The 115,343-nt window shown below is 32.5% G+C and carries 108 protein-coding genes, 1 other RNA gene, 1 riboswitch and 3 other annotated features (1 of these 113 cut by a window edge); of the genes, 103 read left to right on the top strand and 6 right to left on the bottom strand.

From position 1 onward, the window contains the following. From accD to pyk, 4 genes are all read left to right on the top strand, one after another. Positions 1-788 carry the 3' portion of an acetyl-CoA carboxylase, carboxyltransferase subunit beta gene (accD, locus tag HMPREF2586_RS11135; RefSeq protein WP_070658690.1) on the top strand. The gene continues 79 nt to the left of window position 1, outside the view, so 788 of the gene's 867 nt are visible here — the last part of the coding sequence; its start codon lies beyond the left edge, outside the window; its stop codon occupies positions 786-788. Then, positions 781-1,725, top strand: coding sequence for an acetyl-CoA carboxylase carboxyltransferase subunit alpha (locus HMPREF2586_RS11130; RefSeq protein ID WP_046206870.1), 945 nt, complete (start codon positions 781-783; stop codon positions 1,723-1,725). The genes accD and HMPREF2586_RS11130 overlap by 8 nt, the downstream gene beginning before the upstream one ends. 394 nt (positions 1,726-2,119) lie before the next feature. Further along, a complete protein-coding gene (pfkA, locus tag HMPREF2586_RS11125) occupies positions 2,120-3,088 on the top strand; it encodes a 6-phosphofructokinase (RefSeq protein WP_046206871.1) in 969 nt (322 codons plus the stop codon). A 20-nt stretch (positions 3,089-3,108) separates the two neighbouring features. Further along, positions 3,109-4,869 carry a pyruvate kinase gene (gene pyk / locus HMPREF2586_RS11120; protein ID WP_046206872.1) on the top strand — a complete coding sequence of 587 codons (1,761 nt, stop codon included), beginning with the start codon at positions 3,109-3,111 and terminating at the stop codon, positions 4,867-4,869. Positions 4,870-5,297: 428 nt separating this feature from the next. On the opposite strand, the gene HMPREF2586_RS11115 is transcribed toward pyk, so the two are convergent. Beyond that, a complete protein-coding gene (locus tag HMPREF2586_RS11115; RefSeq protein WP_070658688.1) occupies positions 5,298-6,662 on the bottom strand; it encodes an amino acid permease in 1,365 nt (454 codons plus the stop codon). A 352-nt stretch (positions 6,663-7,014) separates the two neighbouring features. Between HMPREF2586_RS11115 and HMPREF2586_RS11110 the strand changes: the two genes are divergently transcribed. The 28 genes from HMPREF2586_RS11110 (at position 7,015) to HMPREF2586_RS10975 (ending at position 39,922) form a co-directional block, all read left to right on the top strand. Beyond that, on the top strand, positions 7,015-8,133 hold the full coding sequence (locus HMPREF2586_RS11110) for a citrate synthase (protein ID WP_064208851.1): 1,119 nt from the start codon (positions 7,015-7,017) through the stop codon (positions 8,131-8,133). Between the two features lie 49 nt (positions 8,134-8,182). Further along, positions 8,183-9,451: an NADP-dependent isocitrate dehydrogenase gene (gene icd / locus HMPREF2586_RS11105; protein ID WP_064208852.1), complete on the top strand. Its 1,269-nt coding sequence runs from the start codon at positions 8,183-8,185 to the stop codon at positions 9,449-9,451. Between the two features lie 419 nt (positions 9,452-9,870). Continuing rightward, the gene (locus HMPREF2586_RS11100; RefSeq protein WP_046206876.1) at positions 9,871-10,581 is read left to right on the top strand and encodes a response regulator transcription factor; all 711 of its coding nucleotides are present in this window, start codon (positions 9,871-9,873) and stop codon (positions 10,579-10,581) included. After that, positions 10,581-12,269 (top strand): two-component system histidine kinase PnpS, encoded by a 1,689-nt coding sequence (pnpS, locus tag HMPREF2586_RS11095; RefSeq protein WP_070658683.1) that lies wholly within the window; start codon positions 10,581-10,583, stop codon positions 12,267-12,269. The genes HMPREF2586_RS11100 and pnpS overlap by 1 nt, the downstream gene beginning before the upstream one ends. Before the next feature lie 361 nt (positions 12,270-12,630). Next, a complete protein-coding gene (gene polA, locus HMPREF2586_RS11090; protein WP_046206878.1) occupies positions 12,631-15,261 on the top strand; it encodes a DNA polymerase I in 2,631 nt (876 codons plus the stop codon). A 15-nt stretch (positions 15,262-15,276) separates the two neighbouring features. After that, positions 15,277-16,149, top strand: coding sequence for a bifunctional DNA-formamidopyrimidine glycosylase/DNA-(apurinic or apyrimidinic site) lyase (gene mutM, locus HMPREF2586_RS11085; RefSeq protein WP_064209119.1), 873 nt, complete (start codon positions 15,277-15,279; stop codon positions 16,147-16,149). Between the two features lie 15 nt (positions 16,150-16,164). After that, a complete protein-coding gene (coaE, locus tag HMPREF2586_RS11080; protein WP_046206879.1) occupies positions 16,165-16,791 on the top strand; it encodes a dephospho-CoA kinase in 627 nt (208 codons plus the stop codon). A 253-nt stretch (positions 16,792-17,044) separates the two neighbouring features. Beyond that, the gene (gap, locus tag HMPREF2586_RS11075; protein ID WP_046206880.1) at positions 17,045-18,070 is read left to right on the top strand and encodes a type I glyceraldehyde-3-phosphate dehydrogenase; all 1,026 of its coding nucleotides are present in this window, start codon (positions 17,045-17,047) and stop codon (positions 18,068-18,070) included. A gap of 261 nt (positions 18,071-18,331) precedes the next feature. After that, entirely contained in the window at positions 18,332-18,802 is a 471-nt protein-coding gene (gene nrdR / locus HMPREF2586_RS11070; RefSeq protein ID WP_046207668.1) for a transcriptional regulator NrdR, read from the top strand. Next, on the top strand, positions 18,803-20,194 hold the full coding sequence (locus HMPREF2586_RS11065; protein ID WP_064208855.1) for a replication initiation and membrane attachment family protein: 1,392 nt from the start codon (positions 18,803-18,805) through the stop codon (positions 20,192-20,194). A 3-nt stretch (positions 20,195-20,197) separates the two neighbouring features. Next, positions 20,198-21,121, top strand: a complete 924-nt coding sequence (dnaI, locus tag HMPREF2586_RS11060; RefSeq protein WP_046207666.1) for a primosomal protein DnaI — start codon at positions 20,198-20,200, stop codon at positions 21,119-21,121. 340 nt (positions 21,122-21,461) lie between these two features. After that, on the top strand, positions 21,462-23,399 hold the full coding sequence (thrS, locus tag HMPREF2586_RS11055; RefSeq protein WP_070658681.1) for a threonine--tRNA ligase: 1,938 nt from the start codon (positions 21,462-21,464) through the stop codon (positions 23,397-23,399). Positions 23,400-23,458: 59 nt separating this feature from the next. After that, positions 23,459-23,632, top strand: a riboswitch (Lysine riboswitch). Between the two features lie 208 nt (positions 23,633-23,840). Continuing rightward, positions 23,841-25,334 (top strand): amino acid permease, encoded by a 1,494-nt coding sequence (locus tag HMPREF2586_RS11050; protein WP_070658679.1) that lies wholly within the window; start codon positions 23,841-23,843, stop codon positions 25,332-25,334. Positions 25,335-25,392: 58 nt separating this feature from the next. Beyond that, positions 25,393-25,521, top strand: a sequence feature (ribosomal protein L20 leader region). A 23-nt stretch (positions 25,522-25,544) separates the two neighbouring features. Further along, entirely contained in the window at positions 25,545-26,072 is a 528-nt protein-coding gene (infC, locus tag HMPREF2586_RS11045; protein WP_037539866.1) for a translation initiation factor IF-3, read from the top strand. A 28-nt stretch (positions 26,073-26,100) separates the two neighbouring features. Next, a complete protein-coding gene (gene rpmI, locus HMPREF2586_RS11040) occupies positions 26,101-26,301 on the top strand; it encodes a 50S ribosomal protein L35 (RefSeq protein WP_019468477.1) in 201 nt (66 codons plus the stop codon). 66 nt (positions 26,302-26,367) lie between these two features. Beyond that, positions 26,368-26,724, top strand: a complete 357-nt coding sequence (gene rplT, locus HMPREF2586_RS11035; protein ID WP_019468478.1) for a 50S ribosomal protein L20 — start codon at positions 26,368-26,370, stop codon at positions 26,722-26,724. 246 nt (positions 26,725-26,970) lie between these two features. Beyond that, positions 26,971-27,582 carry an NUDIX domain-containing protein gene (locus HMPREF2586_RS11030; protein WP_064208858.1) on the top strand — a complete coding sequence of 204 codons (612 nt, stop codon included), beginning with the start codon at positions 26,971-26,973 and terminating at the stop codon, positions 27,580-27,582. 12 nt (positions 27,583-27,594) lie between these two features. Continuing rightward, positions 27,595-28,521 (top strand): hypothetical protein, encoded by a 927-nt coding sequence (locus HMPREF2586_RS11025; RefSeq protein ID WP_070658675.1) that lies wholly within the window; start codon positions 27,595-27,597, stop codon positions 28,519-28,521. Between the two features lie 184 nt (positions 28,522-28,705). Beyond that, entirely contained in the window at positions 28,706-30,016 is a 1,311-nt protein-coding gene (gene tig / locus HMPREF2586_RS11020; protein ID WP_046207661.1) for a trigger factor, read from the top strand. Positions 30,017-30,202: 186 nt separating this feature from the next. After that, positions 30,203-31,465 (top strand): ATP-dependent Clp protease ATP-binding subunit ClpX, encoded by a 1,263-nt coding sequence (clpX, locus tag HMPREF2586_RS11015; protein WP_046207660.1) that lies wholly within the window; start codon positions 30,203-30,205, stop codon positions 31,463-31,465. Positions 31,466-31,736: 271 nt separating this feature from the next. Beyond that, positions 31,737-32,324, top strand: a complete 588-nt coding sequence (gene yihA / locus HMPREF2586_RS11010) for a ribosome biogenesis GTP-binding protein YihA/YsxC (RefSeq protein ID WP_046207659.1) — start codon at positions 31,737-31,739, stop codon at positions 32,322-32,324. 149 nt (positions 32,325-32,473) lie between these two features. Further along, positions 32,474-33,808: a glutamyl-tRNA reductase gene (gene hemA / locus HMPREF2586_RS11005; protein ID WP_046207658.1), complete on the top strand. Its 1,335-nt coding sequence runs from the start codon at positions 32,474-32,476 to the stop codon at positions 33,806-33,808. Between the two features lie 21 nt (positions 33,809-33,829). Beyond that, on the top strand, positions 33,830-34,669 hold the full coding sequence (locus HMPREF2586_RS11000) for a cytochrome C assembly family protein (RefSeq protein ID WP_064208860.1): 840 nt from the start codon (positions 33,830-33,832) through the stop codon (positions 34,667-34,669). Between the two features lie 49 nt (positions 34,670-34,718). Continuing rightward, on the top strand, positions 34,719-35,645 hold the full coding sequence (gene hemC, locus HMPREF2586_RS10995; protein ID WP_070658798.1) for a hydroxymethylbilane synthase: 927 nt from the start codon (positions 34,719-34,721) through the stop codon (positions 35,643-35,645). A gap of 18 nt (positions 35,646-35,663) precedes the next feature. Continuing rightward, entirely contained in the window at positions 35,664-36,350 is a 687-nt protein-coding gene (locus HMPREF2586_RS10990; protein WP_046207656.1) for a uroporphyrinogen-III synthase, read from the top strand. Beyond that, on the top strand, positions 36,340-37,317 hold the full coding sequence (hemB, locus tag HMPREF2586_RS10985) for a porphobilinogen synthase (RefSeq protein WP_046207655.1): 978 nt from the start codon (positions 36,340-36,342) through the stop codon (positions 37,315-37,317). The genes HMPREF2586_RS10990 and hemB overlap by 11 nt, the downstream gene beginning before the upstream one ends. 14 nt (positions 37,318-37,331) lie before the next feature. Then, positions 37,332-38,615, top strand: a complete 1,284-nt coding sequence (gene hemL / locus HMPREF2586_RS10980) for a glutamate-1-semialdehyde 2,1-aminomutase (RefSeq protein ID WP_046207654.1) — start codon at positions 37,332-37,334, stop codon at positions 38,613-38,615. A gap of 224 nt (positions 38,616-38,839) precedes the next feature. Further along, positions 38,840-39,922, top strand: coding sequence for an AbrB family transcriptional regulator (locus HMPREF2586_RS10975; RefSeq protein WP_064208863.1), 1,083 nt, complete (start codon positions 38,840-38,842; stop codon positions 39,920-39,922). 354 nt (positions 39,923-40,276) lie between these two features. Here HMPREF2586_RS10975 and HMPREF2586_RS10970 read toward each other — a convergent pair whose 3' ends face one another. Continuing rightward, a complete protein-coding gene (locus HMPREF2586_RS10970) occupies positions 40,277-40,855 on the bottom strand; it encodes a DNA-3-methyladenine glycosylase I (RefSeq protein ID WP_046207652.1) in 579 nt (192 codons plus the stop codon). A gap of 58 nt (positions 40,856-40,913) precedes the next feature. Beyond that, positions 40,914-41,154: a binding site (T-box leader), on the top strand. A 40-nt stretch (positions 41,155-41,194) separates the two neighbouring features. Between HMPREF2586_RS10970 and HMPREF2586_RS10965 the strand changes: the two genes are divergently transcribed. The 7 genes from HMPREF2586_RS10965 (at position 41,195) to radC (ending at position 49,283) form a co-directional block, all read left to right on the top strand. After that, positions 41,195-43,825 (top strand): valine--tRNA ligase, encoded by a 2,631-nt coding sequence (locus tag HMPREF2586_RS10965; protein WP_064208864.1) that lies wholly within the window; start codon positions 41,195-41,197, stop codon positions 43,823-43,825. Positions 43,826-43,836: 11 nt separating this feature from the next. Beyond that, positions 43,837-45,099, top strand: a complete 1,263-nt coding sequence (locus tag HMPREF2586_RS10960; protein ID WP_070658670.1) for a bifunctional folylpolyglutamate synthase/dihydrofolate synthase — start codon at positions 43,837-43,839, stop codon at positions 45,097-45,099. A 180-nt stretch (positions 45,100-45,279) separates the two neighbouring features. Then, positions 45,280-45,990 (top strand): prepilin peptidase, encoded by a 711-nt coding sequence (locus HMPREF2586_RS13055; RefSeq protein ID WP_070658668.1) that lies wholly within the window; start codon positions 45,280-45,282, stop codon positions 45,988-45,990. Positions 45,991-46,115: 125 nt separating this feature from the next. Next, complete coding sequence (locus HMPREF2586_RS10950; protein ID WP_070658666.1) at positions 46,116-46,964, top strand: aldo/keto reductase; 849 nt, start codon at positions 46,116-46,118, stop codon at positions 46,962-46,964. 233 nt (positions 46,965-47,197) lie between these two features. After that, positions 47,198-48,019 carry a squalene/phytoene synthase family protein gene (locus tag HMPREF2586_RS10945; protein WP_046207647.1) on the top strand — a complete coding sequence of 274 codons (822 nt, stop codon included), beginning with the start codon at positions 47,198-47,200 and terminating at the stop codon, positions 48,017-48,019. Positions 48,020-48,178: 159 nt separating this feature from the next. Continuing rightward, positions 48,179-48,388, top strand: coding sequence for a hypothetical protein (locus tag HMPREF2586_RS12735; protein ID WP_075100080.1), 210 nt, complete (start codon positions 48,179-48,181; stop codon positions 48,386-48,388). A gap of 217 nt (positions 48,389-48,605) precedes the next feature. Further along, on the top strand, positions 48,606-49,283 hold the full coding sequence (gene radC, locus HMPREF2586_RS10940; RefSeq protein ID WP_070039347.1) for a RadC family protein: 678 nt from the start codon (positions 48,606-48,608) through the stop codon (positions 49,281-49,283). Positions 49,284-49,695: 412 nt separating this feature from the next. Here radC and HMPREF2586_RS10935 read toward each other — a convergent pair whose 3' ends face one another. Further along, positions 49,696-49,875 (bottom strand): hypothetical protein, encoded by a 180-nt coding sequence (locus tag HMPREF2586_RS10935; protein WP_019468500.1) that lies wholly within the window; start codon positions 49,873-49,875, stop codon positions 49,696-49,698. Between the two features lie 146 nt (positions 49,876-50,021). Between HMPREF2586_RS10935 and HMPREF2586_RS10930 the strand changes: the two genes are divergently transcribed. The 24 genes from HMPREF2586_RS10930 (at position 50,022) to HMPREF2586_RS10820 (ending at position 73,650) form a co-directional block, all read left to right on the top strand. Next, positions 50,022-50,480, top strand: a complete 459-nt coding sequence (locus HMPREF2586_RS10930; RefSeq protein ID WP_046207927.1) for a DUF4930 family protein — start codon at positions 50,022-50,024, stop codon at positions 50,478-50,480. 67 nt (positions 50,481-50,547) lie between these two features. Beyond that, entirely contained in the window at positions 50,548-50,706 is a 159-nt protein-coding gene (locus HMPREF2586_RS12900; RefSeq protein WP_164987239.1) for a hypothetical protein, read from the top strand. Positions 50,707-51,167: 461 nt separating this feature from the next. Next, the gene (gene mreC / locus HMPREF2586_RS10925) at positions 51,168-52,010 is read left to right on the top strand and encodes a rod shape-determining protein MreC (RefSeq protein ID WP_070658664.1); all 843 of its coding nucleotides are present in this window, start codon (positions 51,168-51,170) and stop codon (positions 52,008-52,010) included. Beyond that, complete coding sequence (gene mreD / locus HMPREF2586_RS10920; protein ID WP_046207925.1) at positions 52,010-52,534, top strand: rod shape-determining protein MreD; 525 nt, start codon at positions 52,010-52,012, stop codon at positions 52,532-52,534. The genes mreC and mreD overlap by 1 nt, the downstream gene beginning before the upstream one ends. 29 nt (positions 52,535-52,563) lie before the next feature. After that, positions 52,564-52,637 (top strand) — a sequence feature (ribosomal protein L21 leader region). A gap of 12 nt (positions 52,638-52,649) precedes the next feature. Beyond that, a complete protein-coding gene (gene rplU / locus HMPREF2586_RS10915) occupies positions 52,650-52,958 on the top strand; it encodes a 50S ribosomal protein L21 (RefSeq protein WP_046207924.1) in 309 nt (102 codons plus the stop codon). Positions 52,959-52,960: 2 nt separating this feature from the next. Continuing rightward, on the top strand, positions 52,961-53,281 hold the full coding sequence (locus tag HMPREF2586_RS10910) for a ribosomal-processing cysteine protease Prp (protein ID WP_046207923.1): 321 nt from the start codon (positions 52,961-52,963) through the stop codon (positions 53,279-53,281). Positions 53,282-53,292: 11 nt separating this feature from the next. Then, positions 53,293-53,577, top strand: a complete 285-nt coding sequence (rpmA, locus tag HMPREF2586_RS10905; RefSeq protein WP_019468507.1) for a 50S ribosomal protein L27 — start codon at positions 53,293-53,295, stop codon at positions 53,575-53,577. A 129-nt stretch (positions 53,578-53,706) separates the two neighbouring features. Further along, positions 53,707-54,999, top strand: a complete 1,293-nt coding sequence (obgE, locus tag HMPREF2586_RS10900) for a GTPase ObgE (protein ID WP_070658662.1) — start codon at positions 53,707-53,709, stop codon at positions 54,997-54,999. An 11-nt stretch (positions 55,000-55,010) separates the two neighbouring features. Then, a complete protein-coding gene (locus HMPREF2586_RS10895; RefSeq protein WP_046207921.1) occupies positions 55,011-55,466 on the top strand; it encodes an ACT domain-containing protein in 456 nt (151 codons plus the stop codon). Positions 55,467-55,478: 12 nt separating this feature from the next. Next, positions 55,479-56,081 carry a Holliday junction branch migration protein RuvA gene (ruvA, locus tag HMPREF2586_RS10890; RefSeq protein ID WP_070658660.1) on the top strand — a complete coding sequence of 201 codons (603 nt, stop codon included), beginning with the start codon at positions 55,479-55,481 and terminating at the stop codon, positions 56,079-56,081. Positions 56,082-56,114: 33 nt separating this feature from the next. Beyond that, a complete protein-coding gene (gene ruvB, locus HMPREF2586_RS10885) occupies positions 56,115-57,116 on the top strand; it encodes a Holliday junction branch migration DNA helicase RuvB (protein ID WP_046207919.1) in 1,002 nt (333 codons plus the stop codon). Positions 57,117-57,118: 2 nt separating this feature from the next. Beyond that, the gene (gene queA / locus HMPREF2586_RS10880; protein ID WP_070039355.1) at positions 57,119-58,144 is read left to right on the top strand and encodes a tRNA preQ1(34) S-adenosylmethionine ribosyltransferase-isomerase QueA; all 1,026 of its coding nucleotides are present in this window, start codon (positions 57,119-57,121) and stop codon (positions 58,142-58,144) included. Between the two features lie 24 nt (positions 58,145-58,168). Beyond that, complete coding sequence (gene tgt / locus HMPREF2586_RS10875) at positions 58,169-59,308, top strand: tRNA guanosine(34) transglycosylase Tgt (protein ID WP_019468513.1); 1,140 nt, start codon at positions 58,169-58,171, stop codon at positions 59,306-59,308. A gap of 17 nt (positions 59,309-59,325) precedes the next feature. Further along, positions 59,326-59,586: a preprotein translocase subunit YajC gene (yajC, locus tag HMPREF2586_RS10870; protein ID WP_019468514.1), complete on the top strand. Its 261-nt coding sequence runs from the start codon at positions 59,326-59,328 to the stop codon at positions 59,584-59,586. A gap of 326 nt (positions 59,587-59,912) precedes the next feature. After that, on the top strand, positions 59,913-62,189 hold the full coding sequence (gene secDF, locus HMPREF2586_RS10865) for a protein translocase subunit SecDF (protein WP_046207916.1): 2,277 nt from the start codon (positions 59,913-59,915) through the stop codon (positions 62,187-62,189). Positions 62,190-62,480: 291 nt separating this feature from the next. Next, positions 62,481-64,757: a single-stranded-DNA-specific exonuclease RecJ gene (gene recJ, locus HMPREF2586_RS10860; RefSeq protein WP_046208093.1), complete on the top strand. Its 2,277-nt coding sequence runs from the start codon at positions 62,481-62,483 to the stop codon at positions 64,755-64,757. A 15-nt stretch (positions 64,758-64,772) separates the two neighbouring features. Beyond that, the gene (locus HMPREF2586_RS10855; protein WP_046208094.1) at positions 64,773-65,291 is read left to right on the top strand and encodes an adenine phosphoribosyltransferase; all 519 of its coding nucleotides are present in this window, start codon (positions 64,773-64,775) and stop codon (positions 65,289-65,291) included. Positions 65,292-65,601: 310 nt separating this feature from the next. Next, complete coding sequence (locus tag HMPREF2586_RS10850; RefSeq protein WP_046208095.1) at positions 65,602-67,791, top strand: RelA/SpoT family protein; 2,190 nt, start codon at positions 65,602-65,604, stop codon at positions 67,789-67,791. A 13-nt stretch (positions 67,792-67,804) separates the two neighbouring features. Beyond that, a complete protein-coding gene (gene dtd, locus HMPREF2586_RS10845) occupies positions 67,805-68,257 on the top strand; it encodes a D-aminoacyl-tRNA deacylase (protein WP_046208096.1) in 453 nt (150 codons plus the stop codon). Continuing rightward, positions 68,254-69,129, top strand: coding sequence for an N-acetylmuramoyl-L-alanine amidase family protein (locus tag HMPREF2586_RS10840; protein WP_046208097.1), 876 nt, complete (start codon positions 68,254-68,256; stop codon positions 69,127-69,129). Before dtd ends, HMPREF2586_RS10840 begins: the two co-directional genes overlap by 4 nt. 342 nt (positions 69,130-69,471) lie before the next feature. Beyond that, positions 69,472-70,734, top strand: a complete 1,263-nt coding sequence (gene hisS / locus HMPREF2586_RS10835; RefSeq protein WP_070658658.1) for a histidine--tRNA ligase — start codon at positions 69,472-69,474, stop codon at positions 70,732-70,734. A gap of 12 nt (positions 70,735-70,746) precedes the next feature. Beyond that, positions 70,747-72,513, top strand: a complete 1,767-nt coding sequence (gene aspS, locus HMPREF2586_RS10830) for an aspartate--tRNA ligase (protein WP_070658655.1) — start codon at positions 70,747-70,749, stop codon at positions 72,511-72,513. A 61-nt stretch (positions 72,514-72,574) separates the two neighbouring features. Further along, positions 72,575-72,765: non-coding RNA, 6S RNA (ssrS, locus tag HMPREF2586_RS10825), on the top strand. A 117-nt stretch (positions 72,766-72,882) separates the two neighbouring features. Continuing rightward, complete coding sequence (locus HMPREF2586_RS10820; protein WP_046208100.1) at positions 72,883-73,650, top strand: tRNA threonylcarbamoyladenosine dehydratase; 768 nt, start codon at positions 72,883-72,885, stop codon at positions 73,648-73,650. Between the two features lie 74 nt (positions 73,651-73,724). On the opposite strand, the gene HMPREF2586_RS10815 is transcribed toward HMPREF2586_RS10820, so the two are convergent. Then, positions 73,725-75,005, bottom strand: coding sequence for a replication-associated recombination protein A (locus tag HMPREF2586_RS10815; RefSeq protein ID WP_046208101.1), 1,281 nt, complete (start codon positions 75,003-75,005; stop codon positions 73,725-73,727). Between the two features lie 86 nt (positions 75,006-75,091). Here HMPREF2586_RS10815 and cymR point away from each other — a divergent pair, with 86 nt between their 5' ends. The 3 genes from cymR (at position 75,092) to HMPREF2586_RS12895 (ending at position 76,027) form a co-directional block, all read left to right on the top strand. Beyond that, positions 75,092-75,511, top strand: coding sequence for a cysteine metabolism transcriptional regulator CymR (gene cymR, locus HMPREF2586_RS10810; RefSeq protein WP_019469423.1), 420 nt, complete (start codon positions 75,092-75,094; stop codon positions 75,509-75,511). Between the two features lie 130 nt (positions 75,512-75,641). Further along, entirely contained in the window at positions 75,642-75,824 is a 183-nt protein-coding gene (locus HMPREF2586_RS10805; RefSeq protein WP_046208102.1) for a CsbD family protein, read from the top strand. Between the two features lie 35 nt (positions 75,825-75,859). Then, on the top strand, positions 75,860-76,027 hold the full coding sequence (locus tag HMPREF2586_RS12895) for a hypothetical protein (protein WP_157947928.1): 168 nt from the start codon (positions 75,860-75,862) through the stop codon (positions 76,025-76,027). A gap of 84 nt (positions 76,028-76,111) precedes the next feature. Here the strand turns inward: HMPREF2586_RS12895 and HMPREF2586_RS10800 are convergent, their stop codons facing one another. Then, on the bottom strand, positions 76,112-77,110 hold the full coding sequence (locus tag HMPREF2586_RS10800) for an LLM class flavin-dependent oxidoreductase (RefSeq protein WP_070812740.1): 999 nt from the start codon (positions 77,108-77,110) through the stop codon (positions 76,112-76,114). A 288-nt stretch (positions 77,111-77,398) separates the two neighbouring features. On the opposite strand from HMPREF2586_RS10800, the gene sal reads away from it, so the two are divergent. From sal to holA, 33 genes are all read left to right on the top strand, one after another. Next, complete coding sequence (gene sal / locus HMPREF2586_RS10795; RefSeq protein ID WP_075100079.1) at positions 77,399-79,030, top strand: Sal family ABC-F type ribosomal protection protein; 1,632 nt, start codon at positions 77,399-77,401, stop codon at positions 79,028-79,030. A gap of 60 nt (positions 79,031-79,090) precedes the next feature. After that, positions 79,091-80,233, top strand: a complete 1,143-nt coding sequence (locus HMPREF2586_RS10790) for a cysteine desulfurase family protein (RefSeq protein WP_046208104.1) — start codon at positions 79,091-79,093, stop codon at positions 80,231-80,233. Continuing rightward, complete coding sequence (mnmA, locus tag HMPREF2586_RS10785) at positions 80,234-81,346, top strand: tRNA 2-thiouridine(34) synthase MnmA (protein ID WP_046208105.1); 1,113 nt, start codon at positions 80,234-80,236, stop codon at positions 81,344-81,346. A 185-nt stretch (positions 81,347-81,531) separates the two neighbouring features. Next, on the top strand, positions 81,532-82,218 hold the full coding sequence (locus tag HMPREF2586_RS10780; protein WP_371090938.1) for a tetratricopeptide repeat protein: 687 nt from the start codon (positions 81,532-81,534) through the stop codon (positions 82,216-82,218). 4 nt (positions 82,219-82,222) lie between these two features. After that, the gene (locus HMPREF2586_RS10775; protein WP_070812739.1) at positions 82,223-84,610 is read left to right on the top strand and encodes an SF1B family DNA helicase RecD2; all 2,388 of its coding nucleotides are present in this window, start codon (positions 82,223-82,225) and stop codon (positions 84,608-84,610) included. 299 nt (positions 84,611-84,909) lie between these two features. Continuing rightward, entirely contained in the window at positions 84,910-87,540 is a 2,631-nt protein-coding gene (gene alaS, locus HMPREF2586_RS10770; RefSeq protein WP_070658649.1) for an alanine--tRNA ligase, read from the top strand. A gap of 67 nt (positions 87,541-87,607) precedes the next feature. Continuing rightward, positions 87,608-87,868, top strand: a complete 261-nt coding sequence (locus tag HMPREF2586_RS10765) for an IreB family regulatory phosphoprotein (protein WP_046208109.1) — start codon at positions 87,608-87,610, stop codon at positions 87,866-87,868. 3 nt (positions 87,869-87,871) lie between these two features. After that, entirely contained in the window at positions 87,872-88,300 is a 429-nt protein-coding gene (gene ruvX, locus HMPREF2586_RS10760) for a Holliday junction resolvase RuvX (RefSeq protein ID WP_019469412.1), read from the top strand. A gap of 16 nt (positions 88,301-88,316) precedes the next feature. Continuing rightward, positions 88,317-88,643 (top strand): DUF1292 domain-containing protein, encoded by a 327-nt coding sequence (locus tag HMPREF2586_RS10755; RefSeq protein ID WP_046208110.1) that lies wholly within the window; start codon positions 88,317-88,319, stop codon positions 88,641-88,643. A 769-nt stretch (positions 88,644-89,412) separates the two neighbouring features. After that, entirely contained in the window at positions 89,413-90,054 is a 642-nt protein-coding gene (locus HMPREF2586_RS10750) for an O-methyltransferase (protein ID WP_046208111.1), read from the top strand. Further along, on the top strand, positions 90,051-90,974 hold the full coding sequence (locus tag HMPREF2586_RS10745) for a peptidase U32 family protein (RefSeq protein ID WP_046208112.1): 924 nt from the start codon (positions 90,051-90,053) through the stop codon (positions 90,972-90,974). The genes HMPREF2586_RS10750 and HMPREF2586_RS10745 overlap by 4 nt, the downstream gene beginning before the upstream one ends. A gap of 14 nt (positions 90,975-90,988) precedes the next feature. Beyond that, the gene (locus tag HMPREF2586_RS10740) at positions 90,989-92,257 is read left to right on the top strand and encodes a peptidase U32 family protein (RefSeq protein WP_064208881.1); all 1,269 of its coding nucleotides are present in this window, start codon (positions 90,989-90,991) and stop codon (positions 92,255-92,257) included. After that, the gene (gene udk / locus HMPREF2586_RS10735; protein WP_046208114.1) at positions 92,257-92,880 is read left to right on the top strand and encodes a uridine kinase; all 624 of its coding nucleotides are present in this window, start codon (positions 92,257-92,259) and stop codon (positions 92,878-92,880) included. The genes HMPREF2586_RS10740 and udk overlap by 1 nt, the downstream gene beginning before the upstream one ends. Positions 92,881-92,905: 25 nt before the next feature. Beyond that, entirely contained in the window at positions 92,906-93,382 is a 477-nt protein-coding gene (gene greA / locus HMPREF2586_RS10730) for a transcription elongation factor GreA (RefSeq protein ID WP_019469406.1), read from the top strand. Positions 93,383-93,666: 284 nt separating this feature from the next. Continuing rightward, positions 93,667-94,398, top strand: coding sequence for a 5-oxoprolinase subunit PxpB (gene pxpB, locus HMPREF2586_RS10725; protein WP_064208883.1), 732 nt, complete (start codon positions 93,667-93,669; stop codon positions 94,396-94,398). Next, positions 94,388-95,395, top strand: coding sequence for a 5-oxoprolinase subunit C family protein (locus tag HMPREF2586_RS10720; RefSeq protein ID WP_046208116.1), 1,008 nt, complete (start codon positions 94,388-94,390; stop codon positions 95,393-95,395). The genes pxpB and HMPREF2586_RS10720 overlap by 11 nt, the downstream gene beginning before the upstream one ends. Further along, positions 95,395-95,829, top strand: a complete 435-nt coding sequence (locus HMPREF2586_RS10715) for an acetyl-CoA carboxylase biotin carboxyl carrier protein (protein WP_046208117.1) — start codon at positions 95,395-95,397, stop codon at positions 95,827-95,829. Before HMPREF2586_RS10720 ends, HMPREF2586_RS10715 begins: the two co-directional genes overlap by 1 nt. Before the next feature lie 20 nt (positions 95,830-95,849). Further along, a complete protein-coding gene (locus HMPREF2586_RS10710) occupies positions 95,850-97,208 on the top strand; it encodes an acetyl-CoA carboxylase biotin carboxylase subunit (protein ID WP_046208118.1) in 1,359 nt (452 codons plus the stop codon). Further along, positions 97,208-97,966 carry a 5-oxoprolinase subunit PxpA gene (gene pxpA / locus HMPREF2586_RS10705; protein WP_070812738.1) on the top strand — a complete coding sequence of 253 codons (759 nt, stop codon included), beginning with the start codon at positions 97,208-97,210 and terminating at the stop codon, positions 97,964-97,966. The genes HMPREF2586_RS10710 and pxpA overlap by 1 nt, the downstream gene beginning before the upstream one ends. Positions 97,967-97,969: 3 nt before the next feature. Further along, on the top strand, positions 97,970-99,202 hold the full coding sequence (locus HMPREF2586_RS10700) for an NRAMP family divalent metal transporter (protein WP_064208884.1): 1,233 nt from the start codon (positions 97,970-97,972) through the stop codon (positions 99,200-99,202). A 290-nt stretch (positions 99,203-99,492) separates the two neighbouring features. Beyond that, on the top strand, positions 99,493-100,179 hold the full coding sequence (locus HMPREF2586_RS10695; protein ID WP_070039397.1) for a 5'-methylthioadenosine/adenosylhomocysteine nucleosidase: 687 nt from the start codon (positions 99,493-99,495) through the stop codon (positions 100,177-100,179). 18 nt (positions 100,180-100,197) lie between these two features. Further along, a complete protein-coding gene (locus HMPREF2586_RS10690; RefSeq protein WP_046208122.1) occupies positions 100,198-100,725 on the top strand; it encodes a YqeG family HAD IIIA-type phosphatase in 528 nt (175 codons plus the stop codon). 9 nt (positions 100,726-100,734) lie between these two features. Continuing rightward, on the top strand, positions 100,735-101,832 hold the full coding sequence (gene yqeH / locus HMPREF2586_RS10685) for a ribosome biogenesis GTPase YqeH (RefSeq protein WP_371090944.1): 1,098 nt from the start codon (positions 100,735-100,737) through the stop codon (positions 101,830-101,832). A gap of 12 nt (positions 101,833-101,844) precedes the next feature. After that, on the top strand, positions 101,845-102,642 hold the full coding sequence (gene aroE / locus HMPREF2586_RS10680; protein ID WP_070812737.1) for a shikimate dehydrogenase: 798 nt from the start codon (positions 101,845-101,847) through the stop codon (positions 102,640-102,642). A 12-nt stretch (positions 102,643-102,654) separates the two neighbouring features. Next, complete coding sequence (gene yhbY / locus HMPREF2586_RS10675; protein WP_046208125.1) at positions 102,655-102,945, top strand: ribosome assembly RNA-binding protein YhbY; 291 nt, start codon at positions 102,655-102,657, stop codon at positions 102,943-102,945. Next, entirely contained in the window at positions 102,945-103,517 is a 573-nt protein-coding gene (gene nadD / locus HMPREF2586_RS10670; protein ID WP_046208126.1) for a nicotinate (nicotinamide) nucleotide adenylyltransferase, read from the top strand. Before yhbY ends, nadD begins: the two co-directional genes overlap by 1 nt. Next, on the top strand, positions 103,507-104,091 hold the full coding sequence (gene yqeK / locus HMPREF2586_RS10665; RefSeq protein WP_046208127.1) for a bis(5'-nucleosyl)-tetraphosphatase (symmetrical) YqeK: 585 nt from the start codon (positions 103,507-103,509) through the stop codon (positions 104,089-104,091). The genes nadD and yqeK overlap by 11 nt, the downstream gene beginning before the upstream one ends. Next, complete coding sequence (rsfS, locus tag HMPREF2586_RS10660; RefSeq protein WP_046208128.1) at positions 104,092-104,445, top strand: ribosome silencing factor; 354 nt, start codon at positions 104,092-104,094, stop codon at positions 104,443-104,445. A 2-nt stretch (positions 104,446-104,447) separates the two neighbouring features. After that, positions 104,448-105,167: a class I SAM-dependent DNA methyltransferase gene (locus HMPREF2586_RS10655; RefSeq protein WP_046208129.1), complete on the top strand. Its 720-nt coding sequence runs from the start codon at positions 104,448-104,450 to the stop codon at positions 105,165-105,167. A gap of 48 nt (positions 105,168-105,215) precedes the next feature. Continuing rightward, complete coding sequence (locus HMPREF2586_RS10650) at positions 105,216-105,920, top strand: helix-hairpin-helix domain-containing protein (protein WP_052722072.1); 705 nt, start codon at positions 105,216-105,218, stop codon at positions 105,918-105,920. 79 nt (positions 105,921-105,999) lie between these two features. Continuing rightward, the gene (locus HMPREF2586_RS10645; protein WP_046208130.1) at positions 106,000-106,461 is read left to right on the top strand and encodes a ComE operon protein 2; all 462 of its coding nucleotides are present in this window, start codon (positions 106,000-106,002) and stop codon (positions 106,459-106,461) included. 2 nt (positions 106,462-106,463) lie between these two features. Then, positions 106,464-108,680 (top strand): DNA internalization-related competence protein ComEC/Rec2, encoded by a 2,217-nt coding sequence (locus HMPREF2586_RS10640; RefSeq protein WP_256277562.1) that lies wholly within the window; start codon positions 106,464-106,466, stop codon positions 108,678-108,680. Positions 108,681-108,756: 76 nt separating this feature from the next. Beyond that, positions 108,757-109,731: a DNA polymerase III subunit delta gene (gene holA, locus HMPREF2586_RS10635; protein WP_046208131.1), complete on the top strand. Its 975-nt coding sequence runs from the start codon at positions 108,757-108,759 to the stop codon at positions 109,729-109,731. Positions 109,732-109,956: 225 nt separating this feature from the next. Here holA and rpsT read toward each other — a convergent pair whose 3' ends face one another. After that, on the bottom strand, positions 109,957-110,208 hold the full coding sequence (gene rpsT, locus HMPREF2586_RS10630; protein WP_046208132.1) for a 30S ribosomal protein S20: 252 nt from the start codon (positions 110,206-110,208) through the stop codon (positions 109,957-109,959). 319 nt (positions 110,209-110,527) lie between these two features. Here rpsT and lepA point away from each other — a divergent pair, with 319 nt between their 5' ends. The 4 genes from lepA to grpE all read left to right on the top strand — a co-directional run bounded on the left by lepA (position 110,528) and on the right by grpE (position 115,309). After that, positions 110,528-112,351 (top strand): translation elongation factor 4, encoded by a 1,824-nt coding sequence (lepA, locus tag HMPREF2586_RS10625; RefSeq protein ID WP_046208133.1) that lies wholly within the window; start codon positions 110,528-110,530, stop codon positions 112,349-112,351. A gap of 100 nt (positions 112,352-112,451) precedes the next feature. Then, positions 112,452-113,576 carry a radical SAM family heme chaperone HemW gene (gene hemW / locus HMPREF2586_RS10620; RefSeq protein WP_070039392.1) on the top strand — a complete coding sequence of 375 codons (1,125 nt, stop codon included), beginning with the start codon at positions 112,452-112,454 and terminating at the stop codon, positions 113,574-113,576. Between the two features lie 99 nt (positions 113,577-113,675). Then, positions 113,676-114,656, top strand: a complete 981-nt coding sequence (gene hrcA / locus HMPREF2586_RS10615; RefSeq protein WP_046208135.1) for a heat-inducible transcriptional repressor HrcA — start codon at positions 113,676-113,678, stop codon at positions 114,654-114,656. 26 nt (positions 114,657-114,682) lie between these two features. Then, positions 114,683-115,309, top strand: coding sequence for a nucleotide exchange factor GrpE (gene grpE, locus HMPREF2586_RS10610; RefSeq protein ID WP_064208889.1), 627 nt, complete (start codon positions 114,683-114,685; stop codon positions 115,307-115,309). The last annotated feature ends 34 nt before the right edge of the window (positions 115,310-115,343 follow it).

Genomic DNA, 115,343 nt, shown 5'->3' with positions numbered 1-115,343 from the left:
CAGCAGGAATTATGACAAAATGCCCGAAATGTAAGAAGATCATGTATACTAAAGAATTAGCTGAAAATTTAAATGTATGTTTCAATTGTGATTATCACATCGCTTTAACAGCGTATAAAAGAATTGAAGCCATTTCTGATGAAGGTACATTCACAGAATTTGATAAAGGAATGACCTCTGCGAATCCATTGGATTTTCCAAGTTATGAAGAAAAAATTCAAAAAGATCAACAAAAAACAGAGTTAAATGAAGCTGTTGTTACTGGTACAGCACATTTAGAAGGTATTGAATTTGGCGTAGCTGTGATGGATGCTAGATTTAGAATGGGTAGCATGGGCTCAGTGGTTGGTGAAAAGATATGTAGAATTATAGAATATTGTACTGAGCATCGTTTACCGTTCATCCTATTTTCTGCTAGTGGTGGCGCTAGAATGCAAGAAGGTATCATATCTTTAATGCAAATGGGTAAAACCAGTGTCACTTTAAAAAGACATATGGATCATGGATTGCTATATATTTCGTATATTACAAACCCAACAACAGGTGGTGTATCGGCAAGCTTTGCTTCAGTTGGTGATATTAATTTAAGTGAACCTAAAGCACTTATTGGTTTTGCTGGTAGACGAGTGATTGAACAAACGATTAATGAAAAGCTACCTGACGACTTCCAAACTGCTGAATTTTTATTAGAGCATGGACAATTAGATAAAGTTGTACATAGAAAAGAAATGAAAGTAACACTATCTAATATTTTAAAAATGCACCAAGAGGTGAAAACGAATGCTTGACTTTGAAAAGCCACTTTTTGAAATAAAAAACAAAATTGAATCGTTAAAAGAATCACAAGAAAAAAATGACGTGGACTTACAGGAAGAAATTGATATGCTTGAGGCTTCATTAGAGCGTGAAACACAAAAGGTATATACTCATTTAAAGCCATGGGATCGAGTACAATTAGCGCGCTTACAAGAAAGACCTACATCTCTAGATTATATACCTCATATTTTTGATTCCTTTATTGAGTTACATGGTGATCGTAATTTCCGAGATGATCCAGCTATGATTGGCGGTATTGGCTATTTAAATGGCCAAGCAGTTACAGTTGTTGGTCAACAACGTGGGAAAGATACTAAAGATAATATTTATCGTAACTTTGGTATGGCGCATCCTGAAGGATATAGAAAAGCCTTACGCTTAATGAAGCAAGCTGAAAAATTTAATAGACCTATTTTTACATTTATCGATACAAAAGGAGCTTATCCAGGGAAAGCAGCAGAAGAACGTGGTCAAAGTGAATCTATTGCTAAAAACCTTATCGAAATGGCAGCACTTAAAGTGCCAGTCATTGCGGTTGTAATTGGTGAAGGTGGAAGCGGTGGCGCTTTAGGTCTTGGCATTTCGAATCGTTTATTAATGCTGGAAAACAGCACATATTCTGTAATTTCACCAGAGGGTGCATCTGCATTATTATGGAAAGATAGTAATTTAGCACAAATAGCTGCGGAAACAATGAAGATTACTGCAGAAGATTTATATGAATTGAAAATTGCCGATGAAGTTTTAAAAGAACCACTTGGTGGCGCTCATCATGATATTGAAAAGCAAGCTCAAAATATAAAAAGTGCATTTTTAAAACATTTGAATGAATTAAGTGCGTTTAATGAACAACAAATCATAGATGATCGCTATGACAAATTTAGAAATATCGGTTCTTTTAATGAATAATTAAAAAGACACGAAATAATATACTTCTGCAAAGCCATTTTTTATAGTATTCATACTAACCATGTGGATTTTAAAGTCTAAGGTTTTAAAAGAGCATTAAATTGCAATCAGGTATACAGCCCCCTGATTTCATATTAGTGCTCTTTTTTTATTGAGTAAAGTAAGTCAAAAGTGGGAATTTGAGATATCTGTTTAATAAAGTAAAGTTAAAGGTATGATAAAGTATCATTGTTTTGAAAATATAAAATATAAGGAAACGCTTTCGTATTGTAAAATGTTTTTTTACAATAATTAAAAACGTTTACATGAGTTACAATGCCCTATTTTAATGGCACCTTCTATAATTTTATGGTATTTTTAGAATAAGAAATACATGTTAGAAAGGTATGTCGTCATGAAAAAAATTGCAGTGTTGACTAGCGGTGGAGATTCACCAGGCATGAACGCGGCTATTAGAGCTGTTGTTAGAAAAGCGATTTATAATAATATTGAAGTTTACGGTGTTTACCAAGGCTATCAAGGATTATTAAACGATGATATCGAGAAGTTGGAGCTCGGTTCTGTTGGAGATACAATCCAACGTGGCGGAACTTTTCTGTATTCAGCAAGGTGTCCTGAATTTAAAGAAGCAGAAGTTCGACAAAAAGCAATAGAGAACTTGCGCAAAAGAGGTATTGAAGGCCTAGTAGTAATAGGCGGAGATGGTAGCTATAGAGGTGCGCAACGCATTAGCGAAGAATGTAAAGAAATTCAAACGATAGGTGTACCAGGTACGATAGATAATGATATCAACGGTTCAGACTTTACAATTGGATTTGATACTGCATTAAATACCATTATAGATTGTGTTGATAAAATTCGCGATACGGCTTCAAGTCATGCAAGAACATTCATCATAGAAGTTATGGGTCGTGATTGTGGAGATTTAGCACTATGGGCTGGACTTTCAGTAGGAGCTGAAACAATCATTGTCCCAGAAGTGGAAACAGATATTAAAGATGTAGCTGAAAAAATTGACAACGGAATAAGACGTGGGAAAAAACATTCCATTGTTATGGTTGCAGAAGGTTGTATGTCTGGAGAAGATTGTGCAAAAGAACTGACAAAGTATATTAATGTTGATGCACGTGTATCTGTGCTTGGTCATATCCAACGTGGCGGCAGTCCAAGTGGCGCAGATAGAATGCTTGCTTCACGATTAGGTGGACATGCTGTAGACTTATTACTAGAAGGAAAAACAGCAATCGGCGTTGGTATTCGCAACAATGAATTAACAGACACTTCATTTGAAGAAATATTTAGGTCAAATGAACACAAGTTTGATTTTGAAACATTTGCTTTAGCAAATGAATTATCGATATAAAATACTGGGAGGCATTAATAATGAGAAAAACTAAAATTGTTTGTACAATTGGACCTGCATCTGAGTCTGAAGAAATGCTTGAGAAATTAATTAAAGCTGGAATGAATGTTGCGAGATTAAATTTCTCACATGGTGATCATGCAGAACATAAAGCTAGAATTGATAGAATTCGTGAAGTATCTCAAAGATTAGGTAAAACAGTTGCAATATTATTGGATACTAAAGGTCCTGAAATCCGTACTCACAACATGAAAGATGGTGCTATTGAACTTGAAAAAGGTACGGAAGTCATCGTAAGTATGACTGAAGTTGAAGGTACACCTGAAAAATTCTCAGTAACGTACGATAATCTAATAAATGATGTTCAAGAAGGCTCATATATTTTATTAGATGATGGCCTTATTGAATTACAAGTAAAACAAATAGATAAAGCAAACGGTGAAGTTGTATGTGATGTTTTAAACACTGGAGAATTAAAAAATAAAAAAGGCGTAAACTTACCAGGTGTTAAAGTAAGTTTACCAGGTATCACTGATAAAGATGCTGAAGATATTAAATTCGGTATAAGTGAAAATATTGACTTTATCGCTGCAAGTTTTGTGCGTCGTCCGAGTGATGTACTAGACATTCGCAAATTACTTGAAGATGGTAAAAACACAAACATTAGCATTATACCTAAAATCGAAAACCAAGAAGGTATTGACAATATTAAAGAAATACTTGAAGTTTCAGACGGTTTAATGGTTGCTCGTGGTGATATGGGTGTTGAAATACCACCTGAATCCGTACCAATGGTGCAAAAAGACTTAATCAGACAATGTAATAAATTAGGTAAGCCTGTTATCACAGCGACGCAAATGTTAGACTCAATGCAACGTAATCCTCGTGCGACACGTGCTGAAGCAAGTGACGTTGCGAATGCCATTTATGATGGTACAGATGCAGTTATGCTATCAGGCGAAACAGCTGCTGGATTATACCCAGAAGAAGCAGTCAAAACAATGCGTAATATTGCAATTTCAGCTGAAGCTGCACAAGATTATAAACGATTATTATCCGATCGAACTAAATTAGTGCAAACTTCATTAGTTAATGCAATTGGTGTTTCAGTAGCGCATACAGCATTAAATTTAAATGTAAAAGCGATTGTAGCAGCAACTGAAAGTGGTTCTACTGCTAGAACGATTTCTAAATATCGTCCTAAATCAGATATTATTGCGGTTACACCACATGCTGAAACTGCGCGTCAATGTGCATTGGTTTGGGGTATTCACCCTGTCGTTAAAGAAGGACGTAAAACAACAGATGCTATGTTGAACACAGCAGTTGCTACAGCGGTCGAAACTGAAAAAGTTCAAAATGGTGATTTAATCATTATTACAGCAGGTGTACCTACAGGAGAAAAAGGGACAACAAATATGATGAAATTACATCTAGTAGGTGACGAATTAGCTAAAGGTCAAGGTATCGGTAGAAATTCAGTTGTTGGAAATACTTTAGTAGTGAATGATGCGAGTGAACTTGAAGGCAAAGATTTAAGTGAAACGGTCATTGTCACAACTTCTGTAGATGAAACGCTTGTCCCTTACATTGAAAAAGCCAGTGGCTTAATTGCTGAAGAGAGCGGCATCACTTCTCCGAGCGCAATTATAGGTCTAGAAAAAGGCATTCCAACAATTGTAGGTGTTGAAAATGCGACTAAAGAGATACAAAATGATATCTTGATTACGGTAGATGCAAATCAAGGAAAAGTATTTGAAGGATATGCGAACGTACTTTAATCATAGTTATCATATGCTAAATCCTTACTCATAATATAAGCAACATAAGTGATAATACAAATTAAAAATGCACTTCCATTTATAAATGGAAGTGCATTTTTTCTAGATATAAAACTTTAACATCGTTACTCGATTTATAATCGTCACTTAAAGTAATACATCATACCATAAAAACATTAACAGATTGCGCTTATTTGATTGATATATAACACATGTTAAGCACGTCAATAGTTATCTGTTTAAATGATTTCGATATGATATATACACCGTGTATTGAGATACTCAAATACTATTGTTAAACACTACACATAACGATGTAGCATCAATTCTCTTTTTTATACAGAAATAGCCCAAGACCATTTTATGTCTTAGGCTATTGTATTAGATTATTGATGTGTTGAAGCATTCAACAATAGTTGTTGATAGGATTACTTCATATCTGAAGTAGCGAATTTTTTATATCTTAGATACATAAGACTCAAGATGATAAACCAAATAGGTGTTAAATAGACTGCTCTTCTTGTTTCTACATTTACGAAAAGTAAGCAAAATACTAAAAAGAAGAAAATCAAAATGATATACCCAATATATTTACCACCAAATAATTTATATGTAGCATTTTTGTGCATTTCTGGGTTTTGGCGATGATAACTAATGTAGGCAACAATAATTAAAGCCCAAACGACTAAAAATAGTACTGTTGAAACAGTTGTAATATATGTGAATACTAAAGTTGCGTTTGGAATAATATAGTTCAATAAGGCTGAAATTAACAATAGAGCACATGAGACTAAGATTGCTATGTGAGGCACACCATTTTTGTTTGTTTTTTCAAAAATAGGGGGTGCTTGCTTTTGATTTGAAAGCCCAAATAACATACGGCTGTTTGAAAATATACCACTATTACAAGAAGAAGCAGCAGCTGTTAATACTACAAAGTTGATGATGCCTGCTGCAAATGGAATACCAATTAAAGCAAATAATCTCACAAAGGGACTTTCTTCTGGATTAATATTGTTCCAAGGGATGATTGACATAATTACAGTCAATGCACCAACATAAAATACTAAAATTCTAATCGGAACGCTGTTGATTGCTTTTGGAATCGTTTTAGTTGGATCTTTTGTTTCGCCAGCCGTCACGCCAATCAATTCAATCCCTACAAAGGAAAAGAGTGCCATTTGAAATGACATTAAAAATCCACTAATCCCTTTTGGGAAAATACCATGTTGATATAAATTAGTTAACGAGGTGTGTCCAAATTGTGTATCGTATGCCATGACAATCATTACAATGCCAACGACAATAAGTGCTAAGATTGTAACTACTTTGATGATGGAAAACCAAAACTCTAGTTCTCCAAAAAGTTTAGCGCTTAATAAATTGAGTGACATTAAAATTAATACACAAAATAGAGCACTTATCCAATTGGGGATATGTGGGAACCAGAAACTAACGTATTTAGCAACAGCTGTAACCTCTGCCATACCTGTAATAATCCAACACAACCAATATGTCCATCCGGTAACAAATCCAGCAAATGAACCTATGTATTGATTTGTTACATCAGCAAAAGATTTAAAATTCGTATTTGTTACAAGAATTTCACCTAAGCCTCGCATAAACATAAATAACATAAATCCTATAATGATATATGTAAGTAAAATCGAAGGGCCAGTTAATGCTATGGTTTGACCTGCTCCTAAGAAAAGCCCTGTGCCGATTGCACCTCCAATTGCAATTAACTGTATATGCCTATTGCTGAGTTCTCTTTGTAACTGTTGTTTTGCCATAAGTTTTAACTCCTTTATTAAGTTATTTATTATTATGATACGCAATTTAAAATAAAACAACACTTTTTTATAGTTGTATCTTAAAAAAGTCAGTGTAATATTATATTAATAATTTGTTATTAATCATGATAACCAATTAAAAACTTTGATAAATTGAAGAAAGGGTAATTACATATTAGAATGATGATATAACAACGTTCATTAATTATGGCGTGTTTATGGGCATATAAACAAATCATCATTTCTTAATGATTAACTAGGAATTTAAACTGAAATATTCACAAAAACGTAAATATTGGCTATAATAGTTTATGAAAGCCGTTTCATTATGAAATAGAAAAGGGGAATATATATGGCAGAGTTACAAAAAGGTTTAGAAGGGGTAATTGCAGCAGAAACTAAAGTGAGCTCTATCATTGATAGTCAACTTACATATGCTGGCTATGAAATTGATGATTTAGCCGAAAATGCTGAATTTGAAGAAGTAGTCTTTTTATTATGGCATTACCGATTACCTAATAAAGAAGAATTACAATCATTTAAAGAAAAACTCTTTAACTATATGACATTAAATCCTAGAGTTTATAATCATTTTAAAGAGTACGCTACTAGTAATGTACATCCTATGACAGCATTAAGAACATCAGTGTCTTACGTTGCGCACTTTGATGAACATGCTGAGGATGAAAGTGAAGATCAAACGATGGAACGTGCAGTACGTATTCAAGCTAAAATCGCTTCACTTGTTACAGCATATGCTAGAGTTAGAGAAGGTAAAGAACCTGTTAAACCTAGCAGTGATTTAAATTATGCTGGTAATTTCTTATATATGTTACGTGGTGAATTACCAACAGATATCGAAGTTGAAGCATTTAATAAAGCATTGGTATTACATGCAGATCATGAGTTGAATGCTTCTACCTTTACTGCAAGATGTGCAGTGTCTTCATTATCAGACATGTATTCAGGTATTGTAGCAGCTGTCGGTTCTTTAAAAGGTCCATTACACGGTGGGGCAAATGAGCGTGTAATGAGTATGTTATCAGAAGTTAAGTCTATTGATGATGTAGATGAATACATTGATAATAAAATTAAAAATAAAGAGAAAATAATGGGATTCGGTCACCGTGTATATAAAAATGGTGATCCAAGAGCGAAATTCTTAAAAGAGATGAGTAGAAAGATTACATCCGAAACAGGCCAAAGCCAGTTATTTGATATATCTGTAAAAATAGCTGATAAAATGAAAGAAGAAAAAGGCCTTATTGCTAATGTGGATTTCTATAGTGCAACTGTATATCACAGTATGAATATTGAACATGATTTATTCACACCTATTTTTGCAGTTAGTAGAACTTCAGGTTGGATTGCACATATTCTTGAACAATATAGAGATAATAGAATTATGCGTCCAAGAGCACAATATATTGGTGAAACTAATAGAACTTATGAACCAATTGAAGAAAGATAATCACGAATTAACATAAATAAAACAATTCAAATGATGGAGGTATTTTTACATGGCAGGAGAAAAAGTAGTAAAAACAGCAGAAGGGTTAACTGTACCAAATAATCCTATCATTCCTTATATTATCGGTGACGGTATTGGACCAGATATTTGGTCAGCTGCTAGTAGAGTCATTGACGCAGCCGTAGAACAGGCTTATAACGGTGAAAAGAAAATTGAATGGAAAGAAGTACTTGCAGGTCAAAAAGCTTATGATGAAACAGGCGAATGGTTACCACAAGAAACTTTAGATACAATCAATGAATATTTAATTGCAATTAAAGGACCACTTACTACACCAATCGGCGGAGGTATTCGTTCATTAAACGTTGCACTACGTCAAGAACTTGATCTATTTACTTGCTTAAGACCAGTACGTTGGTTCCAAGGTGTACCTTCACCAGTTAAACGTCCGGAAGATACTGATATGGTTATTTTCCGTGAAAACACAGAAGATATCTATGCTGGTATTGAATTTAAAGAAGGAACACCAGAAGTTAAAAAATTAATCGATTTCTTACAAGATGAAATGGGTGCTAAAAATATAAGATTCCCAGAAACATCAGGCATTGGTGTGAAACCAGTTTCAAAAGAAGGTACAGAGCGTTTAGTTCGTGCAGCGATTCAATATGCTCTAGATAATGATCGTAAATCAGTAACTCTAGTTCATAAAGGTAATATTATGAAATTTACAGAGGGTGCTTTCAAACAATGGGGCTATGATTTAGCACATAATGAATTTGGTGATAAAGTCTTTACATGGCAACAATATGATGAAATTGTTGAAAAAGATGGTAAAGAAAAAGCTAATGAAGTTCAAGAACAAGCTGAAAAAGACGGTAAAATTATCATCAAAGATTCCATTGCAGATATTTTCTTACAACAAATATTGACACGTCCTGCAGATCACGATGTAGTAGCTACGATGAATCTTAACGGTGACTATGTGTCAGATGCGTTAGCAGCACAAGTTGGCGGTATTGGTATTGCACCAGGCGCAAATATTAACTATGAAACTGGCCATGCGATATTTGAAGCTACACACGGTACTGCACCAAAATATGCTGGTTTAAATAAAGTAAACCCATCATCTGAAATTTTAAGTGCTTCATTAATGCTTGAGCACCTAGGTTGGCAAGAAGCAGCTGACAAGATTACTGAGTCTATCGAAAAAACAATTGCTTCAAAAGTCGTTACTTATGACTTCGCACGTTTAATGGATGGTGCAAAAGAAGTATCTACATCTGAATTCGCTGATGAATTAATCAAAAATATTAAATAAAATGACAATAAATAACAATAAAGAAGTATTTTTCTAAGGAAAATAAATACTTTAGCTTAAGAGCGAGAATATGAAATCATGATTATTATGATTTCTATCTCGCTCTTTTATTTTGATTAAAATATATTTTACGAGCAAGCAAATCTTAGCAAAATATAATTTAAACGAAAGATTTAATAGTTAGAATATAAAATTAATGTTAAGGTATTATTAAAATCAGGAATAATAAGTATATTCAATATCAGTTATTGATTCATTGAAGAATAGTTTATGTAGACGATACAAAATCTTTGTGCTTTCTTTACAAATAACTAATTATTTTCTATTTATTAAGTTTATGTAAAAATACTTTTAAGTATGTTATTTTTATTAAAATTTACGTTATAATTAATTTGTAATCATAAATTTGGAGGTATACTATGTCACAAAAAGTACTTGTAGTAGATGATGAGCAATCAATTGTAACCTTGTTAAAATATAATTTAGAGCAAGCTGGATATATCGTGGATGTTGCCTATGATGGTGAAGAAGCATTAGAAAAAGTGAATGCTGTAAATCCAGAATTGGTTGTATTAGATGTTATGCTTCCTAAAAAAGATGGAATCGAAGTTTGTAAAACGATCCGATCTGATAAAAATTTAGTGCCAATTTTAATGTTAACTGCTAAAGATGATGAATTTGATCGTGTGTTAGGTCTAGAACTTGGTGCAGACGATTATATGACTAAGCCATTTTCACCGAGAGAAGTGGTAGCTAGAGTTAAAGCCATTTTAAGACGATCTGCCATGATTAATGAAGCAGTACCAGTTGAAAATGATGAAGATGATATTTTAATTGGTTCTATCAGAATTAGACCAGAATATTTTGAGGTTTACCGTGGTGATGAATTATTAGAACTCACACCTAAGGAATTTGAACTGTTACTATATCTTATTGAAAGACAAGGCAGAGTAATTACACGTGAGCATATGCTAAACTCTGTTTGGAATTACGAATTTGCAGGTGACTCAAGAATTGTGGATGTACATATTAGTCATTTAAGAGATAAATTGGAAGAGAACCCTAAGCAGCCTAAATTGATCAAAACAGTTAGAGGTTTAGGCTATAAATTGGAAAGACCTAAAGTCTAATGTTGAAGTTTCACCAAAGACTCTTATTTTTATTATGTACCATCGTTATCATTAGTTTTGTTGCATTAGGTGCAATAATTACACATGTCATATACAATACAGTCATATCAAGCCAGCAAGGTGACTTAGAACACCAAGCACAACATTTAGTCAGTTTATACAATCATGATAAAACAGATGAAATCAAAGATATTGCAAAAAACGAAAATTTTACTTTGATACTTACTGAAGGTAACGATGAAGTATTTTCCACAAAGGCAGGGACCCCATTTAATAATGATATTAATAATGAAGCGAATCCTTCTAAAATAATTTACGATAAAATAGGGGATGACCGTAGATATACTTTTAAAACTTCGATTAGAGATAAAGATGTGATTATCAGTGGTGTTAATAATCAAATACTAGAACTACAAATAGGTATATGGAAATATGTAGGTTTAATTGGATTATTTGTATTGGTTATTATTTTCTTTGTCGTGAGAAGCATTAATAGAACTTACATTAGACCGATAAATGAAGTTACATATGCAACAAACCTATTAGCCGAAGGTTATTATCATGTTAGGGTTCCAGAAAGTAATGTTAAAGAAACGAGAGAATTATTCGTCACCACTAATGAGCTAGCCAGAAGATTACAACGATTAAATCATAAACAAAAGTTACAATCTAATCGATTGAAAACAACGATAGAAAATATTCCTAGTTCAATTTTAATGATAGATAAATATGGTGAGATTGTAATTGCAAACAAATCATATTATGATGTGTTTAATCCTGAGAATGTTGTAGAACATAAAAGCTATATCGACTTTATAGATCCAGAGATTCAAAAGTTAATCGCCGAAGCATTTAAAGTTGAAAAATCAACTTATGATCAAATAGAGTTGACAATTGACCAAGTCCACCAAAAATACTTTGACACAGCATGTATTCCAATTTTATCTAAAAGTAAAAAGAATCTTTACGGTATGGTAGTTGTGCTACATGATATTACAAATTTGAAAAAATTAGAAAATTTAAGACGTGAATTCGTAGCTAATGTATCACATGAATTGAAAACACCTATCACTTCTATAAAAGGCTTCGCCGAAACACTTTTAGATGGTGCTAAAAATGATGAACAAACATTAAATGACTTCTTAAATATCATTTCTAAAGAATCGAATCGTATTGAAACATTAGTATATGACTTATTAGATTTGTCTCATGTTGAGCAACAAACACAATTAGAAACAGAACCAACAAGTTTATCTGAAATTGCTGAGTCAACAATGAAACATATGCAAAATATCGCAGAAAGTAAAAATATAACAATAGTTAATGAGATTGAACCAGATATTATTATTGAGGCAAATAAAGATAAAGTTTCGCAAGTAGCACTTAATTTACTTTCGAACGCAATAAGTTATTCTAAAGTTTCTGGTCAAGTCATTGTGCGTGTTTTCAAAGAAGGTAATAAGCGTGTGCTTGAAGTTCAAGATTTTGGTATTGGTATTAGTAAGCAAGATCAAAAACATATCTTTGAACGCTTTTATCGTGTAGATAAAGCCCGCAGTAGAGATTCAGGAGGCACAGGTTTAGGCTTATCTATTACAAAGCATATTATGGAAGCCCATCAAGGTAGAATTAATGTGTTTAGTGAACCAGAAAAGGGTTCAACTTTTAGAGTCACATTTTTTGATTAAAATAATAACTACGACCGATTTAACCATAACCATCATAGGCCAAGGTTAATCGGTCGTTTTATTTTGTGTTAGTAAAAATAGAGTAAGAAAAACTCAAATTTATTAGAAATCATTGTTTTGTCCTATACAAAGAGAAAAGTGCTTGTGATTGAATAGGGTGGAAAGCTTCCTGTGATAGAGACGATAAACATGTGCATAGTGATGCTTAATCATTAAACTATAATATGTGGATTAACAGTGACTGACAATAACATGGAGATTAATTGAAATAATTATTTTATCTCAACCTCATCGAATGAATACGGATTGACCTATAATTTATGATAAAATGGAAGGTAAATATGTGTTGGAGGTTAAAATATTGAATAAATTAATTTTAATTGATGGAAACAGTTTGAGCTTTAGAGCTTTTTATGCGTTACCATTATTACAAAATAAAGCTGGTATTCATACGAACGCCGTTTATGGTTTTGCAATGTTGTTGGAAAAAATTATAAAAGAAGAACAACCCACACATTTTTTAGTTGCTTTTGATGCTGGGAAAACAACATTTAGACATGCGCAATATAGTGAATATAAAGGTGGACGACAATCCACTCCTCCAGAACTTAGTGAGCAATTTCCATACGTTAGACAATTATTGGATGCATACCGTATCAAACGTTACGAATTAGAAAACTATGAAGCAGATGACATTATAGGTACTTTAAGCAAACAAGCTAATCATGAAAACTTCCAAACAATAATCATTACTGGTGATCGTGACTTAACACAATTAGCTACTGACGATGTTACAATCTATTACACTAAAAAGGGTGTTACAGATGTCGACCATTATACTCCAGAATTTATAGCTGAAAAATATAATGGTTTATCGCCGAAACAAATTATTGATATGAAAGGTCTAATGGGGGATAGTTCTGATAATATTCCTGGTGTGGCAGGCGTTGGAGAAAAAACAGCTATTAAACTATTAAACCAATTTTCCACAGTAGAAAATGTATACGAACATATTGATGAAGTTTCGGGTAAAAAATTGAAAGAAAAGCTTGAAAATAGTAAAGATGATGCTTTAATGAGTAAAACGTTGGCGACTATCAATTGTGATAGTCCAATTGAAGTATCATTAGAAGATACTAAATTGCCTGATCAATCAGATACTGATGACAAAATTGAACTATTTAAAAAATTAGAATTTAATCAACTCTTAGACCAGATGGATGCTTCAATTAATGACTCTGACGTTCAAGAGATGGATATTGAACTAGAAGATGATTTTACAAAAATTGATTTCAACTCATTAAAAACAGCAATCATCCATTTCGAGTTAGATGGTGCCAATTACTTAAAAGACAATATTTTGAAATTTGGCTTCTTCGATGGTCAACATTATGTCGTAGTCAATGCCGAACAACTTTCACAAAATCAGTCACTGGTTGCTTGGCTTGAAAATGAGAAGACTGAAAAAATCGTCTACGATGCCAAAAAGTCTTATATCGTAGCACATCGACTTGGTATTAATATTAAGCATATTGTGTTTGATGTGATGCTAGCTAGTTACATTATTGATCCTTCACGCACAATAGATGATGTGAATTCTGTGGTAGCAAACTATGGTCAGCATTATGTTCAATCAAGTGTAGCAATATATGGAAAAGGCAAGAAAAAACAAATTCCATCAGATGACGTATTAAATCCTTATGTGGGAACTATTATCAACGCCATTAACCAAGTTAAACCAAAAATTCAACAACAATTGGATGACTATAATCAAACTGATTTATTACATGATTTAGAATTACCGTTGGCTCGTATTTTAAGTGAAATGGAAGAGACAGGTATTTATACTGAACTTAGTGAACTACAACAAATGGAAGTAGAAATTCAAAGTAAATTAGATGTCTTAATTGACAATATCTATGATGCTGCAGGTGAAAAGTTTAATATTAACTCACCAAAACAATTAGGTGTTGTATTATTTGAAACATTAAAATTACCTGTCATTAAAAAGACAAAGACAGGATACTCTACAGCGGTTGATGTATTAGAACAGTTACAAGGAGAACATCCAATCATAGAATATATTTTAGAATATAGGCAATTAGCTAAATTACAATCAACGTATGTTGAAGGCTTACAAAAAGTGATTGCTGAAGATAATCGTATCCATACTCGATTTAATCAAACATTGGCTCAAACTGGACGTCTATCATCAATCGATCCAAACCTTCAAAATATACCAGTACGTTTAGAAGAAGGTCGAAAAATTAGAAAAGCATTTAAGTCAAGTGATAAAAATAATGTTATCTTTTCAGCCGATTATTCACAAATTGAATTAAGAGTACTGGCACATATTACACAAGATGAAAGTTTGAAACAGGCGTTCATCAATGATGAAGATATTCATACAGCCACAGCAGTGAAAGTTTTTGACGTAGAACCTGAAAATGTTGATAGTTTAATGCGGAGACAAGCAAAAGCTGTGAATTTTGGTATTGTTTATGGTATAAGTGACTATGGATTAAGCCAAAGCTTGGGAATAACTAGAAAACAAGCCAAAAAATTTATAGATGATTATCTGGACAGTTTCCCTGGTGTTAAACAATATATGGAAGACATAGTTAAAGATTGTAAAGCGCAAGGTTATGTAGAGACACTGCTTCATAGAAGACGCTATATTCCAGATATTACAAGTAGAAATTTTAATTTAAGAAGTTTTGCTGAAAGAACAGCAATGAATACACCTATACAAGGAAGCGCAGCAGATATCATCAAACTTGCGATGGTTCATTTTGCTAACGAGGTTAAACATACAGATTTTCATGCTCAACTATTACTACAAGTACACGATGAGTTAATTTTTGAATTGCCAGAAGAAGAAGTAGAAGACTTTGAAAAATTTATTGAAAAGATAATGGATAATGCATTGAAATTAGATGTTCCATTGAAAGTAGAATCTAGTTATGGACAAACATGGTATGACGCGAAATAGAAAGAGGGGAATATGGTGCCTGAACTACCTGAAGTTGAACATGTTACAAGAGGGATAAGGCCTTTTGTAAAAGGGCAAAAAATTGAGGATATTATGTTCTCTGATAAAGTGATAGAAGGAAAAAATAATAATAAAGAAACGATTATTAAAGGGTTATCTTTAGATACATTTAAACATTATACTAAAGGCTACACGATTCATAATATTGAAAGACGTAGCAAATATATTGTTTTTTATATTGAAAATAGTTCGACACAAAGAATAATTATTAGCCATTTAGGTATGGCAGGTGGTTTTTTTGTCGTAGATCATTTAGAAGATATCAGTGCTCCCAATTATCGTAAACATTGGCATGTTATTTTTAAATTAGATAATGACAAACTCTTAGTTTACTCAGATATTCGGAGATTTGGTGAGATTAGAAATGTTGCTTCATTTGAAGGATATCCATCATTTTTAGAAATCGCACCGGAACCTTTTGAGAAAGAAGCATTACCACATTTTATGTCATGGTTTGATAAAAAATTATATCAAAATAAACCAATCAAACAAATGATATTAGACCATAGAGTAGTTTCAGGTTGTGGTAATATCTATGCCTGTGAAGCATTATATAGAGCAGGTATCCATCCAGCACGTATATCTAAAGATTTAAATTATCAAGAAAAAGAAATGTTATTTTATTATGTTCGAGAAGTGTTAGAAGCGGGTATTAAATATGGAGGTACCAGTATTTCAGATTATCTCCATGCAGATGGAAGTACAGGTACGATGCAACAACATTTAAATGTATATAAACAAAAGACATGTAAAGTGTGCGGAAATGATATTGAGACACAAATCATTGCAACACGTAATAGTCATTTCTGTCCTGTATGTCAAAAATGAAGGAAGAGTGAAATTATGCCTAAAGTTATTGGATTAACTGGTGGTATCGCATCAGGAAAATCAACTGTTTCAGAATTGTTAACAGCACATGGTTTTAAAATTGTTGATGCAGATATTGCATCACGTAAAGCTGTTGAAAAAGGTTCTGAAGGACTAGAGCAGGTGCGTTCAACATTCGGAGAAGAAGCAATCGATGAAGATGGTAATATGAACCGAGAATATGTAGGAGATATTATTTTCAACTATCCAGAAAAAAGATTAGAATTAAATGAAATCGTACATCCAATTGTTAGAACCATTATGGAACAAGAAAAAGAAGCATTTCTAAAAGATGGATATAATGTAATAATGGATATCCCATTACTTTATGAAAATGAACTACAAGATACAGTCGATGAAGTATGGCTTGTCTATACTTCTGAAAGTATCCAAATTGATAGATTAATGCAACGTAATGATATTTCTATGGAGGATGCAAAGGCACGTGTTTATAGTCAAATATCCATAGATAAAAAACGCAGAATGGCAGACCATGTTATCGATAATCGAGATTCTAAATTAGATTTAAAACAAAACTTAGAACAATTATTAACTGATGAAGGTTATATCGAAAGTGAAACAGGTCATTCGCAAGAAATTTAAATAACAATGTTTTTAAAATCATACTTATTTGATTCCTTCAAAGTGGACATTTAATAAATGAAAACTTTGGAGGGATTTTTTGTATATCAATAATAATAAGGATAAAGATTTTTCTAAAATTAATCGTTTAGAAAACTACAATTTTAATTATTTTAAGTTTTTTAAATTTTTCTTTAAGAAAACGCTTTCGCATTCATCGATTTATGTTATACTAATTCCATAAAGTATAACACTAAAACGAGGGGTGCTTCGAATGACGACAAATATTGCAATTAATGGAATGGGTAGAATAGGAAGAATGGTATTAAGAATAGCGCTAAAAAATGAAAATATGAATGTAGTCGCGATTAATGCTAGCTATCCACCAGAAACAATTGCTCACCTAATCAATTATGATACAACACATGGTAATTTCGATTTAAAGGTAGAACCTATTGAGAATGGTATAAAAGTTGATGACCGTGAAATAAAACTTGTTGCTGACAGAAATCCAGAAAATTTACCATGGGGCGAACTTGATGTAGATATTGTAATTGAAGCTACTGGTAAATTTAATCACGGTGATAAAGCAGTCGCTCATATTTCGGCTGGTGCTAAAAAAGTGTTGTTAACAGGACCATCTAAAGGTGGAGATGTACAAATGATTGTTAAAGGTGTGAATAATGATCAATTAGACATTGAAAAATATGATATCTTTAGTAATGCTTCTTGTACAACGAATTGCATTGGGCCTGTGGCAAAAGTACTTAATGACCAATTCGGTATTCAAAATGGTTTAATGACAACAGTGCATGCTATTACTAATGATCAAAATAATATTGATAATCCACATAAAGACTTAAGACGTGCGCGTTCATGTAATGAAAGTATTATTCCTACTTCGACTGGAGCGGCTAAAGCACTTAAAGAAGTTTTACCTGAACTAGAAGGCAAACTACATGGCATGGCTTTAAGAGTGCCGACTAAAAATGTATCATTAGTTGATTTAGTGGTTGATTTAGATACTAACGTCACAGTAGAACAAGTTAATGAAGCTTTCAGAAATAACACATTAGAAGATGTGATTGCGACTGAAGATGCACCGCTTGTATCTATGGACTTTAACACAAATCCACATTCAGCCATTATTGATACACAAAGTACAATGATTATGGGTGAAAATAAAGTGAAAGTTATAGCTTGGTATGATAATGAATGGGGTTATTCAAATAGAGTTGTAGATGTTGCCGAAGAAATTGGTCAATTATTAAAAAATAATGTATCAACTGTTGTTAATTAATAGCCTAATTACTGTAAATATTTAATGTGGTTACTGCTTTGTAATTGCGTATCCAAGAAAATTAATTTATTGTTAACTTATATCTTTACCTCTCTTTAAAGTGAATGTGCATTTTCACTTTAAAGAGAGGTTTTATTTTAAATATGAAGGATTAAATGTATTTATTATAAATAAATAGCGTTATTGTGTAATACGATTCTTTTGTGGCATAACGATTTATAGTATAATGAATGGTAATCAAATTGAGAGGGTGGTAATTCGATGAAATGCCCGAAATGTAGTTCAACGCACTCTCGCGTTGTAGATTCACGACATGCTGATGAAGTTAATGCGATCAGACGTAGAAGAGAATGTGAACAATGTGGCACAAGGTTTACTACGTTTGAACATATTGAAAAAAGACCGTTAATCGTTGTCAAAAAAGATGGCACACGTGAACAATTTTTACCTGAAAAAATACTCAATGGTTTGGTGCGCTCATGTGAAAAAAGACCTGTGCGTTATCAACAATTAGAAGATATTACTAATAATGTAGAATGGAAATTAAGAGATGAAGGACGTGCCGAAATTTCTTCAAGAGAAATAGGGGAACACGTCATGAATTTATTGATGCATGTGGATCAAGTTTCTTATGTGCGATTTGCATCTGTTTATAAAGAATTTAAAGATGTTGATCAACTATTACAATCAATGCAAGGAATTTTAGCAGAAAACAAACGGAGTGATTCTTAAATGGGATTACAGTCCTATGATTATGGTTTAAGACCACAAGATGATTTCCACGTGTTGCGTCATTTTTATTTAAATCATAAACATTTAGAAATACTTAATAGATTATTTACGCCAATGATTGGCTCAAATGCTATTGGTTTGTATCATTATTTGAATCAGTTCGTAGAATTTGAACAAGATGTTGTCTTGACACATTATATTATTATGAATGAATTAAAAATAAACTTACTTGAATTCAGAAAGGAAATGGATTTGTTAGAAGGCATTGGATTATTAAAATCTTTTGCGCATCATTCTAAACAACACTCTTCTTTTGTATACAAGCTTGTACAACCACCATCAGCAGAGCAATTTTTTAATGATCCTATGTTATCTGTATATTTATATAGTCAAGTAAGTAAGCAACGCTACTTGCAACTGAAATCACATTTCGAGGATCAAATGACCATTGACTTAAGTCAGTACAAAGATGTGACGCGCACATTCATTGATGTGTTTAAAGTGCCTAACAAAGTACTGACTGAAGATACACAGATGATTGAAAGTGAAGAAACTTATGGTGGTGCAGATTTATCTAATGTAAATTTTGATTTTGAAGTACTTTATGATTTATTACAAAATCATTTTATTAGCACTAAAATAATTGATAGTGAAGCTAAAGCATTGATCACACAGATTGCGACTTTATATGGTTTAACACCAGAAGCAATGAAACGCATTATTTTAAAATCAATCACTAGTGCACAAGAGCTCTCTTTTGAAGAAATGCGTAAACATGCTAGAACGTATTACCTCATAGAACATGAGCAACAGCTTCCAAAATTAAAGGCTAAAAAATCAAATTATATAGATGGTGTCAGCACGGAAAAAAATAATATAACAGAAGATGATTCAAATCATTGGTTAAAACAATTAGACGAAACTAGCCCCATCGATATGCTTGCTTCGTGGTCAGAATCTGAACCTACGACGCAGCAAAAGTATATGGTCGAAGAATTAGTTGAAAGAGAACAACTACCATTTGGTGTAATTAATATACTTTTACAATTTGTAATGTTAAAAGAAGACATGAAACTTCCTAAAACTTATATCTTTGAGATTGCATCAAATTGGAAAAAAAAGGGTATCAAAACTGCAGAAGAAGCGTATCATTATGCTAAAAAGGTGAACCAACCTACATCCAAACAGTCAAATCAAACTAAAAATGGTAGTTATAAACCTAAACAACTCGTTTCTAGGGAAATGACACCTAAATGGCTAGAAGAACGAGATAGTAAAGAAACGAAAAATCAAAGTTTAGAAGAACTTAATAATCCAGATGAAGATGAAGCGTTAAAAAGAGACCGTGAAGCGTTGTTAAAACGATTGAATAGTAAGCGAGAGGAGGAATAATATATGAAGTCTTTCAATCATATTATGGGTGACTCTAAGGATTTAAGTCAGCGAATTGAAAAGATAAAAAAAGATGTTATCAATGATCCAGATGTCAAAATGTTTTTAGAGACACATCAATCAGAAGTAACTAATGCAATGATTGATGAAGATTTGAATATTTTACAAGAATACAAAGATCAAGAAAAGCATTATGATGGCCATGCCTTTAAAGATTGTCCGAACTTTGTTAAGGGTCATGTGCCTGAATTATATGTAGAAAATCAGCACATAAAAATTCGTTACCTACCTTGTCCATGTAAAATCAAACATGACGAAGAAAAATTTGATGCCCATTTAATTGCTTCACATCATATGCAACGAGATACATTAAATGCGAAATTAAGCGATATTTATATGGACAAAAGAGATCGTATAGATGTTGCAATGGCAGCAACCGATATTTGTGAAAAAATAGTAGAAAAAGCGCCCCAAGTCAAAGGTTTATATATACATGGTCCTTTTGGAACTGGAAAATCATTTATATTAGGTGCGATTGCCAATGAATTAAAAGTTGAAAAAGTACCTTCTACGATTGTATATCTACCAGAATTTATTCGCACTTTAAAAGGTGGATTTAAAGATGGCAGTTTCGAATCAAGGTTAGCGAAAGTACGTGAATCACATGTGTTAATGTTAGATGATATTGGTGCTGAAGAGATTACACCTTGGGCAAGAGATGAAGTAATTGGCCCATTACTTCATTATAGAATGGTTCACGAATTACCAACGTTTTTTAGCTCTAACCTAAGCTTTGAAGAATTAGAATATCATCTTTCTGTTACGCGCAATGGTACTGAAAAAACAAAAGCAGCTAGAATAATGGAAAGAATTAAATCGTTAGCAACACCATATTTTTTGGAAGGCAAAAATTATCGTAACGATTGAATTATTAAAAAAATGTTGTATAATATAATTAAATCTAAATCAAGCGAAATAAAATGAAGACATGATAGATAATTTCATACTTCACAGAGAACCAATGTGTGATGAGAATTTGGTAAGTATCATTATCTGTTACTACTTCATGATAGATGTTCTAATCAACATCCGGCTCAAGACCGTTAACTTATGTAGAGTAAAGTATTTTTATCATTATAAAAATTACTTTAATTAGGGTGGTACCGCGAAGACCTCGTCCCTTTTAGGGATGGGGTCTTTTTGTTTTACGTTTGTAATATGACTATTTCGTGATGATTTAAGGCAAGTATAAATAGGAGGAATTTAAATGGATCAAATAAATATTACTTTTCCAGATGGTAATGCGAAAGCATTTGAAAAAGGAACTACTACAGAAGAGATTGCACACTCAATCAGTCCTGGTTTAAGAAAAAAAGCTGTAGCAGGAAAGTTAAATGGACAAATGATTGATTTAACAAGACCAATCGAAACAGATGGTGAAATTGAAATAGTTACACCTGGTAGTGATGAAGCATTAGAAGTTTTGCGTCACTCTACTGCACATTTAATGGCACAAGCTTTAAAGCGTTTATATGGAGATGTGAAATTTGGTGTGGGTCCAGTCGTTGATGGTGGATTTTATTATGATTTTGATATGTCTGAAAGCGTGTCATCTGATGATTTTGAAAAAATAGAAAAAACAATGAAGCAAATCGTCAATGAAAACTATCCTATAGAACGAAAAGTAGTATCGAGAGATGAAGCGAAAACATTTTTTGCTGATGATCCGTATAAACTAGAACTAATAGATGCTATTCCAGAAGATGAAAATGTTACTTTGTATTCGCAGGGTGAATTCACTGATTTATGTCGTGGTGTTCATGTACCATCAACTTCAAAAATTAAAGAGTTTAAACTTTTATCAACTGCAGGCGCATATTGGCGTGGAGATAGTGATAATAAAATGCTTCAACGTATATATGGTACTGCTTTCTTTGATAAAAAAGACTTAAAGGCATATCTTAAAATGCTAGAAGAACGCAAAGAACGCGATCACCGTAAAATTGGTAAAGAATTAGAACTATTCTCAAACAATCAATTAGTAGGTGCAGGTTTACCATTGTGGTTACCGAACGGTGCAACAATTCGTCGCGAAATTGAACGATATATTGTAGATAAAGAAGTAAGCATGGGTTATGATCACGTGTATACACCAGTGATGGCAAATGTAGATTTATATAAAACATCAGGACACTGGGATCATTATCAAGAAGACATGTTCCCAACTATGAAATTAGATGAAAATGAAGAAATGGTGTTAAGACCTATGAATTGCCCTCACCATATGATGATTTATGCGAATAAACCACATTCATATCGTGAATTACCAATTCGCATTGCTGAATTAGGTACAATGCATCGTTATGAAGCAAGTGGTGCTGTTTCTGGATTACAACGTGTTAGAGGAATGACTTTAAATGATGCACATATTTTTGTAAGACCAGATCAAATAAAAGAAGAATTCAAACGCGTTGTTAATTTAATTGTCGATGTTTATGAAGACTTTGGATTTGAAAATTATAAATTCCGCTTGAGTTACAGAGATCCTGAGGATAAAGAAAAGTACTTTGATGATGATGAAATGTGGAATAAAGCAGAAAGTATGTTGAAAGAAGCGGTTGATGAACTAGGTTTAGCATACGAAGAAGCTATTGGGGAAGCTGCCTTTTATGGCCCTAAGTTAGATGTTCAAGTACAAACAGCTATGGGTAAAGAAGAAACGTTATCTACGGCTCAATTAGACTTCTTACTACCTGAAAAATTTGAATTGTCATATATAGGAAAAGACGGTGAGCAACATAGACCTGTAGTCATCCATCGTGGTGTTGTTTCGACAATGGAGCGCTTTGTTGCATTTTTAACAGAAGAAACTAAAGGAGCTTTCCCTACGTGGTTAGCACCAAAACAAGTTGAAATTATTCCAGTAAACGTTGACTTGCATTATGATTATGCTCGACATTTACAAGACGAACTTAAATCACAAGGTATAAGAGTCGAAATAGATGATCGAAATGAAAAAATGGGTTATAAAATCAGAGAAGCACAAATGCAAAAAATCCCTTATCAACTTGTCGTTGGGGATAAAGAGATGGAAAATAATGAAGTGAATGTTAGAAAATATGGTTCGCAAGATCAAGAAACGGTTGAAAAAGAATCATTTATTTGGGATTTGGTAGATGAAATCAGACTTAAAAAACAAAGATAACCTTGAAAGTAATGTTGAAATCATGTATATTGAATCTTAGTGAAATAAAAAAATAAAAAAATTGAGTTAGAGGTTGCGTTTTTAATCAGTAACAATCTGTAAGCTATTTGGAGCGTATGTAGGATTTGTGAAAGGTAAAAATGCCGAAATCAAAAGTGACCATTTTTCACTATTGGTTGGGTCAGTTTTCGAAAGAGACTGGACTGTCACATATGTGATGTGCTACCTATATAAATGCTATGACTAAAATGGTTGCATATCTAATAGGTATGTAACCATTTTATTTAGGTTTAAGATTATTATTTATACTAAAACGGGAAATTTATAGCAAATTGGTTAAATAACATGTATATTCCGATGTAAAGGTTATTAATAACTATAAAAGTATAATTATAATCGCATAGTAAGTTGGCCTCTAAGTTTAAAGGAAAGGGAGCATCTATGGCAAAAGAAGTAAATCAAAATAATGGAGTTAAAAGAGGGCTAAAAGATCGTCATATATCCATGATAGCTATTGGTGGTTGTATTGGTACTGGTTTATTTATGACTTCTGGTGGTGCAATTCATGATGCAGGTGCCTTGGGTGCATTACTTGCATATGCAATTATTGGAGCAATGGTATTTTTCCTTATGACATCTTTAGGAGAAATGGCTACTTATTTACCTGTTTCTGGTTCATTTAGTACTTATGCTACGCGTTTTGTTGATCCATCACTTGGATTTGCATTGGGATGGAATTATTGGTTCAACTGGGTTATTACAGTTGCTGCAGATGTTACGATTGCTGCACAAGTGATTCAATATTGGACACCTCTTTCAGGTATACCAGCTTGGAGTTGGAGCTGTTTGTTCCTAATTATTATATTTGGACTAAACGCTTTGTCTGTTAGAGTTTATGGTGAAAGTGAATACTGGTTTGCATTAATTAAAGTTGTTACAGTTATCATTTTTATTGCCATCGGTCTACTTACTATACTTGGAATTATGGGTGGAGAATTCGTAGGTTTTGACACATTTTCTAAAGGCGGTGGCCCAATTCTTGGTGACGGCTTAGGTGGTAGTCTACTGACAATTCTTGGTGTATTCTTAGTTGCAGGCTTCTCATTCCAAGGTACTGAATTAATCGGTATTACAGCTGGTGAATCTGAAAATCCAGAACGAGCAGTACCTAAAGCAATTAAACAAGTATTTTGGAGAATATTGATTTTCTATATATTAGCAATTTTTGTAATTGGTATGTTAATACCGTATGATAGTCCTTCTTTAATGGGTGGTGGCGATGATATTGCTACCTCACCATTTACACTTGTATTTAAAAATGCTGGATTAGCATTTGCAGCATCATTTATGAATGCCGTTATCTTAACATCGGTATTATCTGCTGGTAATTCTGGAATGTATGCATCGACTAGAATGCTATACTCCATGAGTAAAGACAAATTAGCATATCCAGTTTTTGGTAAAACAAATAGAAACGGCGTACCGTATGTATCGTTAATTACGACAGCTGTGATTGTCGTGGGCATCTTTGTATTGCAACATTTGAGTGGTGATGCTTACGAATATATTGTTGCTGCAAGTGGTATGACTGGTTTTATCGCTTGGGTAGGTATCGCAGTCAGTCATTATAGATTCAGAAAAGCATTTGACAAGCAAAATTATGATAAATCTAAATTAAAATACAAAGCTAAACTATTCCCATTTGGCCCAATCTTTGCTGGTGTCCTATGTGTGTTAGTCATTATTGGACAAGACGTAGATTTTATCCAAACAGGTGACTTTAACCTGAACCGATTTATTATCACATATATGGGTATTCCAGTATTTCTAGCATTCTTTATTTATCATAAATTACGTTATAAAACGAAAATGGTACCATTAGAGAAAGTGAACTTACGACAAGACATAGATATGGACGAAATTAAACATAATTAAAATAAACTGTTGACTTATTTGAAGATAGTTGCTAAGATGGGTAATGTTGAATACGAAACGAACCAAGTAGAAGCTCCCGCTTCTCACCTGTAGCGACGCTAAATGCAGTTGGCAGGTCTATATATACATGAAAATATCATGTGTAGAGAAGAGCGGGTATATTATATACTCGCTCTTTTTGCTTGGGATAATTTCGTAAAAATCTTGGAGGTGTCAACCATAGCAAAAGATCAGACTCAAGTTAACGAAAAGATTCGCGCAAAAGAATTACGTTTGATAGGGCAAGACGGAGAACAAATTGGTGTTAAATCAAAATCCGAAGCCCTAGAAATGGCTGAAAGAGTAGGTTTAGATGTAGTCTTAATGGCTCCAAACGCTAAACCACCTGTTGCAAGGATTATGGATTACGGTAAATACAAATTCGAACAACAGAAAAAAGAAAAAGAAATGAAGAAGAAACAAAAAACAATCAACCTTAAAGAAATTCGCTTAAGTCCAACAATTGAGGAACATGATTTCCAAACTAAATTGAAAAATGGACGTAAGTTCTTAGAAAAAGGCGATAAATGTAAAGTTTCTATTCGTTTCAGAGGACGTGCGATTACGCATAAAGAAATTGGTCAACGAGTTTTAGAAAAATTCGCTGAAGAATGTAAAGATATCGCAACTATTGGGCAAAGACCTAAAATGGACGGTCGTCAAATGTTCATTATGCTTAACCCAATAAACGAAAAATAATATTAGATAATACAGGAGGAAATGAATCATGCCTAAAATGAAAACCCACCGTGGAGCTGCTAAACGTGTTAAAAGAACTGCTTCAGGTCAATTAAAACGTTCAAGAGCTTTCACTTCACATATGTTTGCAAATAAAACAACTAAACAAAAACGTAAATTACGTAAAGCTTCATTAGTGCACAAATCAGACATGAAACGTGTAAAACAATTATTATCTTATAAAAAATAATTGACGAGATAGCCTGAGAAACAGCGAAAAATTTAAGAATGTACACATTTTAAGGAGGAATTTATTATGCCACGAGTAAAAGGTGGAACAGTAACAAGAGCGCGTCGTAAAAAGACGATTAAATTAGCTAAAGGTTACTTTGGTGCAAAACGCACATTATATAAAGTTGCAAAACAACAAGTTATGAAATCAGGTCAATATGCTTTCCGTGACCGTCGTCAAAGAAAACGTGACTTCCGTAAATTATGGATTACACGTATTAATGCTGCAGCACGTCAACATGACATGAGTTATTCAAGATTAATGAATGGTTTGAAAAAAGCTGATATCGACGTAAACCGTAAAATGCTTTCTGAAATCGCGATTTCAGATGACAAAGCTTTTGGTGAATTAGTAGCAAAAGCTAAAGAAGCTTTAAAATAATTTTCAAATAAAGCCTGGGACACCATATTGTCTCAGGCTTTTATGTGGTATTGGCACTGCGTAAATACTTTATGATAGATATGCTTGTGTTAATACCTTTATAAGGTTAATGATTTAGGTTCAAAGGTTGAAATATTAGATGATTAATAATTTACCTGCGAGTAAGCGTTTTGTTATTAGTATTGTTTTGAGATACGTGAATGTTTTGATAAAATGACAAGGAAGTCACATATGAAGGAGAAACTAATGTCTAAATTTGACGAAATGATTACGGTAGTACCAAGAAAAATTTTATTTGATAATGAAAATAATCAGTTTAATGGATTTTTAGATAAAAATTCGAACAAGGGACAAGACATTTTTGAAACACTATCGAATTATGAAATTAAACGACGTGGTGATATGGAAGAAGATCCAAGTTATAAACAACTTATTTCGTATTGCATTTTAGAAAATGAGCACGATGAAATATTAGTTTATGAACGACTCTCAGGTGGCGGAGAAACGCGTTTGCATGGTCAGTCTTCGATCGGTGTTGGTGGCCATATGAATGACGTTAAAGGTGCTGAATCTATTAATGAAGTGCTTAGAGTGAACGCTCAGAGAGAATTAAATGAAGAAGTAGGCCTTTCTGAAAGTAAATCACAAAATTTAGCATACATAGGCTTTATCAATGATGATACAAATGAAGTTGGTGAAGTACATTTAGGTGTTGTATTTAAGATTAATGTTAACAGTAATGATGTAGAAGCAAAAGAGACCGACACTTTAAAAATTAAATGGGTCAACCATAACAAGATAGACAATTATGATGACTTTGAAACATGGAGTGCGCTCATTTTACAGGCAATACAATAGAGGTGTTGATTAATGTCTGATATCATTCCATTTCCGAGATCAAAAGAAAAGTTGATTAGAGAAATTAAACAAGCTTTTAATGAAAATAATTTAGCACAAGCTTATCAGTTGTTTGAGTCATTAGAAGCTCAGTTCGAACTTGATGAACAAATGGCTTTATTAAAATGTGCGATGCTTTTTAAAATGGAACATTATTTAGAGCTACGTGAAGAAGCAATCATTCTATTAAAACAAGGTATATCTAATTATGATGATTTAATGATTTATTATGTTAAAAGTTTAAATGGCTTAGGACAATATTTTGAAGTTGTTGAAATTATTAATCAAATCATAGATGAAGTCAATGATCATAAGACTAGAATGGAATTATTTCCAATCAAGGAATTTGCTTTAAGCCAAATTGATAAACATAATGAACATGCAGCTCAAATGCTACAAAGTTTTGATACATTAACACTTAAAGAACAAGTTAACATTATGCTGACGCTCATAGATCATAGTCAATATCGTTATCAAGATACAGTGATTCATTTGTTGAATGAGTTGAAACTCGCACCGAATGTCGTAACTATTATGTTGGAATACTTGCGTTTTGCAAAAAATGACCAAACGATTTCTATTCATAAATATGGATATGAAATCAATGTGATTCCACAGAATCTTGAAGGGCTAGAACAAACTTTATTTAAAACTGAAGTTATACCTAACGTTCTGAAGCAACTTGAAGATGGTGCAGCACAACAACTTGTAGAAGAAGCGCTTCATATGCTGAATAATCATGCCATTTTACTTTATCCATTAAATGTTGAACTCATTGCAACAAAGGAAACTTGGATAGAAGGTTATACAAATTATTTCAAATCAATGTTAGGTTTAGAAAGTATCGACTCAACGAATCATGTGCTTGCATTCATTGAGTCGTTAGATAAAGAAAAATAAGTAGTTTTATCATTAACTCATATGAAAAATGGGTAATGGAGTTAAGAGGTAATATAAAATTATAATAAATTTCAACTTTTTATTAATTATTCATATAAAATTCATAATTTGTGTCGAGCTTTGACGTGTGCTATAATAATGAAGTTGAAAAAATAAAATAGGATAATCATGGAGGTTTTTATACATGACAGCAACTTGGGAAAAAAAGGAAGGTAACGAAGGTGTTTTATCTGTTACTGTTCCAGCAGAAAAAGTAGACAAAGCAATTGATCAAGCTTTCAAAAAAGTGGTTAAACAAATTAATGTGCCGGGCTTCCGTAAAGGGAAAGTACCTCGCCAAATTTTTGAACAACGCTTTGGTGTAGAAGCATTGTATCAAGATGCAGTTGATATCTTATTACCAGAAGCGTATGGTGAAGCTATTGACGAAACTGGCATTAAACCAGTTGATCAACCAGAAATCAATGTAACATCAATTGAAAAAGGTAAAGACATGACATTTGAAGCAAATGTTGTAGTTGAACCTGAAGTTGAACTTGGTGATTACAAAGGTTTAGAAATTGAAAAACAAAATACTGAATTAACTGAAGAAGAAGTACAAGAATCAATCGATCATCAACTTGGACATCTAGCAGAAATGGTTGTTAAAGAAGATGGTGCAGTTGAAAATGGTGATACGGTAAACATTGATTTTGATGGTTATGTTGATGGTGAACAATTTGAAGGTGGACAAGCTGAAGGCTACGACCTTGAAATTGGCTCAGGTTCATTTATTCCAGGTTTTGAAGAACAATTGGTTGGTGTTAAAACTGGCGAAGAAAAAGATGTTAATGTAACATTCCCAGAAGAATACCATGCTGAAGAATTAGCTGGAAAAGAAGCTACTTTCAAAACAAAAGTTAATGAAATCAAATATAAAGACGTTCCAGAATTAAATGATGAAATTGCAAACGAATTAGATGCAGAGGCTAACTCAGTTGATGAGTATAAAGAAAACTTACGTAAACGTTTAGCTGAACAAAAAGCTACAGACGCTGAGAATACTCAAAAAGAAGAAGCTATTAATAAAGCTACGAATAACACAACAATTGATGTTCCAGAAGCGATGATTAAAACTGAGTTAGACCGCATGGTTCAAGAATTTGGACAACGTATGCAACAACAAGGTCTTAATTTAGAAACTTATTTCCAAATTTCTGGACAAGATGAGTCACAATTAAGAGAGCAAATGAAAGATGATGCTGAGGAACGCGTTAAAACAAATTTAACATTAACTGCGATTGCTGATGCAGAAGAAGTAGAAGTATCTGATGCTGACATCGACAAAGAATTAGAAAAAATGAGTGAACAGTTTAATATATCTGTAGAAGATATTAAACAAACACTTGGTAACACTGACATTGTTAAAAATGATGTACGTATTCAAAAGGTTATTGATATGTTAGTAGAAGAAGCGAAATTAGTAGAACCATCTAAAGATGACTCTGAAGCATAACTAAAAATGTCACAAGCATATTGTTTGTAGAAACAAAGTATAGTTGTTTAATATTGTAAACTAGTAGCAGATGCATTCAATTAATGTGTCTGCTACAATGTTTTGTGCAAAAAACTTGAGATTTGTTCAAGTTGCATATTAAAATGCTATCTAGTATAGTCTTTAGGGAATAGGGGTGTAAATAGAATGTTCAAATTCAATGAAGATGAAGAAAATTTAAAATGCTCTTTCTGTGGTAAAGATCAAGACCAAGTTAAAAAATTGGTCGCAGGAAGTGGCGTATATATTTGTAACGAATGTATTGAGCTATGTTCAGAAATAGTTGAAGAAGAGTTAGCTCAATCAGAATCAGAAGGACTAACAGAATTACCAACTCCTAAAGAAATTATGGATCAATTAAATGATTATGTTATTGGCCAAGAAAAAGCTAAAAAATCTCTAGCTGTCGCAGTATATAATCATTATAAACGTGTTCAAAATTTAGGTCCAAATGAAGATGACGTGGAATTACAAAAAAGTAACGTTGCTTTAATTGGTCCAACAGGTAGCGGTAAAACCCTTTTAGCCCAAACTTTAGCTAAAACATTAAATGTGCCTTTTGCAATCGCAGACGCTACGAGTCTCACTGAAGCCGGATATGTTGGCGATGACGTTGAAAATATATTACTTCGCTTAATTCAAGCAGCTGATTTTGATATAGATAAAGCTGAAAAAGGTATCATTTATGTCGATGAAATCGACAAAATCGCTAGAAAATCAGAAAATACTTCTATCACAAGAGACGTTTCAGGCGAAGGTGTACAACAAGCGCTATTGAAAATTCTTGAAGGTACAACTGCAAGCGTGCCACCACAAGGCGGACGTAAACATCCTAACCAAGAATTAATTCAAATAGATACTACAAATATCTTGTTTGTACTTGGTGGTGCATTTGACGGTATTGATGAAGTCATTAAACGCAGACTAGGTGAAAAAGTCATTGGATTTTCTAGTAGTGAAGCATCTAAATATGATGAGGATGCTATCTTAGAACAAATCAGACCTGAAGATTTACAATCATACGGTCTAATTCCAGAGTTTATTGGTCGTGTGCCTATTGTTGCAAATCTAGAAACACTAGATGTTGATGCATTGAAAAATATTTTAACACAACCAAAAAATGCTTTAGTAAAACAATATACAAAAATGTTAGAACTAGATGATGTAGAACTAGAATTTACAGACGAAGCATTGTCTGCAATTAGTAACAAAGCGATTGAGCGTAAAACAGGTGCGCGTGGCTTACGTTCAATTATTGAAGAAGCATTAATCGATATTATGTATGATGTTCCATCTTCCGATGGTGTTGTAAAAGTGGTAATCACTGAAGAAACGATTAATGATGAAAAAGATCCTGAACTATACGATAAAGAAGGAAATCTCGTTAATAAGGAACAAACTTCTGCTTAATAAAATAGTTTGAAAATAAAGGGCTGAATCAAAGCGAATCAATTGATTAGTACTGGTTGCCCTATGAGTTTTGAATAACGTTGTATATATTAGATTATCAAAGTTTTATATTAGTCAATGTTGAAAATTAAGACTAAAAGGCTGAGACATTATAAATGTGTCTTAGCCTTTTTCTTTTAAAATGGAATATAAATCATATAAAAATACATATAAATAAGTGAAATTGTGTAATATAATAATGAAGTGACTTTAATAGAAAAGAGGGTCGGTAATGAAAATAAATCCTAATGAAATAGAATTATTAATCAGTGCGGTAAAGCCTGAACAATATCCTGAAACTGGTTTGAGCGAGGTAGGACTCAGTGGTCGTTCCAATGTTGGTAAATCATCTTTTATTAATAGTATGATTGGACGTAAAAATATGGCACGAACTTCACAACAACCAGGTAAAACACAAACGCTCAATTTTTATAATATTGATAATCAACTGGTATTTGTAGATGTGCCAGGTTATGGTTATGCTAAAGTGAGTAAAAAACAACGTGAAGCGTTTGGAAAAATGATTGAAAAATATATTTCTCAGAGAACGTCTTTAAAACTTGTCATTCAGCTTGTTGATTTGAGACATAATCCTACAGAAGATGATATTTTAATGTATAACTATTTGAAGTATTTTGATATTCCGACATTAGTAGTTGCTACAAAAGAAGATAAAATCGCTAAAGGTAAAGTACAGAAACATTTAGCCAATGTCCAGCGAAAACTTGAAATGGAACCTGAAGATGAAATTATCAGTTATTCTTCTATCCAAGCGAATAAGCAACAACAAGTATGGGATATAATTGCAAAATATATATAGAATGTTGAGAAAACGGTTAAAGCCTATAAATTATGACAACTATTTGAATGTAGATTAGAATATTTCTAATTTACGTGTGCAATATGCTTAACTCAAATGATAATTGTGTTATAATTTAGTTATTGTAATATGTATGGAGGGCGTTATAAATGCATTTAATTGCGATAAGCATTAATCATCGTACAGCAGATGTAGCACTAAGAGAACAAGTTGCTTTTAAAGATGATGCCATACGTTCAGCCAATGTTGATTTATTCGAAACTAAATCTATTTTAGAAAATGTAATATTATCAACTTGTAATCGCACAGAAGTATATGCTGTTGTTGATCAAATTCATACAGGTCGCTATTATATTCAACGTTTTTTAGCGAGAAATTTTGGGTTTGATGTTGAAGAGATTAAAGAAATGACTGAAGTAACTGTGGGGGACGCAGCAGTAAGACATTTATTGCAAGTTACTTCAGGCTTAGATTCTGTAGTGTTAGGAGAAACTCAAATTCTTGGACAAATTAGAGATGCATTCTTTATTGCTCAAGAAGAAGATACAACTGGTACTATATTTAATCATCTGTTTAAACAAGCGATTACTTTTGCGAAAAAAGCGCATAATGAAACGGATATTGCAGATAATGCAGTTAGTGTTTCATATGCAGCAGTTGAACTTAGTAAAAAAGTATTTGGCAAAATTAATAATAAAAGTGCTTTGATTATTGGTGCAGGGGATATGAGTGAGCTATCACTCTTGAATTTGATAGGTTCAGACGTAACTGATGTAACCATTGTTAATAGGACTGTGAGTAAAGCACAGAAATTAGCAACTGCACACAATGTTAAATATGAATCTATAGAGGCACTACCACAACTTTTGGCACATGCGGATATTGTGATTAGTTCAACGAGTTCAGATGAATATATCATTACAAATAGCATGATGGCTACGATTCAATCACAACGGAAAAATGATTCTCTCGTGTTGATAGATATTGCGGTTCCAAGAGATATTGAACCAGGCATAGATACGATTCAAGATGTTTTTAATTATGATGTTGACGATTTGAAAGGTTTAGTAGACGCGAACCTAAAACAACGTCAAAATGCTGCTGATGAAATTTTACAAAGAATTCCAGCAGAAATTGATGCACATAATGAATGGGTTAATATGTTAGGTGTTGTTCCTGTTATTCGCGCGCTTAGAGAAAAAGCGATGGATATTCAAGAAGATACAATGAGTAGTATTGATCGAAAACTCCCTGGATTAACAGAAAGAGAACGTAAAGTGATATCAAAACACACTAAAAGTATCATAAATCAAATGTTAAAAGATCCTATTAAGCAAGCAAAAGAGTTGAGTAGTGACAAAAAAAGTAACGAAAAATTAGAGCTATTTCAAAACATTTTTGACATTGAAGCTGAACAAGCCTATAAACCAAAAGAGAAAAAACGCAATGTAACAACAACAAGTCAAATTTTTAGTTTTGAATAAGTAAATGCAAATGGTGATGATATGCAAGAATTTTCGTTCATTAGATTAAATGAACTTATATTATTAATTTATTTATTTAGCATTGCTTGTTATTTTTATGATTTTTTGAAAAAGCATCATAGAGTTAAAATGATTGGTTTTGTTTCATTGGGGATTGTTTGGATGTTACAAACAATCTCTTTATCTTTATATGTAAATGTAACGAAACAAATTCCATTAGGTAATATATTTGATGTGTTTTTTGCTGTAGCATGGCTTATTATTTCTATTTCCATAGTAATCAATGTGATAAAACAAATAAACTTATCTATATTTTTATTTAATATGATTGGTTTTTTATTTATTGCAATCAATACGTTCCAACCTATGCATTATCAAAGCACTGGTGAAAAACTCAATATTATCAATGAATTGCTTATTGTGCATATAAGTTTGGCGGTAATTAGTTACGCATTATTTGCCTTTGCGTTTGTAAATTGTATCTTATATTTAATACAATACAATAATTTGAAGCAAAAACGGTTTGACCAGAAATATTTTAGAATAGGTAGTGTAGCTACGCTTGAACAAGTGGTATTTTACAGTAGTTTAATTGGTTTCATATTCATCATATTAAGTATTGTATTAGGTGCACAATGGGGGTTTAATACATTAGGGGTAAATATCATTGTAGACCCTAAAGTTATTATGTCTTCAATCATAACATTACTATATGGAATTTATTTAATTTTTAGAGTTAAAAAAATGCTAACAAAGCACAAATTAATTTATTTTAATATCATATTGTTTTGTCTTAGTATGATTAATTTATTTTTCGCTTCACATATATCTGATTTTCATCAATGGACAGGTATTTATTGAAGTGTGATTTAGTTGAATGAATAGACTTGTTTCTAGGAGGTTGCGCATGATGCGTAAATTAGTAGTAGGTTCACGAAGAAGTAAGTTAGCTTTAACACAAAGTAGACAATTTATTGATAAATTAAAAATGGTAGATCCAAGTTTAGAAGTGGAAATAAAAGAAATCGTAACGAAAGGCGATCGAATTTTAGATAAACAATTATCTAAAGTGGGCGGAAAAGGTCTATTTGTTAAAGAAATTCAAAATGCTCTATTTAATGGAGAAATTGATATGGCAATTCATTCTTTAAAAGATGTTCCAAGCGTAATTCCAGATGGATTGGCTTTAGGCTGCATACCTGACAGAGAAAATCCATACGATGCATATATTGCTAAAAATCATGTTCCGCTAGAATCATTGCCAAATCAAAGTATTGTTGGTACCAGTTCGCTAAGACGTGGTGCACAAATACTTGCAAAATATCCACATTTACAAATAAAATGGATTCGCGGTAACATTGACACACGATTGAGTAAATTAAATAATGAAGATTATGATGCCATATTATTAGCTGCAGCAGGGCTAAAACGTATGGGTTGGTCAGATGATATCGTAACATCATATTTAGATGAGCATACTTTGATCCCTGCAATCGGTCAAGGTGCATTGGGTATAGAATGTCGTTCTGATGACAAGGAGCTGCTAGAGCTTCTTGCTAAAGTCCACAATGAGGATGTTGCAGAATGTGTAACTGCCGAACGTACATTTTTAGAACGCATGAATGGAAGTTGCCAAGTGCCTATAGGGGGCTATGCTAGTAAAAATAGTGATGGTACAATAGAATTTACAGGACTAATTATGTCACCTGATGGTAAAGAACGTTACGAACATACCGAGCGCGGGAAGAATCCTGTTGAATTAGGTGAAAAAGTAACAGAAGTCTTAAATACACAAGGTGCGTACGAAATAATAAAAGCACTAAACGAAGAACAATAATCGTTCGAGGTGAAAATAATGAGACCAGTTATAGTTATGACACAAACTTCTAAATTTAAACAAGATGATAAGCATATTTTACACAAGCCGTTTATAGATGTAGAACCTTTATCATTTGATATAAATTTATTAGATGTCGACTATGACTGGCTTATTTTTTCGTCTAAGAACGCAGTGAAGTATTTTCAACCATTTCTATCGCAAGTGAACGTAAAAAATTTTGCTGCAATAGGCGCTAAAACTGCAGAATATTGTAAATCATTGGGATTAGATGTATTATTTTATCCTTCAGATTATTCACAAGAAGGTTTTCTTAAATGTTTTCAAACTGCAAAAAACAGTAAAATATTGATTCCTTCAAGTGCTTATGCACGTCCTTTATTGCAGAGAAGTTTATATCAACAAGGGTATCAAGTTTGTAAAATTGATTTATACCGTCCTGTACCACATACTAAAAATATAGCAGATGTTAAACGTATGATGCGAAATAATGAGCTAGATGTCATTACTTTTGCGAGTTCATCTGCAGTAAAATATTTTTTTGAGCAAAGTGAAACACCGCGATTTAATCATTATTATGTCATAGGACAACAAACCTTAGACACGGTCAAACAATATGGTTATGATGCAACAACATCAAATATTCAAACGTTAGATTCATTAATAAATAAAGTTGAAGAAAGTTGGGAAAATGATGCAATTTGATAGACATAGAAGGTTACGTAGTAGTAAATCTATGAGAGAAATGGTTCGTGAAACACATATACACAAAGAAGATTTAATTTATCCTATTTTTGTTGTAGAACGAGACAATGTTAAAGAAGAAATTAAGTCAATGCCAGGTGTGTATCAACTTAGTTTAAATCTGCTTGATGAAGAAATTAAAGAAGCATATGATTTAGGTATCAGAGGCATCATGTTCTTTGGTGTACCTAATGAAAAAGATGCCATCGGTACAGGCGCTTTTGATCATAATGGTATTGTTCAAGAAGCAACAAGAAAAGCCAAAGCAATGTACAGTGATTTACTCGTTGTTGCAGACACTTGTTTATGTGAGTATACTGACCATGGTCATTGCGGTGTTATTGATGAAAAAACAAATGATGTAGACAATGATAAATCTTTACCATTACTAGTGAAAACTGCTATTTCACAAGTAGAAGCAGGTGCTGATATCATTGCACCAAGTAATATGATGGATGGTTTTGTTGCAGAAATTAGAGCAGGTTTAGATGATGCTGGTTATTATAATATACCAATCATGAGTTACGGTATAAAATATGCTTCTAGCTTTTTCGGTCCATTCCGTGATGCTGCTGAGTCTGCACCTCAATTTGGCGATAGAAAAACGTATCAAATGGATCCAGCAAATAGAAGAGAAGCATTGAGAGAGCTAGACAGTGATTTACATGAAGGTGCAGATATGATGATAGTTAAACCGGCATTAAGCTTTTTAGACATTATTAGAGATGTGCGAAATACGACTAATGTACCAGTAATTGCATACAATGTAAGTGGTGAATATAGCATGACAAAAGCTGCTGCACTTAATGGTTGGATTGATGAAAAACAAGTTGTGATGGAACAGATGATTTCAATGAAACGTGCAGGCGCAGACATGATTATCACATATTTCTCTAAAGATATTTGTAGATATATTGATGAACAATAAGGAGGCAATTTTAAATGGGATATAATAATTCTATAGAAGCAATGAAGACAGCTGAAAATCTAATGCCAGGGGGCGTAAATAGTCCAGTTAGAGCATTTAAGTCTGTAGATACACCTGCGATTTTTATGGATCATGGAGAAGGTTCAAAAATATACGATATTGATGGCAATGAATATATTGACTATGTTCTAAGTTGGGGACCATTAATCTTAGGTCATAAAAATAAACAAGTTAATGAAAAATTACATGAAGCTGTTGATAATGGAACAAGTTTTGGTGCTTCTACATTAATTGAAAACAAGTTAGCAGAATTAGTTATTGATCGTGTACCTTCCATTGAAAAACTACGTATGGTATCTTCAGGAACAGAAGCAACATTAGATGCATTACGTTTAGCAAGAGGTTATACTGGTAGAAATAAAATAGTGAAATTCACTGGATGTTATCATGGTCATAGCGATTCGCTTTTAATCAAAGCTGGATCTGGCGTTGCAACTTTAGGATTACCAGATTCTCCTGGCGTACCCGAAGGTATTGCTAAAAATACAATATCAGTGCCATATAATGACTTGGCATCATTAAAAGTAGCTTTCGAAGAGTTTGGTGATGACATTGCTGGCGTTATCGTTGAACCAGTAGCAGGCAATATGGGTGTTGTACCACCAGTTGATGGATTCTTACAAGGTTTAAGAGATATCACAAATGAATATGGCTCATTATTAATATTTGATGAAGTTATGACTGGCTTTAGAGTAGGTTATCATTGTGCACAAGGTTACTTTGATGTGATGCCAGATTTAACTTGTCTCGGTAAGGTTATAGGTGGTGGATTACCTGCAGCAGCATTTGGCGGTAAAAAAGAAATCATGGACCATATAGCACCATCAGGTAATATATATCAAGCAGGAACATTATCAGGAAATCCGCTAGCTATGACAAGCGGTTATGAAACTTTGAAACAATTAACACCAGAGTCATATGATTATTTCAATAGACTGGGAGATATATTAGAAAGTGGATTAAAAGATATTTTTAAAAAACATAATGTACCCATAACTGTGAATCGTGCAGGTTCTATGATAGGGTATTTCCTGAATGAAGGACCGGTAACTAATTTTGAAGAAGCAAACCAAAGTGATTTAGAAATGTTTAGTCAAATGTATAGAGAAATGGCTAAAGAAGGCGTATTTTTACCACCTTCTCAATTCGAGGGGACTTTCCTTTCTACTGCCCATACAGAAGCGGACATAGAAAAAACATTAGCAGCATTTGATACTGCTTTAAGTCGTATTGTTTAATGTTAGTCATTTAAAAATTTAATGTTGGTATTTACTACTTAGCCAAATTAAACAGTATTTTAAAAGCTTCATTAACAAATATTTAATTGTACTTACTTTTTAGAGTTCTTTTTACCTTAATGGGGCGAGGATTCGAAATCAAATTAAGCATTTTGATTTCTAACTCGCTCCATTGTTTTAGTTAGACATGTATATATAACGATACTAAGGAAAGTTGTGAGCATATGAATAAGCATTTTAAAAATAATATAATCGTATTAATATTAGCGCTTATTTTTAGTTTGGCACTAAATGCTGCCCATGTTTTGCTACCATTTATGTTTGGTCCAATTATTGCTAGTATCGTTTGTATACGCTATTTACATTTAGATATAAAGTGGCCGTTTTGGTTGAGTCAAATCGGGTTAGTGCTTTTAGGTGTTCAAATTGGCTCTACGTTTACTAAAAATGTCATATTTGACATTAAAGATGATTGGCTCACGATTGTTTTAATAACAATTATGTTACTTATTTTAGCATTAATCATTGCTTATTTTTTCAAAAAAATTGCCAATGTAAATACTGAAACGGCAATTTTAAGTGTAATTCCTGGCGCTTTAAGTCAAATGTTAATAATGGCAGAAGAAAATAAAAAAGCGAATATCATGGTTGTTAGTTTAACTCAAACATCAAGAATCATTTTCGTAGTTATATTAGTGCCATTTATTTCGTATTTTTTTCAAAGCCCTGGAAATCATTCAACGTCTGGACAATCTACAGAAGTTTTGACACGGGCTTTAACAATTCCCAATATGGCTTTACTCATTATCGCAATAGTCGCTATTTATTTTGTTATGTCAAAAATAAATTTTCCAACCAAGCAATTACTTGCGCCTATCCTCGTACTGATATGTTGGAACTTAGTTACAGGCGTGACTTTCACATTAGATAATTACATCATTGCTGCAGCACAAATCATATATATGATTCGAATAGGGATACAAATAGCAAAATTACTTGACCAAATGAAAGGAAGAATTGCAATAGCAATAGCATTTCAGAATATTTTATTGATATTATTAGCATTTGTGATGGTCTTGTTTATAGCAACGGTATCTCATCATCAAGTAAATGAACTATTCCTTGGTGCTGCGCCTGGGGGTATGAGTCAAATCGTATTAGTTGCTATTGAAACTGGCGCAGATGTTGCGATGATATCTAGTTATCATATCTTTAGAATTTTCTTTATATTATTTTTAATTGCACCGATGTTAAATTATTTTCTTAAATTTAGAGAAAGTCAACGTGAAAGCAATAAAAATGATTAGCGAAATATAACTTTGTAAATCTTTTATTTTTTTACAATAATTTAATATTTAATATATTGAACAACACATTTCTGTTTGATATTATAGAAGAGAAGTACCTCCAGTACTTCATCCTTTTGACCACTCTTCGGAGTGGTTTTTATAAATTTAAATTTTCATGATTTTATGCATATCATTTATATATTTATGACATCGATTCACTTTTGAAAGATTCCTAGTTGTTTAATCTAAAAACATGAACAAAAGCTCATGCCAGACTGACGACAAAGTCTCTAATATGCTCCTCCATGTAGACATTTAAAAATAAAAACTATGAGGGAGCATGTCACTTTTTATACCAAAACTAGTTTGATGTTAATGAAAACCCTCACCGTTGTATATATTAGGATTATAAGGACATGATTGTAAGTGAGCGTTATATAGTCCTGCTGCCTCTAAAAATGAGAAGACAGTTACCGGACCTAAAAAACTAAATCCATATTGTTTTAATTTTTTAGAAAGTTCAGTTGCACGTTGATCGACTGTAATCCGTTCACTTGATTGAATATAACCTAAATCGAGTGGTTTATGATCGACATAAGACCATAAAAATTTACTGAAACTGCCGTAATCTTGCTCAATTTTGAAATAACCTTTAGCTTGATTGACAATAGCCTCTAATTTTTTTCTGTTATGAACAATATTAGGAAATGCCATTAACTTATCAATATCTTCTGAAGTCATTTTTACAATTTTAGCTGGATTGAAATTATAAAATGCTTGTTCATACGCTTCTTTTTTCTTTAAAATGGTTAACCAAGATAGACCAGCATGTTGGGATTCTAACGCCATTAATTTAAACAATTTCAAACTATCATATATAGGATGTCCCCAACTTTCATTGTGATAATTAATATATACAGGATCTGTAGTGCCGAACGCACATTCATTCATAAATTTCACTCCATTTTATTGACTTATTTTCATATCCATTATACTATAATCAAGTAAAGAAATATTGTCTAATGGGAAGAGTAAATAAGCTGAAATTTAACAGAGAGTACATGGTCGCTGAAAATGTACAGTTTAACTTATTGAAGGTAGCCCTCATTGAACTTTAGCTGAAATTTGTCAAAACAAAGATAATAAAGTAGGTTAAAGCGTGTTTGAGCGTTAATCATAATTTTAAGTGCTTGAAATTATTATGTTAATTTCTTGAATTTAGGTGGTACCACGGTAAACCCGTCCTATTTTATAGGATGGGTTTTTATTTATTTAAGGAGGATTTTAAACATGGAAATGAACCCCAAATATAATCCAAACGAAGTTGAAGCTGGGCGTTATGACCAATGGGTCAGTAATGGCTATTTTAAAGCAGCAGAAGATCATTCAAAAGAAACATATACAATTGTTATTCCACCCCCAAACGTAACAGGTAAATTACATTTAGGTCATGCCTGGGATACAACATTACAAGACATTATAACAAGAATGAAACGTATGCAAGGGTATGACACACTATATTTACCAGGTATGGATCATGCTGGCATCGCGACACAAGCTAAAGTAGAAGCGAAACTCAAAGAAGAAGGTTTATCTCGCCATGACTTAGGTAGAGAAAAATTCCTCGAAAAAGCCTGGGACTGGAAAGAAGAGTATGCTGATTTTATCAGACAACAATGGGCAAAATTAGGTTTAGGTTTAGATTATAGTAGAGAACGCTTTACGTTAGATGAAGGACTTAGTAAAGCGGTAAAAAAAGTATTCGTCGATATGTATAATAAAGGACTCATCTATCGAGGTGAATACATTATCAACTGGGACCCAGTTGCACGTACTGCTTTATCTGATATAGAAGTCATTCATGAAGATGTTCAAGGCAAGTTCTATCATTTCAAATATCCTTACGCAGATGGCAATGGGTATATAGAAATAGCAACTACGCGCCCTGAGACAATGTTAGGTGACACTGCAATCGTGGTGAATCCGAATGATGACCGTTATAAAGATGTGATAGGTAAAACTGTAATCTTGCCTATAATTGGAAGAGAATTACCAATTCTAGCAGATGAATATGTGGATATCGATTTTGGTAGTGGTGCGATGAAAGTTACGCCATCACATGATCCAAATGACTTTGAAATTGGTAACCGTCATGATTTAGAGCGCATTACTGTTATGGATGAGTCTGGTCATATGAATGCACATGCTGGTAAATATCAAGGTATGGATAGATTTGAATGTCGTGAAGCATTAGTAAAAGATTTACAAGAACAGGATTTAGTGATTAAAATTGAAGAACATGAACACTCTGTTGGACATTCTGAACGTTCTGGTGCGGTCGTTGAACCTTATCTATCCACACAATGGTTTGTTAAAATGAAACCATTAGCAGAACAAGCGTTAAATAACCAAAAAACGGATAATAGAATTGATTTTGTACCTCAAAGATTTGAAAAAACATTTAATCGTTGGATGGAAGAAATTAGAGATTGGACGATTTCACGACAATTATGGTGGGGGCATCAAATACCTGCATGGTATCATAATGAAACAGGAGAAATTTACGTCGGTGAAACACCTCCACAAAATTCAGAAGAATGGACGCAAGATGAGGATGTATTAGACACTTGGTTCTCAAGTGCGCTTTGGCCATTTTCAACATTAGGTTGGCCTGATACTGAAAACGAAGATTTTCAACGTTATTATCCAACTAATGTACTTGTAACCGGTTATGATATTATTTTCTTTTGGGTTGCCAGAATGATATTCCAAGGACTTGAGTTTACAGGACAACGACCATTTAATGATGTGTTATTACATGGATTAGTACGTGCTGAAGATGGCCGTAAAATGAGTAAATCTTTAGGCAATGGTGTTGATCCTATGGACGTAATCGATGAGTACGGCGCAGATAGTTTAAGATATTTCTTAGCAACTGGGTCATCTCCTGGTCATGATTTACGTTATTCTACGGAAAAAGTTGAATCAATTTGGAATTTTATTAATAAAATTTGGAATGCTGCTAGATTTAGTCTGATGAATATTGGTGACAATTTCAAAGTTGAAGATGTTGACTTAACTCGTAATTTATCATTAGCAGATAAATGGATTTTAACACGCTTAAATGAAACAATAGATACAGTCACTGATTTAAGTGAACGTTATGAATTTGGAGAAGTTGGCAGAGCTTTATATAACTTTATTTGGGATGAATTCTGCGATTGGTATATAGAAATGAGTAAAATACCTATGAACGGAGAAGATGAAGATCAAAAACAAGTTACACGTTCTGTATTAACATATGTATTAGATAATACGATGAGAATGTTGCACCCATTTATGCCATTTGTAACAGAACAAATCTGGCAAAATTTACCACACGAAGGTGAAACGATTGTCAATGCAGCTTGGCCAAAATCCAATAATGAGTTAGTATTTGATGAAAGTAAAGAAACGATGCAACAACTTGTTGAAATAATTAAATCCGTAAGACAATCACGCTTAGAAGTAGATACGCCATTATCTAAAGCAATTCCAATTTTTATTCAAGCAAAAAATGAAAATATAAAAGAGACTTTATTAAATAATTCAAATTATATTGATAGATTTTGTCATCCAAGTGAGTTGATTATTAAAACTACAATAGATATCCCTGAAAAAGCAATGACATCTATTACTTCTGCTGGTGAAGTCGTATTACCATTAGAAGGCTTGATTGACATGGATAAAGAAATTACGCGCTTAGAAAATGAACTCAAAAAATGGGAAAAAGAGTTAGACCGTGTTAATAAGAAACTAGCAAATGAAAACTTTGTTAATAAAGCACCTGAAAAAATTATTAATGAAGAACGTGAGAAAAAGCAAACATATCAAGAAAAATATGATGGTGTACAAGAACGCATTAATCAATTAAAAGCATAGGAGTCCTTAACATGAATTACCTAGACAGCTTATATTGGATACATGAACGAACTAAATTTGGCATTAAACCAGGTGTTAAACGCATGGAGTGGATGCTAGATAAATTAAACAATCCACAATTTAATATCAATGGTATTCATGTCGGTGGTACAAATGGTAAAGGATCAACAGTTGCCTATTTAAGGTCAGCGCTTGTTGACAATGGATATGAAATTGGGACCTTTACATCTCCTTTTATAGAAACGTTTAATGAACGTATAAGTTTAAATGGTGTACCAATTAGCGATGATGCCATTGTAGAATTAGTTCAAAAGGTAAAACCAGTAAGTGAAGCATTAGAAGCAGAAACAGAACTTGGAACAGCAACAGAATTTGAAATTATTACAACGATGATGTTTCTATATTTTGGAGAAATTCATCCGGTTGACTTTGTAATAGTAGAAGCAGGCTTGGGTATAAAAAATGATTCTACCAATGTATTTAAACCAATGCTTAGCATTTTAACGAGTATTGGTTTAGATCATGTTGATATTTTAGGCGACACATATGTAGATATTGCCAAAGATAAAGGTGCAATTGTTAAACCTGAAACACCTGTTATATATGCTGTGAAGAATGAAGATGCACTTAAAGTCATTCGTGATTTTGTAGAACAACAAAATGCAGAAGGTATCGAGTTAGATAGAGATATCAGTGTGATTTCACAAGGTGAGGAATTTACATATCGCTATAAGAATTATGAACTAGAAACGCTTATTTTGGATATGTTTGGTGAACATCAAAAAGAGAATGCAGCATTGGCAATTACAGCATTAATCGAATTAAATGAATCAGGGTTAGTGGAATTAGATTTTAACAAGATGATCAATGGGATTGAAGCAGTGCATTGGACAGGAAGAATTGAAAAGGTTAAAGATGATCCATTGATGATTATAGATGGTGCGCATAATTTAGAAAGTATAGAAGCACTCATAAAGACATTAAAAGATTATTATAAAATAGACAATGTGGACGTTTTGTATGCAGCTATTAATGGCAAACCTATCCACGCAATGGTTGATCAATTAAAAACAATTGCTTCTACAATGTATATTACCGATTTTGATTTTCCAAAAGCATGTACAAAAGAAGAAATTTATGATGAAATACGATTCGAGCAAAAAGAAACTGTAGATGATTTTGTTCAATTTATTGAAAACTATGAAGGACAAGGGTTAGTCATTACAGGTAGTTTGTATTTCATTAGTGAAGTTAAAGCGAAAGTGAATTTCTAAATATTTTTATTTGAATATCATAAAGCTAGTTACTATTTTACAACTTAACCAAAGGTATTTATTGTTTTTGTTAAATAGTTAACTAGCTTTTTCTACAAATATTTACTATTCTTTAAAAAATGATATTTTTGTTAAAAAGCTAGGCTCTTGCAGGTATAATAAGCAAGAGGAGGCGATTCATTGCTGTTATTGTTTGTTGTATGTCCTGTATTATTTAGTTTTCTTTACCAGTTATGTTATGTAGAAACTTTTAAATTAAAGTATTTGGTAAGTAGATCTAAATGTGATTTCTGTAATAAGCAATTGAGGTACAGAGATATCATACCAATATTCAGTTATATTAGACTTTTTGGAAAGGCGTCGTGCTGTAATCAAACGCTTAGTAGATGTTATATCTTAGGTGAAATATTGTCAGTAGTACCAGCACTTTATACACTATTTCATCCAAGTGTACAAGCGTTAAGTACTTTCATATGTTTATATTTATTTCTGCTTGTTTTTGCTCTCTTTGATATACAAACACTTTCTATCCCATTACATATATTTTTAATATTTGCTTTTGTTAGTGCAATAATTTTTGAGGGTCATCTTAATTATTTTGTCATTGTTACATTCTTTCTACACATATTTTATTTCTTGTTCAAACATGCTATTGGATATGGCGATATATTAATTTGTTCACTTTTATCTTACTTAATACCTTATTCCATCTTTATTAACATACTCTTTCTTACTTTCTTATTAGGCAGTGTAATTTCAACGATATTAGTGCTTCAAACAAAAAAGCGAAAAATTAAAATACCACTTATTCCATTTATATATCTTGCTTTTTGTATAGAGACAGTTTTATTACATTTAAGAATTTTCGAAGTAGGATTTAGATATTTATGATTAATTCAGACAACTATAGCGATTATAAATGCTTAAAAAAGGGTAAAATATAAAAGTAATGATTTAAAATCAATTTAAGGTTGATTTGTAACAAAACTCACCTAATATTGAAAGGAAGTTATAAATTGAGTTTAAATAAAAAGTTTCTATTAAATGATGGTACCACATTACCTCATATAGCATTAGGTACAGTTAATATTCAAGGTGGTAAAGGTGTTAAAGAATTAGAAAATGCATTAAATCTAGGTTATAGCGTCATTGATACTTCTACTAACTACAATAATGAAGGGATGGTAGGTGAAGCTATTCGTCGTTCTAGTATTCCTAGAGAAGAAATTTATGTTAGTGCCAAATTACCAGGTTTGGCTCATGAATATGATAAGGCAATTAACTTGATACAAGAATCTCTTTATAGAACAGGTTTAGATTATTTTGATAAATATCTAGTTCATTGGCCTAATCCTAAACAAGGTAAATATGTAGAAGCTTGGCAAGCATTAGTTGATGCTCAAAAATATGGATTAATAAAATCAATAGGTGTATCTAATTTTATGCCTGATCATTTAGATGACATCATTGAGGCAACAGGAGTTACTCCGGTAACTAACCAAATAGAAATTCACCCATACTTTAATAATAGTGAATTAATTGAAGAAAATGATAAGCGTGGTATTTTATCAGAAGCGTGGAGTCCATTGGGTCGTGAGATTAATGATGTGCTAATGAATGATACAATTAAAGAAATTGCTGAAAAATATCATCGTTCTACAGCACAAGTCATTATTAATTGGGTAAACCAAAAACATGTTTTTCCTGTAGTTAAAGCATCACAATTTAACCATCAACGTGATAACTTTAAATATCTAGACTTTGAACTATCAGATCAAGATATTGCTAAAATTGATGCATTAGACAAAGGTGAAAATGGTCGTGTTGAAGGACAAAATCCTTATGAATACGAAGAGTTTGTATAATAGAATTTAAAGTTACATTTAAGTACTAAAATTTTTAGAAGCTTAGTATTTTAAAAATCTGTGTTTGCTAACTCCTAGAAGCGGGCAATAGAATTGATTAATTTTAGTCGATTTTATTCTCGCTTTTTAATATATTTAAATAACATAAGTATAAATCTGCTAACAGTATAGCATATGCTATTTTAATATTTAAAAATATGATAATATCAAGAAAAGGGAGGGGAACTCATAAAATGGCAGAAAAGAAATTCCCAAAAGATGCAATGCGCGTTTTAAAAGAGACAAGCCGTACGTTTTATATTCCAATTACTTTTTTAGAAAAAGAACTAAAACATTCTGTAGCTTGTGCATATTTAGTTATGCGTGCAATTGATGAAATTGAAGATCATGAAGAAATTAGTAATGATTTAAAGTATCATATGTTAATGCAAATTAGCGATTTACTTAAAACACCTTTTGATTCAGAAAAATATTTAGAAATCATAAATCCAGTCAAAGATAAATTACCAGAGGTTACAGTAAGATTGGAAGATTGGTTGGATGCTTGCCCTGAACACACACGGTCAATCGTTAGAGAATCTTCTAGTGAAATGGCGTATGGTATGGCAAAATGGGCAAAAGCTAATTGGAGAATTAAATCTCGCGATGATTTAGATGATTATACATATTATGTGGCTGGGCTTGTAGGTGTAATGCTATCTAAACTCTGGGATGTTTGTGCAAATGTTAAAACAGATAGAGATTTAGCAATAGGCTACGGAAGAGGACTGCAGGCTGTCAACATCCTTCGTAACGAGGAAGAAGATCTTGAAGAACGTGACGTAAGCTTTGTTCCAGATGGTTGGACTCGCGCAGATTTATTTGTATATGCTGAAGAAAATTTAGCAAAAGCTGATGAATACATGAAGGCTATCAATAAAAGAACGATATTGTTGTTTTGTCGTTTACCATTAGCGTTCGCACATAAAACATTAAAAGCAATGAAAAATGGACGTGAAAAAATGACACGTGAAGAAGTTGAAAAAACAGTAGAAGAAGTTAAAAAAGAAGAGTAGTTTGATTAAAAGCATAGTTATTTTAATTTGTAAGATTTACATGTTGAAATTTACTATGCTTTTTAATTATATATAAAATGTATGATTTTATTTGTCGAATTTTAACGCACTATTATGAGATATCTTTGAACAGACATTAATTTAAGGATGGATTCAGTTATGAATAGAACGACACTATTAAGTTTATTAAATTTTGTATTTTTAATAATATTTGCTTTAGCATTTTTAACTAATATATTTGGGAAACTCACAATATATTTCATCATCATACTTCCTTTAATCATACTTGGATTAGGCATTTTCATTTTAATAGATAGTTTTAGAAAATATCAGCATGATAGTAATCATTTTGATAATCATAAATTTTAATGATGCAACTGTTTCATATTGAATTAAAAATTTTTAGCTAGAAATTAACAATTATTAGATTAATGAGAAAAAAGTCTACATGAGATATCATTCGTAGTAGAATAAATACATCTCACTTTTGAAATCTTCTAAAGAATCTTATTCCAATGACATTACAAATGATTAAGTTTACCAATATTGTAATACATCTAGATTATTTCATAGGAGTTGTTATTTATTGAAAATAAATGAACTTGCAGATCATCAAAAACCAAGAGAACGTATGTTGAGTCAGGGTGCTAGGTATTTATCACATGCTGAATTATTAGCTATTCTAATTAATACAGGTAGAAAAGGTAGTTCAAGTTTAGACATAGCTAATGAATTACTAAAATCAGTAGATAATTTAAAGGAGTTAAAAGCATTATCCATTAACGATTTAAACAAAATAAAAGGTGTGGGACTGTATAAAGCACTTATATTGAAAGCAGCATTTGAATTAGGAGAGCGCATACATTCTGGAAGCGTCGATGATAAAATTCAAATCACTAGCCCTAAAGATGTGGCGGACTTTATGATGGGTCAGATGGAACACTTAAAACAAGAAAAATTTATTGTACTTTTCTTAAATTCCAAAAATATCGTTATAAAAAAGAAAACAATATTTATAGGTACGTTAAATGCTTCAATCGTACATCCAAGAGAAATATTTAGTGAAGCGATTAAATGTGCCAGTAATGCGATTATCGTTTTACATAACCATCCATCTGGTGATACAACACCTTCAAATGAAGATATTAAAACCACCGAAAGACTTAGAGAATGTGGACAACTTTTAGGTATTGATTTATTAGACCATGTCATTATAGGAGACCATGAATATTTAAGTATGGTAGAAGAAGGATATTTTGATTAAACTGTGTTAGTTTAAATGGAGTTAATATTGCTGATGATATTGAATAGCTCTGTCATTATATACTAGATAGTTATTTTATATCCGAGACATCAAATTAGCTGGTTAAGCAGTAGGCAATATACTTTTAGTTGCGCTATTATTACCTGTGATTTATTAAATGCAAATGATTAAAATGATTATAATGCATTTATATAGTACTATTTTGATTTTGACGGTTGGCGGTACAGTTTCATCAACGCGTCTTAATTTTTGAAAGATTAGGCTTATTCATTTTTAGTACGGTCGTCGTTAGATTAATTTGGGCGTTATTATTGTGTGCTTGTTATTAATGTAAGCGTGTAATTGCGAAAAACAGTCATATGAAATAAAAAAAGGCGCTTATTGGACATCAATGTCTATAAGCGCTAAAATTTTAATTTATAAAACTGAAAAATTGATTATAATTTTCCATTAACCAAAGAATGCCTTGGTATCCTAGGTAAATACATAATACAATTATGCCAACATAGATTAAAAATCTTAAAATAGATAAACCTACTCTAAATAATAAGATAACTAAGAGTGCAAGCAGGATTATAGATAAAATACTCATTGTCTATTCACTCCTTTTAATATAGTTTAATATTAATGCATGAAACATACATCGGTCTATAGTTAAAATATAAATACACCTATAGTCTGATGATAAACTTTATTAAACATACTATAATTTTGATGAATAAAATAGGAGGATGGTTCATGCGTTTCATATTTAGCATTATAAAGAATATTATAGCTATTATTGCCATTATAGTAATTGTATTTTTCGCACTCAAATACGCGCCTTTTTTAAAAGACCAAGATTGGAATCCAATGCACAATGATGAATCATCCTTAAATAATAGCGCAAATAAAGGGCACCTAACAGGTGGACAAAGATATTCAGTGGAAGATAATGATATTTTAAATAACGTTCCACTTAGTCAAACGAAGAATATGTTTAATTGGATTGATAAACGAGAGTTTATGTCAGTAACTGGTATTGAAAGAATGGGATATAACGACTCTTATTTGGCTGGGCAACGTGGCGATGAATTTATTATATATAAATTTGGTTCTGAATCTATGAGAGTTTATAAAACTGAAATAGAGATGAATCAAGACCTTAATCAATTAGGTGAACATATAGAATTAAAGCCAGCATCAAATTATGAGTAATGGATTTGAATTCTTTTAATAAATAAGTTAGCCTTATATAAGTAATAAGAAAAGGTTGGTGTTTATAATGAGTGAAAAATCTAATGAAAAAAAAGCAGACGAACAAGCAAAAGCACAAAATTTATTTGCACGTTGGCGTAAAGAAGAAACGCTTTATAAAGAAGATGAAAAAGAATCTAGTAAGTCTAACGACTCTAAAACATCATCAGATGAAGAAAAAAATTAGATTTATTTAATCAAGTACTAAAAGTTAATCGAATGTGTATGTAATAGCAGTTTACACTGCTTCTAAGCATTTCTTAGATTTTTAAAAATAAATAGGATAAATAAGCAGGACGAGTTTTAAAGTCGATTTGGATATGATTGATTTTGACTCGTTCTTTTTTATGCGGTTGGATATTTATTGAAATGAATAATGGGTTACCTTGACGTTATTTTTAGTTGCCTATTATAAAAATTAATTGATGTGTTAAAATCAATACTAAATAATACACTATTCTATATAATTACTGCTATAATACAAGTTATCACAATGTTTGAATATAAAATATAATAAACTTATCTTCATATTTAAATCCGTAAATAAATTTTGTTCTATATTCTTTATGTTCGTGCTTTATTTCGTTTTAGTAGTAATATAAAATGATAAGAAGAAGATAAAATAGTTGGTTAATAGAGGTGTTTAGGTTGTCAAAGTTTTTTAGAAACAACAAATTGATTGTTATATTATGTGCAATCATTGTGTTTATAGCCTTGATTGGTGTGTCATTACGCTCACAATCACAATCACATATTGAACAATATGTGGGAGATACGGTTGCTTTTGGCCAAAAAGCTGTGAGTTATCCAGTCCACTTTGTTACTGGATCTATCAATAGTATTTTTTCTAATGGCGACTCCAAAAAGCAATCAAGTGAAATAAAACAGTTAGAAGCAGAAAATCAAAGGTTAAAATCAGAAAATAAAAAGTATAAAAAAGAATTAGATATTGAAGATATATCTAAATTTGATCCAATTTCAAGCACAGTTCTTTCAAGAAATCCTGATCAGTGGATGAATACATTAGTGATTAATCAGGGTGCAAAAGATGGCATCAAAAATAATATGGCAGTAATGACTTCTGATGGATTAGTTGGACGTATCTCTAAAGTGAATCAATTCTCTTCACAAGTAGATTTAATATCAACAAATACAAGGGCGAATCGCTTATCTGTCAATATTCAACATGATGACAAAAATGTGTTTGGTCTCATAGACCATTATGATGCTAAAACTGAAGAGCTAGTAATATCTGATATAAACAATAAAGACAGTATTAAAAAAGGAGATAAAGTAGTTACAAGTGGATTAGCTGATCAGCTTCCAACAGGGTTATACATAGGTGAAGTAGCAAAAGTTGAAAATGATGAGTATGGCTTATCTAAAGAAGTTAGAGTGAAAACTGGTACTGATTTAGCTGATTTAAGCCATGTTTATGTTGCTAAAAGAGACCCTAATACGGTGCCTGATACTGAAAGTGGTGATAATTAATGCGTACGTTTTACTACTTTCTTATTGGTATCATTCTTTTTTATATTGATACTGCAATTGCACTAGTGATACCTATGCAAATTTCTGGAAATGAAATCATCTTCGTGCCTCATTTAACGATAATGTACATCTTAATCATGAGTGTCTATAGAGGCTTTGGTGTAGCAATGGTTTTCTCAATTGTCTTAGGATTAATTACCGATTTATATTATGGAAGTTTTTACGGACTATATTTATTTGGTTATATTTTATTAGTTGTCATCATGGATTTTTTCTTCAAAGTATTTTATCGAGATCATTCGATGCTATTTACAATCGTATTGTTGAGTACACTCGTGTTAGAAATTTATGTAGCAATTATATATAGTGCTTTAGGATTAGTTCAATTTAATTTATTTGAATTTGTGATTTTTAGAATGTTACCGACGTTTATACTAAACTTTATTTTATTAATTATTTTGTATCCGCTAATAACAAAATTTCTCAAAAAAATCCAATTGAAGATTGACAGTAAAAGATTGTAATGCTAAAATGCAGTAGTTGAGTAGTTTCTAGCTACATACAACCGCTCAAATTCAGGTTCAAGTACAGTGATGTCACCTGATTTTGGCGTGACTTAAATTATAGGAGGTGCAAAGTATGTTTGCTATTATTGAAACAGGTGGAAAACAAGTAAAAGTTGAAGAAGGACAAGAAATTTTCGTTGAAAGATTAGACGTAAATGAAGGTGATTCTTTCACTTTTGATAAAGTATTATTTGTAGGTGGAGATTCAGTTAAAGTTGGTGCGCCAACAGTTGAAGGTGCAACAGTTACTGCTACTGTAAACAAACAAGGTCGCGGTAAAAAAATTACTGTATTCACTTATAGACGTCGTAAAGACTCTAAACGTAAAAAAGGTCATCGTCAACCATACACTAAATTAACAATCGACAAAATCAACGCATAACTATGATTAATGTAGATGTTACATTAAATGATTCGGGCCAAGTAACAGACGTTGTCATGGATGGTCATGCCGAACATGGTGAGTATGGTTATGACATTGTATGTGCAGGAGCATCTGCAGTTATTTTCGGTAGTGTTAATGCTATAATGGGATTAACAACCGAGAAACCCGACATTGACTATAGTGATGACGGTGGATACTTCCATGTTAGAAGTGTCGATACACATAACGAAAAAGCGCAATTAATTCTTCAGGCAATGTTAGTCTCTTTGCAGACAATTGAAGAAGAATACAAAGAAAATATTAGATTAAATTATAAGTGAGGTGCAACCAAATGTTAAAATTAAACTTACAGTTCTTCGCATCTAAAAAAGGGGTAAGTTCTACAAAAAACGGACGTGACTCTGAATCAAAACGTTTAGGTGCTAAGCGTGCGGATGGTCAATTCGTTACTGGCGGTTCTATTTTGTTCCGTCAACGTGGTACTAAAATTTATCCTGGTGAAAATGTTGGTCGTGGTGGCGACGATACATTATTCGCTAAAATCGACGGCGTTGTAAAATTCGAACGTAAAGGTCGAGACAAAAAACAAGTATCTGTATACGCAGCTGCTGAGTAATTTTTGTTAATGTTAACACCAGAAGTGATGACTTCTGGTGTTTATTTTTGTCTTTATTTTCTAGTTATCTAGAAAATGCTATAATATACAAGATATGTAAATTAAATTTAGTAAAAAAGAGGTGAAATCATGTTTGTTGATCAAGTTAAAATATCACTTAAAGCTGGTGATGGTGGTAATGGCATAACTGCATACAGAAGAGAAAAATACGTACCATTTGGTGGACCAGCTGGTGGTGATGGTGGTAACGGAGCTTCAATTGTGTTCGAAGTAGATGAAGGTCTAAGAACGTTATTAGATTTCAGATATCAAACACATTTCAAAGCTAAAAGAGGTGAAGGTGGCCAAAGTAGTAATATGCACGGGAAAAACGCTGAGCATTTAGTATTAAAAGTGCCACCAGGTACAATCATTAAAAGTGTTGAAACTGAAGAAGTATTAGCAGATTTAGTAGAGAATGGACAGCGTGCTACAGTTGCTAGAGGCGGTCGTGGTGGTCGTGGGAATTCACGCTTTGCTTCTCCACGAAACCCTGCACCAGATTTTAGTGAAAATGGTGAACCAGGTGAAGAAATTGAGGTTACTTTGGAATTAAAACTACTTGCAGATGTTGGTTTAGTCGGTTTCCCAAGTGTTGGGAAATCTACATTACTATCAATAGTTTCTAAAGCAAAACCAAAGATTGGAGCTTATCATTTTACGACTATTAAACCTAACTTAGGTGTTGTCTCTACCAAAGATCATCGAAGTTTTGTGATGGCGGATTTACCTGGTCTTATACAAGGCGCTTCTGAAGGTATCGGATTAGGTCATCAGTTTTTAAGACACGTTGAGAGAACCAAAGTAATTGTGCATATGATTGATATGAGTGGTTCAGAAGGTCGAGATCCTTACGAAGATTATCAAATTATTAATGAAGAATTAAAAGCTTATGAACATAGATTAGAAGATCGACCACAAATAGTTGTTGCTAATAAAATGGATATCCCCGATGCAGAAGATAATCTAACTATTTTTAAAGAACAATTAAATGATACCAGTGTACGTATTATTCCGTTGTCTACAGTAATGCACGACAATATTGATGAATTATTATATGCTATTGCTGATACACTAGAAGAAGTTAAAGATGTAGATTTTAATAAGGAAGAAGAAGATTTGGGTGTTAATAGAGTTGTCTATAAACACACGCCTAGCCAGGATGCATTTACGATTACAAGAGACGATGATGCTGCTTACGTAGTGAGTGGTAAAGCCATAGAAAGAATGTTCAAAATGACTGACTTTAATAGTGATCCAGCCGTTAGACGTTTTGCGCGTCAAATGCGTTCAATGGGTATTGACGATGCACTACGTGAACGTGGTTGTGAAAATGGAGATATTGTAAGAATACTCGGTGGAGAATTTGAATTTGTTGAATAGGAGTGCTTGATATGGACAAAAATGAAAATAAAAAGTTTTATTTAATTCGTGAAGATGTTTTACCTGAATCAGTGGTTAAAACTTTACAAATCAAAGAAGTTTTGAAAAATGACCCATCATTGTCCATATTTGAAGCAGTGAAGCAATTCGATTTATCCCGCAGTGCGTTTTATAAATATCGAGACACGATATTTCCAGTTGACGAAAAATTAGAGGAAACAAGAGAGTTTACATTGATATTGTATGTAAATGACATCATAGGTATGTTAGCTAAAGTTTTAAATACACTTTCTAAATTAGATTTGTCAGTGCTGACGATTCATCAAAGTATACCGATGGACGGTAGAGCTACCATTACACTATCATTAGATGGTAAAGACACAGATTTAGAAATAGATGAAGTTATAAATTCATTGAAAAAGATTGAACATATTTCTAATGTTGAACTCATTAGTATGACTATATAAGGAAGTGTGACTGTGTACGCATATATTAAAGGAACTTTAACTGTTTTAAATCCTACTCATGTAGTGTTAGAAGCTTCAGGTGTAGGTTATGAGATTCAAACGCCAAACTCATATCGATTTCAAAAATATAAAGATCAAGAGATTTTGATCCATACTTCATTGATTGTAAGAGAAGATGCACAGCTGCTTTATGGCTTTATTAATCAAGAGGAAAAAGACATGTTCTTAAGTTTAATTAAAGTGACAGGCATCGGTCCTAAATCAGCATTAGCAATTTTAGCTAGTAGCTCACCAAATGAAGTGAAAGTTGCAATTGAGAATGAAAATGATGCTTATTTAACAAAATTCCCAGGTATAGGTAAAAAAACAGCGCGTCAAATTGTTTTAGATCTTAAAGGTAAAGTACAAATAACTGAGGAAGATAGCAGTCACTTATTTAATGTAGAACATGATGATCAGCAAAATTCTGCTATTGTTAAAGAAGCGTTACTAGCTTTAGAAGCGCTAGGTTATTCTAAGAGAGAGTTAAATAAAGTTGAAAAAACTTTAAATAAAGAATCTTTTGACTCAATAGACGATGCAGTGAAGCGTGGTTTACAATTGCTCATAGCTTAAGTTTGTTGAAATTTTAAGAAGGGGGAATTACAAATGGATGATAGAATGGTAGATCAATCTATGCATGAAGATGAATCATCATTTGAGTTATCTTTAAGACCAGAAAGATTACGCCAATATATAGGACAGTCAACGATTAAATCAAATTTAGAAGTTTTTATCAAAGCAGCTAAAATTAGGAAAGAACCGTTAGATCATGTGCTATTATTTGGCCCCCCTGGATTAGGCAAGACAACTTTATCCAATATCATCGCGAATGAAATGGAAGTTAATATTAGAACCATATCTGGCCCATCTATTGAAAGACCGGGTGACTTAGCAGCCATTCTGTCTAGTTTACAACCTGGAGACGTGTTGTTTATCGATGAAATACACAGGTTAAGTAGTGTTGTGGAAGAAGTTTTATATCCAGCAATGGAAGATTTCTTTCTTGATATTGTAATAGGTAAGGGAGAAGAAGCGCGAAGTATACGTATAGACTTGCCGCCTTTTACATTGATAGGTGCTACAACCAGAGCAGGAAGCTTAACTGCGCCTTTACGTGATCGATTTGGTGTTCATCTGAGATTAGAATATTATAGAGAAGATGAATTAAAAGAAATTATAATACGCACCGCAGAAGTATTAGGTACGACTATTGATGATGAAAGTGCAATTGAACTTGCGAAAAGAAGTAGAGGTACACCGAGAGTTGCGAACAGACTGTTAAAACGCGTAAGAGATTTTCAACAAGTTAAAGAAGATGAATTGATTAGTATTGATACGACAAAACAATCACTAGCATTGTTACAAGTAGATGATGAAGGATTAGATTATATTGATCATAAGATGATGAACTGCATCCTAGAACAATATAAAGGTGGCCCAGTAGGTTTAGATACAATTGCTGTTTCTATTGGAGAAGAACGTGTCACAATAGAAGATGTTTACGAACCATTTTTAATACAAAAAGGTTTTATTGAACGTACACCAAGAGGGCGTAGAGCGACAGCTTATGCTTATGAACATTTTAGTAAGAATGGAAAGAAGGAATAGTTTTGGATATTGAAGCATTTGATTATCATTTGCCAGAATCATTAATCGCTCAAACGCCTCTAAAAACTAGAGATGAGAGTAGATTGCTTGTGCTTGGTAGAAAAACTGGAAATATTGTGCATAAACACTTTAAAAATATCATTGATTATTTAGAAGCAGGAGATACATTAGTACTTAATGACACAAAAGTCATGCCTGCACGCTTATTTGGTTTGAAAGAAGAAACAGGTGCAAAAGTGGAAATGCTGATGCTAACGCAACTCGAAGATAATGACTGGGAAGTCTTATTGAAACCAGCAAAAAGAATTAAAGTAGGAGACAAATTGTCTTTTGGTGAAGGCAAAATAGTAGCTGAATGTATCGAAACATTAGATCAAGGCGGAAGAATCATGCGTTTAAACTATGAAGGTATATTACAAGAGCGCTTGGATGAATTAGGCGAAATGCCCTTACCTCCTTACATTAAAGAGCGTTTGGATGACCCAGATCGTTATCAAACCGTTTATGCAAAAGCATCCGGATCGGCGGCGGCTCCTACAGCTGGACTTCACTTCACCGATAAACTACTTGAGCAATTGCAAGCTAAAGGTGTTAATATCGCATTCATTACTTTGCATGTTGGATTAGGTACATTTAGACCTGTGAGTGTTGAAAATATAGATGATCACGAAATGCATAGTGAATATTATCAGATGGATCAAGATACGGCAGATTTACTAAACCATACAAAATCAAATGGGCATCGTATTATTTCAGTAGGTACGACTTCTACTAGAACATTGGAAACAATCATGCAATCACGTAACAATTTTGTAGCAGACAGTGGATGGACTGATATTTTTATCTATCCTGGCTTTAAATTTAAAGCGATAGATGGATTAATTACCAACTTTCACTTGCCGAAATCCACATTAGTTATGTTAGTTTCTGCATTTAGTTCAAGAGATTACATACTGAACGCCTATCAACAGGCAGTCAAATTGGAATATAGATTTTTTAGTTTCGGCGATGCAATGTTAATTTTATAGGAATGAAACGAAAGGAGTTTTTGTATGCCAGCTGTAACGTATGAACATATAAAAACATGTAAACAATCTGGAGCAAGATTAGGAATCGTGCATACACCTCATGGATCGTTTGAAACACCAATGTTTATGCCTGTTGGAACCAAAGCCACAGTGAAAACGATGAGCCCTGAAGAATTGCATCAGATGGAAGCAAAAATAATATTAGGAAATACATATCATTTGTGGTTGCAACCAGGAAATGATATTATCAAAAAGAGTGGGGGATTACATCAGTTCATGAACTGGAATGGTCCAATACTGACAGATTCAGGTGGTTTTCAAGTATTTAGTTTAAGTAATTTAAGAAAAATTACTGAAGAAGGTGTTGAATTCCGTCATCATACTAATGGTTCGAAATTATTCTTGAGTCCTGAAAAATCAATGCAGATTCAAAATGACCTTGGTTCAGATATTATGATGGCATTTGATGAATGTCCACCTATGCCAGCTGAATATAAATATGTAAAAGATTCAATCGAAAGAACAAGTAGATGGGCTGCTAGATGTTTACAAGCGCATCAAAGACCCGAAGATCAAGCTTTATTTGGTATTATCCAAGGTGGAGAATATAAAGATTTACGTCAACAAAGCGCTGAAGAGTTAGTGGCGTTGGATTTTCCTGGATATGCAATTGGAGGTTTATCTGTTGGAGAACCAAAGCCAGTAATGTATGATATGGTCTCGCATACACAACAATTTATGCCTAAAGACAAACCGCGCTATTTAATGGGTGTGGGTTCGCCAGATGCATTAATAGAATGTAGCATTCGAGGTATGGATATGTTTGATTGTGTATTACCTACGCGTATTGCACGTAATGGTACATGTATGACTTCACATGGCCGTGTTACTATAAAAAATGCTAAATATGCTGAAGATTTAGGTCCACTTGATGATAATTGTGACTGCTATACTTGTAAAAATTATAGTAGAGCATACATAAGGCATTTAATAAAAGCAGAAGAAACTTTTGGTATCCGTCTTACTACTTATCATAATTTACATTTCTTGCTGAAATTAATGGAAAACATCCGACAAGCTATTCGTGATGATCGTTTACTTGATTTTAAAGAAGAATTTTTTGAACAGTATGGACTAAATGTAGAAAACCCAAAAAACTTTTAAAAGGGAGCAATAACTATATGCAATTTACTTCATTGATATTACCGATATTATTATTAGTATTAATGTGGTTCTTCTTAATTAGACCACAACAGAAAAAGGCTAAAGAGCATCGTGAAATGATTAGTCAGATTTCATCTGGACAACACGTTACGACTATAGGTGGCATTAAAGGAACTGTACGTAGCGTTGACGAAACTACAGTTGTATTAACTTTAAATGGCAACGGTACAGAAATTACTCTAGAAAAGCCAGCTATTAAACAAGTTGATCCTTCATAAATCACGTTATAATTACGAACTGATATATACTATCAGTTCGTTTTTTGTTTAACAAAACCTAAAGATATTGGACTTTAAAGATATAGTTGGTGTTATAATGAAAGATAGACAAAAGCAAATATTTTATATAGCTTAAGTAATCATTACAATTGATAACACTTACATTTAAAAAGAAGTTACAAATAAGTTAAGTTTGTTTTTACACTACATGTAATGTGTTAAAATATGTAAGGTTATTGAGAAAAAGTTTAATCGTCGAGTAAATGATAAAGATGGCGATTGAATTCTGAAAAAATTATAACATAAGCTTACAATGAGGTGTTCAAGTGAAGAAGAGTAGTAGAATAGTTGCATTTATATTACTTGTGGTTCTATTGTTAGGCGGGATAGGACTTACATATAAAAATGTAGTTAAAAATGTCAGCCTCGGATTAGATTTACAAGGTGGTTTTGAGGTTTTATATCAAGTTGATCCTTTACAAAAAGGAGATAAAATTGATGATAAAGCTGTCAAAGCCACAGCAAAAACACTTGAAAACCGTGTGAACGTTTTAGGGGTTTCTGAACCTAAAATTCAAGTGGAAGATAAAAATAGAATCCGTGTACAATTAGCAGGTATAAAAAATCAATCTCAAGCTAGAGAAATTTTATCATCACAAGCTAATTTAACGATTCGTGATGCTGATGACAATATCAAACTTACGGGTAAAGATATACAACAGGGTTCAGCGAAACAAGAATTCAAACAAAATACGAATCAGCCCGCGGTTACTTTTAAATTAAAAGATAGTGATAAATTTAAAAAAGTAACAGAAGAAATTTCAAAAAAAGATGAAAATGTCATGGTTGTATGGCTAGATCACGAAAAAGGTGATACTTACCATAAAGAAATGAATAAAAAAGATCCAAAATACGTGTCTGCTGCTTCAGTTGACAAACCTATCAATTCAGATAGTGTGGAAATTTCTGGTGGATTTAAAGGTGAAAAAGGGATTGAAGAAGCAAAACAAATTGCTGATTTATTAAATTCCGGGTCATTACCTGTAGATTTAAATGAAATTTACTCAAATTCAGTAGGTGCACAATTTGGACAAGATGCATTAGATAAAACCATATTTGCTGCGGCAATTGGTATTGCAGTTATTTATTTATTTATGTTAGGTTTCTATCGTTTACCAGGATTAGTAGCTGTTATTGCACTTACTGTTTATATTTACTTAACATTAGTAGCATTTAATTTCATTTCTGGTGTCTTAACGTTACCAGGCCTTGCAGCTTTAGTGCTGGGTGTCGGTATGGCAGTCGATGCGAATATTATCATGTATGAACGGATTAAAGATGAACTGAAAATTGGACGAACACTTAAACAAGCTTACAAAAAAGCGAATAAAAGTTCATTCTTAACCATAGTAGATGCGCAGCTTACAACTGTGATTGCTGCTGCTGTATTGTTCTTCTTTGGTGAAAGTTCTGTTAAAGGTTTCGCAACGATGTTGTTACTTGGCATATTAATGATTTTTGTAACAGCAGTATTTTTATCCAGATGGTTGCTATCATTGCTTGTTTCTTCAAATTTCTTCAAAAAATCATCTTGGTTGTTTGGTGTGAACAAGCATCATATTGCAGATATAAATGAAGGTAAGGAAGTTCATGATTTAAAAACCCCTTATGAGCGTTGGGATTTCATGAAGTTAGCCAAGCCATTGTTGTCACTAAGCGTACTAATTTTAATTGTCGGTGCAGTGATACTGTTTATTTTCAAACTAAACTTAGGTATTGATTTTACAAGTGGTACAAGAGTTGACTTTGAATCAAAAGATAAAATATCTGAAGCGAAAGTGACAAAAACACTTGAAGATCAAGATTTTAAACCTACACAAGTTTCTTTAGGTGAAAATGGTAAAAATGCAACAGTACAATTTAAAAATGATTTATCTAAAGATGAAGTTTCAAAAATTAAGAACACAATTGATAAATCATTTGGCAATGATCCAACGGTAAATACTGTTTCACCAGTTATAGGTCAAGAATTGGCTAAAAATGCGATGATGGCATTATTATATGCTGCCATTGGTATCATTATTTATATCACTTTCAGATTTGAATGGCGTATGGGACTGTCTTCAGTACTAGCATTATTACACGATGCATTTATGATTGTGGCAGTTTTCAGTCTATTTAGATTAGAAGTTGATATTACATTTATTGCAGCCGTGCTAACTATCATTGGTTACTCAATTAATGATACGATTGTAACGTTTGACAGGGTGCGTGAGAACTTGCATAAAATAAAAGTGATTACGAAACCTGAACAAATCGATGATATTGTCAATAGATCGATTCGTCAAACAATGACGCGTTCTATCAATACAGTGCTGACAGTGATTATTGTCGTAGTTGCACTATTAGCATTCGGTGCACCAAGTATTTTCAATTTCTCATTAGCGTTGTTAATTGGTTTAATATCTGGTGTGTTCTCATCAGTATTTATAGCTGTTCCTTTATGGGGAATTATGAAAAAACGTCAGCTTAAAAAATCAGACGACAATAAACTTATTGTATATAAAGAGAAAAAATCAAATGATGAAAAAATATTAGTATAATTAATATCTAATAGGTACTAACTTAAAAATCAATCATAAATCAGTATGGGAGAAAAAGCCCGTTTCTAAAATAGATGACTAATCCGTGGTAAAAGCGGATTAGTCATTTTTTATATTGAATGTATTGTAATTTTTGACTATGCATGTACTCATAGATAAATGATTTATTTATGTCATAAACTATTCAACTATTAAGAATAGGAGTTTTAAGTTATGGTTGAATTAAAGGTTACTACTTTTTATTTTTTGGATTCTTTTGTATAATTGCTTGTGGAAATGAGGGAGAATAGTATGATTAAATCAAAATATAATTGGGACGTTAAATTACCTGAAGTTGAAATATCAGATCATATTTCAGCAGATTTAAAGCTAACTCCTATTGTAAAAAAAGTTTTGGAAAGTAAAGGTATTACAGATGAAACCGATATTCGTAATCTTTTAGAAGGAGTCCAAATGACACATGATCCTTGGAAGATGAGCGATATGGAAAAAGCTATTGAACGTATCAATGTGGCGATAGATCAAAATCAAAAGATTTTAGTATATGGTGACTATGACGCGGATGGTGTTACTTCAACGACTATATTGGTCACTACATTGAAAGAACTTGGTGCCCATGTAGGTTGGTATATACCAAATCGTTTTTCTGAAGGTTATGGTCCTAATGAATTGGCTTTTAAGAATGCCTATGATGAGGGGATATCTTTAATCATAACCGTAGATAATGGTATTCAAGGCCATGATGAAATACAAATGGTTCAAGACTTGGGTGTCGATGTTATTGTCACAGACCACCATGAAATTGGTAAAACGATGCCTAATGCATACGCTATTGTCCACCCAATGCATCCTGAGTTTGAATATCCTTTTAAATATTTATGTGGTGCGGGCGTTGCTTATAAGCTAGCTCAATGTTTATTGGAAGAACCACCTGTTTATTTTTTAGGTTTGGTTGCAATTGGAACAATCGCTGATTTAGTATCTTTAACGGATGAAAATAGAACATTGGTTCAAAACGGTTTAGCATCATTAAATAAATATTGTCCTCCATCAATAAAAGCTATACTTAACCAAGCAGGTTATAATGATGAAATCAACGAGGAGACCGTCGGGTTTATTATAGGGCCTCGATTAAATGCTGTTGGTCGATTAGAAGATGCTGCACTTGCTGCAGAGCTACTAATGACTGAAACAGAAGATGAAGCGATGTTTTTAGCCGAACAAGTTGAATTTTTTAACCAAGAGCGTAAAGACATCGTGTCTCAAATTACCGAAGAAGCACTTGTAATGGCAGAAGAACAAGTACAGCAAGGCTCAAAATTTTTATTGTTAGCCAAAGCAGATTGGCATGAGGGTGTACTTGGTATTGTAGCGTCAAAAATTGTGGAAACATACAGTCTACCAACATTAATTTTAAATATAGATGAAGCTCAAAATCACGCAAAAGGTTCAGCTCGAAGCATCGATCAAGTGTCGATGTTTGAAATTTTAAGTGATTATTCTCAGTTAATTACAAAATTCGGTGGTCACCATATGGCAGCTGGGATCACAATGCCTATAGAAAATATTCAACAACTACAAAACAGTTTAAATGAGTGGATGGCACAATTAGCCAAAACAACTTCACTTGAACCACGTAAAAAAGTTGATGTATTGATTTCAGAAAGTGACATTACGATACAAAACATCAAAGATATTCAGAGATTACGACCATTTGGCACAGATTTCACTAGCCCGTGCTTTGAATTACAAGACGTTCTTGTACAACAAGTTAAAGGCATTGGTCAGGAGAAAAAACATTTGAAACTCGTTATCGGTGAAAGTCAATTACAAGCAATTTTTTGGCAAAATGGTGCTTTAGTAAAAGAATTGGGTGTACAACAGCCTATTAATGTCATTGGCACATTACAAATTAATGAATGGAATGGATTTCAATCGCCTCAATTTATGATTGAAGATTTAGCGAGTCATAATTTACAGATTTTAGACTATAGAAGTAAAAACAAAGTAAATGATTTAAATGCTGATGCTAAGGATGTTGCTTATTTAATTCATCAAAGAAGTGAAAAGTTAGGTGAAAATTATCATTATTATGGTGATGAAATTAGTAATAACTATGAAAAATACGTCTTTAGAGATCTGCCAACGTCTATAAATGATTTAAAAACAACATTAAAAACTGTTGATATATCCCAAATATATCTCGTGTTAAATCATGATAGATCAATATACTTTGAAGGTATGCCAAAAATGGAAACATTTAAACAATGTTTTAAGGCACTTGCTACTAAAAAAGAAACAAATTTAGCTAATGAAGGCGTACAACTATGTAAATTTTTAAATATTCAACCAAACATGCTTAAATTTATCTTGAAAGTTTTCTTGGATTTAGAGTTTATTCAAGTTGAAGATGGTATAATCAAATTAAAAGATGTTTCAACGAAACGTGATATTGCTTCGAGTAAATATTATCAAAGTCGTATTGATAGAATTGAAGTTGAAAAGTTATTGCTTTATGAAGATTTTAATCGCTTAAAGCAATGGATAAAAGATGAATTGGTACAATAATAGGAGGAAGTTTGTATGGATTTAAAACAATATGTATCTGAAGTTTCAGACTGGCCACAACCAGGGGTTAACTTCAAAGATATCACAACAATAATGGACAACGGTGAAGCTTACGGATATGCAACGGATCAAATTGTTAAATATGCAAAACAACGAGATGTTGATGTCGTTGTAGGACCAGAGGCTAGAGGTTTTATCATTGGCTGTCCTGTCGCATATTCAATGGGTATTGGCTTTGCACCAGTGCGAAAAGAAGGCAAACTTCCTAGAGAAGTCATTCGGTATGAGTATAATTTAGAGTATGGCACAAATGTATTAACTATGCACAAAGATGCAATTAAACCAGGGCAACGTGTGTTGATTACGGATGATTTACTAGCTACAGGTGGTACGATTGAAGCGGCAATTAAATTGGTTGAACAATTAGGTGGTATAGTTGTAGGTATCGCTTTCATTATAGAATTAAAATATTTAAAAGGTATTGAAAAAATTAAAGCGTATGATGTAATGAGTTTAATCTCATATGATGAATAATAATATTTATAATTGACGAAATTTTAAAGCCAAATGAAAACATTTAAGATGATTTCATTTGGCTCTTTATATTTATTAAAATAGTATTTATGATTAATTAACTGAAACATCTTTTATGTGTATTAAAAAAATTAAAATTCAACTACATTTTGCCAATTGTCAAAGGTACGCATTTATTTATTTAATAACATGTAGTATTATATAACTATTATACATAATTTGACCTAATAGCGTAAAAATACGTTACAATCGATATAAAATAATACTGGGTATCTAATCATGATTAATATTTAGTATAGGGGTGTCTTAAGTGAACAATGAATATCCATACAGTGTGGACGAAGTATTATCTAAAGCAAAATCATATTTGTCAAAAGAAGATTATGAATATGTATTGAAAAGTTACCATCTAGCTTATGAGGCACACGAAGGTCAATTTCGTAAAAATGGCTTGCCATATATTATGCATCCTATACAAGTAGCTGGGATTTTAACCGAAATGCATTTAGATGGTCCAACCATTGTTGCAGGTTTTTTACATGACGTGATTGAGGACACACCTTATACGTTTGATGATGTAAAAGGCATGTTTAATGAAGAAATTGCCATAATCGTAGAAGGCGTGACGAAGCTAAAAAAAGTAAAATATCGTTCTAAAGAAGAACAGCAAGCAGAGAACCATCGCAAGCTATTTATTGCTATCGCTAAAGATGTCCGTGTTATTCTTGTTAAATTAGCGGATCGGTTACATAATATGAGAACATTGAAAGCAATGCCACGAGAGAAACAAATAAGGATTTCAAAAGAAACCTTAGAAATCTATGCCCCTTTAGCACATAGATTGGGGATTAATACGATTAAATGGGAATTAGAAGATACAGCACTTAGATATATTGATAGTGTGCAATATTTCAGAATCGTTAATCTCATGAAGAAAAAACGTAGTGAACGAGAAGAATATATACAAAATGCTATCAATCGCATAGATACAGAAATGGGAAAAATGAATATAATCGGCGATATTAATGGTAGACCTAAACATATATATAGTATTTATAGAAAAATGGTTAAACAAAAGAAACAATTTGATCAAATATTTGATTTATTAGCTATTAGAATCATCGTTAATTCAATCAACGATTGCTATGCTGTATTGGGTCTTGTGCATACACTATGGAAACCTATGCCTGGTAGATTTAAAGATTATATTGCTATGCCGAAGCAAAATATGTATCAATCTCTACATACTACGGTCGTTGGACCCAATGGCGATCCTTTAGAAATTCAGATAAGAACTTATGAAATGCATGAAATTGCAGAACATGGGGTTGCAGCACATTGGGCATATAAAGAAGGTAAAAAAGTTACTGAGAAAACACAAAATTTCAATAAAAAATTAAATTGGATCAAAGAACTTGCTGAAACGGATAGTACTACGACCGATGCAGAAGAGTTTATGGAAACTTTAAAATTTGATTTACAAAGCGATAAAGTATATGCCTTTACACCAGAAAGTGATGTAATAGAGTTACCTTATGGTGCTGTGCCAATCGATTTTGCATATGCTGTACATAGCGAGGTAGGAAATAAGATGATTGGTGCTAAGGTCAATGGGAAAATTGAACCAATAGATTATGTGCTGAAAACCGGTGATATCGTTGAGATCAGAACAAGTAAGCACTCTTACGGTCCAAGTCGTGATTGGTTGAAAATTGTTAAATCTTCTAGTGCCAAAAGTAAGATACGCAGTTTCTTTAAAAAACAAGATCGATCTTCTAATATTGAAAAAGGTAAGTTTATGGTCGAAGCAGAAATAAAAGATCAGGGTTACCGAGTAGATGCAGTCTTAACGGATGATAATATAGAAGTTGTAAAAGATAAATATAATTTTTCTAACGAAGAAGATTTATTTGCTGCAGTAGGATTTGGTGGCGTGACTGCTTTACAAATCGTAAATAAGTTAACTGAAAAACAACGGATTCAAGACAAACAAAAAGCCTTGAATTCAGTACAAGAAGTACAAAAATCTGTGCCCATTAAGGACGACATTACTACAGATAGTGGCGTTTACGTTGAAGGAATTGAAAATGTACTGATTAAATTATCAAAATGTTGTAATCCAATCCCTGGTGATGATATTGTTGGATATATCACTAAAGGTCATGGTATTAAAGTGCATCGAACGGATTGCCCTAATATCAAAAATGAAAAAGACAGATTAATTAGTGTCGAATGGGTACGCTCTAAAGATGCGACACAACGATATCAGGTTGACTTAGAAGTTACAGCTTATGACCGCAATGGTTTATTAAATGAAGTTTTACAAGCCGTTAATTCCACTAAAAGTAACTTAGTTAAAGTTTCTGGTCGTTCAGATATTGATAAAAATGCAATCATTAATATTGGTGTTATGGTGAAAAATGTAAATGAAGTCTATCAAGTTGTTGATAAAATAAAACAGCTTGGTGATGTTTACACAGTAACAAGAGTTTGGAATTAGAGGTGAAACATACATGAAGATTATAGTTCAAAGAGTGAAAGAAGCATCTGTTTCTAATGGTTCAATAGATAATAAAATTAATAAAGGCTATTGTTTGTTTGTTGGAGTAGGTAAATCATCTACAGAAGCTGATATTGATACATTAGTAAGAAAAATCGTGAATGCCCGATTGTTTGAAGATGATAATGGCAAACTTAATTTGAATTTGCAACAAGTACAAGGCGAGATTCTTTCTATCTCACAGTTCACACTATATGCAGATGTAAGAAAAGGCAATAGACCTGGGTTTACCAATTCAATGCCGCCAGATAAAGCTAATGAACTTTATGAAAAATTTAATGATGCTTTACGCGATTATCACATAAATGTATTAACAGGTGAATTTGGTACAGATATGCTTGTAAATATTGCTAACGATGGACCAGTGACGATTATTTATGAAAGTCAGGATGGCAAAATCGTATGAAAACAATCAATACTTGGCTAGATAAACATAATTTTAAAAATTTTCCAACGCTAATTGTTGCGTTAGCATTTGTCATATTTATTTTTATGCTCATCGCTTTTCTAAATCATAATGATGAAGATTCGAATACGATATATATCACTGAAGATACTGATTTGAGAACAGGTCCTAATGCTGTATATCCAACTATTAAACCGGCAAACCAAGGTCAAAGTTATAATAAAATTGGTAAGTCTGGTAAATGGATAGAAGTTGAGTCAAGTAATCATAAAGATAAAGGATGGGTGGCTGGTTGGCATACAAATCTAAATATTCAGGCAGATGCGAACGCAAACGAGAAACCACTAAAAGATAAAACAATTGTACTTGATCCTGGTCATGGAGGAAGTGACCAGGGTGCTTCAAGTAATACAAAAAAGAAAAGTACTGAAAAAGTTTACACACTGAAGACAGCTAAAGAAATGAAAAAACTGCTTGAAAAAGAAGGTGCTACTGTAAATATGACGAGAAGTTCAGATAGTTATGTGAGCTTGGACGATCGTAATATTAAAGGTGATGCTTTTATCAGTATACATAACGATTCACTCAAATCTTCTAAAGCTAATGGAACGACAGTTTATTGGCTTAAAAACAACCAAGAGGCACTTGCAGAAACATTAAATATGTACATACAAAAGAAAGCCTTACTGACAAATAAAGGCGCTAGACAAGAAAACTTCCAAGTATTGAGACAGACGAATGTACCCGCTGTTTTATTAGAGTTAGGTTATATTAGCAACCCAACCGATGAAAATATGATAACAAACCAATTACATCGCCATATTGTTGAACAAGCAGTTGTCGATGGTTTACGTGCATATTTTTCAGAATAAAAAGGTTGCATATTAATCAATAACTCGTTATTATTAAATATGAATTCTATATTAAAACCGTTATTATTCTTGACTATGCTAAATGAAACGTCAACATTTTTAAATGTGTAGAGACATAATTCGTGGCTGGAAAATTATGCTTAGTAGTTTAGTTATAAAAACACAAGAAGAGGTGCTTTATGAAATTAAAGCCGTGTGACGAACGTTATCCGTATGAAGTGGGTTAGAAAAAATTCATTGATAACTTTTTCTAACCAATTAGGGTGGCAACACGGATATTCGTCCCTTGTATAACTGAATAGTTATGCAAGGGACTTTTTATTGTATAAAAGGAGAGGTTTTATGATAAATATTCCTAGAGGAACACAAGATATTTTACCAAGTGAAACAAAAAAATGGCGATATATTGAAGCAAAATTAGATGAATTGATGGAATTATATAATTATGAAGAAATCCGTACACCGATATTTGAAAGTACTGAATTATTTGCACGTGGTGTTGGTGATTCAACGGATGTCGTGCAAAAAGAAATGTATACATTCAAAGATAAAGGTGATCGCAGTATCACTCTGAGACCTGAAGGTACTGCTGCAGTCGTACGTTCATATATTGAAAATAAAATGCAAGGGTTACCTAATCAACCAATAAAATTGTACTACAATGGGCCAATGTTCCGGTATGAACGAAAACAAAAAGGTCGTTATCGTCAATTTACACAATTTGGTGTAGAAGCCATAGGTGCAGAAAATCCAAGTATCGATGCTGAAATTTTGGCAATGGTCATGCATATCTATCAGTCATTTGGTCTTAAACATTTAAAATTAGTCATTAATAGTATTGGAGATATTGATTCTCGTAAAGAATATAATGAAGCTTTGGTTAAACATTTTGAACCAGTAATTGGCGATTTTTGTAAAGATTGCCAAGCACGCCTGCACACGAATCCAATGAGAATTTTAGATTGTAAGATTGATAAAGATAAAGAATCAGTTAAAACCGCACCACGAATTACGGAATATTTAAATGCTAATTCAAAGACTTATTTTGAGGAAGTAAAACAACATTTAAATGATTTAGACATTGAATATGAAGAAGATCCTAACTTAGTAAGAGGTCTAGATTATTATACACACACAGCATTTGAACTTATGATTGATAATCCGAATTATGAAGGTGCAATTACGACATTATGTGGGGGTGGCCGTTATAATGGTTTACTTGAATTGTTAGATGGTCCAAGTCAAACTGGTATTGGTTTTGCACTTAGTATTGAGAGATTATTAATGGCCTTAGAAGAAGAAGGCATTGAATTAGACGTAGACCACGACTTTGATTTATTTATCGTTACGATGGGTCAAGAAGCAGACCGTTATGCAGTAAAATTATTAAATGATTTACGTCAAAATGGTGTGAAAGCGGACAAAGATTATATTGAACGTAAAGTGAAAGGGCAAATGAAACAAGCTGATAGATTAAATGCCAAATATACTGTTGTGATTGGCGATCAAGAGTTAGCAGAAAAAAATATTAATGTAAAAAATATGGAGACCGGGGAATCAGAACGTATTGATTTGAACGAACTTGTTAACTATTTTAGAAATTAAGGAGAAGATATCATGAGTAAGCGTACAACATATTGTGGTTTAGTGACTGAATCACTATTAGAACAAGAAGTTATATTAAAAGGTTGGGTACACAATCGTAGAGATTTAGGTGGACTGATCTTTGTAGATTTACGTGACCGCGAAGGTTATGTACAAATTGTGTTTAATCCAGATTTTTCTGAAGAAGCATTACGTATAGCTGAAACAATTAGATCTGAGTATGTAGTTGAAGTAAAAGGTATTGTAAAAAAACGTGACCCAGAAACAGTAAATCCCAAAATTGCTACAGGTCAAGTTGAAGTACAAGTATCAGATATTGAGATTATTAATAAAGCTGAAACACCACCTTTTGCCTTAAATGAGGATAATCAAAATGTGGATGAAAATATAAGACTAAAATATAGATATTTAGATTTAAGACGTCAAGAATTAGCACAAACGTTTAAGATGAGACATCAAACGACACGTTCAATTAGACAATATTTAGATGGTGAAGGTTTTTATGATATTGAAACACCAGTGTTAACTAAGTCAACACCAGAAGGTGCGCGAGATTATTTAGTACCATCTCGTGTTCATGAAGGTGAATTTTATGCATTACCTCAATCACCACAAATATTTAAACAATTGTTAATGATTAGTGGTTTTGATAAATATTATCAAATTGTTAAATGTTTCCGTGATGAAGATTTACGTGCAGACCGTCAACCAGAATTTACGCAAGTTGATATTGAAATGAGCTTTGTTGATCAAGAAGATGTCATGGACATGGGTGAAGAAATGTTACAAAAAGTTGTAAAAGATGTAAAAGAAGTGGAAGTGCCTCGTCCATTCCCAAGAATGACTTATGATGAAGCAATGGCGCGTTTTGGTTCTGATAAACCAGATACACGATTTGGTATGGAATTAATGAATGTTTCAGAACTTGGTGAAATCATGGAATTTAAAGTCTTCAAAGATGCAGTAAATAACGATGGACAAGTGAAGGCAATTGTAGCTAAAGGTGCGTCTGATAATTATACTAGAAAAGATATTGATGCTTTAACTGAATTTGTTAATATATATGGTGCCAAAGGTTTGGCATGGGTTAAAGTAGTTGATGAAGGTTTAAATGGCCCTATAGCTAAATTCTTTGAAGCAGACCATGTTGAAAAATTAAAAGCCTTGACTGGTGCGCAATCTGGAGATTTAGTCTTATTTGTAGCTGACAAGCCTAATGTTGTAGCTCAAAGCTTAGGTGCACTTAGATTAAAATTGGCTAAAGAACTAGATTTAATCGACGAAAGTAAGTTGAATTTCTTGTGGGTAACAGATTGGCCATTACTTGAATACGATGAAGAGTTAAAACGTTATACTGCTGCACACCATCCATTTACAGCACCGAAACAAGAAGATATTAGCAAATTAGATACTGAACCTGAAAATGCTCAAGCTAATGCATATGATATTGTTTTAAATGGTTATGAACTTGGTGGCGGTTCAATTAGAATTCACAATGAAGATTTACAATCAAAAATGTTTGAAGTATTAGGATTTACTGAAGAACAAGCTAGAGAACAGTTTGGTTTCTTATTAGATGCATTTAAATATGGTGCGCCACCACATGGCGGTATTGCTTTAGGCTTAGACCGCTTAGTTATGTTGTTAACTGGACGTACAAACTTACGTGACACAATTGCATTCCCTAAAACTGCATCTGCAACTTGTTTATTAACAAATGCACCTAGTGAAGTATCAGAAAATCAATTGGAAGAACTCTCATTAAGAATTAGACATTAATTTTTATTAAGTCTTTATTCTTGCTAAATTCTAATAATGTGTTATTATACTTGCATAAGGTAGTCATCTGTAGTGTTCGTAAGTTTGCTTCATATTTGGGCCTAACACTCTTTGATCCGGGAGCCCAATAGGTTTTCTTGCAGCGCACACGCCTCTTAAGGAGGACTTGCAAAACAAGAAACAGGGCACCCACCTGTTAATAGCAGGCCGAATGATCAAGCAATTTATAACTACGGCACGCACGGACTCTATCGGTACGCAAGACTTCGGTCTTGCGTATTTTTTTTATCGTTATAATTTATTGTTTTACAATTAATCGGATCGTAAAAATGTTATGATTATAGTATTCGCTAAATAAGGAGTTTAAAAATGAAACATCAATTTTCAAGAAATGAATTGGCATACGGCAAAGAGGGTTTAGAATTATTAAAACAAAAAACCGTTGTTGTTTTAGGGGTAGGAGGCGTTGGCTCATTTGCAGCTGAAGCATTAGCGCGTACGAATATAGGTCATATTATATTAATAGACAAAGACGATGTTGATATAACGAACGTCAATCGACAGTTACATGCTTTAACATCTACAATAGGTCAAAGTAAAGTCACATTAATGGAAGAGCGCATCAAATTAATCAATCCTGAATGTGAAGTTACATCACTCCATATGTTTTATACAGAAGAAACATACGAAGCCTTGTTTAATAACTATGATATCGATTATTTTATAGATGCAAGTGATACACTGATATATAAAGTTCATCTTATGAAAGAATGTCTTGAAAGAGGTATTTCTGTAATTTCGAGTATGGGTGCCGCAAATAAAACAGATCCGACACGTTTCCAAATTGCAGATATTTCTAAAACTTATATGGATCCAATGGCTAAATTGATACGTCGTAAATTGAAAAAATTAGGTATATACAAAGGGATACCTGTAGTATTTTCAGATGAAAGTCCAATCGTTATAAGAGAAGATGTCAAAGAAACAGTTGGCGATGCAAATGCACCAACTAGGAAAGGGCAAATGCCACCCTCATCAAATGCATTTGTACCCAGTGTTGTGGGGTTGATATGTGCAAGCTATGTGGTTAATGACATACTCAAAGATATACCTGTAACAAGAATCAAAGATAAATAAAGATATCAACGAACCGCGTTAACACAGGAAGTCATTTCAAATGTGTTAACGCGGTTGTTTGATATAACCTTAAACTAATGATTATTTTGTTGTGCCTTGTTGATATTGTCAAAAATAGATTTAAGCTGTTGTTCTGTTTTTGATGTTGTTTTAGGTGTATAGTAAATTTTGTTTTTTAATTTATCAGGCAAATATTGTTGTGCGATAAATCCATTATCATAATTATGAGGATACTTATAACCTATTGCTCTACCCAAAGCTTTGGCACCTGAGTAATGACCATCTTTTAAATGGTCGGGAATTTGTCCTACATGACCTTTTCGAATATCTGACAGTGCTGCGTCGATAGCAGTGATTCCAGAATTAGATTTAGGAGACAGACACAATTCAATTACCGCTTGACTCAAAGGAATTCTTGCTTCTGGAAATCCTAGTCTTTCAGCAGATTCAATTGCTGCTAAAGTTCGTTGGCCTGCACCAGGTGAAGCTAAACCTATGTCTTCATAACTAATCACTAATAATCTTCTGACAATGGTGGGTAGGTCTCCAGCTTCTATTAAACGTGCTAAATAATGCAATGCTGCATTTACATCACTTCCTCGAATTGACTTTTGAAATGCACTCATCACATCGTAATGCATATCACCATCCTTATCACTGACAAAAGCACCTTTTTGCAAGCAATCTTTAGCATCTTCTAATGTAATATGTCTTTGATTTTCTTTAACTTCAGCACTGAGCACAGCTAATTCTAAAGCATTCAGTGCACTTCTAACGTCACCTTGGCTTTGTGTAGTGAAATAATTCATCGCATCTTCATCAATGACTGGATTGTATGAAGCTAATCCACGTGATTCATCGTGGAGAGCCCTTTCTAAAGAAATTTTTATATCATTATCATCTAATGGATATAATTCGAAAATTTGCGCTCTTGATCGAATTGCAGGATTAATTGCGTGATATGGATTTGATGTTGTAGCACCAATCAACACAATTTTTCCACTTTCGAGATGCGGTAGTAAAAAATCTTGTTTAGCTTTATCTAAACGGTGTATCTCATCTAATAATAAAATGACTTGTCCAGACATTTTTGCTTCTTCAACAATGAGTTGCATATCTTTTTTAGTATTTGTAACAGCATTTAGCTGACGGAATTTAAATTGAGTACTACCTGAAATTGCTTTAGCAATACTCGTTTTACCAATTCCAGGTGGACCATAAAAAATCATGGATGATAGTCGTTTGGTATTGACCATTCTACGTATAATACCTTTATCACCAACTAAGTGATCTTGTGAAATAATTTCATCAATATTATTTGGTCGCATTCTTGAAGCGAGTGGTTCGTTCGTCACAATCTTTCACACCTTTCTAATATTATCTTAACGTAAAAAATGATAGAATGTTAATATATAGTATTCGAATTAAGTGAGGTTATATAATGAAAATATCAACAAAAGGCAGATATGGCTTAACACTAATGATATCTTTAGCCAAAAAGCAAGGGCAAGGATGTGTTTCGTTAAAATCTATAGCTGAAGAAAATAATTTAAGTGATCTTTATCTAGAACAACTCGTAGGTCCATTAAGAAATGCTGGTTTAATCCGAAGTGTTCGTGGAGCAAAAGGTGGTTATCAATTGAGAGTATCAGCTGAAGAAATTACTGCTGGTGACATTATTCGTTTGTTAGAAGGACCAATTACATTTGTAGAAAGTATTGATTCTGAACCTCCTGCGCAAAAACAACTTTGGATTAGAATGAGAGATGCAGTTAGAGAAGTATTAGATAATACAACTTTAAAATATTTAGCAGATTATAATGAAACTAATAATTTAGATGGATATATGTTCTATATATAAGATGTAAAATTGTTATTTATTAAAACGTTTCTTTGTCATTAACTGAAAATACTTAAAAAAATTTGTTTTAAATGTTTACGTCTTAAGTATTGTGGTATTTAATAAATACATTGCTAAGGAGGTATTATTTATGGCAGATGAAAATAAATTCGAACAAGCAAAAGGAAACGTTAAAGAAACAGTTGGTAATGTTGCCGACAATAAAGACTTAGAAAAAGAAGGTAAAGAAGATAAAACTTCTGGTAAAGCCAAAGAAGTAGTAGAAAATGCAAAAGATAAAGCAAATGAAGTTATCGATAAATTTAAAAAATAATAATCGGTAACTAATACTAAAAAGGTGGTTTTATTATGTCTGATTTCTTGAATAAAGCAAAAGAAACTGCAAAAAATGTTTCTGATAAATTAAAAGATACGGATAACGAAAAAGCAAAGCAAGCATCTGAACAAATCGATAATTTCACTGGTGGCAGTGACGATAAAAAAGATGACAAAGATAAAAAAGACGACAAAAAATAAAATTGTCTTTAAAGTTTAAGTTTATTCGCTTAAATATAGAAAAGCCCAGGTTTCTAACTAGAAACTGGGCTTTTCTATATTTAATTAAAAAGTTGAAATAATATTTTTAAGTTTACGATACGATTCAAGTTGTGCTTCTTGATCATAGATGTAACTAATTGCCATTAATTCATCTATTTCACCATATTCATCAATAAATGATTTTAATTTTTGTTTAACCGTTTCTTCAGAACCGATGAGTGAACTTTGCATACGTTGTTTGGCAATTTCATATTCAGTAAGCGTGAGTAGTCCCTTTAAATCGTCAGTTGGTGGTTGTACAGGTTGCATTCTTCCTCTAGTAATGCTTACCATTACCTGAGCCTGTGTTGTTGCCAGATATTCTGCTTGTGTATCTGTATCAGCAACGATGGCATTTAAGCAAACAATCACATATGGCTTGCTTAATACCTCTGAAGGTTCAAATAGTTCTTTATAAATTTCAATTGCTTCTTTCATTTGTTGTGGTGCAAAATGACCTGCAAAGACATAAGGTAATCCTTTGCGTGCAGCCAAGTGTGCAGAATCAGTTGAAGAACCCAATATATAAAGAGGTACATTTTTACCAACGGCTGGATATGCACGGACATACGTTTGTTGATTACCTGGACCAAAATAAGTTGCAAGTTGTTCTACTTCTTCAGGGAATTCATAAACGCCATTGTGTTGATCTCTACGTAACGCACTTGCAGTCATCATATCAGTACCTGGCGCACGCCCTAAACCTAAATCAACGCGATTTGGAAATACAGTTTCCATTGTCCCAAATTGTTCTGCAACAATGAGAGGTGCATGATTAGGTAACATGATGCCACCAGAGCCTACCCTTATTTTAGAAGTATGTTCTAATGTATGTTGTATTAATAACGCAGTGGCTGAACTGACAAGGTTAGGTGCGTTATGATGTTCTGCAATCCAATATCTTTCATAATCCAGTTCTTCTAAATTTTGTGCTAATTTAACCATATCACTAATTGCATCTTGGTCGGATTGACCTTCTCTAATTGGAACTAGATTAAGTGCAGATAATTTAATATCGCTCATTTCACTATGTCCTCCTTAAATATATTAATATATTGCAGTATAACAGTCTAAATAAAACTTGCGTAAGAAATTGCTCACTGTTATACTATATGAAATTAAAAAGTTAGGTGGCCTTATTAAGACAATGGATAAATCTCATGAAAACAAACAATATCAATTATTTAATCAAAAAAGTAATATATGGGATAAGACATGGTCTTAATGCAAAATCATCACTCAAGTACCTAACATAAATAATGTTCGGATTGTTAAGGCATGTCGTATCCCTTAAGAAAGAGGGAATTTGGTATGTCTTTTTATTTTGTTCAAAAACCATTTGAAAAATTTGGTAAAAATTTAATTAACTCTGTAGAAATTCAAATTGATAAAGGCGAACATATTGCAATGATAGGTAACAATGGCGTAGGCAAAACGACTTTGTTAGAAGCGATAAAATCGAAATATAAAGATGAAACTTATTTAATGTACCAAAATATGTTAGCTTATGAACACTTAACAGGGTTAGATTATGTAATGGAAATAAACCCCGAAATATTGCAGATAAAGCAAAAACTTGAAGACAATTATGAATATATTGCAGACTATAGTGCATTAAATGGTTACGAATTTGAACAGAGTATTATTACGCAAGCGAATCAAATGAATTTAACAGAAAAAGATTTAGAAAAACAAATTCAAGATTTAAGTGGTGGTCAACAAACACGACTGGCGTTATTAAAAGCATTCATGTCAAACAAACCACTGATCTTACTGGATGAACCCACGAATCATTTAGATTTAGAAATGTTGGAACAACTGATTAGAAAAATTCAAAAATCAAAACGTACGATTGTTTATGTATCACACCAGCGTGATTTTATCGATCAAACAGCGACTCATGTCATTGAAGTAACATCTGAAAAAACGAATAAATATAATGGTAATTATTCCAAGTACCGTGAAATTAAAGATTTAACGTTACAAACACAACAAAATATGTACGAAAAGCAACAAAAAGAAATAGCAGAACTTAATCGCACGATACAACGAATCCAAACATGGCATCATTCAGCACGACAAAAAGCAAGTGTTCGTAGCCCTATTGAGCAGAAGAAGCTTAGTAAGTTAGCTCAAAAGGCTAAAGTAAAAGAAAAACAAATGACCGAAAAATTAAATGAGAAGACCATAAACCAGCCAGATAACGAACAAAAACATTATCATTTTAATCATGAAGCCCAATTACGTAAGCGTTTTTTAATTCATTTTGAAGACTTCAATGTTGTTATAAGTGAACATCATGTATTTGAACATGCGCATTTCGAAATGAAACAAAAAGAAAACGTATTAATAACGGGACCAAATGGAAGCGGAAAATCTCTTTTAATTGCGATGATCAGACAAAAGATATTTGCTAATCAAGCACATTTAAAAATCACACCTTCACTAAAAATTGGATATTTCGATCAGACGAACAAAAATTTGAATGAAGCAGAATCTCCACTGATGATGCTATTAAGTACGAATAAAATATCAAGAAGCGAAGCGCAAACTATATTAGCTTCATTTGGTTTTAAAGAGGAAAAAATTAATGCACCAATTGGTCAATTATCTATGGGAGAGAAAAGTAGATTTCAATTTGTACTGCTATATTGCTCTGGTGCCAATTTATTAATTTTAGATGAGCCAACTAATTATTTTGATATTTCAACACAGGACTTAATTTTAAATATGATAAAAAGTTTTAACGGTCAAGTATTAGTTGTGAGCCATGATGAGTATTTTCAAGCTAGGTTTAAAGCGACACACTGGGAAATTAGAAATAAAAAATTATATAACTTAACCCAAAATAAAAAGACAAAATCAAATGTAAACGAAACATTAACATTGTTAGATGAATATGAAATGATAGATGAAAATGGTCATTTTGAAACAGACAACTAGAAAAATTAATTAGATGGTGCTATCATTGGAACATTGATAAATTTGTAAGGAGTGTCAAACATGGAAGTATATGCAGATTATGCTGCTACAACGCCTGTTAAACAACAAGTAATAGATAAAATGATGGAAATCTATACAACACATTACGGTAATCCGTCTTCTATACATAGTATAGGTAGAGATGCACGTAAATATTTAGATGAGTCTCGTCGTTTTGTAGCTAAACAACTCAATGCGAAGCCTAGTGAAGTAATTTTTACTAGTGGCGCAACAGAATCTAATAATACAGCGATTAAAGGTATTGCGTATGCAAACCAAGATAAGGGTAAGCATATTATAACAACTAAAATAGAACATCATTCTGTACTCCATGTTTTTGAACAATTAGCAAAAGAAGGTTTTGATGTAACATACCTTGATGTAGATGAAGAAGGTCTGATATCGTTAGAACAATTGAAAAGTGCAATGACTGATGAGACAATCCTTGTTTCAATCATGTTTGTTAATAACGAAATTGGCACAGTGCAACCAATGTACGATATTGATGAAATTGTTAGTCATTCAAATGCTTTATTTCACGTAGATGCTGTACAAGCTATAGGGCACTTAGACATAGATTTTCATGAATTTGATATCGATGCAATGAGTATTACGGCACATAAATTTGGTGGACCAAAGGGTGTCGGTGTATTACTAATAAAATCAGGTACAAACATTAAGTTTCCACAATTAGGTGGAGAACAAGAAGTGAAAAGAAGAGCAGGTACAGAAAACGTACCTCAAATTGTCGGATTGGCTGAAGCTTTAAAACTAGCAAACCAATATAGAGATGAAAACAATGTCCATTTGATGAATTTAAAAAACCAATTTCTTGTATCTTTACAAGAACGTTCAGTGCCTTTTGAATTAAATGGTTCAATGACTGATACTACTGGTCATATTGTTAATTTGTATTTTCCATTTATTGATGTGGAAACTATGTTAACATTGTTAGATTTAGCTAATATATATGTAGCTTCTGGTTCAGCATGTACTGCAGGTTCTACATCACCTTCACATGTTTTAGTAGCAATGTATGATGACGATACAAGAGCGAATCATTCTGTGCGATTTAGTTTTAATGAACAAACGACCGAACAAGAAATTAAATATTTAGTTACCGAAATTCACAAAATTTATCATAAATTCAAGGAGGAAGTTTAGTTGTCAAATAAAGATACACGTGTTGTAGTAGGCATGTCAGGTGGCGTAGACAGTTCCGTAACAGCACATATATTAAAAGAGCAAGGTTATGATGTCATTGGTATTTTTATGAAAAATTGGGATGATACGGATGAAAATGGCGTTTGTACAGCTACAGAAGATTATAATGATGTTATAGCTGTATGTAATCAAATAGGTATACCATATTATGCAGTTAATTTTGAAAAAGAATATTGGGATAAAGTGTTTACTTATTTCTTAGATGAATATAAAAAAGGCCGTACACCAAATCCTGATGTGATGTGTAATAAAGAGATTAAATTCAAAGCATTTTTAGAGCATGCGCTTAAGTTAGGTGCAGATTATGTAGCAACTGGACATTATGCTCGTGTACGACGTCATGAAGATGGACATGTTGAAATGTTGAGGGGCGTTGACAATAATAAAGATCAAACTTATTTCTTAAATCAATTATCACAATCACAATTATCTAGAGTGATGTTCCCAATTGGCGATATTGATAAAAAAGAAGTGCGTAGAATTGCAGAAGCACAAGATTTAGCTACAGCTAAGAAAAAAGATTCAACTGGTATTTGTTTTATCGGTGAACGTAACTTCAAAACATTTTTATCTCAATATCTACCCGCACAGTCAGGTGAAATGAAAACTTTAACGGGTAAGAAAATAGGTACACATGCAGGATTAATGTACTATACTATCGGTCAACGTCACGGTCTAGGTATAGGTGGAGATGGAGACCCTTGGTTTGTAGTAGGCAAAAATTTAAATGATAATGTCTTATATGTAGAACAAGGTTTTCATCATGAAGCGCTTTACAGTGACTATTTGATTGCTTCAGATATTTCATTTGTTAACCCTGTTGATTTAGAAAATGGATTTGAATGTACAGCGAAATTTAGATATCGTCAAAAAGATACTAAAGTTTTTGTTCAAAAAGAGCATGATAATGCAATTCGAGTAACATTTGACGAACCTGTTCGCGCAATTACGCCAGGTCAATCAGTCGTTTTATATGATGGCGATGTTTGTCTAGGTGGCGCTACTATAGATGATGTATATAAAACATCAGGTCAATTAAGTTATGTTGTTTAAACAAATTAATTAAATGCTTCGTAATGATTAAAATAGCAAAATGACATTGCTATATTGTTAATTAAATATAAAGTTTCATAGTTTAATCGTATTTTGAGGAGTAAGCATACAATATCAAATTTTAAATTTTTGATTTGTGACTTACTCCTTTTTACTGTTTTTTCATTCTTAAATGTTATAATAAGATGTTGAGAGAGAGGGATAGCATGAATCAAGAACAAATTTATACATTGATTAAACAAGGTAATTTTGAGCAAGCTTTAACAGCATTATTCGAAAATATAGAAGCAAACCCGAATGAAGTCGAAAATTATATCAATGCAGGTATATTAATCGCTGAAGCGGGTGAAATAGATAAAGCGGAAAAGTTTTTCCAAAAAGCACTAACCATTGACCCAAAAAATGGGGCTGTTTATTACAATTTAGCTAATGTTTATTATAATGAAGGGCGATATAAAGAAGCGGTTAAATTATACCAACAAGCATTACAATATAACGTTGACGAAATCGACACCAATTATATGATAGGTATGTCGTTTAACCAGTTAGAAGCATTTACAGAAGCACTTCCCTTTTTAATGACTGCTGCTGAAAAAGATAATCGTAAGGATGTAGAGGTACAATTTCAATATGGATTGGTATTATGTCACTTAGAAATGTACGAACAGGCTGTTTCACAATTACAGTATGTAGTCTCATTAGATGACAAACATACAGACGCTTTATATAACTTAGGTCTAGCAACTTATATGTTAACAGAGGATACTGAATGTGCTATCGAATATTTTGAACGTGCAGTTGCTATCAACCCAGAACATTTGATGAGTCAACATGCCATCAAAACGTTTAAATCCATCGCAGAGGAGGAGTAATTAAATGGACAACCCTACATTATTCAATAATTCAATGATTAAAGGTACTGTAGATGCTATCTTGTTTCAAAACAAAGACAATTTTTATACTGTTTTAAAAGTAGATACGATAGAATCTAATGAAGATTTTGATTCTATGCCTACAGTTGTAGGGTTCTTTCCAGAAATTGCTGAAGGCGATGTTTATACTTTTAAAGGTCAAGTCGTTTCACATCCTAAATATGGTAAACAGTTAAAAGCTGAAACGTTTGAAAAAGAGCTGCCTCAAACCAAAGAGGCTATTATTAGCTATTTATCTAGTGATTTATTTAAAGGAATAGGTAAAAAAACAGCTCAAAATATTGTGAATACACTTGGAGAAAATGCTATTTCAGACATTTTAAATGACCCATCTGTTTTAGAAAAAGTACCTAGTTTACCTGGGAAAAAACAAAAGCAAATTGCTGAACAAATTGCGAGTAATCAAGAAACAGAACAAATTATTATTCGATTACATGATTTAGGATTTGGGCCTAAACTCGCTATGGCAATCTATCAGGTTTATTTAGGTGATACACTTAATATTGTAGAAAATAAACCCTATCAATTAGTTTACGACGTGAAAGGAATCGGTTTTAACAAAGCGGATACTTTAGCACGTAATGTGGGTATTCAATTTAATGATGATGAGCGTTTAAAAGCGGGTTTATTATATGTATTAGAAGAAGAATGTATTAAGCAAGGGCATACATACTTACCAACACAAAATGTATTAGAAATGACACAAGATATGTTATCACAATCACCAAATGAAGTGATTGAACTTCAACAATTAGAAAATATGATTCAAATCTTAGTTGAAGATACCAAATTAGTAAAACAGGAACACGAATTAGCAATTCCTAGTTTATACTATTCGGAACTTAAAAGTGTTCAAAACTTATATCGTAATTACACCTATACGAATAAATTAAAAGAAATTGAGCAGTCTGAATTATTATTAGAAATTGGTGAAATCGAACAACGCAATCAAGTCACTTATGCTAATTCCCAAAGAGATGCGCTACAGACTGCAATCAATAGTAAAGTTATGCTGCTAACTGGCGGGCCAGGAACAGGAAAAACTACTGTGATTAAAGGTATTGTCGAATTATATGCAGAAATACATGGTTTATCTTTAGATTATGATGATTATCAAAACGATGATTACCAAGTTGTATTAGCAGCACCTACAGGTAGAGCTTCAAAACGATTGGCTGAATCTACAGGGTTGGAAGCTATGACTATACATCGATTGATAGGTTGGAATCAAGACACACAGCCAGAAGATATTTTAGATAATGAGATTTCAGCTAAACTAATCATTATTGATGAAATGTCAATGGTCGACACCTGGCTGTTTCATCAATTTCTTAGCGCGGTACCTATTGATGCTCAAGTGATATTAGTAGGTGATGAAGATCAGTTGCCTTCCGTAGGCCCAGGACAAGTGTTTAAAGATCTCATTGATTCTAAAGTTATACCTAGAGTGAATCTGACTGAAGTTTACCGACAACAAGATGGGTCTAGTATCATAGAATTGGCGCATAGAATGAAATTGGGAGAACCGATTGATATCACACAAAGATTTCATGATCGTAACTTTATTAATTGTTCAACTGAACAAATACCTTCAGTTGTTGAAAAGGTTGTTTCAAGTGCTGTTAAAAAAGGTTATGATATGAGTGATATACAAGTATTAGCCCCTATGTATAAAGGTTCTGCAGGTATAAAAAAATTAAATGCTGTATTGCAAACAATCTTAAACCCTAAAGAAAAGGATACGCGTGAAATTGAATTCGGTGATGTTGTCTTTAGAAAAGGGGATAAGGTGCTACAGCTAGTAAATAGGCCGAGTGATAATATATTTAATGGCGATATTGGTGTGATTGTTGGCATATTTTGGGCAAAAGAAAATGCCTTAAATAAAGATGTATTGGTCGTTGATTTTGACGGAAATGAAATTACTTTTGTAAGACAAGATTTGTTAGAATTAACACATGCATATTGTACGTCTATTCACAAATCGCAAGGTTCTGAATTTCCAATTGTAATTATGCCTATGGTTAAGCAATATTTTAGAATGTTACAAAAACCTATATTATATACAGGATTAACAAGAGCTAAGCAATCACTAGTATTTCTGGGTGATCCACAAGCTTTTGAAATCGGTTTAAATACACATGGTCAAGTGAGAATGACTCAGCTCTGTTCATTCTTAAAAACGTATTTTAATAATGATGATCGTAAAGATGAGGTTGCAGTTGAAGATACGTTTGATGCCACGACTATTTTAACAGAAGAAAATATATATAAAATTAATCCTATGATTAATATGGGAGATATTTCGCCATATGATTTTGTTGAACATTGACAACGTAGGTTAAAGTAAATACAATATAATTGATTGTGCATAAAGATGAGTAAATTATGGTAGTCGACAAGAGATGTACTGGCTGGTGAAAAGTACAGATAGCATAGTTGAAAGCTACTTTATGTTAAATAATAAATATACTTATTTTAAGTGATAAGCGGAATTATTAATTATGATTAATGCTTATAACTAGGGTGGTACCGCGAAACGTTCGTCCCTTTTGATAGGATGGACGTTTTTTATTTTCATTTTTATCAAATAACTGATATAACTTGAGTTGAGATGGAGGAATTTTAAGTATGAAAAACTTAAAAGCAAGTGAAATTAGACAGAATTTTATTGATTACTTTGTTGAACAAGGACATATGGTTGAACCTTCTGCACCTTTAGTACCTATAGATGATGATTCTTTACTATGGATTAACTCTGGTGTTGCGACATTGAAAAAATATTTTGATGGCAGAGAAACACCGAAAAAGCCTCGTATTGTCAATTCTCAAAAAGCCATAAGAACAAATGATATTGAGAATGTTGGCTTTACAGCTAGACATCATACTTTTTTTGAAATGTTAGGTAACTTTTCAATTGGTGATTATTTCAAAAAAGAAGCCATTGAATTTGCTTGGACATTTTTAACGAATGAAAAATGGATGGCTATGGATCCAAAACGATTGTATGTAACCATACATCCTGAGGATACAGAAGCTTATAAAATATGGAATGAAGACATAGGCTTAGAAGAGAGTAGGATTATTCGTATAGAAGGTAATTTCTGGGATATCGGTGAGGGACCATCAGGCCCTAATACAGAGATATTCTATGATCGAGGGGATCAATTTGGACAAGATGATCCTGCAGAAGAAATGTATCCAGGCGGTGAAAATGAAAGATTTTTAGAAGTTTGGAATTTAGTATTTAGTGAATTTAATCATAATAAAGACCATACGTACACACCATTACCAAATAAAAATATTGATACTGGAATGGGTCTCGAAAGAATGGCATCTATCGCACAAAATGTTCGTACAAACTACGAAACGGATTTGTTCATGCCTATCATTAATGAAGTTGAAAATGTTTCGGGTAAAAAATATCTTGAAACAGATTCTTATGATGTCGCATTTAAAGTTATCGCTGACCATATTCGCACAATTTCATTTGCAATTGCTGATGGCGCGTTACCTGCAAATGAAGGAAGAGGTTATGTGCTACGCAGACTTTTACGTCGTGCTGTAAGATTTAGCCAATCCTTAGACATTAATGAGCCGTTTATGTATAAATTAGTTGATATTGTTGCAGATATAATGGAACCATACTATCCAAACGTTAAAGAAAAATCAGATTTCATCAAGCGTGTGATTAAATCTGAAGAAGAACGTTTCCATGAAACATTAGAAGAAGGCCTAGCGATATTAAATAATTTAATTACAAAAGCAAAGTCGACGACAAATGAAATTAGTGGTAAAGATGCATTTAAATTATATGACACATATGGTTTTCCAGTTGAACTTACTGAAGAAATTGCAACTCAAGAAAATCTTACCGTTGATATGAATACTTTTGAAGAAGAAATGCAAAAACAACGTGACAGAGCTAGACAAGCACGTCAAAACTCACAATCTATGCAAGTACAAAGTGACATATTAAAAAAAATAACAACAGATAGTCAATTTGTAGGTTATGATGTCATGGACCAAAAAACGATTATTACGGACATCATATATAATGGTGAATTAGTAAATGAAGCTGAAGCAGGAGAAACTATTTACTTTATTTTAAAAGAAACACCATTTTATGCAGTGAGTGGCGGACAAGTTGCAGACGAAGGTACTATAAGTAATGAACAGTTCGAAATCAATGTTACTGAAGTTACCAAAGCGCCCAATGGACAAAACTTACACAAAGGTGAAATTCAATTTGGCACTGTTAAAAAGAATGACGAAGTGTTTGCTAGTGTAAACCATATTGAACGTAGAGATATTAAAAAGAATCACAGCGCTACACACTTATTACATGCAGCATTAAAAGAAGTGCTTGGAGACCATGTCAATCAAGCAGGCTCACTCGTTGAAGCAGAGAGATTAAGATTTGATTTCACGCACTTTGGACCTTTAAATCAAGCAGAAATTGATCAAGTTGAAAGAAGAGTTAATGAAGAAATTTGGAATAGTATAGATGTGGATATTCAAGAAATGCCTATTGCTGAAGCTAAAAAGTTAGGCGCGATGGCATTGTTTGGTGAAAAGTATGGTGAGGTTGTTCGAGTAGTGAATATGTCTCCTTTCTCTATTGAATTATGTGGAGGTATCCATGTTAATAATACTTCTGAAATAGGTTTGTTTAAAATAGTAAGTGAATCAGGTACTGGTGCTGGTGTGAGACGTATAGAAGCATTTACTGGAAAATCAGCATTCCTATATTTAGAAACAATTCAAGAACAATTTAATGCAGTGAAAGCACAAATTAAAGTGAAATCAGATGATCAAGTTTTGGATAAAGTCATCCAAATGCAAGCGGATGAAAGAGAATTAACTAAACAACTTGAGCAAAAAAATAAAGAAATCACTACACTAAAAATGGGTGATATTACAAATCAAGTGGAACAAATTAATGGATTTAAAGTTCTTGCAACTGAGGTTGAAGTCGCAAATGCAAAAGCGATTCGTGAGACAATGGATGACTTTAAATCTAAATTGCAAGATGCTATTATAATTTTAATTAGTAATATAGATGGTAAAGTGTCATTAGTAGCAACAGTGCCAAAAGCTTTAACAGACAGTGTAAAAGCTGGTGATATTATTAAAAATATGGCACCTATTGTAGGTGGTAAAGGTGGTGGCCGTCCAGACATGGCTCAAGGTGGAGGCACTCAACCTGAAAACATAACAGAATCATTACGTTTCATTAAAGATTACATTAAATCTCTATAAGTTCTAACTATTGTCATGTAGAATTAACAATAAGTACTTTTTACTCGATATGAAGGAGTGTTACAAAATGGAAAACTTTGATAAAACAATGAAATTTAATTATGATGAAATTCCAAAAGAAGATGTCAAAACAGTACTTCAAAATGTCTATAACACATTGAAAGAACGTGGCTATAATCCTGTTAATCAAATCGTTGGTTACTTATTATCAGGAGATCCTGCGTATATTCCACGTAATAATGAAGCTAGAAACCAAATTCGTCGTATTGATCGTGACGATATCATGGAAGAATTAGTTTCAAATTATTTACAAGAGAATTCAAAGTAATTAATGCTAAAACATAAAATTTTAGGTTTAGATGTAGGAAGTAAAACTGTTGGCATTGCTATAAGCGATCTCATGGGTTGGACAGCCCAGGGATTAGATACACTCCATATAAACGAAGATAAGAATGAACTAGGTATAGACAGACTAGTAACAATCATAGAGAAAGAAAAAGTTGGTACTGTTGTCATTGGTTTGCCAAAGAATATGAATAATTCTATTGGATTTCGAGGCGAAGCTTCGTTACAATACAAGGAGCAACTTCAAGAAGCATTGCCATCTGTAGAGATAATCATGTGGGATGAGCGTTTAAGTACCATGGCTGCAGAACGTTCTTTACTTGAAGCAGATGTTTCTAGACAAAAACGAAAAAAAGTAATAGATAAAATGGCTGCAGTATTTATATTACAAGGCTATTTAGATTCTATACAATAAAAAGGAGCGTTTTATAATGACTGAACACAACCATGAATCTGAATTAGAAATTAATAATCAAGAGGAACTATTAACTTTATATGATGAAGATGGAAACGAAGTACTTTACCGTAAAGTATTAGAATTTTTCCATCCTGAATTTAAAAAAGAATATGTGATTCTTGCTGAAGAAGGTGCAGAATCAGATGATGATGATTTAATCGAATTAGTACCAATGATTAATGAGCCTGATGAAGATGGTGAAGGCGGAAAATTCTTACCGGTTGAAACAGATGAAGAATGGGATATGATTGAAGAAGTCGTTAACACTGAAATGGACGATCATGATCATAACCATGAATAACCTCTAATCTGAACAACTCAAATAATTTGCACCACTAATTAAAACGTGAACGTGGACGACACATTGATTTAATAATGTTTATGTTTTTCTTTGGTGACAAAGCTTGTTAGTCAAATCTTGTACAATCGTTAAGGGATAAAATATGAGATACAAAGTGCTTATTTCAAATTATCAAGCCGAGACTTAAAAGTCTCAACTCAGACTGTCAACAAATTTTCCAGCTTTGTTGACAGTCTTTTTGTGTTTGAATTCTACTGGCGCTAATTTACTCTGTCTCTACCGGCTTTTATTTTATTACAGATGCCAGTTTAGTTTTCATATTCGAATAAGTCGAAGAAAAATATCGATTTAATAATGTCAAACTATTTTTAGATTCTGTTGTTTTAAAAAAAGCATCGTTTATTTTGAACATTTTTAATATCAAATCAAAAAGAAATTTTTCAAAAATACACACAAATGTAGCTTATCGTAACTGAGACTTTTAAGTCCCAATTTTTATATTTAAGAATAAAAGTACTCAATCAGCTACAGTTATATTAACTAGTTAATTATCACAATTTACACTTATAAAATATATGGGTTTGTGGTAAAATATATAAAGTTAAATTTTAAATTTATGAGATATTTTCAAAGAATTATATAAAGTAGTTCGAAAATAACAACTTATAGACGTCATTATTAACCATAATACAATCAGTCACGATTATTGGCTGATTTATTTTATTTGTCAAAAATGCTTTGAAATATCTACATTGAAGGAAGTTTTAAAATGGAAAATAATCAATCATATTTATTAGAATTGCACAAAGAGAATGATATTGCTATTGAACAACTTAGACCGTATGCGTTGGAACACCATGTTCCAATCGTTGATAGACTAACATTAGATATGATTAAACAACTGATCAGAATACATAAACCCAAGCGCATTTTAGAAATAGGTACAGCGATTGGTTATAGCAGTATGCAATTTGCTTCTGTTTCTGATGAAATAAAAGTGGTTACCATCGAGCGTGATGATGATATGCAATTAAAAGCCAAAGAAAATTTTGCGAAATTTGGATTTGAAACTCAAATTGAGTTAATTGAAAAGGATGCGTTAGAAGCTTTAGAAAATATCAAACATGAATCTTTTGATATGATATTTATTGATGCTGCAAAGGCACAATCAAAAAAGTTTTTTTCTTTGTACGCCCCTTTATTGAATGAAGGTGGGATAATAGTTACAGATAACGTTTTGTATCATGGTTTTGTTTCTGATATTTCCGAAGTGAGAAGTAGAAATGTTAGACAAATGGTAAAAAAAGTACAAGAATATAATGAATGGCTTATGGCTCAACCTCATTTCACAACTAATTTCCTTAATATGGATGATGGTCTAGCTATTTCGATTAAAGGAGAATCAAAATGACAGAATTATTAGTAACACCAAAATCTGTTAAACATATTGAGACACTAATTGAAAAAGGTGCAGATGCTTTTGTAATTGGTGAGCAAAGATTCGGCTTAAGATTAGCAGGAGAATTTAAAAGAGAAGCATTGATAGAAGCAGTGGAATTAATACATAATCATGGTAAAAAAGCCTACGTAGCAGTAAATGGTATTTTTCACAATTATCATTTAAATGCACTAAAATCATATATAGATTTTTTACACGAAGTAAGCGTTGACCGCATCATATTTGGCGATCCAGCAGTAGTTATGTATGTGAATGAACAACCAAATCCGATTCCATTAAATTGGGATGCAGAAGCACTGGTCACAAATTATTTCCAGTGTAACTATTGGGGTAAAAAAGGTGCACAACGTGCGCAATTAGCTAGAGAATTAAGTTTAGATGAAATATTAAATATAAAACAAAATGCAGATGTAGAGATTGAAGTACAAGTACATGGTATGACTTGCATGTTTCAATCAAAACGTATGTTATTAGGTAACTATTTTACTTTCCAAGAAAGACAAATGAAAATTCAACGAAATAAAGAAGCGAATGAGTTGCTTTTATATGATGAAGAACGGGATAACAAATATCCTGTTTTTGAAGATTATAATGGAACGCATATAATGTCACCTAATGATATTTGTTTGATCGAAGAGTTAGATCAGCTTTTAGCAGCCAATATTGATGCATTCAAAATCGATGGTGTATTACAAACTGAAGAATATATCAATGTATGTACAGAGCAATATAGAGAAGCGATTGATTTGTTCAAAGAAGATCCTGAAACCTATGATGATGAAAAATTTATGCTTGTAGATCCGATTGAGGCCATTCAGCCTGAGCACCGTCCGTTTGATGAAGGATTCTTGTATAAACAAACAGTCTATTAAAGGAGGTTTAAGTAATGGAATTATTAGAAAAAGTTGAAAATCGTACTAATAATAAGATTAAAAAACCTGAACTACTTGCACCAGCAGGTAATTTAGAAAAACTCAAAATAGCAGTACATTATGGTGCTGATGCTGTATTTTTAGGTGGACAAGCATATGGTTTAAGATCAAATGCAGATAATTTTACGTTGGAAGAAATAAACGAAGGTGTGACATTCGCTCAGCAATATGGGGCGAAAATTTACGTTACGACTAATATTATTGCTCATGATGAAAATATTGAAGGATTGGACGAGTATTTAAAAAATATTGAGTCAGCAGGCGCCACCGGTATTATTGTTGCAGATCCACTTATTATTGAAACCTGCAAGCGTGTAGCACCGAACTTAGAAATTCATTTATCAACACAACAATCTCTTTCGAATTATAAAGCTGTAGAATTTTGGAAAAATGAAGGTCTAGATCGTGTAGTATTAGCACGTGAAACTGGTGCTATGGAAATGAAGGAAATGAAAGACAAAGTAGATATTGAAATTGAATCATTTATACATGGTGCGATGTGTATTGCGTATTCTGGTAGATGTACATTAAGTAATCACATGACTGCTCGAGACTCTAACAGAGGCGGTTGTTGTCAAAGTTGTAGATGGGATTATGATCTGTTGGAAGTTGATGAAGATGGTGAATTAGATTTATATTATGACGAAAATGCAGTGACTCCATTTGCAATGAGTCCAAAAGATTTGAAACTTATTGAATCAATCCCTAAAATGATGGATATTGGTGTGGATTCACTTAAAGTTGAAGGACGCATGAAATCAATACACTATATTGCAACTGTAGTGTCTGTATATCGCAAAGTCATCGATGCTTATGCAGAAGATCCTGATAACTTTAAAATTAAGCCAGAATGGTTAACTGAGCTGGAAAAATGTGCTAATAGAGATACTGCTTCTGCATTTATTGAAGGCACACCTGGATATGAGGAACAAATGTTTGGGCAACAAAATAAAAAGAACTCAGCTTATGATTTTTGTGGATTGGTTCTGGCTTATGATGAAACAACTAAGCTTGCTACGATTCAACAGCGGAACAAATTTGAACCTGGAGACGAAATAGAGTTTTTTGGTCCTGAAATCGATACATTTAGACAAGTTGTTGACACTATCTATGATGAAGAAGGTAACCAACTTGATGCTGCACGACATCCATTGCAAATCGTGCAAATTAAAGTTGATCATCCAATTTATACCAACAACATGATGAGAAAGGAAATTGGATAATGAAACGTACGACTATTATTGGAATCGCTGGTGGTTCGGGTTCGGGTAAAACCTCAGTGACAAATGAAATAATGAAAAATTTAGAAGGCCATAGTGTTGCATTATTGGCACAAGACTATTATTATAAGGACCAATCGCATTTAAGTTTCGAAGAACGTTTAGAGACCAATTATGATCATCCTTTTGCTTTTGATAATGACTTATTAATAGAAAATTTAAACGATTTGAGAAATGGCAAACAAATCGAAGTACCAACATATGATTATACAAATCACACTAGAAGTGAAGAAACGATTGCATTTAAACCAAAAGATGTTATTATCGTAGAAGGCATATTTGCGCTTGAAAATAAAACGTTAAGAGATTTAATGGATGTCAAGATTTATGTTGATACAGATGCAGATTTACGAATTTTACGTCGCTTACTTCGTGATACAGAAGAAAGAGGACGAACAATGGATTCTGTAATAAGTCAATATCTAAATGTAGTTCGACCAATGCATAATCAATTTATAGAACCCACAAAAAGATATGCAGATATTATCATTCCAGAAGGTGGAAGTAATAAAGTTGCGATCGATATAATGACGACGAAAATTCAGACTTTAGTAAGTAAACAATAGTATTATAGTAAAGGAAGATGACAATATGGAAAACCAAAAACAATATCCTATGACGCAAGAAGGTTTCGAAAAACTAGAAAATGAACTTGAAGAGTTAAAAACGGTTAAGAGACCAGAAGTCGTAGAAAAAATAAAAGTAGCACGTTCATTCGGAGACTTATCTGAGAACTCTGAGTATGATGCTGCGAAAGATGAACAAGGATTTATCGAACAAGATATACAAAGAATTGAGCATATGCTACGTAATGCCCTAATAATCGAAGATACTGGTGATAACAACCAAGTACAAATTGGTAAAACTGTAACTTTTGTAGAATTACCTGGTGAAGACGAAGAGGAATACCAAATTGTTGGATCAGCTGAATCTGATGCATTTAATGGTAAAATTTCAAATGAATCACCAATGGCAAAAAGTTTAATCGGTAAAAAATTAAACGAAGAAGTTCGTGTTCCACTGCCAAATGGTGCAGAAATTAATGTCAAAATTGTAAATATTAAATAATATCAAAATCCCCTTAACACTTAATGTTAGGGGGATTTTACACTTTATAAATAAAAACATATACTTATCTTCAACTATTTGATAAATTTATATCATTGATACAATAATTGAAATATTGAGATAATTTTGGATTAATTTGTATTTATCAATAGTAGTTTATTATCGACAATTATAACTATTTTTAATTAAACATAGTCTGTCAGTTAATGATACAATTATAATGTTGCACACATATTAATGTTTGAATCATAGTTTAATGTATAAAATACAGAGGGGGAAATGTGTTGGAATATAAATTGATCAATGAAGAGACAATTATGATTTACTTTGAACAACAAATCAATCCTTCGACATTTAAGGAAGTTCAAAAAGTTGAAAATTATATTAAAGATCAACAACATAAAGCAATTATTGAAGTGATACCTTCTTATCGGGCAATTATGCTACATATAGATATTACAAAACAAAGTTTAGCGGAAGTAGTTAAAGCGCTGAATCTAGAACAATTAAATCAACTGGATTTTGATGAAAATAATAATGAAGTAAAAATAATTAGTTTACCAGTTCTTTATGGTGGTGATTATGGTCCAGATATTCAAGAAGTAGCTACACATCATCAATTATCAATAGAGGACGTCATTAATTTACATACAGAAAATCGATATTTAATTTATATGCTTGGATTTATGCCAGGCTTTCCGTTTTTAGGTGGTTTAAATCCAGAGCTGGCTACACCTAGACGCGAAGAACCAAGAACGAGCATTCCTGCGGGTTCTGTAGGTATTGCGAATAATCAAACAGGTTTATATCCAAAACAATCTCCAGGTGGTTGGCAAATCATCGGACGTACACCAATTACTGTATTTGATATTTCAAAAACACCTATGTGTTTATATGAATCTGGTGACTATATAAAATTCTATCCTATCGATGAATCAACGTTCGAACAGATTATAGAAGAACAGCAAGGTGAATTTGATATTAAGAAATGGGTGAAAATTCAATATGAGTATTAAAATTATTAATCCAGGGTTATTTAGTACGATTCAAGATTTAGGAAGAATCGGCTATCAAGACCAAGGATTTTCTACTGCAGGTGTTTTAGATCGGTACGCTTATCGAACTGGACAAGCACTCATTGGCAATGAAGGGCCAGCAATTGAATGTACAATAATTGGCCCAACAATTGAATTCTTAGAAGATAATGCTTTTGTATTAATAGGTGCTGAGTTCAAAGCAACTGTTAACGAAGCAATTATTGATGAATCTACTGTAATAGCAGTAAAAAAAGGTGACGTTTTGAAAGTTGGACAGGTCACTAAAGGGGCTAGAGGGTACTTATTATTTGGTAAACCTTTGACAATTCATAAAGTAGCAAATAGTTATTCTACACACACACGAAGTCAAATTGGTGGTTTTAAAGGGCGCGCATTAAAATCTGGTGATGTAATTGAGTGCGAAAACGATTATCCATATGCACAAAATCTTGGATTGAGTGTACCAAAAGATGTTGGTGAAGTTGAAGAAAAACCTATTCAAATCATCAAAGGGCCTCAATTTGATAGCTTTAGCGAAGAGGCACAACAAAAACTAGTAGCTAATGAATTTAAAATATCAGAAAAGTCAGACCGTATGGGATATCGGTTACAAGGTGAAGCGATTTCACCAAACACATCGGCTGACATAATATCAGAGCCTGTTGCCTTAGGCAGTATACAAGTGCCAAATGATGGCAATCCGATCATTTTATTAAATGATAAACAAACAGTAGGCGGTTATACAAAAATAGCAACTGTTTGCGCATCTGATTTACATAAATTAGCTCAAATGCAACCTAATGATACGATTCGTTTTGAATGGACGACAATCGAAGAAGCAGTTAAAAAATTAGAGCAACAAGAAGAAGCGTTTAAAAATACAATCAATAATATTAAAGAGCAACCAATTTTTGATATTTCACAATTGAGAAATACATCTACTCGTATTAATCATTTATTGAAAGGGGAATTATAATGAATTTTGAAAAAGTAGAACAATTAATAAAGATGGTAAAAGATAACGGGGTTAAAAAATTTAATTATAAAGATTATGAAAATGAAATCACTATAGATTTTACCGATAATACATCTGCATCAACTGCGCAACAACAATTAGTTTCAAATAATGAATCAAGTTTAAATGAACAAAGTGCATCAAATGAAGAACAATCCGATCAAGTTGTCAAATCACCAATGGTTGGAACATTTTATTTACAAGACGAGAAGGAATTAACAAATCCTCTTATTCATGAAGGTGATGAAATTAAAAAAGGAGATACCATTGGTTATATAGAAGCGATGAAAGTCATGAATGAAGTAAAAAGTGATGTGAGTGGAGTAGTCGACACAATACATGTCAATCACGGCGCAAATGTTGAGTATGATCAAACGATTATAACTGTGAAATAAGTATAAAGGGGGTATTTGAGTTGTATCGTTGTTTAATTGCAAATAGAGGAGAAATTGCTGTAAGAATCATCCGCGCTTGTAGAGAAATGGATATTGAAACTGTAGCTATCTATGCTTTAGGGGATGAGTCTAGCCTACATGTCAGCTTAGCTGATCAAGCGATATGTATTGGTGAAGCCAATGCATTAGATAGCTATTTAAACCAAGATAGAATTATTAGTGCAGCAAAAATTAGTGGTGCAAATGCAATTCACCCAGGATATGGTTTTTTATCAGAAAGTACTTCATTCGCTAAAAATGTTGAAGAAAACGGTATTTATTTTATAGGGCCAACTGATCAAACTATGGAGATGATGGGTGATAAAATAACAGCACGACAAACAGTAGACCAAGCTAATGTGCCTATCATACCAGGTTCTACTTCTGCTGTAGAGTCAATCGAAGAAGTTAAGGAAATTGCGCAAGATATTGGTTATCCACTTGTATTAAAAGCTGCCAGTGGTGGTGGCGGCAAAGGGATAAGGATTGTCAAAAAAGAAGAATCTTTAGAAAAGTCATTTAAAGAAGCCAAAAGTGAGGGGCAAAAATATTTTAATGATGATCGCGTATATGTGGAAGCGTTTATCCCAGTAGCTAAACATGTAGAAGTTCAGGTGTTAGGAGACGGTAAAGAAAATTACATACACTTAGGTGAACGTGATTGCTCAGTTCAGAGAAAAAATCAAAAATTAATTGAAGAATCGCCTTGTGCTGCATTATCTGAACATATGAGAACATCTATGTGTAATGATGCTGTGAAAGTAGCAAGAGCATCTGGTTATAGAAGTGCAGGTACTATCGAATATTTAGTGACAGAAGATGCTTATTACTTCATAGAGATGAATGCGCGTATCCAAGTAGAACATACAGTAACTGAAATGAGATCAAATCGTGATTTACTACACGCACAGCTCTATTTAATGAAACACGGTACATTACCGTTCAATCAAGACGAAGTGATATTTGATGGTCATGTCATTGAAGCAAGAATCAACGCAGAAAATCCTCAGAAAGGATTTCAGCCTTCACCAGGTAAAGTAAAAGCATTACATTTGCCTCAAGGCTTTAACGTCCGTATCGACAGTTTACTTTATCATGGCTATACGGTATCGCCAAATTACGATTCACTTGTAGCTAAAGTGATTGTAAAAGCACCAAATAGAGATTCAGCAATAAAAAAATTAAAAGTAACATTGGATGAAATGGTAATCGATGGCTTTACTACGACAGCTGATTTCTTATATGCTGTTTTATCGTATCCGCAATATGCTAATGGTGATGCAAAAGATGTAGATATTAAATTCTTAGATAGACATCAAATAATTAAGGAGGAATCATGATGAAAGTTGATTTAAACTGTGATTTAGGCGAAGCTTTTGGAAATTATTCATTCGGTGGAGACAATCAAATTATTCCGCTAATTACTTCAGCTAATATTGCATGTGGTTTTCATGCTGGTGACCAACATGTCATGAATCAAACGGTGGAATTAGCTAAAGCAAATGGTGTTGGTATAGGTGCTCATCCTGGCCTCCCAGATTTACAAGGATTTGGACGTAGAAATATGGACTTGTCACCCAAAGAAATTTATGATATCGTCATTTACCAGCTCGGTGCATTAATCGGATTCTGTAATGTTCACCAAGTTAAAATAAATCACGTGAAACCACATGGAGCACTTTATCAAATGGGGGCGCGTGATAAAGCAATTGCTCATGCGATTGCACAAGCTGTATATGATTTTGATAAATCATTAATTTATGTTGGATTATCAAATACACTACTTGTTACAGAGGCGCAAGCTGTTGGTTTAACTACTGCTGCCGAAGTGTTTGCAGATAGACGCTATGAAGATGATGGTCAATTAGTTAGTCGTAAAGAAAGTGATGCATTGATCACTGACACTGAAGAAGCTATTGAACAAGTTGTCAAAATGGTTAAGTCACAAAAAGTCGTTACGAAAAATAACAAGGAAATTGATATTCAAGCAGATACAATTTGTGTTCATGGAGATGGTGAACACGCACTAGAATTTGTTACAAAAATAAGAGACAGATTATCGAAAGAAGGCGTTTCTATATCTAAGCTGGGAGGCTAACACATGGGAGAAAAATTAAAAACAGAATCAAAGGATTTTGAATTTACAAAAAATCATAAAAGATTATTATTAGGTTCTGTATTCTTAATGGCTACATCTGCAATTGGACCCGCGTTTCTAACTCAGACAGCAGTATTTACTGCTCAGTTTACTTCAAGTTTTGCTTTTGCAATTTTATTATCAATATTGATTGATATAGGGGCGCAAATTAATATTTGGAGAGTGTTGGTAGTTACAGGTAAACGTGGACAAGAAGTAGCTAATGAAATCTTTAAAGGATTGGGTACTTTTATATCGATATTAATTGCAATAGGAGGACTTGCATTTAATATCGGTAATATTGCAGGTGCTGGATTAGGATTAAATGCAATTTTTGGCTTAGATGTAAAGATTGGTGCAGCTATTACAGCTGTATTATCAATACTTATTTTTGTAAGTAAAAGTGGTCAAAAAATTATGGATGTTGTCACGATGTTTTTAGGCGTTTTAATGATTGTAGTTGTTGCATTTGTAATGTTTAAGGCAAACCCACCATATGCAGACGCAGCTAAACATCTCGTGATGCCAGAGCAACCATTAGCGCTTGTCTTACCGATTATCACATTAGTAGGAGGAACAGTTGGTGGTTATATCACTTTTGCTGGTGCACATAGAATATTAGATTCAGGTATCAAAGGTAAACACTATTTGCCATTTGTCAATAAGGCGGCAATTTCAGGAATATTAACAACGGGTGTACTTAGAGCCTTATTATTCTTAGCGGTACTCGGTGTGGTCGTTACAGGTGTAACTTTAAATGATACTAACCCACCAGCTTCTGTATTTGAACATGTATTAGGACCAGTCGGTCGAAATATTTTTGGTGTCGTTTTATTTGCTGCAGCAATGTCTTCAGTTATTGGTTCAGCATACACAAGTGCAACTTTCTTAAAAACATTGCATAAATCTATCTATAATAAAACAAACATTATTGTAATTTCATTTATAGTCATTTCAACTTTTGTTTTTCTATTTTTAGGAAAACCAGTTACATTATTAATCGTTGCAGGTGCTTTAAATGGACTTATCTTACCAATTATATTAACGACAATACTAATTGCTAGTAAACGAAAATCAATCGTCGGAGATTATCATCATCCAACATGGATGTTAGTCTTTGGAGCAATTGCTGTGATCGTTACAGTTGTTACAGGTGTTTATTCACTACAAGGATTGACAGAATTAATGGGTAGTTAACAAAACAATTATAGTGACAAATAAACCATTCTCTAGTTCTTAATGCAAAACAAGGACTTAGGGAATGGTATTTTTTATGATGATTTTTTCACTAAATAGCCTCGAATAGTTTGATATATTAAGCAAGAAATTTACAGATTAATTCAATTGAAAGCAGAGAAATTATTCTTATGTTTCTTATGGAAAAGAATGAAATAATAAATTGATATAAATATCGTTCAATCGTCGAGCTATTGGTTTAAATGTGGTAGAATAACTAAGGTTAGGATTTTAAATTGAGGTGAAAAACGATGATCGGTATTATAGGAGCTATGGAAGAAGAAGTAGCAATCTTAAAAGATAAACTTGTTGACTTTGAAGAGATTAATATTGCACATGTATATTTTTATAAAGGGTATATAAATGATAAAGCAATCGTATTAACTCAAAGTGGTATTGGTAAAGTGAATGTTGCAATTTCAACAGCATTATTAATTGAAAAGTTCAAACCTGATTTAATTATAAATACTGGTTCTGCAGGAGCATTGGATAAATCATTAAGCGTAGGAGATATCGTGGTAAGTGATATGGTTGCTTATCATGATGCTGATGCTAGAGCATTTGGTTATCAATTAGGACAAATTCCACAAATGCCAGCGCAATTCGTAGCAGATAAATCATTGATTGATAAAGCGACACAAGTAATTACTAATCAACAGTTAACTGCAAAGACAGGCTTGATTGTAAGCGGCGATAGTTTTATTGGAACAAAAGATCAACGAATGAAAATTAAAACAAATTTCCCTCAAGCGATGGCTGCAGAAATGGAAGCAACTGCAATTGCTCAGACTTGCTATCAATTTAATTTACCATTTATTATCACGCGCGCAATTTCAGATTTAGCTGATGGCGACGCAGGTATCACATTTGATGAATTTTTAACAAAAGCAGCTAAATCTTCTAGTACAATGGTAGAAAATTTAATTAAAAAAATATAAAAAAGGTGAATAGAAATAATGGGTATAATAAAGAAATACTTTATGCCAAATGAATATGTACAGTCAATTTTTCAAATTGATATAGATAAGCTTGCAGAATCTGGCGTAAAAGGTATCGTTACTGATTTAGACAATACACTAGTAGGATGGGATGTAGCCGATCCTACTGAAGCGGTTAAAACATGGTTTGAAGAAGCAAGACAAAAAGGGATTACAATTACAATTGTGTCTAACAATAATGAAAAAAGAGTCGGTAGTTTTTCAAAATCATTAAAAGTAGATTATATTTTTAAAGCTAAAAAACCTAGAGGACGTGCGTTTGATCGTGCAATGCATTCTATGAATTTAAATCCATCAGAGATTGTAGTGATTGGTGATCAAATGTTAACGGATGTATTTGGTGGGAATAGACGCGGTTTATTTACTATTATGGTAGTACCTGTTAAACAAACGGATGGTTTTATTACTAAATTTAATCGCCTTATTGAACGCAGATTATTACAACATTTTAGAAAAAAAGGATATATAAAATGGGAGGAAAATTGATTGAGTGAAGTGGATGTATTGAAATGTATAGGGTGTGGTGCACCATTACAATCTGAAGATTCTGATGCACCTGGTTATGTTCCGGAACATAATTTATTTCGTGAAGATGTTGTATGTAAAAGATGTTTTAGATTAAAGAATTACAACGAGGTACAAGATGTAGGTTTAGATAGTGATGACTTTTTAAATTTACTTAACGGTCTAGCAGATAAAAAAGGAATAATAGTAAATGTTGTAGATGTTTTTGATTTTGAAGGATCATTTATTAATGCAATCAAACGTATTGTTGGCAACAAAAAAATTATTCTCGTAGCTAATAAAATAGATCTACTGCCAAAACAAATAAATAAACGTCGTGTAAAAGAGTGGTTGAAGAAATCAGCTAAAAAATATGGACTTGATGCAGAAGATGTAGTACTTATTTCTGCTGACAAAAATGAAGGTATTGAAAATCTATTAACTTCTATTAACAATATTAGAAATGATGAGGATGTATATATAGTAGGAACTACAAATGTAGGTAAATCAACCCTAATTAACAAATTAATAGAACGCAGTGTAGGAGAAAAAGATGTTGTTACTACTTCAAGATTTCCTGGCACAACATTGGACATGATTGATATTCCACTTGATGAAACAACATTTATGTATGATACACCAGGAATTATTCAAGCGCACCAAATGACACATTTAGTATCTGAACGTGAACTTAAAACAATTATGCCAAAAAAAGAAATTAAACAACGTGTGTACCAACTTAACGAAGGACAAACATTATTTTTCGGTGGACTCGCACGTATAGACTATATAAGTGGTGGTAAAAGACCGTTAGTCTGTTACTTTTCTAATGATTTAAATATTCATCGAACAAAAACAGAAAAGGCTAATGAATTATGGCGAAATCAATTAGGATCTGTATTAGCACCACCGCATAACCCTGAAAATTTTGATTTGAGTAATGTTAAAGCCGTAAGATTAGAAACAGGTAAAGAAAAACGTGACGTGATGATTTCGGGATTAGGTTTTATCACAATTGATGTAGGTGCAAAAGTAATTGTACGCGTGCCAAAAAATGTTGATGTTATTTTAAGAAATTCAATTATGTAAGGTGTGAAGAGTATGAAATATGCAGTAATAGGCCACCCTATCGATCATTCTTTATCTCCAGTGATGCATAATGCCAATTTTGAAACTTTAAATTGCAATGCAACATATGAAGCGATTAATATTCCTGAAGATAAATTCAACCAAATAAGAGAAATTATTTCAGATAAAGCACTCTCAGGTTTCAATGTAACAATTCCTCATAAGGAACGCATTATACCTTTTTTAGATGAAATTGACGAACAATCTGAAACTGTAGGTGCTGTGAATACAGTTAAAATAGAAGACGGCAAATGGACTGGTTATAATACAGACGGCATCGGCTACGTTAAAGGATTACAACGCGTGTACCCAGATTTAAAACAGGCTTATATTTTAATATTAGGTGCAGGCGGTGCTAGTAAAGGTATTGCGAATGAATTAACCAAATATGTACAACCGAAACTTACTATAGCCAACAGATCTTTAGACAGGTTTAATCAATGGCGTTTGAATGTAAATAAAATCCGCTTATCAGATGCTGAATTAGCTTTATCTGAATTCGACATTATTATAAATACGACACCAGCAGGGATGAATACAAATCAAGAAATACCAATTAGTTTGAAAAATTTGGATCCGGAAACTTTAGTAAGTGATATTGTGTATGTACCCTTTAAAACACCCATCTTAGAACAAGCTGAAGCCCAAGGTAACCCAATTTATAATGGTTTGGATATGTTTGTTTATCAAGGTGCAGAAAGTTTTAAGATTTGGACAGGTACAGAACCAGAGGTAGAAGTTATGAAACGCACAGTATTAGATTATTTATAAAAGGAGCATTTTATGTTAACAGGTAAACAGAAAAGATTTTTGAGAAGTAAAGCACATAATATTGATCCAACTTTCCAAATCGGAAAAGCAGGTGTTGGTGAAAATATGATAGAACAATTAAAAGATATTTTAGAAAATAGAGAATTAATTAAAATACATGTATTACAAAACAACTTTGAAGATAAAAATGACTTAGCACAAACTTTAAGCGATGCAACTCATAGTGAAATTGTTCAAGTAATCGGGTCTATGATTGTCTTGTATAAAGAATCACATGATAATAAACAAATTCAATTACCATAATGTCTAAAACGATAGTCTTATATGGTGGGCAGTTTAACCCGATTCATACGGCTCACATGGTTGTTGCTAGTGAAGTGAATCATGTTATTAAACCAGATTTGTTTTATTTTATTCCAAGTTATATGTCGCCGCTCAAAGCGCATGATGATTACTTAGATGCAGCATATAGAATCGATATGATTCGGTGTGCAATTAACGAACTAGGGTTTGGCTTTGTTTATTTAGATGAAGTAGAACGCAAGGGACAAAGTTACACATATCTCACAATTAAACACATTTTAGAAAAGCATCCTAATGCACAACTATATTTTGTTATAGGGACCGACCAATATATACAATTGGAAAAATGGTATGAGATTGATAAATTGAAATCGATGGTAACCTTTGTAATTGTGAATCGTGGAAAAGCAAAGCAAGAAGTTTCAAATAATATGATTGCAATTAATATTCCACGCATAGATATAAGTTCAACGCTGATTAGGGATAGAGTGAAACAACAGGGAAATATTCATACGCTTGTTCCTCAAAGTGTAGAAAAATATATCAGAGAGGAAGGATTATATGAAATTTGATGAAGCAGTCTCGTTAGTAAAAGATAAATTACCGGAGAAAAGATTTAATCATTCACTAAGAGTAGCAGAAACGGCTGTTAAATTAGCTGAATTATATGATGGGGATAAAGATAAAGCAGAACTTGCAGGTATCTTACATGACTATAGTAAATATGATGATTTAGGATCTATGTATCAGATTGTTAGACAAAATGATTTAGATAGTAACTTGTTGAGCTATGGATCAGAAATCTTACACGGCCCAGTCTGTGCAGTTATAATGGAACAAAAATTCGCTGTGAACGACGAAGAAGTTTTGCTTGCCATTAAAAATCATACTACTGGTCGTGCTCAAATGACTAAAACAGAAAAATTAGTTTTTATTGCAGATTATATTGAACCTGGTCGTCAAACCCCAGGCGTTGAAGAAATTCGAGATTTAGCATACAATCAAGGTAGCTTAGATAAAACCATTTATGAAATATCTAAGCGAACTGTTTTATATTTAATCACGCAAGATATTACCGTTTATGATGCCACGATTGCCTGCTTGAATTATTACAATTATAGTAACGAAAGAGTAAAGGATGATTAAATGAAATCAGATCAATTATTAAATTTAGCTGTCAATGCAACTGAGAATAAAAAAGCGGAAGATATAATTTCTTTAAATATGCAAGGTATTAGCGATATGACCGATTATTTTATCGTATGCCACGGCAATAATGAAAGACAAGTACAATCCATCGCACGCGCAGTAAAAGATGCTGCTAACGAAGCGGAAATTGAAGTGAAACGAATGGAAGGTTTTAATGAAGCAAGATGGATTTTAATTGACTTGGCCAATGTAGTCGTACACGTATTCCATAAAGATGAACGTGATTATTATAACTTGGAGAAATTATATCGTGATGCACCTTTAGAATCTTATGGACAGGCAGTTTATTAATAATGGTTCAATATGAAGAAATGAGCTATTACTATGATCAATTAACTTTAGATCAGCCTTACGAATCATGGCTTGATATTGTAGAATTTTATGCTAAAAATAAATCAACCATCTTGGATATAGGTTGTGGAACAGGCAGTTTCACCTCGAAATTAAATGATTTTGATTGTATAACTGGTATGGATTTAAGTGTTGATATGCTTTCGATAGCGATGCAAAAATCTAGTGAAGTAAATTGGATTGAAGGCGATATGACTGATTTCGACCTAAACCAACAATTTGATGTAATAACTATTTTTTGTGATTCTTTAAATTATTTAACAGAATATGAAGATGTGTTGTCCACTTTTCAGCAAGTATATCATCATTTAGAGCCGAATGAAGGTATATTTATGTTTGATGTGCATACAGAACATAAAATGAATACTTTATTCAATAATCAAAGTTATATTGATGAAACTGAAAATGTATTTTTAGCTTGGGAAGCTGTTCGCGGGGAAGAACCATTAAGTGTATGGCATGATATGACGTTTTTTATAAAACAAGATGATAAGCATTATAAGAGATTTGATGAGTCACATTATCAAAAGACTTATTCAAAAGATGTTTACACTAAAATGTTAGAATCATGTGGTTTTAAAAATATAACAACATTCGTTGATTTTGAAATCAATAACCATAATCAAAAAGGAGAGCGCTTGTTCTTCGTTGTAAAAAAATAAAAAGTAAAATCACTCCTTTATGCGTGTAAAGTATAAAGGAGTGATTTTTTGTTACCATTATGGGAATTATTCAAAGAAAGATTCAGTCGATGTAATTTAAAAATAAAGGCCTGTGTTATGCTAATTATAATAGTGATTGCAGTGCTAACACTATCATTTTTGATGAATCGTGGTGTTGATCAAATCAAGCAAAATGATGAATCTGCACTAATTGAAACATCTGACCATAATCAATCATTACCACATGTGAAAAGTGAACGGTCATCTAAAAAAACTACTGCAAAAAGCAATAATGATAGTAAAGATTCATTTGTTTATGTTGATATTAAAGGTGCAGTAAAACATCCTAATGTTTATAAAATGAGCAGTAATGATAGAATTAAACAGTTGTTGGACAAAGCTATTGCTACAGAACGTGCTGATTTAACGAACATTAACTTATCCGAACGATTAATCGATCAAAAAATGATATATGTTCCAGAAAAAGGGGAACAAACTAATAATCCATTGAATAAAAATAAAACTGTTACAAATTTATCAGAAAATAAGGATGCTGATGTAGCAAAAGTAAATATAAATACTGCAACAGAAAGCGAACTCACAACGATACCAGGGATAGGAAAGGTTAAAGCCAAATCTATCATTGAGTATCGTGAGCAGAATGGAAATTTTAAATCTATTGATGAGTTAAAAGAAATTAATGGTTTCGGTGCTAAAACGATAGAAAAATTAAGTTCACATTTAACAATGTAAAATTTTGTTGTATTTTTCTAAAAGCGATATAATCTATAATAAACATATTAAAGAATACATAAATTGGAGGCTAAGTATCATGGATCGTATTAAATGGGAAGAATACTTTATGGCGCAAAGTCACTTATTAGCATTGCGTTCTACATGTCAAAGACTATCTGTAGGGGCAACGATTGTAAAGGATAATAGAATTATAGCAGGAGGGTATAATGGTTCTGTGTCTGGCGAAGTACATTGTATTGATGAAGGATGTCTATTAGAAGATGGTCATTGTATTCGTACGATTCACGCAGAAATGAATGCTTTATTACAATGCGCAAAACAAGGGGTGTCAACAGAGGACGCAACGATTTATGTTACTCATTTCCCTTGTTTAAATTGCACCAAGTCTATTATTCAAGCAGGTATTAAAACAATTTATTATGCTGAAGATTACCATAATCATCATTATGCTTTAGAATTGTTAAAACAATCAGGTATTGTGTATAAAAAAATTCCATTTAATCAAGAACATGTAGCACAATATTTAATAAATAAATAAAATTGATTTATTATGCTTTAGCTTATTTAGCTGGTAACTTATTACTTTTTAATAAAGTTTTATCTCTTATTTTAATATTGGGCCTATTTATTATAATGAAAAGAAAAAGATTTAATGTAATTCATTTTATAATGTTTGCCATCATATCTTTAAGTAGTTATATGATGTTTCAAAATGATTTAAAATTAGAAAAAAATAACCATGCTTTACTTTTGAACAAAGCATTTCAAGGAGAAGCAAAGTTAATTACAAAACCAATTTTGGAGCATCATAAACTTAAAGGTAAGATTGAAATAAATAAAAAACATTATACTTACGTTTATAATTTACAAACATCAAAAAATATAGATTTAAAAAAAGTTTCTGCTTTTTTATTACAAAAAACCTGTAAAGTCAATGGGAAATTTAATACTATAAAAAACGAACCAAATTCCAATCTTATTTTTATGATTCAAAATATTCATCTTTCAAGTTGTAAAACTAACAATAATAACTTTACTGATATTTTAAATAAACATAAAGCATTGATTTACGAAAGAATGCAACAATGGAAAATAATTTCACCTGAAAAAACGATCGCATTTATAACAGGTGATACATCACTTATGAATAAAGATGAATTAGATAGAATAAAAGAAATTGGCATAGCGCATCTTCTGGCTATTAGCGGGACACATATTGCTATTATTATTACAATTATATGCTATATACTTAACAGATTAAAATGCCCATTGTTTTTAATTAAAATAATATTAATCATATTATTACCTATCTATTGCATGTATACAAACATGTCGGCAAGTGCCGTCAGAGCAATATTAATGAGTTTGATAATAATCATTTTTCCAAAATACATTATAAAGCATTCAATGAACGTTTTAGCTTTTTTATTTATTTGCTTAACAATTTTAACCCCCTCGTTAATTTATCATATCGGATTTCAACTTTCCTTTTTAATTACTTTTTCAATCCTTTTTGCCAGCCCATTACTAAAGAATTTAGGTATCTTTAAATCTTTATGCGCTATCACATGGATAGCACAATTAAGTTCATTTATTTTAAGTTGTATCCATTTTCACCAAATTCAATGGATTGGCTTGATATCTAATATCTTTTTTGTTCCATTTTATTCTTTCATACTATTTCCTTTTGTTATTTTTCTTACTTTTATAATACATTTACCATTCAAACCTATTATTATAACCAATTTATATAACTTATTAATTATTTTTCATGATAAAATGGTTGAACTTTTTGATAAACTCAACTTTTTCAAATGGTATATTCCTACATTAAATAATCTTCAAATAGCTATAATAACTATCGTTGCATTTTTGACCTTAGTTCTATTCGTTCATAAATGCTATAAACTAATGTCAATTACTTTAATTACTTTGTATATTGTCTCTACAATGCTACCTCAAGTGCATGCATATCAACTTACTATGTTGGATGTAGGGCAAGGGGACTCACTTTTATTTGAAACTCAATACCACGAATCACTATTAATCGACACGGGTGGTAACTTTAATTCGAAACAAAAAGTTGCGAATCATAATATTTCTAGATATCATATCTTACCAACTTTAAAACGACATAATGTAAAAGAACTTGATTACGTTATAATTACTCATCCTCATCTAGATCATATGGGTGAACTAAGTTATTTAATTAAACAACTCAAAATTAAAAGTATCATTATCAATGCTAATAGTTTTAAAATGAAAGAATTAAATCTTTTAAAAGTGAAATGTATAAAAAAAGGCATAAAGTTAATAGATTTTAAAAATAAATCACAATTTTTTATGAATAAAGCGAAACTTAATCTGTTAGATGCTACTATTCCTAACTCTAATAATTTAAATGAACAATCAATTATAATATTGATACAGTACAATAGTTATAAAATATTACTGATGGGTGATGCTACAAATCATAACGAAGAGAAATTGATACATAAATATCATTTATCCAATGTTAATATTTTAAAAATTGGTCATCATGGTAGTCGTACGAGTACAAGTAACAGTTTATTGCAATCAATTAGACCAAAAATAGCTCTAATTTCGGTAGGAGAAAAAAATAAATATGGTCTTCCTAATCGTCAAATTATTGATAGATTAAGATATAATAATATTAAAGTTTTTCAAACAAATGTAAATGGAGAAGTGAACATTTTATTTAAAGATCAAATAGAAATAAAATCTCAATACCATTGAAATTTTTTAGTTAGTGAGAAACTATTAGGCGTGTTATAATTACAAAATGTGTAATAGAATTGAAAGGGTGCCGAGAATGAGTAGCAATATAATAACGATATATGGTGAAGTACCTGAATTAATTGAAAAAAAAGCTTCTGAAGTTATTGAACAATATTTAGATGCACCAAAAGATGAATTCAACTTCGTTAAATATAACTTATATGAAAATGATTTAGCTCCAATTATTGAAGAAACGCTTACCATGCCATTTTTCTCTAATAAAAAAGCTGTTCTAGTACAAAATGCATATGTTTTTACTGGTGAGAAACCGCCTAAAGAATTAAATCATAACATTGATCAACTGATAGAATTTATAGAAAAATATGATGGTGACACTTTAATATTGTTTGAAGTTAATCATTCTAAATTAGATGAGAGAAAAAAAGTTGTTAAATCATTGAAAAAACATGCGCAAATTAAAAAGATAGAACAAATGTCAGAAGAAGAAATAAAACATTGGATAAAAAGTCAACTGCATGAGAATTATAAAGATATTAAGCAAGATGCGCTTGATTTAGTTATTGAATTAACAGGAGTTAATTTTAATGTTGTTAAGCAAGAGATAGAAAAACTCATTTTATTTTTGGGTGATAGAACGACTATTAATAAAGATGATGTTCATCAAATTGTAAATAGAAGTCTAGAACAAAATGTTTTTTTGCTCACTGAATATATACAAAAAAATAAAAAATCAAAAGCCATTCAACTAGTTAAAGACTTAATAGCAATGAAAGAGGAGCCTATAAAATTATTAGCACTGATTACAAGTAATTATCGACTTTTTTATCAAAGTAAAATATTGGGACAAAAAGGCTATAGTGGCCAACAAATTGCTAAAACAATCAACGTTCATCCCTATAGGGTGAAGTTAGCTTTAAACCAAGCAAGGCATTATGAATTAGAAAGTTTATTAAATATTATTGATAATTGCGCAGAAACAGATTATAAATTAAAGTCATCTTATATGGATAAACACCTTATCCTCGAATTGTTTATTTTGTCCTTATAAATGTGAAGCTTTTTGTTTTCGTCTAGTCATTTCACTGGATAGATTTCTGTAGATGAATTATAAAGCATGTTGATAGTTATGATGCTAAAACTAATAAATATTAAAGTTGTAAAAAAGCCCAGAAATGATTTCTCTTATTATAAATCATTTCTGGGCTAATCTTATGTAGCAGGTCGCATGAAATATTGAAATAAAAAAAGTTCAAGCGTAGGCTTGAACTTTAGTTTATTTAGCAGCTGTCATTAAAGAAGATTTAATTCTAGCAGCTTTGTTAGAATGTATTAAGTTGCGTTGCGCAGCTTTATCTACTTTTTTCAATGCAAAGCTAATTAATTCAGCTTTGTTGTCAGCGTTAGTGTCAATTGCTGTATGAGCTCTTTTCACAGCTGTACGCATTGCATTTTTTTGTGAAATATTACGTTCCTCAGTTACACGAGTAGTATTAACACGTTTAATTGCAGATTTAATGTTTGGCATGTCTGTCACCTCCTAAAAGTGTGATCTTCGCTATCAAAAATTAATTTGATTACAACAAGAAATATTTTATCAAAACAACCAAGTTTCTGCAATCATTTATTTATAATAAGGCGCGTAAACTCGCGATAAATGATACAATAATAATTATAACAAGAAAAGATATTAGTAAAAATAGTAACATAAGCGACGAAAGATAAACATAAATTCAAATTTTACTATTAATTTTATCAAGTTTGCAATTAGTAGATAAAAACGTTATTATATCAAAGAATGTCATACATATTACGGGCTAGAATTATGAAAGTGAGACTGATAATACATGGATAAAGAAAATCGTTTAAACAAGCGTGAAAATATAAGAAACTTTTCTATTATTGCACATATTGATCATGGAAAATCTACATTAGCAGATAGAATTTTGGAAAATACTAAATCTGTTGAATCACGTGAAATGCAATCACAGTTATTGGATTCCATGGATTTAGAGAGAGAACGTGGTATAACAATAAAATTAAATGCGGTACGTTTAAAATATGATGCAAAAGATGGTGAGACTTATACGTTTCATTTAATTGATACACCTGGACACGTAGATTTTACATATGAAGTTTCAAGATCATTAGCTGCATGTGAAGGCGCTATATTAGTAGTAGATGCTGCACAAGGCATAGAGGCCCAAACATTAGCCAATGTTTATTTGGCATTAGACAACGATTTAGAGTTATTACCAGTTGTGAATAAAATAGATTTACCAGCAGCGGAACCTGAACGTGTAAAGCAAGAAGTAGAAGATGTTATAGGACTAGATAAAGATGATGTTGTATTAGCTAGTGCAAAATCAAATATTGGTATTGATGATATATTAGAAAAAATTGTAGAAGTCGTGCCACCACCACAAGGAGATCCAGACGAACCATTAAAAGCATTGATTTTCGATTCAGAATATGATCCCTACAGAGGGGTTATTTCATCAATTAGAATTGTTGAAGGTACTTTGAAAACGGGTGATGAAATAAAAATGATGGCTACAGGAAAATCTTTTGAAGTTACAGAAGTAGGCATCAATACACCAAAACAATTACCAGTTAGCGAGCTAACTGTTGGAGATGTTGGTTATGTCATTGCTAGTATCAAAAATGTAGATGATTCACGTGTCGGGGATACAATTACCCATCTACACCGTCCAGCAGCTGAGCCGTTAAAAGGATATAAGAAAATGAACCCAATGGTTTTCTGCGGTTTATTCCCTATAGACAATAAAGACTATAACGATTTACGTGAAGCATTAGAGAAGTTACAGTTGAATGATGCTTCATTAGAATTTGAACCTGAGTCTTCTCAAGCATTAGGTTTTGGATACAGAACAGGTTTTTTAGGCATGTTGCACATGGAAATTATCCAAGAACGTATTGAACGTGAATTTGGAATAGAATTAATCGCTACAGCCCCATCTGTAATTTATGAATGTATTCTTAAAAATGGTGATGAAATCTCAGTCGATAATCCAGCGCATATGCCTGAAAGAGATCAAATTGATACGATTTATGAACCTTTTGTAAGAGCGACAATGATGGTACCAAACGATTATGTGGGTGCAGTTATGGAATTGTGTCAACGTAAGCGTGGCCAATTTATTAATATGGAGTATTTAGATGATATACGCGTCAATATTATCTATGAACTGCCTTTATCTGAAGTAGTGTTTGATTTCTTTGATCAGCTAAAATCAAATACAAAAGGTTATGCTTCTTTTGACTATGAATTTATTGATAATAAAGAAAGCGACTTAGTTAAAATGGATATATTACTAAATGGAGAGAAAGTAGATGCACTTAGTTTTATAGTTCATAAAGACTTCGCATATGAAAGAGGGAAAGCGTTAGTTGAAAAGCTTAAAACGCTAATACCTAGACAACAGTTCGAAGTACCGGTACAAGCAGCAGTTGGACAAAAAATAGTTGCTCGTACAAATATAAAATCAATGGGTAAAAACGTTTTATCTAAGTGTTATGGTGGCGATATTAGTCGTAAAAGAAAATTATTAGAAAAGCAAAAAGCTGGTAAGGCAAAAATGAAAGCAGTGGGTAATGTTGAAATACCACAAGATGCTTTCCTTGCAGTGCTTAAGATGGACGAAGATTAATATGATTTTTTAAACATTGGGGCCTTAAATCCATTCGATTTATGGCCCAGTTTTTGTTATATGAATCTATTTTATTTAACGAAAGAAGGTCATTTCAAAAATGGAAGTGAAAAGTGCTTATATCCATATCCCTTTCTGTGTCAAAATTTGTACTTATTGCGATTTCAATAAATACTTTATACAAAATCAACCAGTGGATCAATATTTAGATTGCTTAATTAACGAAATGAAACAGAGCGAAGTTAGATCTTTAGAAACCGTTTTTGTGGGTGGTGGGACACCTACCGCGTTATCATATGAGCAACTGGAAAAACTATTAACTGCAATTACCGATATTTTTGAAATTAAAGGTGAATTTAGTTTTGAAGCCAATCCGGACGAACTAACTTTAGCCAAAGTACAACTTTTAAGAGATTATGGTGTGAATAGATTATCGATGGGCGTTCAAACATTCAAACCCGAATTACTAGCGATATTAGGACGTTCTCATAAGACAGAGGACATTTATAGAGCAGTGAACAATGCAAGGAAAGTTGGTATACCTTCTATAAGCTTAGATTTAATGTATCATCTACCCCAGCAAAGCCTAGAAGATTTTCAAGAAAGTTTAGAAAAAGCGTTAGCGATGGATATTGATCATATTTCAAGTTATGGATTGATTTTAGAGCCAAAAACTCAATTCTATAATATGTACCGTAAAGGTCAATTGAAAATTCCAAACGAAGATGTTGGTGAAGAAATGTACGAATATTTATTAAAGCGAATGCACGAGACTGAATTACACCAATATGAGATTTCAAATTTTGGTAAAAAAGGCCATGAATCAGAGCATAATAAAGTATATTGGAAAAACGAAGGCTATTATGGATTTGGCGCAGGGGCAAGTGGTTATGTAAATGGCGAGCGATATAATAATGTAAACCCTGTGAATCATTATATAAATAAGATACAAAATAAGGAAAGGCCCGTTCTTGACTCAGTTTATCCAACAGAAAGTGAACAAATGGAAGAGGAAATGTTTCTAGGTTTAAGAATGAATCAAGGCGTTAGTAGAAAACGGTTCGAACAAAAATTTAATAAAACAATTGATGATGTTTATAACGACACAATCAAAGATTTAAAGCAACGAGAATTAATTAATGATACTGGCGGATATATTTCTTTAACAGAGAGAGGTAAAGTAATTGGAAATCTAGTATTTGAGTCGTTTTTACTAAATGTTTAATTTTTTTCAAAAACTAGGGCTTTAACATTGACTTACTTTGACCAATTTGATAAATTATAATTAGCACTTGAAACAAAAGAGTGCTAATGAGGTGAAAACATGATTAGTGATAGACAATTGAGCATTTTAAATGCAATTGTTGAAGATTATGTTGATTTAGGTCAACCGATTGGTTCCAAAACACTGATTGAAAGACATAATTTAAATGTTAGTCCTGCTACTATTAGAAATGAAATGAAACAACTAGAAGAACTACAGTTAATAGAGAAGACACATACTTCATCAGGACGTTCGCCGTCAGAGTCAGGCATCAGATATTATGTGAATCAATTATTGCAACAAACATCTCATCAACAACACAAAAAAATACAACGTTTAAGAGACTTACTGGTTGAAAATCATTATGATATCTCCTCAGCTTTGAGTGAGTTCGCAAATGAACTTTCAATCGCTTCTCAGTATACAACGTTGGTAATGCGTCCAAATCACAAAAAAGATATTATTAATAACATTCACTTGATTCGAGCGAATGCATATTTAGTAATCATGGTTGTTGTTTTTACTTCTGGCCATGTTGAGCATTTACATTTAGTATCCAAAGCACGTTTATCGAGTGATGAATTGACTAAAATAGCTAACTTTGTGACTGCAAGATACAATGCATTAAATCAACAACGCTTAGAAAATGAACTTAATGCTTTTGCGAAGTCGGATTTTGAAAAAGACTTTATAAAAGAAATGTTAGATACGATAGATGTTCATTTTGATAATCAAAGTAATGGCATTTACATGGGTGGAAAGGTTAAACTAATTGATGCACTTAATGAATCAAATGTTTCTTCTATTCAACCTATCTTGCAGTATATTGAATCAAACAAAATTACTCAGCTACTTGATGAAATGTCAAATTCATCAATTAATGTTAAGATTGGACAGGAAATCGAATCAAGCTTGAGCGATATTTCTATCGTCACTACAGAATATCATATTGATGATAGACTTAAAGGTCAAATTGCGGTTATCGGACCAACGGCAATGAACTATCAGAATGTAATACAATTACTAAATACGATTTGGTAATTAAGAATTGTATTGGAGGGCAGAAAATGACAGAAAAAAATGAATCAGTATTCGATGAAAACGAAAAAACTGAAGATATTAATCAAGAATCACAGAACGACCAAACTACTTCAGTTGAAGATGCTGATGAAATGAATAATGAATCACAAGATAATCTGCAAGAAGAAAATTCTGAAGATACTGAGGCAGATATCGATCCTAAAGATGAAGAAATTCAACAATTAAAAAATAATGTTCAAGAAGAAGAAGAAAAATATTTAAGATTATACGCAGAATTTGAAAATTATAAGCGTAGAATCCAAAAAGAAAATCAAACGATGAAAGCATATAAAGCTCAGGATGTTTTAAATGACATTTTACCGACTATAGACAATATAGAACGAGCTTTACAAATCGAAGGCGAAGATGAGCAATTTAAATCATTACAAAAAGGTGTGGAAATGGTTTATGAAAGCTTATTGAACGCATTGAAAAATAACGGTTTAGAAAAAATTGAGGCTGAAGGTCAACAGTTTGATCCAAATATACATCAAGCTGTAGTACAAGACGACAATCCTGATTATGAATCAGGTCAGGTCACTCAAGAACTACAAACTGGTTATAAATTGAAGGAACGTGTTTTAAGACCTTCAATGGTTAAAGTAAATCAATAGTTATATTGATGAAAATACCAAATTTTCAAAACAA

The sequence above is a fragment of the Staphylococcus sp. HMSC034G07 genome, from assembly GCF_001835975.1.
GTDB classification, from domain to species: Bacteria; Bacillota; Bacilli; order Staphylococcales; family Staphylococcaceae; genus Staphylococcus; species Staphylococcus ureilyticus.
The sequence above is the reverse complement of the archived record's forward strand: the minus strand, read 5'-3'. Positions and strand labels throughout refer to the sequence as shown.

What these genes read in the sequence shown, in the direction of transcription:
- dnaI (WP_046207666.1), top strand. Translation starts at nt 20,198, where the DNA reads ATGAAGTCTTTCAATCATATTATGGGTGACTCTAAGGATTTAAGTCAG.
- rplT (WP_019468478.1), top strand. Translation starts at nt 26,368, where the DNA reads ATGCCACGAGTAAAAGGTGGAACAGTAACAAGAGCGCGTCGTAAAAAG.
- HMPREF2586_RS10895 (WP_046207921.1), top strand. Translation starts at nt 55,011, where the DNA reads ATGGACAAAAATGAAAATAAAAAGTTTTATTTAATTCGTGAAGATGTT.
- HMPREF2586_RS10690 (WP_046208122.1), top strand. Translation starts at nt 100,198, where the DNA reads ATGGGTATAATAAAGAAATACTTTATGCCAAATGAATATGTACAGTCA.
- aspS (WP_070658655.1), top strand. Translation starts at nt 70,747, where the DNA reads ATGAGTAAGCGTACAACATATTGTGGTTTAGTGACTGAATCACTATTA.
- HMPREF2586_RS11130 (WP_046206870.1), top strand. Translation starts at nt 781, where the DNA reads ATGCTTGACTTTGAAAAGCCACTTTTTGAAATAAAAAACAAAATTGAA.
- HMPREF2586_RS10720 (WP_046208116.1), top strand. Translation starts at nt 94,388, where the DNA reads ATGAGTATTAAAATTATTAATCCAGGGTTATTTAGTACGATTCAAGAT.
- HMPREF2586_RS11030 (WP_064208858.1), top strand. Translation starts at nt 26,971, where the DNA reads ATGTCTAAATTTGACGAAATGATTACGGTAGTACCAAGAAAAATTTTA.
- grpE (WP_064208889.1), top strand. Translation starts at nt 114,683, where the DNA reads ATGACAGAAAAAAATGAATCAGTATTCGATGAAAACGAAAAAACTGAA.
- HMPREF2586_RS10790 (WP_046208104.1), top strand. Translation starts at nt 79,091, where the DNA reads ATGGAAGTATATGCAGATTATGCTGCTACAACGCCTGTTAAACAACAA.
- tgt (WP_019468513.1), top strand. Translation starts at nt 58,169, where the DNA reads ATGCCAGCTGTAACGTATGAACATATAAAAACATGTAAACAATCTGGA.
- HMPREF2586_RS10935 (WP_019468500.1), bottom strand. Translation starts at nt 49,875, where the DNA reads ATGAGTATTTTATCTATAATCCTGCTTGCACTCTTAGTTATCTTATTA.
- rpmA (WP_019468507.1), top strand. Translation starts at nt 53,293, where the DNA reads ATGTTAAAATTAAACTTACAGTTCTTCGCATCTAAAAAAGGGGTAAGT.
- pfkA (WP_046206871.1), top strand. Translation starts at nt 2,120, where the DNA reads ATGAAAAAAATTGCAGTGTTGACTAGCGGTGGAGATTCACCAGGCATG.
- HMPREF2586_RS10775 (WP_070812739.1), top strand. Translation starts at nt 82,223, where the DNA reads ATGGACAACCCTACATTATTCAATAATTCAATGATTAAAGGTACTGTA.
- udk (WP_046208114.1), top strand. Translation starts at nt 92,257, where the DNA reads ATGAAACGTACGACTATTATTGGAATCGCTGGTGGTTCGGGTTCGGGT.
- HMPREF2586_RS11115 (WP_070658688.1), bottom strand. Translation starts at nt 6,662, where the DNA reads ATGGCAAAACAACAGTTACAAAGAGAACTCAGCAATAGGCATATACAG.
- HMPREF2586_RS10800 (WP_070812740.1), bottom strand. Translation starts at nt 77,110, where the DNA reads ATGAGCGATATTAAATTATCTGCACTTAATCTAGTTCCAATTAGAGAA.
- HMPREF2586_RS10945 (WP_046207647.1), top strand. Translation starts at nt 47,198, where the DNA reads ATGGCAGAAAAGAAATTCCCAAAAGATGCAATGCGCGTTTTAAAAGAG.
- mreD (WP_046207925.1), top strand. Translation starts at nt 52,010, where the DNA reads ATGCGTACGTTTTACTACTTTCTTATTGGTATCATTCTTTTTTATATT.
- HMPREF2586_RS12900 (WP_164987239.1), top strand. Translation starts at nt 50,548, where the DNA reads ATGAGTGAAAAATCTAATGAAAAAAAAGCAGACGAACAAGCAAAAGCA.
- coaE (WP_046206879.1), top strand. Translation starts at nt 16,165, where the DNA reads ATGCCTAAAGTTATTGGATTAACTGGTGGTATCGCATCAGGAAAATCA.
- yhbY (WP_046208125.1), top strand. Translation starts at nt 102,655, where the DNA reads ATGTTAACAGGTAAACAGAAAAGATTTTTGAGAAGTAAAGCACATAAT.
- HMPREF2586_RS11000 (WP_064208860.1), top strand. Translation starts at nt 33,830, where the DNA reads ATGCAAGAATTTTCGTTCATTAGATTAAATGAACTTATATTATTAATT.
- clpX (WP_046207660.1), top strand. Translation starts at nt 30,203, where the DNA reads ATGTTCAAATTCAATGAAGATGAAGAAAATTTAAAATGCTCTTTCTGT.
- hrcA (WP_046208135.1), top strand. Translation starts at nt 113,676, where the DNA reads ATGATTAGTGATAGACAATTGAGCATTTTAAATGCAATTGTTGAAGAT.
- HMPREF2586_RS10645 (WP_046208130.1), top strand. Translation starts at nt 106,000, where the DNA reads ATGGATCGTATTAAATGGGAAGAATACTTTATGGCGCAAAGTCACTTA.
- HMPREF2586_RS10655 (WP_046208129.1), top strand. Translation starts at nt 104,448, where the DNA reads ATGGTTCAATATGAAGAAATGAGCTATTACTATGATCAATTAACTTTA.
- HMPREF2586_RS10840 (WP_046208097.1), top strand. Translation starts at nt 68,254, where the DNA reads ATGAAAACAATCAATACTTGGCTAGATAAACATAATTTTAAAAATTTT.
- cymR (WP_019469423.1), top strand. Translation starts at nt 75,092, where the DNA reads ATGAAAATATCAACAAAAGGCAGATATGGCTTAACACTAATGATATCT.
- obgE (WP_070658662.1), top strand. Translation starts at nt 53,707, where the DNA reads ATGTTTGTTGATCAAGTTAAAATATCACTTAAAGCTGGTGATGGTGGT.
- hisS (WP_070658658.1), top strand. Translation starts at nt 69,472, where the DNA reads ATGATAAATATTCCTAGAGGAACACAAGATATTTTACCAAGTGAAACA.
- ruvB (WP_046207919.1), top strand. Translation starts at nt 56,115, where the DNA reads ATGGATGATAGAATGGTAGATCAATCTATGCATGAAGATGAATCATCA.
- HMPREF2586_RS12895 (WP_157947928.1), top strand. Translation starts at nt 75,860, where the DNA reads ATGTCTGATTTCTTGAATAAAGCAAAAGAAACTGCAAAAAATGTTTCT.
- yajC (WP_019468514.1), top strand. Translation starts at nt 59,326, where the DNA reads ATGCAATTTACTTCATTGATATTACCGATATTATTATTAGTATTAATG.
- HMPREF2586_RS10960 (WP_070658670.1), top strand. Translation starts at nt 43,837, where the DNA reads ATGAATTACCTAGACAGCTTATATTGGATACATGAACGAACTAAATTT.
- tig (WP_046207661.1), top strand. Translation starts at nt 28,706, where the DNA reads ATGACAGCAACTTGGGAAAAAAAGGAAGGTAACGAAGGTGTTTTATCT.
- HMPREF2586_RS10745 (WP_046208112.1), top strand. Translation starts at nt 90,051, where the DNA reads ATGACAGAATTATTAGTAACACCAAAATCTGTTAAACATATTGAGACA.
- HMPREF2586_RS11065 (WP_064208855.1), top strand. Translation starts at nt 18,803, where the DNA reads ATGGGATTACAGTCCTATGATTATGGTTTAAGACCACAAGATGATTTC.
- holA (WP_046208131.1), top strand. Translation starts at nt 108,757, where the DNA reads ATGAGTAGCAATATAATAACGATATATGGTGAAGTACCTGAATTAATT.
- icd (WP_064208852.1), top strand. Translation starts at nt 8,183, where the DNA reads ATGGCAGGAGAAAAAGTAGTAAAAACAGCAGAAGGGTTAACTGTACCA.
- hemW (WP_070039392.1), top strand. Translation starts at nt 112,452, where the DNA reads ATGGAAGTGAAAAGTGCTTATATCCATATCCCTTTCTGTGTCAAAATT.
- HMPREF2586_RS10805 (WP_046208102.1), top strand. Translation starts at nt 75,642, where the DNA reads ATGGCAGATGAAAATAAATTCGAACAAGCAAAAGGAAACGTTAAAGAA.
- hemA (WP_046207658.1), top strand. Translation starts at nt 32,474, where the DNA reads ATGCATTTAATTGCGATAAGCATTAATCATCGTACAGCAGATGTAGCA.
- HMPREF2586_RS10695 (WP_070039397.1), top strand. Translation starts at nt 99,493, where the DNA reads ATGATCGGTATTATAGGAGCTATGGAAGAAGAAGTAGCAATCTTAAAA.
- HMPREF2586_RS11025 (WP_070658675.1), top strand. Translation starts at nt 27,595, where the DNA reads ATGTCTGATATCATTCCATTTCCGAGATCAAAAGAAAAGTTGATTAGA.
- HMPREF2586_RS11050 (WP_070658679.1), top strand. Translation starts at nt 23,841, where the DNA reads ATGGCAAAAGAAGTAAATCAAAATAATGGAGTTAAAAGAGGGCTAAAA.
- HMPREF2586_RS10910 (WP_046207923.1), top strand. Translation starts at nt 52,961, where the DNA reads ATGATTAATGTAGATGTTACATTAAATGATTCGGGCCAAGTAACAGAC.
- alaS (WP_070658649.1), top strand. Translation starts at nt 84,910, where the DNA reads ATGAAAAACTTAAAAGCAAGTGAAATTAGACAGAATTTTATTGATTAC.
- rpsT (WP_046208132.1), bottom strand. Translation starts at nt 110,208, where the DNA reads ATGCCAAACATTAAATCTGCAATTAAACGTGTTAATACTACTCGTGTA.
- hemB (WP_046207655.1), top strand. Translation starts at nt 36,340, where the DNA reads ATGCAATTTGATAGACATAGAAGGTTACGTAGTAGTAAATCTATGAGA.
- HMPREF2586_RS10780 (WP_371090938.1), top strand. Translation starts at nt 81,532, where the DNA reads ATGTTGAGAGAGAGGGATAGCATGAATCAAGAACAAATTTATACATTG.
- HMPREF2586_RS10930 (WP_046207927.1), top strand. Translation starts at nt 50,022, where the DNA reads ATGCGTTTCATATTTAGCATTATAAAGAATATTATAGCTATTATTGCC.
- rsfS (WP_046208128.1), top strand. Translation starts at nt 104,092, where the DNA reads ATGAAATCAGATCAATTATTAAATTTAGCTGTCAATGCAACTGAGAAT.
- dtd (WP_046208096.1), top strand. Translation starts at nt 67,805, where the DNA reads ATGAAGATTATAGTTCAAAGAGTGAAAGAAGCATCTGTTTCTAATGGT.
- HMPREF2586_RS10750 (WP_046208111.1), top strand. Translation starts at nt 89,413, where the DNA reads ATGGAAAATAATCAATCATATTTATTAGAATTGCACAAAGAGAATGAT.
- HMPREF2586_RS11100 (WP_046206876.1), top strand. Translation starts at nt 9,871, where the DNA reads ATGTCACAAAAAGTACTTGTAGTAGATGATGAGCAATCAATTGTAACC.
- recJ (WP_046208093.1), top strand. Translation starts at nt 62,481, where the DNA reads ATGATTAAATCAAAATATAATTGGGACGTTAAATTACCTGAAGTTGAA.
- ruvX (WP_019469412.1), top strand. Translation starts at nt 87,872, where the DNA reads ATGCTAAAACATAAAATTTTAGGTTTAGATGTAGGAAGTAAAACTGTT.
- hemL (WP_046207654.1), top strand. Translation starts at nt 37,332, where the DNA reads ATGGGATATAATAATTCTATAGAAGCAATGAAGACAGCTGAAAATCTA.
- yqeK (WP_046208127.1), top strand. Translation starts at nt 103,507, where the DNA reads ATGAAATTTGATGAAGCAGTCTCGTTAGTAAAAGATAAATTACCGGAG.
- pxpA (WP_070812738.1), top strand. Translation starts at nt 97,208, where the DNA reads ATGAAAGTTGATTTAAACTGTGATTTAGGCGAAGCTTTTGGAAATTAT.
- pyk (WP_046206872.1), top strand. Translation starts at nt 3,109, where the DNA reads ATGAGAAAAACTAAAATTGTTTGTACAATTGGACCTGCATCTGAGTCT.
- HMPREF2586_RS10755 (WP_046208110.1), top strand. Translation starts at nt 88,317, where the DNA reads ATGACTGAACACAACCATGAATCTGAATTAGAAATTAATAATCAAGAG.
- nrdR (WP_046207668.1), top strand. Translation starts at nt 18,332, where the DNA reads ATGAAATGCCCGAAATGTAGTTCAACGCACTCTCGCGTTGTAGATTCA.
- hemC (WP_070658798.1), top strand. Translation starts at nt 34,719, where the DNA reads ATGCGTAAATTAGTAGTAGGTTCACGAAGAAGTAAGTTAGCTTTAACA.
- HMPREF2586_RS10990 (WP_046207656.1), top strand. Translation starts at nt 35,664, where the DNA reads ATGAGACCAGTTATAGTTATGACACAAACTTCTAAATTTAAACAAGAT.
- greA (WP_019469406.1), top strand. Translation starts at nt 92,906, where the DNA reads ATGGAAAACCAAAAACAATATCCTATGACGCAAGAAGGTTTCGAAAAA.
- rpmI (WP_019468477.1), top strand. Translation starts at nt 26,101, where the DNA reads ATGCCTAAAATGAAAACCCACCGTGGAGCTGCTAAACGTGTTAAAAGA.
- HMPREF2586_RS10965 (WP_064208864.1), top strand. Translation starts at nt 41,195, where the DNA reads ATGGAAATGAACCCCAAATATAATCCAAACGAAGTTGAAGCTGGGCGT.
- HMPREF2586_RS12735 (WP_075100080.1), top strand. Translation starts at nt 48,179, where the DNA reads ATGAATAGAACGACACTATTAAGTTTATTAAATTTTGTATTTTTAATA.
- thrS (WP_070658681.1), top strand. Translation starts at nt 21,462, where the DNA reads ATGGATCAAATAAATATTACTTTTCCAGATGGTAATGCGAAAGCATTT.
- yihA (WP_046207659.1), top strand. Translation starts at nt 31,737, where the DNA reads ATGAAAATAAATCCTAATGAAATAGAATTATTAATCAGTGCGGTAAAG.
- HMPREF2586_RS10700 (WP_064208884.1), top strand. Translation starts at nt 97,970, where the DNA reads ATGGGAGAAAAATTAAAAACAGAATCAAAGGATTTTGAATTTACAAAA.
- gap (WP_046206880.1), top strand. Translation starts at nt 17,045, where the DNA reads ATGACGACAAATATTGCAATTAATGGAATGGGTAGAATAGGAAGAATG.
- nadD (WP_046208126.1), top strand. Translation starts at nt 102,945, where the DNA reads ATGTCTAAAACGATAGTCTTATATGGTGGGCAGTTTAACCCGATTCAT.
- HMPREF2586_RS10975 (WP_064208863.1), top strand. Translation starts at nt 38,840, where the DNA reads ATGAATAAGCATTTTAAAAATAATATAATCGTATTAATATTAGCGCTT.
- HMPREF2586_RS10970 (WP_046207652.1), bottom strand. Translation starts at nt 40,855, where the DNA reads ATGAATGAATGTGCGTTCGGCACTACAGATCCTGTATATATTAATTAT.
- HMPREF2586_RS10740 (WP_064208881.1), top strand. Translation starts at nt 90,989, where the DNA reads ATGGAATTATTAGAAAAAGTTGAAAATCGTACTAATAATAAGATTAAA.
- HMPREF2586_RS11110 (WP_064208851.1), top strand. Translation starts at nt 7,015, where the DNA reads ATGGCAGAGTTACAAAAAGGTTTAGAAGGGGTAATTGCAGCAGAAACT.
- rplU (WP_046207924.1), top strand. Translation starts at nt 52,650, where the DNA reads ATGTTTGCTATTATTGAAACAGGTGGAAAACAAGTAAAAGTTGAAGAA.
- HMPREF2586_RS10715 (WP_046208117.1), top strand. Translation starts at nt 95,395, where the DNA reads ATGAATTTTGAAAAAGTAGAACAATTAATAAAGATGGTAAAAGATAAC.
- pnpS (WP_070658683.1), top strand. Translation starts at nt 10,581, where the DNA reads ATGTTGAAGTTTCACCAAAGACTCTTATTTTTATTATGTACCATCGTT.
- sal (WP_075100079.1), top strand. Translation starts at nt 77,399, where the DNA reads ATGTCTTTTTATTTTGTTCAAAAACCATTTGAAAAATTTGGTAAAAAT.
- HMPREF2586_RS10765 (WP_046208109.1), top strand. Translation starts at nt 87,608, where the DNA reads ATGGAAAACTTTGATAAAACAATGAAATTTAATTATGATGAAATTCCA.
- aroE (WP_070812737.1), top strand. Translation starts at nt 101,845, where the DNA reads ATGAAATATGCAGTAATAGGCCACCCTATCGATCATTCTTTATCTCCA.
- lepA (WP_046208133.1), top strand. Translation starts at nt 110,528, where the DNA reads ATGGATAAAGAAAATCGTTTAAACAAGCGTGAAAATATAAGAAACTTT.
- HMPREF2586_RS10820 (WP_046208100.1), top strand. Translation starts at nt 72,883, where the DNA reads ATGAAACATCAATTTTCAAGAAATGAATTGGCATACGGCAAAGAGGGT.
- HMPREF2586_RS10855 (WP_046208094.1), top strand. Translation starts at nt 64,773, where the DNA reads ATGGATTTAAAACAATATGTATCTGAAGTTTCAGACTGGCCACAACCA.